We start from the raw sequence: 115343 nt of genomic DNA, 5'->3' as shown, positions 1-115343 counted from the left end.
ACTGATCGTGTCGATGTTCTTCGCCGGCTCCGAATGGATCGCCTGGATGCCGCAGGGCTACTATTATTCCTCCGCCGACGGCGACAAGTTGATAGGCTGGCACGTCAATCAGGGCCGCGGCCACGAAGGGCGTTTCATCAGCGCCGGCCAGCTGAAGAAATATCTCTGGAGCCCGGAAATGGTGCGCCGGGCCATCATCCTGCGCAGCGCCGAACAGGCGGTTCAGGAAATGCGCCCCGGCGTCGACCGCGAGCTGGAAAAGCTGCTCGAGCGCAAACCGCCGGAATTCGGCATCAAGCTTGCCGCCGACCAGAGCAACGTCCGCGAGGGCTATGTCGCCGTCGAGATTTCGGGCGTGCAGGAAGCCCGCGCCGATGTCGCCGGATTCTCGATCCTGTCGAACAGCCGCAATGTCGGCGATGTCACCGCACGCTCGGCCGATGGCGGCAAGAGCATCATCGTCGAAGTGCCGGTCGAGAATGGCGAAAATACCATTCGCATCACCGGCACCAACGAGTTCGGCTATCTGACCGAGCGCAGTGTCACAGCACTTGGCAGGAAAACCGAAAAGCCCGCCAACAAGGGCAAGCTCTACGTCGCCGTGATCGGCGTCGACAAATATCCCTTCCTCACCGATGCATGCGCCGGCCACGCCTGCGATCTGCGCTATCCCGTCGACGACGCTACCGAATTCCTCAAGGTGATCTCGCAGAAATCCGCGCCCTTGTTTTCGGCGATGGAGACGCTGGTTCTGGTCAACCGCGAAGCGCTGGATGAGGCGCCCGATTCCGGCAAGGACGTGTTCAAGGTCGCCAGCGCCGACACCATCCTGGAACCGGATTCCGACACGATCGACGACCAGCTCGCCGACTTTCTCGACAGACCCGGCGAGAACGACACCACCATCATTTTCGTCGCCGGTCACGGCATCAACATCGACGAAGATTATTATTTCATCCCCACGGACGGCCGCAAACAGGATGCCGACCGCTGGAAGCGCTCCTCGCTGGTCGACTGGGGCGACATCCAGAAATCGGTTGAGCGGGCCAAGGGCATGCGCTTCATGCTGCTCGACACCTGCCACGCCGCCAACGCCTTCAACCCGCGCCTGGAAAAAGACGCGCAGGACGCACGCATCGTCGTCTTCTCGGCCACCGCTGCCAACAACACCGCCGCCGAGCTGCCCGAGCTCGGCCATGGCGTCTTCACCTATTCGATCCTCGAAGGCCTGCGCGGCCGGGCCAAGACCTCCGACGGCGGCGTGACGCTGTTCGGCCTCGCCGACTATATTTCGCGCGAAGTGCTGCGGCTGACCGCGTCCAAGCAGAAGCCGTTCTACTATGTCGGCGGCGTGGAGAACATTGTGCTGGCTGAGCCGTGAGAGGTCGGCGCCCAGGCACCCCCCTCTGGCCTGCCGGCCATCTCCCCCGCAAGGGGGGAGATCGGCAGCTGCTTTGGCAGCGCTTTTTTCTTCAACGTCGGAGATTCCCGAAAACCGCAGAAAAGCTAATCTCCCCCCTAGAGGGGGAGATGTCCGGCAGGACAGAGGGGGGTGCCTGGGCGCGGACCAGCATTCTGATCTTTGCCACCGCCTTGCTTATCCTCTCAGTGCTTCAAGCGTCTGCCGCCCCCATCACCTGCCCGCCCGGCGACACAAACTTCCCGTCCTTCTACTCCGACCCCACACTCTTCACCGACGCCATCGCCGCCGTCGCCAGAATCGAGCCGTCCAACCAACGCCTCACCGGCATCACAGTCCCCCACCACCTGCTCGTCGCAGATCTCGTCGCACTCGGTTTCCACGCCGCGTCCGGCTTCCGCTACAAGCGCATCGTCATCCTGTCGCCGGACCATTTCCACAAGACGCAGAAACTCTTCGCCACCACGACGCGCGGTTTTGAAACAGTGCTCGGTCCAGTCCAGGCCGACACGGAAGCCGTGCACCTTCTGGAAGCGAACAGCGACATGGTCGAAGACTCCTGCCTGTTCGCCAGGGAGCATGGCGTGCAGGCGATGCTGCCTTTCCTGCATCACTATTTCCCCGAAGCTGAAATCGTGCCGGTGGCGATGTCGGTCAAAGCCAAGCGAGCCGACTGGGACCGGCTGGCGCAGGCGCTGAAAGCGATCGTCGACAAGGACACGCTGATCGTCGAATCCACCGATTTCTCGCATTATCTGCCGCAGCACGAAGCCAGGCGTTTCGACCAGCAGACGCTGAACATGCTCGCCGCCGGTTCGCTCGACGGCATCGCGGCGCTGCGCCAGCCGGATCACGCCGATTCGGTCGGTGCGCTCTACATCCAGACCAGGCTGCAGCGCGAACTGTTCGGTGCTGCGCCGCTGGTCGTCGCCAACGAGAACTCGCAGGCGCATTCAAGCGACTATGTCGAGCGCACCACCAGCTATGTCGTGGCGCTGTTCGGCGCCTTCGGCCCCGGCATCAACAATCCTGCCCGTCCCGACGACAAGCTCTACTATTTCGCGGGCGACGTGAATTTCGGCCGCGCCATGAAGAAGATCCTGGTCCGCGACGGTGTTGCCGAGAAGATCGTCGAAAGCGTGCTGGCCCTGACCCGCTCGCGGCCGCTGATCGTCAATCTCGAAGGCGTCATCCTGCCCAACGTCCCTGAAGCGATCGACGACATGACGCTGGCCATGCCCGCAGACCTCGCCATCGACATGCTCAAGAAATTGCATGTCGCCGCTGTCAGCCTCGCCAACAATCACGCCTACGACCTCGGCCCGTCAGGCTATGCCGAGACGCTGGCCGCACTCGATGCGGCCGGCATCGCCCATTTCGGCCAGGGCGAGACGCTGGCGCTTGCCGATCTCGACCTGGTCGGGCTGACCGACATCGATACCAACGGCTCCAGGAACACCGACCTTCTGACGCCTGCTTTGCTCGACCGGCTGCTGCACGACAATGCCGAGCGGCCGGTGATTGCCTTCGTCCATTGGGGCCGCGAGTACAAGACGGAGCCGTCGCCGCGCGAGGAGATGCTTGCCGACCAGATGCGGCTGCGCGGTGTCACGGCAATCGTCGGCGGTCATCCACATGTATCGAGCGAGGCGATCCTGCCGTTCGGCGGCGGCGATGTTGCGGAGATCTATTCGCTCGGCAATTTCCTGTTCGACCAGAAAGCCGAACGATCGTCCGGGTCGATGCTGGAACTCAGGGTGTTCAGCCAGGGCACGATCTTTGCCCGGCTGATCCCGCTGCCCAATTATTTCGAGATGGGCTCGAAATAACGCCATTCCCGAAAGGATGTGACAGGATCTCAACAGCCTTGCAGATCTTCCGGCAGATAGCAAACCGCCGGCTTGGTGCTGGTTTCAAACAGCGACTGCTTCGGCCTGAAATAGAAGAACGTGGCCGGCTTGCTCTCGCGTGTGCTGCCATCGGCGAAATGGGCGGCGATGCTGAAACGATGGATCGACGACATGGAGGACCACATTTTCAGCCGTGCCGTGTAGGCGCTGAGATTCTTGTTGCCGCGCACCGGCATGGGGATGCTGTAATCGGTCTTGCCGATCGGAAATTCGATGTTCTGGTAGCGCAGCGCTTCGGGCGACGCGCCGCCGCCATCGCCGCATTCGGCGAGCGATTCTGGGACCTCGATGCTGACCAGCGAGACGACGACGCGAAACGGCTCGCTCTGCTGGTAGACAGCGCCATGATCGTCCGCCCAGGAATAATCGAGCTTGCCGATCCCGGTCGCGCTCATTTTCTCGACGCTGCCGCTGATGTAATCGGCAACGTCGCCGAACTTGACCTTGTTGGCTACCTGGGCGCGGCAGACATCCAGGCTGTCCCTTGACGGGCAGGTGAAGCGCTCGGTCTCGAGCGTGGTTGTGTCGACGCCGGCTTCAGTCAGCACGTCCTTGATCGAGACGTCGACGCCATCGCCGAAAGTGCCGATGTCCTTCGTGAACATGCGGCTCGGCTCGCCGGTCGCGTTGTCCTCCTCGTCGGTCCTGGTGAACTGGATCGACATCTTCATGTCTTTCACGTCGCCCCAGCCATTGTTGACGATCGAGAAGTCGGGGCGGAAGCCGACGCAGCCATAGTGCTCGCTGATCGACAGCATCGGCTTGCGGTAGGCCTCGCTCGCGGCCACCTTCATTTCCAGGCTGTCGATCTTGACCCTCGACTGGTCGGTGGTCTTGAGGTCGACTTCGGCGAAGGCCGGCGCCGTCTCCCAGTCCATGCCTTCATAGACATTGCCGGTACGAATCTCTCCGGTGCCGTTCCAGGCATCGTTGTACTGGTCCGACACCGGATAGATCGCGATGTCTTCGTCGCGCACCAGATGCTGGTACTGCATGTCGGCCTGCTGCGTCATGCGCTGGTCGACGGCAATGCCGATCTCGACCTTGTCGGCGGAACCGCCGCCGGTCTGCGCCTTGAGCAACCCGCCCACTCTGGCATCGGCCAGCACGTCGGGGCGCGCACCGCCGATCTCCTTGCCCATCGCCCATTGCGACCAGTAGACGGTGCCGCCGGGCAGCCGGGTGCGGCCCTTGCCGTCCTTCAGCCCATCGGCAAAAGAGCCGACGAATATCTCGCCTGTCTTCGTCTCCAGCCTGCCCTCGCCATTCGGCACACCGGCCCTGAATTGCCCTTCATAGCGATTGCCGTCGGCATCGACATGGATCGCATGGCCGTCGAGCTGGCCGGCGACCCAACGGCCGTCGAGAACCTCGCCTGAACGCAGCTCCAGCCGGCCTTGTCCTTCGGGGCGGCCATTCCTGATCTCGCCGAAATAGCTGGAATAGATCGTCTTGGGGTCATAGCTCGCCGAGCCGCGTACGCGCCAGACCAGCCTGCCCTTGCCGTTGACGGTGCCGTCGGCTGCGACGGTGCGGTCCGGCGACACGCCGGCTGCCGGCTCCCAGGTGAAATCAAGACCCAATTCCGGGTGGGAATCCCAGACCCGTACATTCTTGCGCAGCACCGAACGTGTTTCGCTTTTATAGAGGATTTGCACCCGCTCGGCCCAGGCGCCATCGGGTGTGGCACCGCCTTGATCGGCCATAGCGGAAAAGCATGTCAGTGCGGCCAGCATGGATGCAGCCGCCATCGCTTTGACTCCGAAGATCATTCTTGCCCGCGCCATCTTACCCAACCCCTTGGATCGCCTAGCGTAAGCACCGCTGTAACACAGTGCAAGAGAGGTGTTTCGATACAAAAAAACCGGCGGCAGGAACGTCCCGCCGCCGGTTTGGTAGTGCTGGTTATCGCCGCTGTTTGCCGGCGAAAGATCGGGCCTTATTTGTACAGGCTGTTGATCCACGCCACGTTGGCAGCGTTCAGGCGCACCGCAGTGTTGGCGTTGGGGCTTTCGGCCACGTTCACGCCGGTGACGACGCGCTGCTTGGCGCCATTGTCATAGGCGTAGACCGAGCTGCCGCTCGACCCCGGATAGGTGTCGCAGTCGTACTGGAAATACTCCGCGCCGACGTTTTCGGCTTTCACTTCGCAGGTCGCCTTCCACATCGTACCCATCGGCTTGTCGCCGGGGTAGCCAACGATGTTGGCGGTGAAATCGCCGAGGTTCTCATAGTTGGCATAACCCAGCCAGCCGAGATTGGTGCCGACATCCTGCTTCAGCGTAATGATGCCGAGGTCCCACGGAATGACCGAGCCGTAGTAACCCTGATAATTGTCGATGAAGCCCTGCAGGATATAGACGCTCTCGTAGCTGAAAGCGCCAAACGGTGCATCGTCGGCGGTGTTGCCGTTGAGCGACGGCACGAAGATGACGTCGTCGAGCCAAGCCTTGTCTTCATTGCTGTAGAGGCAATGCGCGGCGGTGAGCACCGTGCGCGGACCGATCAAAGTCCCCGAACAGCTGCCGTAACCGCTCTTGGCTTTGCCTTCGATATAGCCGATCGCGGTGAACGGGTAGGTCTTGGTGTTCTTGATCTGCTCGCGGTCGTCGGCCCCGAACACCTGGCGGCCGGCTTCGTCGCCGCCCGTCAGTCCGGTCTTGTCGGCGTTCGGTGTGTTGGCGGGCGCGTTCAATTCCTTGATGACAAGGTCCTTCAGCGTCTCGCCTGCATCGATCTTGATGTCCTTGCCATCGGCGGAACGTCCGACGATGCCATAGGATTTGACCGCCGTGCCCTCGTCGGTCAGCGGCGCTGCCCGGCTGGCTTCATCTTCGGTCAGTTTCGGCGGAGCGATCGGCTTTGCCCGGCCGGGCTGGTAGTCGCCCGTTCCGAGATCGCGCATGCTTTCGCCATTGCCGGCATTCGCTGAGCCGGGATCGGCGGCGAAGGCAGGCATCGTCCACAGTGCGGTGGATAGCAGTGCGGACGCAATGATAGTGCTTGTCAGTTTCGTCATGGTGAGACTCTCCCAAAAGTCAGCAAGGAGTGGAGCAAAATACAGAAATATTGTCGAGATCGTGGTGGAGTTAAAAAATTAGTTTGGTTACCCGCCCGTATCGGATCATCGGTCCGGGCGGCCTCGTTAAAGCCCTCCGCCAAACGCACCCGCGTCGATATACTGCCTAAAATAATCCAACATTGGCAATGACAAATCGCTTCCACGTAGGCAGTGGGGGGCTATAGGGTTTGGGTGGGCTCTGCCCGATGGGGCACGATTAGCAAAAGTGGTATTTCGGTTTTATGGCCGCGCGGACGTCGTTCGTTCTGGCGGAAGGCGATCGAGGTACCGGTACCGCTTCTGTTGGTTATGCGTCATGGCGGCATGGCTCGGCAATTTTCATCTCAGGAGGGTTTCAAGGTGAACATTATCCATCGGTTCAGGCCGCTTGCCGCTGCATCGCTGCTGGGCATCGCGGCCGCTTTCCCCGCCGTCAACACACTCTATGCAGCCGACGACGCCGTCAGGCCGGAAGCGGCGGTCTCGCCGATGCAGCGCGTTGCCGAAGCCCGGGACAAGGCCAAGGCCGAGAACCCCGACGGCGCCGACCGCGTCTATGGCGGCAAGGAAGCCGACAAAGGGGCCTATCCGTTCCAGGTGGCGCTGCTGACCAGCGCCCGGCTGGACCCCAGCCCGGCCTCGCAGCCAAACGCGCAATTCTGCGGCGGCAGCCTGATCGCGCCGCAATGGGTGCTGACGGCGGCGCACTGCCTCAACGACAAGGGCCGGCCGATTTCGCCCGACACGGTGACCGTGCTGACCGGCGCCACCGATCTTACCGAAGGCAAGCGCTACAAGGTGGTCGAGGTCATCGTCAACGAGGGCTATAGCGAACAGACGCTGGACAATGATCTCGGCCTGCTCCGGCTGGCGGAGCCCGCCGATGCGCCGGTCATCAAGATCACCAATGAGCCGACGCCAGACAGCGGCAAGACCACGGTCATCGGCTGGGGCAAGATGCAGGACGGCACCTTCCCGACCGCGCTGATGGTGGCCGATCTCGATCTCGAGCCGAGCGCTGCCTGCAACAGCGGCATCAAGTCGATCTATGCGCATGACTTGAAGGCGGCACTTGGCGATCTCTCGCATCGGATGCGTTATTCGGAAAAGGGCATCGATGCCGCCGCCAATGCGATCGCCGCCGATATGTCGGATCCGCTGACCAAGAACATGATCTGCGCCGGCACCGACAGCGGCGAACGCGACGCCTGCAACGGCGACAGCGGCGGTCCGCTGTTCATGACCGGCGCCAACGGTCCGGTCCAGGTCGGCGTCGTCTCCTGGGGCGAAGGTCCGTCCGACGGCACCGCCGCTTGCGGCCACAAGAATGCCTATGGCATCTACACGCGATTGGCCAACTATACGGGTTGGATCGAAGCCAAGATGAAGACCCCGGCTCCGGCAGCCGCGGCGGCGCCCAAGGCCGGTCTCGGCACGGCCAAGAAGCCCTGAACGGGCCCGAAGCTTGATAAACGCAAAACGGCGGGATCTTTCCCGCCGTTTTGATTCATGTCCGGTGCCGGCTGTTCCGCTTACTTCCGCGGCGGGCCTTTGCGCTCGGCCGACGCCGCCCACAGATTGATGTCGGACTCGCGTGCGTAAGTGTCGATTTCGGCGAGCTCGGCATCGCTGAACTCGAGCACCTTGAGCGCGCCGACGCAGTCCTCGACCTGTTCGGGCCGGCTGGCGCCGATCAGCGCCGAGGTGACCCGGCCCTTGCGCAGCACCCAGGCCAGCGCCATCTGCGCCAGCGTCTGGCCACGCTTGCCGGCGATCGCGTTCAGCGCCTGGATGTTAGCGATGGTCTTTTCGTTGATGAAGGCGGGCCGCAGCGACTTGCCTTGGCTGGCGCGGCTACCCTCGGGGATGCCGCCGAGATATTTGTCGGTCAGCATGCCTTGCGCCAGCGGCGAGAACACGATCGATCCGACACCGAGCCCTTCCAGCGTATCGAGCAGTCCGTCCTCTTCGACCCAGCGGTTGAGCATCGAATAGCTCGGCTGATGGATGATGCAGGGCGTACCGAGCTGCTTCAATATGTCGGCCGCCTCGCGCGTGCGCTGCGAATTGTAGGACGAGATGCCGGCATAGAGCGCCTTGCCGGAACGCACCGCATGGTCGAGCGCGCCCATCGTTTCCTCAAGCGGCGTATCCGGATCGAAGCGGTGCGAATAGAAGATGTCGACATAGTCGAGCCCCATCCGCTTCAGGCTCTGGTCGAGGCTCGCCAGCACATATTTGCGGCTGCCCCATTCGCCATAAGGCCCTGCCCACATCTCATAGCCCGCCTTGGTCGAGATGATCAGCTCGTCCCGATAGCCGGCGAAGTCGGTGCGCAATATCTCGCCGAAGGCGATCTCGGCCGAGCCCGGCGGCGGACCGTAATTGTTGGCGAGATCGAAATGGGTGATGCCGAGATCGAAGGCCTTGCGCGCGATCGCCTGCTTGGTCTTGTGCGGCGTGTCGTTGCCGAAATTGTGCCACAGGCCGAGCGAGATCGCCGGCAGTTTCAGGCCGGATCCCCCACATCTGTTGTAGAGCATTTTCTCATAGCGGTGTTCAGCCGGCTGCCAGCGCATGGGTACAGATCCTGGATTGTATGGGTGTCGGCGCGAGCGCGCCGACACCCTTCTACCTCATTTCTGCTTCGCCAACAGTCCTTTTGCGTCCTTGACGCCGAGTGCAGCCGGCCGCTCGCAGCTGGTCTGCATGGCGACGAACTTGCCGGTCTCGCCCGACCGCAACAGGCCGGTCATGACGTCGACGGCATGCAGCGCGAGCTCCATCGAGCAACGATGCGGCCGGCCCTCGGCGATCGCCAGCGCCATGTCGGCAAGGCCTGCTGTGCGGTAGTTGGCCATCATGCCCTGGCCGTGCATTTCGTTGGGCACGCCGAACGGATGCTGCCATTTCGGCAGTTTCTTCACCGGTTTTGCCGCCTCGGTTATGCGCACGTCGCCACCGAAGAAATTCGGATCCGGCACGAACACCGTGCCCGTTTCGCCATAGAGTTCCATCGGCGCATGACCATGCGCCCAAACGTCCCAGCTGGTGTTGAGCGTGACCACGGCGCCGTTCTCGAACTCCAGCAGGCCGTGGATCGTCGTCGGCGTGTTGACCGGGATTTTTTCGCCCGCGCGCGGTTTCGACGAGATCGTGCGTTCCTTGGCAGGCGTCGTCGCGAAGGCCGCCACCTGCTTCACCGGCCCGATCAGCTGGATCAGGTTGGTGATATAGTAAGGCCCGATGTCGAGCACCGGCCCGGCGCCCGGCTGGAAGAAGAAATCGGGATTGGGGTGCCAGTGCTCCATGCCGTGGCCCATCACATGACAGGTGCCGCTGGTGATCTTGCCGAGCGCGCCGGTGTCGATGAGGTTGCGCACCAGCTGGTGCGCGCCGCCGAGGAAAGTGTCCGGAGCCGAACCGATGCGCAGCCCTTTCTTCTCGGCCCGGCTCTTGAGGTCGAGGCCTTCCTTGACCGACAGCACGAACGGCTTTTCCGAATAGACGTGCTTGCCGGCATCGAGGATCTGCTTCGACACCCCGTAGTGCACCGCCGGGATGGTGAGGTTGACGATGATGTCGATCTCGTCATCCTTGAGCAGTTCTTCGACGGTCTCGGCGCGCAGCTTGAACTCCTTCGCCCGTGCCTTCGCCGCGTCCATGTTGATGTCGGCGCAGGCGCGCATCTCGATGCCGCGAAACAGCGGCGCCAGCGAGAAATATGCTTTCGAGATGTTGCCGCAACCGATGACGCCGATACCCAGTTTCTTTGCCATGATGATTGTTCCTAGTAAGCCTTGACGGATGCGAGCGAGCGGCTGGCGAAGCGCTCGATGTCGTTGGGGTTGTCCTGTTCCATCACGTAATATTTGGCCGCGCTCTTCGCCCGAAGTGTCTTGATCAGGCCGGCCCAGTCGATGGTGCCGTGGCCGACATCCGCCCAGCCGTCCTCGTCAAGGCCTTCGCCTGACTTGGCCATGTCCTTGACATGGACGGCGCTGATGCGCTTGCCGTGCTTTTCGATCCACGGCAGCGGATCAACGCCGCCGCGGACTACCCAGGCGACGTCCATCTCCCAGCCGATGTCGGGCGCAGCCGACAGGATGTGATCCTGCGGCACCGAGCCGTCGGCGAGTGTCTTGAACTCGAAATCATGGTTGTGCCAGGCAAAGCCGTAGCCGGCTTTTTTTGCGGTCTCGCCGACCTTGGCCAGACGCTCGCCAAAGCCGCGCCAGCCGGCAGCGTCGGCCGGCCGCTGCTCGGCCAGCAGATAGGGACAGATAACGAGCGTGATGCCGAGTGCGTCGGCTGTTTTGCGTACGCCGTCGAAATCATTCTCCAGCGCATCGATCGAGAAATGTCCGGTCGGCATCGAAAGCCCGTTCTTGTCGAGTTCGGCGCGGAACGCCGTGGGGTCGTCATAGACGCCGCCGAAACCTTCGACTTCCTTGTAGCCGAGCTTGCCGAGCATTTTCAGGATGCCGTCCCACGGCTGGAAATTGCGGGCGCTGTAGAGTTGGAATGACCAGTTCATCGTCTCTGTCCGTTTCTTGGGTGGTTAAGGCTTGGGGATGTTTTCGGGGGATCGTTTTCGCGAGATCGTTTTAGGGGGATCGTTCTTGGGAGGATGGTTTGCGGATGATTCTAGAGGGTCACAGGCGATTGCCGGTCGCAGCGTCGAACAGCGAGGCGCGCGCCGGATCGAAACCGAACTGGATCGGATCGCCGCTGCGCAGCGTCCGTTCCGCTTCGACGCGGAAGGAGAAGTTGCGGCCGGCAAGCTTGGTCCACACCAGCGTGTCGGAACCCATCGGCTCAACGATCTCGACCGAACCGCCGGCGGAAAACGGCATCGACTTTGCAGCGTCACCGAAAGCGATGTGTTCAGGCCGGATGCCCAGCACGCAAGCGCCGGCCGGGCGCTCCGTGCCGTCAAAGGTATAGCGGTCGAGCGGCACCGAAACACCGTCGGTCCTGAACGCCGGAGCAGCACCGGCTTCCAGCTCCCCTTCGAGGAAATTCATCGCCGGCGAGCCGAGGAAGCCCGCGACAAAACGGTTGACCGGCCGGTTGTAGATCGTCTGCGGCGCGTCGAGCTGCTGGATGACGCCGCCGCGCATGACCGCGATACGGTCGGCCAGCGTCATCGCCTCGATCTGGTCGTGGGTGACGTAGATCATGGTGTTCTGCAGCTTGCGATGCAGAAGCTTGATTTCGACGCGCAGTTCCGAGCGCAGCTTGGCGTCGAGATTGGATAGTGGCTCGTCGAACAGGAAGACGTCGACGTCGCGCACCAGCGCCCGCCCGATCGCCACGCGCTGGCGTTGGCCGCCGGACAAGGCCGCGGGCTTGCGCTGCAAAAGCGGCTCGATCTGCAGGATCTCGGCGGCGCGGGCGATGCGCTTGGCGATCTCGTCCCTGGGCACGCCGGCAACGCGCAGGCCGAACGACAGGTTCTTCTCCACCGTCATTTGCGGATAAAGCGCATAGGACTGGAACACCATGCCGATGCCGCGATCCTTGGGCTCTTCCCAGGTGACGTTCTTGCCCTTGATGAAGATGCGGCCTTCGGAAATATCGAGCAGCCCGGCGATGCAGTTGAGCAAGGTCGACTTGCCGCAGCCCGAGGGACCGAGCAGCACGATGAACTCGCCCTCTGCGACCTCGAGATTGAGGGTCTGCAGCACCGATACAGAGCCGAAATTCAGGGACAGGTCCTGGATCGAAACGCTGGTGCCGTTGGCTGCCGTCATCGCCATCACCCTTTCACCGCACCGGCGGCGATGCCGCGCACGAAAAGCTTGCCGGAAATGAAGTAGACGATGAGTGGCACAAGGCCGGTCAGGATGGTGGCGGCCATGTTGACGTTGTACTCCTTCACGCCTTGCACCGAATTGACGATGTTGTTGAGCTGCACCGTCATCGGATAGGTGTCGGGGCGGGTGTAGACGACGCCGAACAGGAAGTCGTTCCAGATGCCGGTCACCTGCAGGATGATGGCGACGACGAAGATCGGCAGCGACATCGGCGCCATGATCCGCAGGAAGATGCCCCAGAAGCCGGCGCCGTCGACCCGTGCCGCCCTGAACAGCTCTTCCGGCATCGAGGCAAAATAGTTGCGGAACAAAAGCGTGAGGATCGGCATGCCGAAGATGGAATGGACGATCACCAGGCCGCTGAGGCTGCCGTAGAGGCCGATCTCGCGCAGGATGATGACGATCGGATAGATCATCACCTGATAAGGGATGAAGGCGCCGACGATCAGGATGACGAAGAATGTGTCGGCGCCCTTGAAGCGCCAGTTGGCCAGCGCATAGCCGTTCACCGAGGCGATCGCGATCGACAGCAGCACTGACGGCACAGTGATGCGCACCGAATTCCAGAAGCCGCGCGAAAGCCCGTCGCAATTGAGGCCGGTGCAGGCCGTCGCCCACGCCTTCACCCACGGTTCGAACGTGATTTCGAGCGGCGGCGAGAAGATATTGCCCATCCGTATCTCGGGCATGCCCTTAAGCGAGGTGACCACCATCACATAGAGCGGCAGCAGATAGTAGACTGCCACCACGATCAGCGTGCCATAGAGGAAGATGTTGCGGCGCGAGAAGACATGCCGCGGCTTCGGCCCGCGCGGCCCGGAGGCTTCGCGCTCGGCTGCACCCGCGCTGGCGGGCAAAGGGACGGCCGGGTCAGCCACGCTTCCTGCCTCCGAATTCAAGGTAGGCCCACGGCACGACGACGATCACCACCGAGAGCAGCATCATGGTCGAGGCGGCGAAGCCCTGGCCAAGATTCTGTGCGAAGAACATGTAGTCATAGACATATTTGGCCGGCACTTCGGAGGCGATTCCGGGGCCGCCGCTGGTCTGGGCGACAACGAGGTCGTAGACCTTGACGATGCCCGACGCGATGATGACCAGCGTGGTGATGAAAACCGGCCGCATCATCGGGATGACGATGAACAGATAGGTCTTCCACATCGGGATCCCGTCTACCCGCGCCGCCTTCCAGATGTCCTCGTCGATGCCGCGCAGGCCGGCCAGCATCAGGCACATGATGAGCCCGGTGCCTTGCCACAGCGCCGCAATCGAAATGCCGTAGATGACGATGCTGGAATTGTAGAGCGGGTCGAAGTTGAAGCTCGTCCAGCCGAGGTCCCGCACCACATGCTGGATGCCGAAATCCGGATTGAGCAGCCACTGCCAGACCAGGCCGGTGACGATGAAGGAAAGCGCGAACGGATAGAGGAAGATGGTGCGGAACGTGTCCTCGAAACGGATCTTCTGGTCGAGAAGCGCTGCAAGCAGGAAGCCGATGACCAGTGAGAACACCAGCGAGATCGCGCCGTAGATCAAAAGGTTCTCGATCGAGATCAGCCAGCGCGGCGTCGCCCACAGCCGGTAATACTGGTCGAGCCCGGCGAAATTCAGCCGTGGCAGCAGCTTCGAATTGGTGAAGGAATAGAACACCGTCCAGACGGTGCCGCCGACGAAAACCACCGACGCGGTGAGGATCATCGGGATCGAGGCGACCTTCGCATTGAGGTTGCGGAACAGCGGGTTGGGGCGTTCGCTCTTGCTCATCTCGTCAGCCGGCTGGGTAAGGGCGGTGCGATCCCGGCCCTGCTTTCGCAAGGCCGGGAGCGAGGTGTATTGCCTCCAACGTCAGTCTGCCGAAGCGATGAGGTCGGCGAAGCGCTTCTGCGCGTCTTCGATGGTCAGGTCCGGCTTGGCGAAGAATTCGGCGAAGAGATCTTCCTTCTGCTTCTGGGTATCCTGCGAAAGCAGTTGGTCCGTCCACGGGATGACGGCGCCCTTGGCGAGGATGGCCAGACCCTTCTTCATGCAGTCGTTCGCCGCATTGAGATCGACGTCACCGCGCACCGGCAGCGAGCCCTTCTTGAGATTGAAGGCGACCTGAGTCTTAGGGTCGAGCAGCGTCTCTGCCAACACCTCCTGCGCCTTGGACTTGTCGGCATCCTTGAGCAGCGGGAAATAGAAGGCGTCGCCGCCGGTGGCGATCACTTCGTTCAGACCGAGGCCCGGCAGGCAGGCATAGTCCTTGCCGGCGACCTTGCCGGCAACCTGGAACTCGCCTTGCGCCCAGTCACCCATGATCTGGCCGCCGGCCTTGCCGGTGATGACCAGATTGGTCGCCTGGTTCCAGTCCTGCACATTGGTGTTCTTCGCCATCTTGCGGGCATCGTCGGCGGCCTTGAAGACCTTGGCGATCTCGGGCCCAGCGGCGAACTTGGCGTCCTTGTCCTTGTAGACCTTGAGGAATGCATCGGTGCCGCCGACCGCCGCCAGCAGCACATCGAAGGCGCCGGAAGATTGCCAGGCCTGTCCGCCGACAGCGAGCGGGATGATGCCCGCCTTTTCCAGGGCGGGCGCTGCCGCCACGAATTCATTCCAGTCCTTCGGCAGCGGCACGCCGGCCTTATCGAAGGCTTCGTTCGACAGCCACAACCACTGCCAGGAGTGGATATTGACCGGCACGCAGTAGATCTTGCCGTCTATGGTGCAACTGTCGAGCAGGCTCTTCGGCCGCACGATTTCCGTCCACTTGCCCTTGGTGGCGACATCGGTGAGGTCGCGCATCAGGCCGGCCTGCACCAGTTCTTCGGCCTGCCGGCCGTGATTGAACTGGGTGGCGCCCATCGGATCGCCGCCGGTGATGCGGCTGATCATGATCGGCCGTGCCGTGCCGCCGGATCCGGCAATGGCGCCATCGACCCAGTGATTGCCGGTGGCGTCGAAGGCCTTGGCGAATTCCGCAACCGCCGCTGCCTCGCCGCCCGACGTCCACCAATGGGTGACTTCCAGGTCGGTGGCGGCCGCCGGGCCGGCAAGCTGAAGCGCGGCCGTCGCGGCAAGGGCAGCGGTCAAAAGTCTATAGCGCATTTCGGTTCCTCCCAGAATCTGAAACGTTACAGATTTTCGATACGGCAATTATGCGGTGCGTGCAACCCCTGAGATAAACGCGCTCGAATGTTTTTTCGAGGCGCGAACAAATTCGTTGCGTGCAAACCGGCAAACTCCGCGCAAAACCGGGTGCTGCGCTGCAAAATCATGCTGCAGCGCAAGAAAACCGTCTCGAACCTGATGGTCGCGCAACGTTTCTGGCCGCCAAAACCCTGCCAAAACCATGGCTTGAGAGGCCCACGCGCTGCGATGTTGGAAATCTGTAACGTTTCAGTATATTGAGGCCTGACTGCGAAGAACCGTGCCACATCGTCATCGAAGCGATTGTCGGCTGGTCCGGCGGCTGCTATGCGCCTGACGGGGCGGGACGAATGGACAGGGACCAGACGGACAAGGACGACGAGGCGTCGGCGCATGAGCGGCCGACGCTGAAGACGCTTGCCTTCATGACCGGGCTCGGCGTCACCACCGTCTCGCGCGCGCTCAAGGATGCACCCGAGATCGGCGCCGAGACCAGGCGGCGGGTTCAACTCGTCGCGAGGCAGATCGGCTACCGGCCGAACCGCGCCGGCGTGCGCCTGCGGACCGGCAAGACCAATGTTATCAGCCTCGTGCTCAATACCGAGCGCGAGATCATGAGCTTTGTCTCGGACATCATCTACGGCGTCTCGGAGGTCATTGCCGACACACCCTATCACCTGATCGTCACGCCCTACTCGCGCTCGCAGGATCCGCTGGACCCGGTAAAATATCTGGTCGAGTCCGGCTCGGCCGATGGCGTCATCATCTCACGCACGCAGCCCAACGATCCGCGCGCCCGCTACATGCTGGAGCGCGGCATACCCTTTGCCACGCATGGCCGCACCGACATGGGGCTTGTCCACCCCTATCACGACTTCGACAATTACGCCTTCGCCGCCGAAGCGGTGCGCCATCTGGCCAGCGTCGGCCGGCGCCGGCTGGCGCTGGTAGCGCCGCCGGTCGGGCTCACCTATTACGACCACACGGTCAATGGCTTTGCCGACGCACTGAGCGAGGTCGACGCCAGCGAAGTGCCGTTCAACGCTGTTTCGATCGACCAGTCGATCGATCAGATCAGGACGCGGACCGCGCAGTTGATGCGCCGCGACGTCAGGCCGGACGGTTTCGTCAGCAGCGCCGCCGCAGCAACGCTGGCCATCGTCGCCGGCATCGAGGATGCCGGCCTGAAACTCGGCCGCGACGTCGATGTCGTGTCCAAGCAATCGTCGGAACTGCTGCATCTGTTCCGCCGGGAGTTGCTGATCGTCAACGAAGACTTCCGCCTCGCCGGCACCGAGCTTGCCCGCGCCGTGCTGGGCTGGATAGGCGGCGCGGCACCTGGCTCTTTGCAGACTGTGGTCAAGCCAGGCGACGTCGTCGCGTATCAGGGCTGACTGGCACGACCTGAGAGGCCGCCTCACCTGACCCTAGGCGGCAGCGCCGCTGCCCCATGGGCCATGGAAAGCCCCCTGCTCGCCGATGCGCTCGAAACCATGCGCGCCGAAGATATCGCGCTGCGCCTGGATCAGGTTCGAGGTGCCGCGGCCCTGGCGGTAGCTGTCGAAATAGGCAAGCGCCGACGCCAGCGCCGGCACGGGCGAACCGGCCTCCGACGCTCTTGCGACGATGCGCCGGAGCGACGGATGCGCCTCCTGCATCATGGTGGTGAAAGCCGGCGCCATCAAAAGGTTGGTGGACGCGCCGCCCGAGCCGAAGGCTTCCGCCATGGTGTCGAGCATCTGCGAGCGGATGATACAGCCGGCACGCCAGATCTTGGCGATGGTCGGCATCGGCAAGTTCCAGTTGAACTCCTTCGAGGCGGCGCTCATCACCGCGAAACCTTGTGCATAGGCGGCGATCTTGCCGGCGAGCAGCGCCAGCTCCAGGTCTTTCAGAAGTGCCGCCTTGTCGCCGGAGATCTTGGTGACGCCGATATTGCCATAGGCTTTTTCGGCCGCCTGCCGCTCATCCTTGATCGAGGACAGCACGCGGGCCGCCACTGCCGCCTCGATGGCCGTCGCCGGAATGCCGAGCTGCTGCGCCTCGATGACAGACCATTTGCCGGTGCCCTTCTGGCCGGCACGGTCGAGGATGATGTCGACCACCGGCTTGCCGGTCTTTGCATCGTCGGCGGCCAGCACCTTGGCGGTGATCTCGATCAGATACGAATCGAGCCGGCCCTTGTTCCAGTCCTCGAAGACCTTGCCGATCTCCTTCGGCCCCATGCCGAGACCGTCACGCAGGATGCCGTAGATCTCGGCGATCATCTGCATGTCGGCATATTCGATGCCGTTGTGGATGGTTTTCACGAAATGCCCGGCGCCGTCTGTGCCAAGCCAGGCAGCGCACGGTTCATCCTTGAACTTGGCCGAGATCGCGGTCAGCACGCGTTCGACGCGCTTCCAGGAGTCTTCGGTGCCGCCGACCATGATCGACGGTCCATGGCGCGCGCCTTCCTCGCCGCCGGATACGCCCATGCCGATGAAGGTGAGACCTGAGCCCGACAGTTCCGAAAAGCGCCGCATCGTATCGCGGAAATTGGCGTTGCCGGCATCGATGACGATATCGTTGTCAGACAACACGCCGCGCAGCGCTTCGATCTGTTCGTCGACCGGCTTGCCGGCCAGCACCATGATGATGACCGGGCGTGGCGGCTTGATCGCAGCTGCCAGTTCCTCCAGGCTGTAGCAGGGCACCACCATGTCCCTGAGCGAACCGGCGCCTTCGAGGAAGGCATCGGTGCGCGCCTTGGTGCGGTTGAAGACGGCGATGCGGTGCCCGTGCTCGGCAATGTTGAGCGCGAGGTTGGAGCCCATTGTGCCAAGGCCGATCAGGCCTATTTCGGCTTTTTCCATCGTTTCTTCCCTGCTTTCGGATTTTGTTGAGGCCGCGTTTTTCGGGATGCCCACTTTTCGGCGAGATGATTGACGGGCCTTTCGCGCCACGTCAACCGCCTCGCCGAATTGTGTTGCGTCTGCGTTGTGTCAGACCGAGTCAGGAAGGGTCAGTTGGTGACCAGGCGACGCCTTCCGATCGAACATATGGCGATAGGTTGGACATATGGCAGTCAAACGGATGGACAATGTCGGAATCGTCGTCGAGGACCTCGACGAGACAGTTGCTTTCTTTCGCGAGCTCGGCCTCGAACTGGAAGGGCGGGCGACGATCGAAGGCGAGTGGGCCGGACGTGTCACCGGGCTCGGCGATCAGCACGTCGAGATTGCCATGATGCGCACACCGGACGGTCATGGCCGGCTCGAGCTCTCCCGCTTCCTCACGCCGCCTGTCGTTGCCGATCACCGCAACGCCCCGGTCAATGCCTTGGGCTACCTGCGCGTCATGTTTACCGTGGACGACATCGACGACACGCTTGAAAGGCTCCGCAAGCGTGGCGCGCAGCTGGTCGGTGAAGTCGTCCGTTACGAGGACGTGTATCGGCTCTGCTACATCCGCGGGCCGGAAGGGCATCTCATCGGGTTAGCCCAGGAACTCGGCTGAGCGTCCTTCGCGGGCGGGCTGAATATCACTCGGCGCGGATATCGATCGGCGCTTCGATCTTTATCACTTCGAAATCCGAAACCAGAACATCGAGCCGCGCCGTCCAGCGGCCTGGAATCGGAATGACGAGATTATCGACCCGCCAGGTGCCGTCGCCTGGCTTGGTCGCCGGACGCTTGATCGGCTCGATCCCCGAATCGGGCTTGGACAGCACCAGCGTCACTTCCTTGGCGTCGAGCGGGCCGAAATCGCCATCCATGATGACGATGGAGGCGGTGACCTCCCCGGTATGGCCGGGCGTGATGTCGATGTCGGCCATCGCCTTCATAGTGTGGATATGGGTCGACGTCGGTTGTGCCGCGGCGATTGCCAGGGCCCGTGGCGGCGGCGTGAAGCGCCAGCCGGCGGCAACGCCGAAGATCAGGAGCACGATCAGCATTTCGACTGAGATCGAGCGGCTAAGCCGTCGCCGCACTTCCGTCGCTCCGGCCTCGGCCAAGGCGGTGAGCCGCCATCGATTGACCGCCGCCAGCGTGAACAGAAACACCAGCAGCGCCAGCTTGATCAGCAGCAGCCGGCCATAGGCGGTGTTGACCAGTGCCGCCGGTGTCTGCACCTGGATGATGGCGAGCACCACACCGGCGGCGGCAAGCACTACCACCACGGGCATGATCGCGCGCGAAAACCGCCGCAGGAACGCCCCGGTTTCCACCGATTGGCTGCTCAACGCCAGGCCGAGCGGCAGCAATGCTCCAGCCCAGAAAGCGATGCCGGCGCCATGCAGGAACACCATAGGCCGCGTCAGCCATTGCGGTTCGGCTGCACTGGCATGGCCGCTGGCGGCAAGGGCTGCACCCACACCGGCCAGCCCGGCGAGCGCCAACGGCCTGGCGCCAGCACGCGATCCGACCAACGACAGCAGGCCAAGCCCGAGCGCCGCCAGCGAAATCAGCACCGTCCAGCCGAAGCTGGTGCCAAGCGCCGTCCGCCAGACCACCGGTTGCGCCAGCCGGGCGAGTGGCGCGCCCAGCGCGTCCAGCCCCTGGAACCCGAGCGACAGGGGTGCTGCGACCAGCCCGCACAGGATGGCGGCAATGACGAAGCGCTGGCCTGAGCGCTGGCCTTGCGCCAGCCATGTCAGCGCGAAGGCGCCGCCAATGCCGAGGAAAAGCCCGATGTAGAGAAGAACCTTGCCGGTCCAGATCGCTGACCGCAAATCTATATCGACAGCTTCCCCCACCGCCGGCGCCGCACTTGGCGCGCCAACGGAAAACAGCACCGAGCCGCCGACCGGATGGCCATCAGCGGAAATCACCCGCCAGCTCAAGACATGGGTGCCCGGCCCGAGCTTTTGTGGATTGTCGATCTCAACCGTTTGGTCGCTCAACCGAAACGAGGTCAAAGCGACAGGCGTACCGTCGGGCCGCACCAAGGTCAGCACCAGCGGCGACACAGGCTCGCTGAAGGTCAGCGAAAATTGCGTCGGCGCTCGCTCCAGAACCGCGCCGTCGGCAGGCTCGGCCTTGATCAGCGCCGCATGGGCAAAGGCCTGGTTTGGCGTGGCAAGGACGGCAAGCAGCAGGATCGCGGCCAGCAGGCCGAAGCACCTGCCGGCTGTCCGTTCTATCCGCTGAAAACAGGCCACGTTCATGCCATCCACCAAAACAGTGGCGCGCCGCTTCGAAGCAGCGCGCCGCCAATGCATCATTTCTTCGGCAGCAGGTTGAGGCCGGGCGCCGGATCTTCCAGCGCATCCTCATCCTGACCAGCCGCCGGAATCTCTATCCAACGCGTGGTGGCGCCATCGCATTCCTGCACCACCGGAAAATAGAGTTTTTGCCCGGCCGGCAGATCGGCGGCCAACGTGCCGCGGAAGACGAACTCGTCATAAAATTCATCCGGCAGGCTGCCGCCGCTCCAGTCGACTTCCTTGACGCCCGAGGTCACCGCTTCGCCATAGAGCTGGTAGGATTTCTCGTACTTGCCTTTCTTGACCTGCAGCGTCCAGCCGGGCTTGGGCATCGGCTTCACCCCGATCACCCCTTCCGGGATCTGCACGCGCACGGCAATCGTCGCCTTGCCTTCGCAGCCATGCGGCACGCGCAGCACGGCCTTGTAGGTCGAACCGACCGCAACCTCCTGTGTTTCGAGCGTGATATGGGCGAAGGCGGCACTTGTCCCCAGGACGAGGAATGCAGCGGCCGGCAAATGATGCTTGTTCATGATGGGTCCCTCTCGAAAAAATTGATTGGTAATAATTGGTCAGTCGTTGTCTTCCAGGGGTGGCGCGCTGCCTATGGCTTGCACGGCAAACTCGACGGTCACGGTTCCGGCCCTCTCGAAAGTCAGCGTAGCGGCAAACATCTGGCCTTCTTTAGGGGGCTGCTTCAGATCCATGAACATCACGTGATAGGCGCCGGGACCCAGCGTGACCTTGCCGCCCGCCGGGATATCCAGGCCACCACTGACCGGGCGCATGGTCATGACGCCATCCTTCACCCCCATTTCATGCAGTTCGGCCTTGCCCGAAATGTCGGAGGAAATCGATAGCAGCCGGTCTGGCGCGCTGCCCTTGTTGACGATGGTGAAATAGCCGCCGGCAACCTTGGCGCCGGCCGGCGTGGCGCGCGACCAGGGATGCTCGATCTCGATGTCACCGGCCTTGAATTCATGCGCAAGGACGGAATGGGAGCCGACGAACAACAGTGCAAAGGCGAACAGGGCGCTGCCGAGACGCTGCTCGATAGTGCTGAATAAACGGGTGCTGCGGTGCAACGCGCCGGCATGACGAAAACGGGACATGGGTAGGCTCCATGAATATGAGGTCGCGCCGTTGTCGGGCTGCGAACGTGTTTGTCATTGGATGATTATCGCCTGCGCAGGTTACGCAAAGCGAGCGGCGGTTTTCAGCCCGCAAGCGGCGGCGCGCGCGGATTGGCCGGAGAGCGCTCGCGCGTGACGACGGGATACCTGACTGCCGGCGGGGCAAAAGCGACTGTTTCCAAGGACTGGCTGACCGGCGCCAGGCCGACGCCTGCCGGCGGCGCATAGGCGACGGAGGCCATGCTGCAGCCGAGCATGCAGCACGCCGGCATATGCTGCTGGTGCGGATCGCCGCCGGGAAGCTTGACCGCTCCCTCATGGCTGCAGATGACATTGCCGAAAGCGTCGAGTTGCGAGGCATCCGGCGCAATGCCGAAGGCAAACACGCCGAGCGTCGACTGGAGCAGCAGCACACAGGCCGCGACAAAGGCGGCCGTCATGCTCCATCTCTTACGCCGGAAGTCCAAAGACCTGCCTCTTCACGCAGCAACGCGTGGATATCTAGCACGCGGCATGTCGGCGGAAAATCGCCAAATCATCGCTGCGGCAACGCGGCGCGTTCGATCCATGTCGCACAAAAGTGCGCAGCGGTTTGGGATAACGCATGAGGCAGAGATCTTGTGCGCATAACGTCCCTTCGGACGTCGCGCTCAGGAAGCCGGGCGGCCGCCGATTTCCGGGATCGACGTCAACAGCGTGTGGCGTGCCGACTTCAGATGCTTGCGGCAGGCGGCGTCGACCTTGCCGAGATCGCGCGATTTCAGCGCCGCGATGTAGGCGAGATGCTCGCCAACCGCGACTTCGTTGCGCTCGCGCTCCTGCGCCTTGTTCCACTGGTAGTGGTAGTGAAAGATCATGGCGATGACGTCGTAGAAATCGACGATGAAGCGGTTGTGCGACGCCCGGTGGATCAGCCGGTGGAAGCGCTCGTCTAGCTCCGAGAATTCGTTGAAGCGGATGGCGATTTCGCTGGCCAGAAGCCGGTGCTCGTCTTCCAGCCGGTCGAGATCCGCCCAGACCGGACTATCCCCAGGCAAGGCGGCAAAGGCCGCCGCCGAGCGTATCTCGAACATTTCGCGGATTTCAGTGAGTTCGAGCGCAAAGGCACGGGTAAATCCTTTCAGCACCCAGTGGCTGTTGCGCCGCTTCTCGATCAGGCCGAAGCGGGAGAAGCGGATCAGGAACTCGCGCACGCTGGTGGTGCCGACGCCGATCTCGCGCGCCAGTTCGAGCTCGTTGATCTGCATGCCGGCCTCTGCACCGCCGGCCAGCAACCTGCGCATAAACGACCGCTCGATGATCTGGGCCAGTGTGTCTGTCTCCTCCTCGGGGAAGAAATCATCCGGCTTCGGCGTCCTGAGCACTGTCTTGCTGCGTTTGTTCCACGCGATCAGCCCGGTCTCTTCCATGCGCGCCAGAATGGTGCGCACGGTGGTACGGCTGACGCCAAGCAAAGTGCCCAGCTCCGGCTCCGACGGCAGGCTCTGCGTCTCATCGAGCAGCCGCAGACCCCTATTGTAAGCGTCCTTGTAGACGTTGTTGCTCTTCGACATCCCTGCCCCGTTGCGCGCCGGCGCTTGCTGTGGCTGGCTTGAAGCGCGATATCATATGTCCTGGCGCTCACCCGGCTAAGCAAAACGCTCTGCGTGTCAGACGCCGCTCCTCACAAGCCAAGCGTCCATCGGACGCATGGTCTCCTCCTGAAAAAACAATTGACGCACAAATGTTTTTTCACGATAAAAGACATTATATGTAAACAGACGCGTGTCAATCCGCGCATCCCCAGGAACAGACCCAGGAAACTGCCCGTGAACGCTTCGAACAGCATTCTTCTGTCCCCCGCCGACAATGTCGCGGTCGCCAATGGCCGCATCGAGATCGGCACCCCTCTGCCCGGCGGCGCCGTCGCCACGGCGTTGATCGAGCCCGGCCACAAGGTGGCGATCAAGCCTATCGCCGCCGGCGAGGCGGTGGTCAAGTATGCCCAGGCCATCGGCCGCGCCACCCAGGACATCGCGCCCGGCGACCACGTCCATTCGCACAATCTGGTTTTTGAATCCGGCCGCCTGCCGGTGGTGCCGCCGAGCGAGGCCGAGCACGCCACCGAAGCTGACCGCGCCCGGACATTCATGGGCTATCGTCGCGCCGATGGCCGTGCCGGCACCCGCAACTTCATCGGCATCATCGCCAGCGTCAATTGCTCGGCCACCGTCTGCCACGCCATCGCCGACGAGGCCAACCGCGTGCTGCTGCCGAAATATCCGGGGATCGACGGCTTCGTCCCGATCGTCCATGGCCAGGGCTGCGGCATGAGCGGCACCGGCGACGGCATGATGGTGCTGCACCGCACGCTCGCCGGCTACACCCGCCACCCGAATTTCGGCGGCGCGCTGATGGTCGGCCTCGGCTGCGAGGTCAACCAGCTTACCCTTTACGGCCAGAAAGGTGCGGCGGCGGGAAAACGCCATTTCAACATCCAGGACGCCGGCGGTTCGCGCAAATCGGTCGAAAAAGCGATGGGCGTGCTCGCCGAAATCGCCGAGGAAGTCGGCCAGTATCAGCGCGAGCCGATCCCGGTCTCGGAGATCGTCGTCGGCCTGCAATGCGGCGGTTCCGACGGCATGTCGGGCATCACCGCCAATCCCGCGCTGGGAGCGGCGGTCGACATCCTGGCCGGCGTCGGCGGCATCGGCATCCTGTCGGAGACGACGGAGATCTATGGCGCCGAACATCTGCTCGCCTATCGCGCGGCAACGCCGGAGATCGCCAAGAAGCTCGACGGTTTCGTCAAATGGTGGGAGGACCATGTCGCCAAGCACGGCGCCTCGATCGACAACAACCCCTCGCCCGGCAACAAGCGCGGTGGCCTGACCACCATCCTGGAAAAGTCGCTGGGCGCCGTGGCCAAAGGCGGCCAGACTCCGCTCAACGGCGTCTTCGGTTATGCCGAAAAGGTCACCGGCAGTGGCTTGGTGTTCATGGACACGCCCGGTTACGACCCGGTCTCGGCGACCGGTCAGGTGGCGGGCGGCGCCAACATCATCGTCTTCACCACCGGCCGCGGCTCCTGCTTCGGCTGCCGGCCCACGCCGTCGATCAAGGTCGCCACCAACTCGACCATGTACCACCAGATGGAAGAGGACATGGACGTCAATTGCGGCGTCATCGCTTCGGGTGAGAAGACCATCGCCGGCATGGGCCGGGAACTCTTCGAACTCATCGTCGAGACGGCATCGGGCCGCAAGACCAAGAGCGAGGCGTTCGGCTACGGCGACAACGAGTTCGTGCCGTGGCACCTCGGCGCGACGCTCTAACCACCGACGAAAAAAGCGGGCTGCAAAGACGGCTCACAAGGGGAGGCTGTGGATGGACAAACGCCGCATCGGCACGACTGCGCTCGAGGTAACCGAGATAAGCTTCGGCGGGGCGGCGATCGGCGGGCTCTACCGGGCCTGTCCGCGCGAAGCGGCGATGGAGACGCTGCAGACAGCCTGGGATGCCGGCCTGCGCTATTTCGACACCGCGCCCTTCTATGGCTTCGGCCTGTCGGAACGGCGGACCGGCGATTTCCTGCGCTACAAGCCGCGGGATTCCTATGTGCTGTCGACCAAGGTCGGACGGTTGTTCCGCCCGGTGCCGGAAGACCAGGTTCCCGATCATTCCTATGTCGACCCGCTGCCCTTCGAGCTCGACTACGACTACTCCTATGACGGCATCATGCGCTCGGTCGAGTTCTCCTATGCCCGGCTCGGGCTGAACCGGATAGACATCCTGTTTGTGCACGACATCGGCACCTACACACATGGCGTCGAGAAGACGAAGCTGCACTTTCGCCAGCTGATCGACGGCGGCTTGAAGGCGCTGGAAGAGCTTAAAACGTCCGGCGTGATTTCCGCCTATGGGCTCGGCGTCAACGAGGTGCAGATCTGCCTCGACGTGCTGTGCGAAGCGCCGCTCGACTGCATCCTGCTGGCCAGCCGCTATTCGCTGCTCGACCGCTCGGCTGAAGCCGAGTTGCTGCCGCTGTGTCGTGAGCGACAGACTTCGCTCATCATCGGCGGCGTTTTCAACTCCGGCATCCTGGCGACCGGGCCGGTGCACGGCGCGCATTTCGATTATCTGCCGGCGACGCAGGACATACTCGAGCGTGTTGGGGCGATGGAGAAAATCGCTGATGAGGGCGGATATCCGCTGGCGGCGGCTGCATTGCAGTTTCCGCTGCAGGAGCCTGTCGTGGCCAGCGTGCTGACCGGAACGGCCAAGCCCGCCAACCTGACGCGCAACCTCGACCTGTTCAACGTCCAGGTGCCGCAAGCGGAATTCGCCCGCTACACTCCCTACACCATCGTTCAGGAGCTCGGCTGACGAAACGCCACGATCACGGCTCTCAAGAAGGAATGAATATTCCATATTGACTCGACGGTGGAATTAATATTCCATGATGATCAAGGAGGATCGGGAGCGTCTGGACGTGGCACTGAGGATCGGCAGGGAGGTTTCCCCGCCGAGCCATGCGCAGGCCTATATGAAACACCGCTTGCGTCGGCCGGACCGATGCACTATCAAAAAGCGGCAACTGTTTTTTATTGATAAAGTTCCTTTTGGGCCGCGCCTATCCAAATGGAGCTTCCGCAACCTTCACCGGGCGATCTAGGGAGGATTCCTAATGAAATTCGTGACCAGCATTCTCAACCGCCGCTCACTGATGGCACTTGCTGCCGCCTCGATGCTTGCCGGCACGCTGCAGACGGCGCCGGCTTCGGCGGCGGACTTGACCATTCCGATCATCGTCAAGGACACCACGTCCTTCTACTGGCAGATCGTCCTGGCCGGCGCCCGCAAGGCCGGCAAGGATCTCGGCGTCAACGTACCCGAACTCGGCGCCCAGGCTGAAACCGACGTCAACGGCCAGGTTTCGATCCTCGAGAATGCCGTCGCCGGCAACCCGGCCGCGATCGTCATCGCGCCGACCGAATTCAAGGCGCTCGGCAAGCCCATCGATGAAGCGGCCAGCAAGGTCAAGGTCATCGGCATCGACTCCGGCGCCGACTCCAAGGCGTTCACCTCGTTCCTGACCACCGACAATGTGCAGGGCGGACGCGTCGCCGCTGACGGTCTTGCAGCAGCCATCGGCGAAGCCAATGGCGGCAAGATCGAGGGCGACGTCGCCCTGATCACCAACGCGCCGGGCGCCGGTTCGCTGGAGCAGCGCAAGCAGGGCTTCACCGAGCAGCTGGCCGCGAAATATCCGGGGCTCAAGCTCGTCGCCGACAAATATGCCGACGGCCAGGCAACGACCGGTCTCAACATCGCCACCGACCTGATCACCGCCAACCCGAACCTCAAGGGCATCTTCGCGTCCAACCTGATCATGGCGCAGGGCGTCGGTCAGGCAGTCGCCGAGAACAACCTTGGCGGCAAGCTGGCGCTGGTCGGCTTCGACAGCGACGAGAAGCTGATCAAGTTCCTCAATGACGGCGTCATTTCCGCGCTCGTCGTCCAGGATCCGTACCGGATGGGCTATGACGGCATCAAGACCGCGCTCGCCGCCTCGAAGGGCGAGAAGGTCGAGGCCAATGTCGACACAGGCGCCAACCTGGTGACCAAGGCAAACATGAAAGACCCCAAGATCGACGCCCTGCTCAACCCGAAGCTCTGAGCCCGTCGACCAAAAATCCTTTCCGGGGCCTCGCGCCCCGGAAACACCGGATACAAGCTTGAATATCCACCGGCTTGAATCACCTCGACAATGCGGCTTGACTGCATCGCGACGTGCCAATCGTAAGGCCAATCTGGGAGGATTGTCATGACGCCCATGGCGCAGGAACTGCACCCGGCCCCAACGCTAGCGCCCGGCAGGACGATCCTCGAACTGCACGGGCTGGAAAAGCGCTATCCCGGCACGCATGCGCTGAAGCCCGTTCACCTTGCCTTCAAGGCAGGTGAGATCCACGCCATCGTCGGCGAGAACGGCGCCGGCAAATCCACCTTGATCAAGCTTCTGACCGGCGTCATGCCGCGCACCTCCGGCGATGTCATCTGGGAGGGCAAGCCGGCAGCGCTGGCAACCCCGCACGAGGCAATGGCGCTGGGCATCAACGCCGTGCATCAGGAGGTCGTGCTCTGTCGCCATCTCACCGTCGCCGCCAACATGTTCCTCGGCGAGGAGAATTCGCGCTTCGGCATCCTGCAGCAGCGCGCCATGGTCAAGGAAGCGCAGAAGATCATCGACGGTCTCGGCTTCGACCTGCCGGCGCATGTCATGCTGGGTGACCTCACCATCGGCCAGCAGCAGCTGATCGCCGCCGCCCGCGCCACCGTGCGCGGCACCAAATTCCTGATCTTCGACGAGCCGACCGCCTATCTCACCCGCAAGGAAGCCGACCAGCTGTTCACGCTGATCCGCAGGCTCAAGGGCGAAGGCGTCACCATCATCTACATCAGCCATCGCATGGAAGAGGTGTTCGAACTCGCCGATCGCGTCTCGGTGCTGCGCGACGGCACGCTGGTCGGCACCCGCAACATTGCCGAGACCAATGACGCCGAGCTGGTCAAGATGATGATCAACCGCTCGATCGAGCAAGTCTACCATAAGGAGCATTTCACCCCCGGTGCCGTGATCGTTGAAGCGAAAAACCTGTCGGGCAAGGGTTTCGAAGACGTCTCGATGACGGTGCGCGCCGGCGAGATCGTCGGGCTCTATGGCCTGATCGGCGCCGGGCGGAGCGAGTTCGTCACCACGCTCTATGGCCGCCACAAGAAGTCGGCCGGACAGGTCCTTTGGCAAGGCAAGCCGGTCCACATCAATTCCGAGCACGACGCGATCAAGCTCGGCATGGCGCTGGCGCCAGAAAGCCGCCGCGACCAGGGCCTGTGCCTGAACCTGCCGGTCGGCCTCAACCTCAACCTGCCGATCTACAAGCGCATCTCCAACAACCTGCTGATTTCGAACACGAAGGAAAAGGCTGAAGCCGATCGCCAGATCGCCGGCCTCCGCATCAAAACGCCAACACGCGGCGCCCTGGCCTCCAGCCTGTCCGGCGGCAACCAGCAGAAGATCGTCATCGGCAAATGGCTGGCGCACGGCGCTAAGCTGTTCATCTTCGACGAGCCTACGGTCGGCGTCGATGTCGGCACCAAGGCCGAGATCTACCGCCTGTTCGGGGAACTGTTGTCCAAGGGCGCCGGCATCATCCTGATCTCGTCCTATCTGCCCGAGGTTTATGAGCTCGCCGATACGCTGCACGTGTTCCGGCGCGGCAAACTGGTCGCCAGCCATGGCTTTCGCGCCGCCAGCCACGAAGACGTGCTGACACAGGCGATCGGCTGACAAAACAAGAAACGGGAGGAACCATGAGCATCGAAACCGTCGCGATCGAAAAACCGAAACGGAACTACAACGTCCTGTTCGGGCTGACGCTTCTGGCGTTGCTGGTTCTGCTCTGGATCGTGCTGTCGGTGGCGACGCCGAGCTTCGCCTCCTCCAACAACATCGCCAATCTTTTGCGGCAGGGCTCGATGATCGCCATCATGGCGGTCGGCCAGACCTTCGTCATCATCACCGGCGGCATCGACCTCTCGGTCGGCGCCGTGGTCGGCTTCGCCACCGTCATTGTCGCCATGATGATCAATGCTGGCTTCCCGATCTGGGTCGCCATTCTGGTGACGCTGCTGGTCGGCGTTGCCATCGGCCTGTTCCACGGCTTCGGCATCGTCAAGATGGGCCTGCCGCCATTCATAATCACGCTGGCGACGCTGACCTCGTTGCGCGGCATCGGCCTGTTGATGACCAACGGCAATTCGATCAACATCAACAGCGACAGCTTCACCGCGTTCTCGCGCAGTTCCTTTGTCGGCATCCCCAATCTGTTCTGGATGGTGATCCTGGTCGGTATCCCGGCCTACATCTTCCTGCACCACAGCCGCTGGGGCCGCTATCTCTTCTCTGTGGGATCCAATGCCGAGGCCTCGCGCCTCTCGGGCGTCAATGTCCAGCGCACCATCTATATGGCCTACACGCTGTCGGGCCTGTGCGCGGCCTTCGTCGGCGTGCTGCTGGCGGCGCGCATCGGCATCGGCAACCCGACCCAGGCGGAAGGTTGGGAGTTGCAGGCGATCGCCTCATCGGTGATCGGCGGCACTTCGCTGTTCGGCGCCGTCGGCTCGGTGCATGGCCCGCTGCTCGGCGCCTTCATCCTGGCCACCATCAACAACGGCGCCAATCTGCTCAACGTCAACTCGTTCTGGCAGCGCATCATCACCGGCGCGCTGATCATAATCATCGTCTATTTCGACGGGCTGCGCCGTCGCGGCAAGTAATTCTCCCTGACCTTCTGCGCCGGCCTGCTTAACAACGGACCGGCGCCTTTTTTGAGAAACACTGGAATTGCCGAATGAAAGCTGTTGTCTGCCGCTCGCCCGGCGAGCTTGTCCTGGAAGACCGGCCGGCGCCAGGAGCGCCGCCTGCCGGCTGGGCGCTGGTCGCCGTCAGCCATGTCGGCATCTGCGGCACCGACTACCACATCTTCGAAGGCAAGCACCCGTTCCTTGCCTATCCCCGCATCATGGGCCATGAAGTGTCGGGCACCGTCGTCGAGACCGGCGAAGATGTCGACCTTGCCGTGGGCGAGCCCGTCATCATCAATCCCTATCTCGCTTGCGGAAAATGCATCGCCTGCCGGCACGGCAAGCCGAATTGCTGCGTCAGGATCGAAGTGCTTGGCGTCCATCGCGACGGCGCCATGGCCGAGCAGATCCTGGTGCCGGCGCAGAATCTTTATCCGGCAAACGGCTTGTCGCTGGCCGATGCGGCGGCGGTGGAATTCCTCGCCATCGGCGCGCATGCCGTGCGGCGCGCTCGCGCCGAACCAGGCGCCCGCACGCTGGTCATCGGCGCCGGGCCGATCGGCCTTGGCGCAGCGCTGTTTGCCCGCATCGCCGGGCTCGATGTCAGCCTGCTCGACATGAGCACGGAGCGGCTGGATTTTGCAAAAGGCGAACTTGGCTTCGCCACGCTCGACGGCTCACAAAAAGCGGCAGCCGAACTGGTGCGCGAGGCAACCGGCGGCGAAGGGTTCGACGTCGTCTTCGACGCCACCGGCAACACCGCCTCGGTGCAGTCGGCCTTCGCCCATGTCGCGCATGGTGGCACGCTCGTGCTGGTCAGCGTCGTCAAGGACGACATCGTCTTTTCCGACCCGGAATTCCACAAACGCGAAATGACGCTGGTCGGCAGCCGCAATGCGCTGAAAGTCGACTTCGACCACGTCGCCGCCTCCATCCGCAACGGCGCGGTGCCGCTGGCGAAACTTGTCACCCACCGCACGACACTGGCCGGAACGCCGCGCGATCTCGCAAGATGGGCGCATGAGAAATCCGGGCTGATCAAGGCGGTGATCGAGGTGGGTTCTTAACATGGCAGGCGGTGAACCCGGCCGGAATTGACCATGCCCTGCGCAGGTCGACCCCCACTCCGTCGAGCTTCGCTCGACACCTCTCCCCCGATCGACGGGGGAGAGGAAAGGCGCGAGCTTGGCAAGGCGGGCTCCCTTCCTCTCCCTCCGGAGGGGGAGAGGTGGCTCGGCGAAGCCGAGACGGAGTGGGGGAAGGCGGTCCTCAAACGTCAAGCCGCTGACAAGTGAGCGCGACCGAGTTGGTCTGATATCGCATGAGTCTCGACGCTCCCTACAGCGCCGACAGCTTCAGCTCCACCCGCTCCGCCGGAAACCGCGTTTCGGCAAACTGGATCGGCTGGCCGTCCGGTGTGACGTTGACGGCGACCGCGACCAGCACGATGGCGCCGGGCTGCAAATCGAGATCGGCAAGGTCGGCGGCATCGGCGTGACGCGCCGACAGAACCGTCGATTGCCGGAGATAATCGTCGATGCCGAAACGCCGGAGCGAGGCGGTTATCGAACCGGTCTCCGCCATCACGGCATCGATGCCGGCGAAGCGCTTTGCTTCGTACCAGCTGGCGGCGCGGGACACCGGCCGTCCATCGGCTTCGCCGCGCGTCTCCAGCCGGATCACCTCGGTGCCCCTGGCAAGGCCGAGGCCGTCGGCGACGCGCTGGCTGGCCGATTCAACTACGGACGTGAGCAGCACGATATGCCGTTCCGAAGTCTGTCCCTGCAGGCCCGTCGAAAACCGCGTGCGCGCGCCGATCGGATAGGACAGCCGCTTGCGCGACAACACGAAAGTGCCGCGTCCCTGCTCGGCCCGCAGCACACCGTCCTGTACCAGGGCCGATATGGCGCTGCGCACCGTGTGGCGGTTGACGCCGTAGCGTTCGGCCAGCGCCATCTCCGGCGGCAGCGCGGCATTCTCGGCAAAATCGCCGGACGCAATCGAATGCAGGATCTGGTCGGCGATCTGCCGCCAGAGCGAGACGCCACTGCGGCGTTCGATGCTGCTCGCGCTCTTTTGAGCCACCATTTCCCCCCGCTCCAGCCCCTGTCATCCACCCGTCATGGACACGGGTTAGATAATAGGTATAATTTGTATAGTTGTCTATATCACTAGACAAATTTTACATGGTCAGGGAGTAACCCAATGCGAGGACAGGAAGCGCGGGAACAGGCCGAGCGCAAAGACGTCATGGCAACGCTGGCGCAGGCTAACGGCGACGACATCGCCCGGCTCTGGAACGAGGCCGGCCTGACCTCCGAGGCCGAGCTTCTGCGTGGCCCGGAAACCGGTCTGGTCACCGTGCGTGGTCGCATCGGCGGCGGCGGCGCACCCTTCAATGTCGGTGAAGCGACGGTCACCCGCGCCACAGTTCGGCTCCCTTCCGGACAGGTCGGCCACAGCTACATGCTTGGCCGCGACAGGAAGAAGGCCAGGCTGGCCGCAATCGCCGACGCGCTCTGGCAGGACCCGGCGCAGCGCAGGACGGTCGAAACCGCGCTGGTGGCGCCGCTGCGTGCCGCCCAAGGCGAAGCGCGCGAAAAGCGCCGCGCCGAGACGGCGGCAACGAAAGTGGATTTCTTCACCATGGTGCGCGGAGAAGACTGATGGACATCGCAGCTCAATCGATCGACGGCGGTTTCGCCGATCCGGTGTTCAACGCCCAGACCGTCTTCCGCGCAATCATGGACGCCATGGCGCGGCCGGGCAGCGTGCAGCCTCTGCCGGCCTTCGCCCGGCCGCCGGCGCCGCTGTCGGCAACCGCCGGCGCCATCGCGCTTTCGCTATGCGACAACGACACCCCGCTCTGGCTCGACCCTGCCTTGCAGGCGTCCGCGGCAGTCAAATCCTGGCTCGGTTTCCACACCGGCGCGCCACTTGCCAACACGCCGGCCGATGCGCATTTCGCCTTGATCGCCAACCCGGCCGAGATGGCTGCTCTCGACGGCTTTTCGCAAGGCACGCAGGACTATCCCGACCGCTCGACGACACTGATCCTGCAGGTCAGCAATCTCGTCTCGGGCGCGCCGCTGTTGCTCGAAGGTCCTGGCATCGAAGTCTCTGCCGCGATCGCGCCGGCACAGATGCCGCGTCATTTCGTCGAACAGTGGAAGCAGAACAGCCAGCGCTTTCCGCGCGGCGTCGACATCCTCCTGGCGGCGCCCGACGGTATCGCCTGCCTGCCGCGCACGACGCGCATCAAGATGATGGAGGCATAAATGTATGTCGCGGTAAAAGGCGGCGAAGTCGCAATCGCCAATGCCCACAGCCTGCTTGCGGACCGCCGTCGCGGCGACCGTTCGGTGCCGGCGCTGCGCCTCGACCAGATCGTGGAACAGCTGGCGCTCGGCGGCGACCGGGTGATGAGCGAAGGATCGCTCTACGACCGGGAACTGGCGGCGCTCGCCATAGTCCAGGCGCGCGGCGACATGATCGAGGCGATCTTCCTGGTGCGCGCCTACCGCACCACACTGCCGCGCTTCGGCTACACCAACGCCATCAACACCGGCGCCATGCTGGTCGAGCGGCGCGTGTCGGCGACCTACAAGGATTTGCCCGGCGGCCAGCTGCTTGGGCCTACCTTCGACTACACCCACCGCCTGCTCGACCCGGAACTCGCCGCCGGCGCCGATGTCGCCGAACCGCTCCAGCGCGAGACGGAAACGCAGGCCATGCCGCGCGTTTCGACGATCCTCGCCCGCGAAGGGCTGATTGAGCCGGATGGCGACATGCCGCAGGACCATGTCCCCGGCGACATCACCCGCGAGCCGCTTGAGTTTCCGATGGCGCGCGACATCCGCCTGCAGGCGCTGTCACGCGGCGATGAAGGGTTTCTGCTGGCGCTCGGCTATTCCACCCAGCGCGGCTATGCCCGCAACCACCCCTTTGTCGGCGAGGTGCGTATCGGCGAGGTCGAGCTGGAACTCGACGTGCCGGAACTGCCCTTCGCCGTGCTGCTCGGCAAGGTCCGCGTCACCGAATGCCAGATGGTCAACCAGTTCAAGGGCTCGGCCAAGGCGCCGCCGCAATTCACCCGCGGCTACGGACTGGTCTTCGGCCAAAGCGAGCGCAAGGCGATGGCCATGGCGCTGTGCGACCGCGCGCTGCGCGCAACGGAACTCGGCGAAGATGTCGTCGCCGCCGCGCAGGACGAGGAGTTCGTCATCTCGCACTCCGACAATGTTCAGGCGACCGGCTTCGTGGAGCATTTGAAGCTGCCGCACTATGTCGACTTCCAGGCCGAGCTCGATTTGGTGCGCCACATGCGCGCCGAATACGAAGCTCGAGAGAACCCTGCAAAGGTGGAAGAGAAGCGGGAGGCGGCCGAATGAGCCTAATCGCCCCCGCCATTGCCGCCACCCCCGTTGCCGCCATCCCCGTTGCCGCCGTCATGGGAATGGCTGCTATGCCCGCCGACGTAGCTGCCGTTTCCGCCTGTGACATGCGCGCCATCTCTGGAAGCAGGCAGAAACAAGCGCCGAGGTACAAAACCGACCACGCAGACAAACGCCAGAAGCAGAATTGCAATCTGGATCCAACCGGTCTGAGTCATTCGACTTCGCCTTTATTTCCGTTTTCTGGGCGTCAATGCAATAGCAGGGAGTGGATTTGATCGCCATGACCGACATCGCCACCTACAACTTCGCCTATCTCGACGAGCAGACCAAAAGGATGATCCGCCGGGCGATCCTCAAGGGCATCGCCATCCCTGGCTATCAGGTTCCCTTCGCTTCGCGCGAAATGCCGATGCCCTATGGCTGGGGCACTGGCGGCGTGCAGGTCACCGCCTCGATTATCGGGCCGGACGATGTGCTGAAAGTCATCGACCAGGGCGCCGACGACACCACCAATGCCGTCTCGATCCGCGCCTTCTTCAAGAAGGTAGCCAACGTCGCGGTGACGACCGATACCGCCAGCGCCACCATCATCCAGACCCGCCACCGCGTCCCGGAACACCCGCTGAGCGCCGGCCAAGTTCTAGTCTACCAAGTGCCGATACCCGAGCCGTTGCGCTTCCTCGAGCCGCGCGAAACCGAAACGCGCAAAATGCATGCGCTCGAGGAATACGGCCTGATGCATGTGAAGCTCTACGAGGACATTGCCAAACACGGCCGCATCGCCACCACCTATGCCTATCCGGTCAAGGTCGAGGGCCGCTATGTCATGGACCCCTCGCCGACGCCGAAATTCGACAACCCCAAAATGCACCGTTCGCCGGCCCTGCAGCTGTTCGGAGCCGGGCGCGAAAAGCGCATCTATGCCGTGCCGCCCTTCACCGATGTCGTCAGCCTCGACTTCGAGGATCATCCCTTCGAGGTCCAGACCTTCGACCTGCCCTGTGCACTGTGCGCGGCGGAAAATGTCTATCTCGACGAGGTCATCCTCGACGACCATGGCGACCACATGTTCGTCTGCTCCGACACCGACCATTGCGAGAAGCGGCGCGCCGAAGGACATCGCGGCCACCTTGCGGCTGAAAGCCATGTTACCGCAGGAAAGATGAGGCCAGCAGAATGACCGGCGACCCACTGCTGCGCGTCTCCGAACTGTCCAAATTCTACGGCTCGCGCGTCGGCTGCGAGAATGTCACCTTCGACCTGTGGCCGGGTGAGGTTCTGGCCGTCGTCGGCGAATCCGGCTCCGGCAAGACGACGCTGCTCAACTGCCTGTCGACGCGGCTGCTACCATCTTCTGGCACCGCCAGCTACCGCATGCGCGACGGCCAGTTCCGCGAACTCTACCTTATGAGCGAGGCCGAGTGCCGCTTCCTGATGCGCACCGACTGGGGCTTTGTTCATCAGAACCCCGCCGACGGCTTGCGCATGACGGTGTCTGCCGGCGCCAATGTCGGCGAGCGGCTAATGGCGGTCGGTGACCGCCATTACGGCAAGATCCGCGCCACTGCCGTCGACTGGCTGTCGCGCGTCGAGATCGACGAGGACCGCATCGACGACGAGCCGCGCGCCTTTTCCGGCGGCATGCGCCAGCGCCTGCAAATCGCCCGCAACCTCGTCACCGGACCGAGGCTGGTGTTCATGGACGAGCCGACCGGCGGCCTCGACGTCTCGGTGCAGGCGCGCCTGCTCGATTTGCTGCGCGGGTTGGTCACCGATCTCGGCCTGGCGGCCATCGTCGTCACCCACGATCTCGCCGTCGCCCGGCTTCTGTCGCAGCGTATGATGGTGATGAAAGACGGCCGTGTCGTCGAAAGCGGCCTGACGGATCGCGTGCTCGACGATCCCCGCGCGCCTTACACGCAATTGCTTGTTTCCTCGATTCTACAGGTGTGAAGATGGCGCCAAGGCACCCCCCTCTGGCCTGCCGGCCATCTCCCCCTCAAGGGGGGAGATCAGCAGCTTTTATGTCCCGCCCCTTCTACGATGCAGAAGAATGGCGAAGTCGAACGCGACAGCCAATCTCCCCCCTTGAGGGGGAGATGCCTGGCAAGGCAGAGGGGGTGTTGGCCCGCGGACGAACAACGATTGGAGAACCTTCTGATGCCGACGCCCCTCGTTGTTTCCGGCGTCGCCAAAAGCTTCACCATGCATCTGCGCGACGGCATCAGATTGCCGGTTGTCGCCGGCGTCTCATTCTCGATCCGGGCCGGTGAATGCGCCGTGCTCGGCGGGCCTTCCGGCGCCGGCAAAAGCTCGATCCTGAAAATGCTCTATGGCAATTATGCCGTCGATGAAGGCCAGATCATCGTTCAGCATGAGGGCGGCCTGATCGATCTCGCCATCGCCAGCCCGCGCACGGTGCTTTCCGTGCGCCGCCAGACGATCGGCTATGTCAGCCAGTTCCTGCGCACCGTGCCGCGCGTCTCCGCGCTCGACGTGGTCGCCGAGCCGCTGGTCGAACGCGGCGAGGACCGCGAGAGCGCGCGGAAAAAAGCACGCACCTTGCTGGGGCAGCTCAATTTGCCGGAAAAGCTCTGGGCGCTGCCGCCGGCGACTTTCTCGGGCGGTGAGCAGCAGCGCGTCAATATCGCGCGCGGCTTCATCACCGAGCATCCGGTCTTGCTGCTCGACGAGCCGACAGCTTCGCTCGATTCGAAAAACCGCGACGTTGTGGTTGCGTTGATCGCCGCCAAGAAGGCCGGCGGTGTCGCCTTGCTCGGCATCTTCCATGACCCGGATGTGCGTGACGCCGTCGCCGATCGCATCATCGACGTGACCTCTTTCGCCGCCGGAAAAATCGCTGCATGAGCAGGAAACTATCGGAAGCGCCGTTGGTCCACGCCACGGCGCAGGTCGAGAACTCGACATTGGGGCGCTGGACAGAGATCGCCGACCGCAGCCGCGTGTCCGAAAGCATCCTCGGCGACTATTCCTACATCATGCAGGACTGCGTCGTCTGGTGCGCGACCATCGGCAAGTTCTCCAACATAGCCGCCGCCGTGCGCATCAACGCCACAAACCACCCGACCTGGCGGCCGACGCTGCATCACTTCACCTATCGCGCCTCCGACTATTGGGACGACGCCGAGCACGAAACAGAATTCTTCGCCCAGCGCCGCGCCAAACGCGTCTCCATCGGCCACGACACCTGGCTCGGCCACGGCTCGACCATCCTGCCCGGCGTCACCGTCGGCGATGGTGCTGCCGTAGGCGCCGGCGCTGTGGTGTCGAAGGATGTCGCGCCCTACACCATCGTTGGCGGGGTGCCAGCCAAGCCGATCCGCGAGCGTTTCGATCGCCGCACGGCCGAACGCTACCAGGCGCTCGCCTGGTGGGACTGGGACCACGCCAGGCTGCGCGCCGCGCTCGACGATTTTCGCGTACTCGAGGCAGACGCGTTCCTCGAGAAATACGGCGCCTGATCGGGTGCGATCACCCCCACTTGCCGCACGGCTGTGGAGCGTAACAAAACTGACATCGTGATGACATGGCAGGTTCATGTCGCTGCGCTAGGCGAGAACCAGACGATCAATTCAGGTCTGGAACTCTTCGATGTTATCGACCCCTGCCACGCTCGAAATCCGCGGCGTCTCGCGCCGATTTGGCAAGAACACCGCTGTCAGCGCCATCGACCTGTCGATCCCACAGGGCCAGATGGTCGGCATCATCGGTCGTTCCGGCGCCGGCAAATCCACCCTCCTTCGCATGATCAACCGTCTCATCGACCCCAGCCAGGGATCGATTTTTTTTGACGGTGCCGAGGTCTCGCGGCTGCGTGGCTCGCCGCTGCGACGCTGGCAGCGCGACTGCGCCATGATCTTCCAGCAGTTCAACCTGGTGCCGCGCCTCGATGTGCTAACCAATGTGCTGCTCGGCCGTCTCAATCATCGCTCGACCTTTTCCAACCTGCTCGGCATGTTTACCCGCGCCGAATGCGCTGAGGCGATTGCAGCACTCGAGCGCCTCGACATCGCCCGCACCGCACTGCAGCCAGCCGGCACGCTGTCTGGCGGCCAGCAGCAGCGCGTCGCCATTGCCCGCGCCATGATGCAGCAGCCCAAGGTGCTGCTCGCCGATGAGCCGATCGCTTCGCTCGACCCGCTCAACGCCAAGGTGGTGATGGACTCGCTGCAGGACATCAACCTGCGCGAAGGCATCACCGTCGTCACCAATCTGCACACGCTGGACACCGCCCGCACCTATTGCAACCGCATCATCGGCATGGCTGCCGGCAAGATCGTCTTCGACGGTCCGCCGGAAGCGCTCAACCGCGAGGCCGTGCGCCTGGTCTATGGCGCCGACGGCAACGGCGTCGATATCTCCGAGGCCATCACCTCGACCAGCATCGCCTACAAGCAAAAGATCGCCGCATCCGCCAGCCCGCTCGAGCCCGCATTCCCCGGGTACTGATCCATGATCCCGAAAAGTGGATACCGGTTTTCGGAAAAGATCATGGACCAAAACTGAGCCGCACTGGATCGACCGCCCGCGTCAAGGGCACTTGCAAAAATCAAGAACGCTGCCGGCGCGGGGCCGGAACTTACAGGAGAGACATCAAATGTTCAGGAAGATGGTATTCGGCGCCGTTTCGGCTCTCGCCATGGCAACCAGCGCCGCGCATGCGGCCGACCTCAAGGAATTCCGCGTCGGCATCCTCGGCGGAGAGAACGAAACCGACCGCCTGCGCAATTATCAGTGCCTGGCCGATCACCTGAAGACCGAATTCGGCTTCGAAAAGGTCTCGCTGTTCCCCGCCGCCGACTATGACGGCGTCATCCAGGGCCTGCTCGGCGGCACGCTCGACTTCGCCGAACTCGGCGCTTCCGGCTACGCCAGCGTCTACATCAAGGACCCGAAGGCGGTCACCCCGATCCTCACCACCCAGCAGACCGACGGCGCCACCGGCTATTATTCCATCGGCCTGGCGCTGAAGTCTTCGGGCATTACCGACATCAAGTCGGCCAAGGGCAAGAAGCTCGGCTACGCCGATCCGGACTCGACCTCGGGCTACCTGATCCCGCTGACCCAGATCCCGAAGGACACCGGCGCCTCGAACGACGCCTACTTCGCCTCGACCCAGTTCAATGGCGGCCATGAAAACAACATCCTCGCCGTTCGCGACGGCAAGGTCGACGTTGCGGTTGACGATTCCTCCGGCATCGGCGACTTCAAGAACGGCTACACCTCCGGCACCTTCCACAAGGTCACCGCCAAGGGCGCCGTCGACCCCAACGACTTCGTCGAAGTCTGGCGCTCGGGCCTGATCCCGAACGGCCCACTGGTCGTGCGCACCGCGCTCGGCGACGACATGACCGCCAAGCTTGCCGCCTTCTTCACCGACCTGCCGAAGAAGGACAAGGCCTGTTTCGAAGGCGTCGAAGGCGGCGACTTCACCGGTTACGTCCCGGTCAAGCCTGACTTCTACAACGTCATCGTCGAAGCCCGTAAGGCAGCCATCGGCGGCTGACGGCAAAATCAGAAAGGGCGACGTGAAAAACGCCGCCCTTTTTGCATGTCCCGATCATGACCATCTCAGCAACAGCCCGCTCCAACGCGACCCTGCAGGTAGCCAACGCCTGGCAGCGCCAGATATCGTTGCGGCGGCTTTATACCATCCTCGGCATCGGCCTGCTGCTGGCGGCGACGCTGTCGAGCATGTGGTTCGCCGACGAGGCCAATGCCGGTCACTTCTGGGACCGGCTGCCGCATATATTCGACTTCCTCAGCTGGCTGATCCCGAAGGACTGGAACGACGTCTGGCGGGCGCTGTTCGACATCGCCTCGCCGCATGACACCGGCACCCAGGAGTTCAACTTCCCGCTCGGCCGCGTCTATGTCTGGGGCGGCTTCTACATCCCCGAATATTTCGAGCTGATGCTGACCACACTCAACGTGGCGCTGGTCTCGACTTTCATCGGTTTCATCTTCGCCGTGCCGTTTTCGTTCATCGCCGCGCGCAACCTGACGCCGCATCCGGCGCTGCGGCTCGTCGTCAAGCGCTTCATGGAATTGCTGCGCGCCTTTCCCGAAATCGTCATTGCCGGCCTGTTCGCCGCCATTGTCTCGACCGGGCCGATCGCAGCCATCATCGCCATTGGCCTGCATTCGATCGGCGCGCTGGGCAAGCTGTTCTATGAAATCAACGAGAACATCGACATGCGCGCCGAAGAGGGCCTGAGAGCGGTCGGCGGCAACTGGTTCGAGCGCGTGCGCTTCGCCGACCTGCCGCAGGTGCTGCCCAATTTCATGTCCTACACATTGCTGCGCGTCGAGATCAACGTGCGGGCCTCGACCATTATCGGCGCCGTCGGCGGCGGCGGTATCGGCGAGGAACTGAAGCTCTCGATATCGCGCGGTTTCGGCGCCAAGACGGTGGCGTTGGTGCTGCTGTTGTTCACGACGATCTTCATCGTCGACCAGTTCTCCGCCTGGCTGCGCCGCAAGCTGGTCGGCGAGCAAGCTTTTCTGATGAGCGCTTAAATGACCGCTTTGACCACTGATCAGGTCCAGTCGATCGAGGAACGCTATCCGCAAATCTTTCGGCGGCCGGCCTACAAGCGCTTCGCGCCGCTGTTCCTGTTCGGCGGCATCCTGCTCTACCTCGTTTACGCCTTGTGGTTTTTCGACCTGCCGCAGGTGATGCGCGACTCGCATTGGGAGCGCCTGCCGCTCTTCCTGACGCAATGGATCAGCTACGATCTGCAGCCTGAATTCCGCCTCGACCAGCCTGAAATCACGCCGAAATACCCGCGGTTTTCAGCACTCGGCGAGAACCCAGATCCCGACTGGGTTGTCAAGAACGCGGATGGCACCTTCACCGTCCTGATCGATGGCGCGGCCAGGTCCGTCACCTTCGACAAGACCAAAGCGACGATCGTCGCCAATGGCGAGATGGTGCCGGTGGCGCTGACCAGCGGTAAGCCGGTAATTACAGGTCCGGTGCCTGGCTGGATCACCGCGCATGACGACGAGATCGTCGCCAGGATGGGCTTTGTCGGCGAAGTGCGCGTCACCGTCGATCGCGTCAAGGTCCGCAAGCGCTTCCTCGGCTGGGCAAATTTCGTCTTCGACACGCGCTCGCCCTTCTTCGGCAAATCGGCCAGTGAAGTGATCTCGCTGATCTGGTCCGGACCGGAACTTAAGCCTGGCACCTCGAACCTCGCGCTCGCCGGCGACAACATCTGGAACAATGCGCAGTGGCAGCATGGCGACGTCTGGACGAAACTGCTGCAGACCATCGTCATGGCCTTTCTCGGCACGTTGCTCGGCGGCCTCGTCGCCTTCCCGCTCGCCTTCTTCGCCGCCCGCAACATCACGCCGAGCGGATTGTTCGGCCAGGTGCTCAAGCGCTTCTTCGATTTCATGCGATCGGTCGACATGCTGATCTGGGCGCTGTTCTTCACCCGCGCCTTCGGCCCGGGACCGCTCGCCGGCAGCGCCGCGATCTTCTTCACCGAAATAGGCACGCTCGGCAAAATCTATTCGGAAAGCCTGGAAAACATCGACGACAAACCGCGCGAGGGCATCAAGTCGACCGGCGCCAACGGCCTGCTGGTGCAGCGCTATGGGGTCATGCCGGAAGTGATCCCGGTCTTCATCAGCCAGACGCTCTACCAGTGGGAATCCAACACAAGAGGCGCCACCATCATCGGCGCCGTCGGCGCTGGCGGCATCGGCCTGAAACTCTGGGAAGCCATGCGCACCAATTCCAACTGGGCCAACGTCTTCTACATGGTGCTGCTGATCCTGCTCGTCGTGTTTGTGTTCGACAACATCTCGAATTTCCTGAGGCGCCGGCTCAGCCGGACCATCCATGATTACAACAGGATGCAGGCCGAGGAGGGGTGACGTGCGAGGGACAGCACCCCCCTCTGTCCTGCCGGACAGAGGGGGGTGTGAAGGAACGCAGCACTCCTTGGGCGGCGCGGCTAAGCCGCCCGCTTCCACCCATCCCTGATATGCCTGTATCCCTCGCGATAAACTGCCTCCGGCGTCTCGGAAAAATCCCGCCACACCTTGGTCGCCGCCGTCAGATCCTTCAGCGACCTGCCAAACGCCTCGATCGTCAGCCAGTCGTCATAGCCGCTCTTGCGGATGGCCGCGAAAGTCTCTTTCCACGGAATGTTCCCGCGTCCCGGCACGCCGCGATCGTTCTCCGAAATGTGGACGTGCACGACATTCCGCCGGTGCTTCATGTAGGCGCCGATCGGGTCGGCCTCCTCGATATTGGCGTGGAAGGTGTCGTACATCGCCTTGATGTGCGGCCGGTCGATGGCGTCGACGTGCTCGGACAGATCGGCCATCGTGTTCAGCAGATAGCACTCGAAACGGTTGAGCGCCTCCAACCCGATGGTAACGTTCCGCTTGCCGGCATGATCGCCAATGGCGCGCTGCGAGGCGATCGAGCGCTTCTTCTCGGCAGCGGTCGGCCCGCTGCCGGAGAAGGCGCCGAGCGTCGAATGCAGCGGCCCGCTCAGCGTACTCGCGCCGAGCGCCTGGGCGCAATCGATCGCCCATTTCATGTAGCCGATGCCGGCCTTGCGGGTCGCGGCATCCGGCGAAATCAGATTCATCGCCGGGTCGCCCATCGCCGTAACAGCCGTGCGCTCCAACCCGATGCGGTCGAGCAAATCGCCAAGCTTCTTGTAGTCCTCTGGCGTGCCTGAGAAGATCGGTATCTCGACGCCGTCGAAGCCGGTCGCCTTGATGTCGCGCAGCAACGGCTCGTGTTTCTTAGACACGGAAGTCGTCCACAAAAACATGCACATGCCGATTTTCATCGACAGCCCCTCCCCATTTGACGGCGCGCTGGTTTCTTTCGCACCTCGCACCATGCGCCCTCATTCGGCCGCTTAGCGGCCACCTTCTCCCCGAAGGGAGAAGAGACTTGGCGCCGGCGCTACCTAAAGTTTCGTCCACGCCCCGTTCTTCTTCGACGACTTCACGCAGGCCTCGATGAACGCCATACCTTCGACGCCGTCCTGGATGGTCGGGAACACCACGTCCTTGCCCGGCTTGCCGCCCTTCTTGCGTGCCGCGCGGATCGCGCGCGCCGCCTCCTGGTAGATGTTGGCGAAGCCTTCGAGATAGCCTTCCGGATGGCCAGACGGAACGCGGCTGACGCGTCCCGCAACCGGCAGCGCGCCGGCGCCGTTGCGGGTGAGCAGCTGCTTGGGCTGGCCAAACGGCGTGTACCAGAGATAGTTCGGATCGGCCTGCACCCATTCCAGGCCGCCTTTAGAGCCATAGATGCGCAGCTTCAGCCCGTTCTCGTGGCCGGGCGCCACCTGGCTTGCCCAGATCATGCCCTTGGCCGGATGCACCTTGCCGACCGGCTTGAAGCGCAGCATGACATTGACATTGTCGTCGAGCAGTCGCCCCGGCACGAAAGCGTCGAGATCGGCCGACAGGGAATCGAGCTCCAGACCCGAGACGAAGCGCGCCAGATTGTAGGCATGTGTGCCGATGTCGCCGAGCGCGCCGCCCGCGCCCGCCTGCTTGGGGTCGGAGCGCCACGCCGCCTGCTTCTGGCCGGTGGCGGCAAGATCCTCGGTCAGCCAGTCCTGCGGGTACTCGGACTGAAGGATGCGGATGTCGCCAAGCTGCCCCTTGGCCACCATCTCGCGCGCCTGCCGGATCATCGGATAGGCAGTGTAATTGTGGGTCAGCACGAACACCTTGCCGGTCTTTTCGACTATCGCCGCTAGCTTCCTGGCTTCAGCCAAGGTGGTCGCCAGCGGCTTGTCGCAGATGACGTGGATGCCGGCCTCGAGAAACGCTTTGGCCGCCGGCACGTGCACATTGTTAGGGGTGACGATCGCCACCGCCTCGATGCCGTCCGGGCGCTTGGCCTCGGCCTTGGCCATCTCGGCATAGGAGGCGTAGCTGCGCGCCGGGTCGAGACCGAGTTCGGCGGCGGAAGCCTTGGCGCGCTCGGGATTGGCCGACAGGGCGCCGGCCACCAGCACGAAGTCATTGTCCATGCGCGCCGCGATCCGGTGCACCGCGCCGATGAAGGCGCCTTGGCCGCCGCCGACCATACCATAACGGATCGGGCCGCCCCCCGCTTCCGACTTCGATGCGCCGACCATGTCTTTCTCCTGCTTGTGTCAAATACCCATCATGGCGCGCAGCATCTTCTTGTCGGTGGTGCCGCCGGCGAAATCATCAAAGGCCTTTTCCGTCACCCGGATAATGTGGTGCTGGATGAAGGGCGCGCCTTCGGCCGCGCCGTCCTCCGGATGCTTGAGGCAACACTCCCACTCCAGCACCGCCCAGGAATCGTAGCCATACTGGGTAAGCTTGGAGAAGATGCCGCCGAAATCGACCTGCCCGTCGCCAAGCGAGCGGAATCGCCCCGCGCGATTGGTCCAGCTCTGATAGCCGGAATAGACGCCTTGCCGCCCCGTCGGATTGAACTCGGCATCCTTGGCATGGAAGGCCTTGATCCGCTCGTGATAGATGTCGATGAATTCGAGATAGTCGAGCTGCTGCAAAAGGAAATGCGACGGGTCGTAGTTGATGTTGCAGCGCTTGTGGCCGCCAACCGCATCTAGGAACATCTCGAAGGTGGCGCCGTCGAAGATGTCCTCGCCAGGATGGATCTCGTAGCCGACATCGACGCCGTTTTCGTCATAGACGTCGAGGATCGGCTTCCAGCGTGTGCCGAGTTCGGCAAAGGCCTCCTCGATCAGCCCGGCCGGCCGCTGTGGCCAGGGATAGAGATACGGGAAGGCCAGAGCGCCGGAAAACGTCACCGAGGTTTTCAGGCCAAGATTCTTCGAGGCCTTGGCGCCGAACTCCATCTGTTCGACCGCCCATTTCTGCCTGGCCTTGGGGTTGTTGTGCACCGCAGGCGGTGCAAAGCCGTCGAACTGGGCATCATAGGCCGGGTGCACCGCCACCAGCTGCCCTTGAAGATGCGTCGACAGTTCGGTGATCTCGACGCCGGCATCCGCGCAGATGCCTTTCACCTCGTCGCAATAGGTCTTGGAAGATGCCGCCTTCTTGAGGTCGAACAGGCGTGCATCCCAGGTCGGGATCTGCACGCCCTTGTAACCGAGACCGGCCGCCCATTTGGTGATCGAGGCCAGCGAATTGAACGGCGCGGTATCCCCCGCGAACTGCGCCAGAAACAGCCCCGGACCCTTCATTGTCGACGGCATCGGCATCCTCCCAATTCATTTTTCCAAGGACCAAGCATAGCGCCTGATGAAAGCAGGGCCAGCCTCTTTGGTCTCTTGCGATGTGCATTCTCGTATCGGCATTCTGGTATTACCAAATACCGAAAATGGGTCAAGCCATTTGACTCACGCGCAAAGCTGCCAGGGCATTCCATTTTTGGCGATATATACCAGCATAATCAATACGGTACACAGATGTCGATATCGCATGGCGGCGGTTCTTGCCGCGCGACAAAAATTGCTGTAGACCTCCATTAGGGCCCAATTGGTCGAACCAGTTGCGCAAAAACGCTGGAGCGCCTTGGGGAGGAAACACGCGACGCGCCTTGTGGGGCGCATCGCAGGCGAACTGGCACAGACGAATTCTGGGAAGGATAGACCATGCATCTTTCGACGCACAACTGGATGCGCGCGGAACCGTTGGAGGTGACGCTGAAGCGCATCAAGAAATTCGGCTACGAGTCGATCGAGATTTCCGGCGAGCCCGAGCAATACAAGACCAAGGAGACCCGCGCGCTGCTGAAAGAATACGGCATCCGCTGCTGGGGGTCGGTGACGCTGATGCTGGGCGAACGCAACCTTGCCGCCAGGGACCAGGGCCAGCGCGAACGCTCGGTGCAGTACGTCAAGGACGTGCTGACCATGGTCAGCGAACTTGATGGCGAGATCATAACGCTGGTGCCCGCGACCGTCGGCAAAGTGGTACCGGACGGCACCGAGGAAGAGGAATGGAAGTGGGTGGTCGACGCCACCCGCGAATGCTTCACCCATGCCAAGAAGGTCGGCGTCAAGATCGCGGTCGAGCCGCTCAACCGCTTCGAGACCTATCTGTTCAACCGCGGCGCGCAGGCGTTGGCCCTGGCCGATGCGGTCAGCCCCGAATGCGGCGTCTGCCTCGACGCCTATCACATCCATATGGAAGAATTTAACGTCCATGACGCGATCCGTCAGGTCGGCAAACGGCTGTTCGACTTCCACGTCGCCGACAACAACCGCTTTGCCGCCGGCCTTGGCCAGATCGATTGGCCACGGATCGTGCAGACGCTGAAGGAAGTCGGCTATGACGGCGCGCTGACCAACGAATTCGTCGCGCCCGTCGACCGCACACCCGCCGCGCCCTATCCCGACATGGTCGACCGGAATCCGGTCGACATTTCTCCCGAACAGCTGAAGTTCATCCAGGATCACGGCTCCAGCGTGCTGACGGAGAAATTCTACACCGACCAGATGCGCATCACGGCCGAAACGCTGCTGCCGCTGATCAAGTAGCCGATCGGGATGCGCATCAAAACGGTCCAGGCGTGGTGGGTCCGCGTGCCGATTGAGGCCGCGAAGCAGCATCGCAGCGACTTTGGCCAGGTGACGACGTTCGACGCCGCCATCCTGCGCATTGAGACTGACGACGGGCTGATCGGCTGGGGCGAGGGCAAGAACGCCGCCGGCAGCGCCGGCAGCTATGGTGCGCTGGTCTACATGCTGAATCACGAGGTCGGGCCGCAGCTGATCGGCCGCGACCCCGCCGACATCGGCATGATCTGGGAGATGCTCTACAACGGCGTGCGCCATGACAGTGCCGCGCGCGCCGGCCATGCCATGCCGCAGCTGGCGCGGCGCGGCATGAGCATTGCGGCAATCAGCGCCGTCGATATCGCGCTCTGGGATATTCTGGGGAAGTCGTTGGGACAGCCGGTGTGGCGGCTCATCGGCGGCCGCAAGCTCGACCGCATGCCGGCCTACGCCTCCGGCGGCTGGGCTGCCGCCGAGGCTATCGGCGAGCAGCTCAAATCCTACATCGCCAAAGGCGGCTTCAGGGCGCTGAAGATGCGCGTCGGCGCCATGGACGGCGCCCCGCACATTTCCGCCGCCCGCGTCCGCGCCGCACGGCAGGCGCTCGGTCCTGACGTCGAGTTGATGGTCGACGCGCACGGCACCTATACGGTGGCCGAGGCCAAGCGCTTCATCAGCCTGGCCAGCGATCTCGACCTCGCCTGGTTCGAGGAGCCTGTTATCGCCGACGACAAGGCTGGTATGGCCGAGGTGCGCGCCTCGGGCTCGATCCCGATCGCCACCGGCGAAAGCGAAGCGACGCGCTACGCCTTCCGCGATCTCGCGGTGCTGAAATCCGCCGACATCTTCCAGCCGGATCCGGCCTTTTGCGGCGGTATCAGCGAGGCGATGAAGATCGGCACCATCGCCAGTGCCTTCAATCTGCGCTTTGCCCCGCATCTGTGGGCCGGCGCGCCATGCTTTTTCGCCGGCCTGCATGTTTGTGCGGCCTCGCCTGCCAGTTTTACCGTCGAATATTCGCTCGGCGCCAACCCCATGATCCACGATCTTATCGAAGAGACTGTCGAAGCAAGGGACGGTATGATAGCGATCCCTGAAAAGCCGGGTCTGGGATTCACCATTTCGGAGCGGTTCCTGGAGGCGCACGCGCAACGCGGTTGACGATGAAAGAAAAGAACCTTCTCGCCGAACTCGCCGCCTATCTCTTCGCCCATTCGGACAAGGAGAGCGGCCGCACGCCCTCGGAGCGCGAGCTGGCGGAGCATTTCGGTGTCAGCCGCGGCCAGATCCGCGAGGCGCTGGCCATTCTGGAGGCCATGCGCATCGTCGAGCGCCGCGCCAAATCCGGCATCTATGTCGACACCAGGCAGGCCAGTGTAGAAGCCTTGGCTCTTTTCGCCCGCGCGGGCCTGCCGCTCAATCCGGTGCAGATCTACGAGACCGTCGAACTGCGCAAGATCCACGAGATCAAGGCCGCCGAACTTGCCTGTTCGCGTGCCACCGAAGAGAATTTCGAACGCCTGCGGGAGATCCTGAAAGCCTCGGAGGAGTGCATCGCCGCCGGCGAAGGCCTCGCCAAGGAAGACCGCGAATTCCACCTCGAAATCGTGCGGGCGACCAAGAACGGCGTCTTCCACAATATCTGCAGCGTCTATTACCTGATGGGCGAGCAGCGGCTGCCGATCTACTTCAACGATCCCGAGCGCTCAGTGCGCTCGCATGCCGAGCATATCCAGATCTACGAGGCGCTGCTGCGTCGCGACGGCAATCTCGCCCAGGCGCTGATGAGCGCCCACCTGCAAGGCGCGGAAAGCTACTGGAAGGGGATCATCGAGGGCCGCGAGGCGCAAGCGCAAAGCCTGGCATTTGAGAAAGCCTAGAGCAATTCCAGGAAAAGTGTGAAACGGTTTTCCCGGGAAAGCGCGCAGCGCTTTCCCTTGGGAATTGCGACAAACACGAGAGCCCCATGCCCAGAATCCTGTCGACGCACACGCTGCATCCGCGTGCCTCCGCCATGCTGGCGGGCGCCGGTGAACTCGTCGTCGCCTCAGCGCTCGATGCGGCAACGCTGACCGCCGAGGCGAAGCATGCCGACGTCATTATCGTTCGCGCACCGCTGCCGCCGTCGCTGTTCAAAAACGCCACGAAACTCAGAGCAGCGGTCCGCCACGGCGCCGGGCTCGACATGGTGCCGATGGAGGCCGCGGCCGCGGCCGGCGTGCTGGTCGCCAACGTGCCGGCGGTCAATGCGCGTTCGGTCGCTGAATATGTGATGTTCGCGGCCCTTGCCCTGCTTCGGCGCTTCCGTTCGGTCGACCGCGACTTGCGCGCCAAGGGCTGGAATGCCGGCCGCGACCACGCCAGCCATGCCAGCGAGCTTGCCGGCAAGACCATCGGCATCATCGGCTTCGGCGCCATCGGTCAGGCAGTCGCCCATATCGCCGCGCACGGCTTTGGCCTCGACGTCGTGGCGACGACCCGCAGCATGCAGCCGGCACCCGACAGGATCGGCTTCCTGTCGATCGATGCGCTGGTCGAACAGAGCGACATCATCGTGCTCTGCTGCCCGCTGACGGAAGAGACGCGCGGCTTGATCAGCCGCGAACGCATTGCCCGCATGAAGCCCGATACGCTTTTGATCAACATTTCGCGCGGGCCGGTGATCGATGACGAGGCGCTGATCGAGGCCTTGCGCAAGGACCGCATCGGCGGCGCCGCGCTCGATGTCTTTGCCACGCAGCCGCTGCCGCCGGCTCATCCCTATTTCAGCTTCGACAATGTCATCGTCACCCCGCACATGGCCGGCATTACCGAGCAGTCGATGATGCGCATGGGGGTGGGTGCTGCCGGCGAGACCTTGCTTGTGCTGGCCAACCGGCTGCCTGTCAATCTGCGCAATCCCGACGTGGTCGAGCATTACCGCAGACGGTTTCCTGCCGACTGACGTTTCTGCAAGCCGCCTCAATTTTCGCGGATTTGGCGTCGACCTTCGCCGATATGGTCAAGAGCGTCGTGAGAGTTCTTCTTCTGATTGCCGGTACAAGCGTAGGGACAGCCAAGGCTCAGGCCGAAAGCAGCTACGTGCCTTGCGACAACGGCCTGCGCTGCGTGATGGCGCCCTGCCCTTCTACCAGCGCGCTCGACCTCGCCACCGGAAAGGTCGTCAAGGGTGTGTGGGTCGACATCGACGGCTTGCCGCAGCAGGACAAGGCGCTTGACCTTTCCGACAAGCTCTATGCCGGCAAGCTCGTTGTCACAGGAACAATCGAGAACCGGCCACACAGCTTCAACGGCAAGCAGCACGACGTGCCGACATTGTTTGCGACGGGCATCCTGCGCACCGCCAAGGACAGCGAACGCAAGCACTGCTCGTCGGGTTGACTATTACCGACCAAGCAGCCGCTCGATTTCAACCGCGATGCGCAGCAGATGGTGGTCATGGCCATTGCGCGCCACCAGCATCAGCCCGGCCGGCAGCGTCATGCCGGGCATCGGTAGCGAGATCGCGCAGAGGTCGAACTGGTTGGCGACCTGGGTGTTGCGCAGCAGCAGACCTTCAGTGCGTTCACGCAGAGCCGTATCCTCGGCCATCGAAACGATAGTCGGCGCTGTCACCGGCGTGGTCGGCAGAGCCAGCACATCGACCGAACCCAACCGCTCGTCCATGGCTATGCACAGTGCCGCGCGACGACGCATTGCCCTGATATAAACCGGCGTCGGTATGGCCGCCGCCCGCGACAGCGGCCCGCTGACATGGGGATCGACCGGCATCGATGCGCCCGTCGCCAGCCAGTCGGCATGGATTTCAGCACCTTCCATGGCCGCTATCGAGCCGCGTTTGGTGGCCAGGCGCAGATCGGCAATGAGGTCGTCGATCGAAATGTCCGTGAGCCACGCGCCTGCCTGCTCGATCCCGGCAAGGCTGCGATCGAACGCGGCGGCAATCTCCGTTTCCGTGTCTTCGAAAAGCAGGCCGCGCGGAATGCCGACACGAAGCCCGGCAAGCGCTAACGGCAGGTGCAGTTGCGGCATCTGCTCGCCCGTCATCGCGGCGTCAGCCAGGGCACACGCAGCAACACTCAGCGCCAGCGGCCCGATCGAATCCAGCGTCGCAGAAAGGGGATAGGCACCAGTCAGCGGCACGCGCCGCGCCGTCGGCTTGAAACCGACGACGCCGTTCAGCGATGCCGGGATGCGCACCGAACCGCCGGTGTCGGAGCCGATGGAAATGTCGCTCGTCCCCTCGCCAACGGACACGGCGGCGCCCGACGACGAACCGCCCGGAATGCGGCTGGTGTCGGCGGCATTGCCCGGTGTGCCGTAGTGCATGTTGTCGCCGATGGCGGTGAAGGCGAATTCGGTCATGTTGGTCTTGCCGATGATGACGGCGCCGGCCTGGCGCAGACGGTTGACGACCGCAGCGTCGTGCCGACGGGGCGCGGTGTCCCTCAGCATCAGCGACCCGGCCGTGGTCGGCTCGCCGGCGACATCGAACAGATCCTTGATCGACACGATGGTGCCGTCGAGCGGCCCGAGCGATACGCCGGCCTTCTTGCGCGCATCGGTGGCCTCGGCCGCTGCGCGCGCCGCCTCGGCATAGAGTTTGGTGAACACCTTCTCGCCTGCCGCGCAACTGGCAAGACGTGACAGGATGATCTCGAGACGATCGCGGATTGATTGCATGTCGATGTCGGATTCCGTCAAGGTGGAGCGTCTTTAAGGCATATGGGCCGCTAGGTCAGCGGAAGGAATAGCCCGGACAGCGTGCCTTTGCACCTGCCAGCGATAGGAAGGGACTGATGCTGTACAAAGGCAGCTGCCACTGCGGCAAGGTTGCGTTCGAATTCAAGGCGCAGCTGACCGGCGCCGTGCGGTGCAATTGTTCGATCTGCTCGCGCAAGGGCGCGCTGTTGGCCGCCATCCCGCATGACAGCCTGACGGTGCTGGCGTGGGGCGACGATCTCGGCACCTACACATTCGGCAATCATGCAATGGCGCATCGCTTCTGCCGCACCTGCGGCATCCATCCCTTTGCCGAGGATGTCAGTCAGGGCAGCGAACGCAGCGCCTACATCAACCTCAACTGCGTCGCCGATTTCGATCCCACCGGCCTGCCGGTCTTCGACTTCGACGGCCGCGCGGTCTGACCCTACGGTGGCCTCTCACCACAAAAGCAACGCCCCGAAAACCTTGATAGTTCTCGGGCCCGCTGCTTTAGCCAAGGATGGCTATCGGCTATTCGACGCGCTTAGGGCCGCGCGCGAACACAACGATCGCCGCCAGCAAGGTCGCAGCGCCACAATAGGCGAAGGCGCTGGCCACACCGGCATTGTCGACCACCAGGCCGCCGAAGACGGCGCGTTTCTGGTGCTCGCCGTTTCTTGCGTCTTTCCCGCTCGCGCCTTTGCCCTCGAGGACAGCCTTGCTGAAAGTTCCCGGCAACTGGCGCGCGCCGGTTCATGCGCACACCGCCGACTATCGCGCGTTGGTCATCAAGGGTCTGTGGGCGCATTGGCAAATGGACGGCGGCGAAGCGACGAAGGTCGAATTGCCGCGGGGATCCTACTGGACCCAGAAGGCCAACGAGATGCACGACGACGCCTGCCTCTCAGAGACGGAGTGCGTGATCCTGCTGATCAACGATACGCCTTACGAGACCTACTTCCAGAAATAGTCAGGCGGCGCCGTCGTTCGACCGCAACTAGCTGGCGTGCCGCAAGCTCACGCCGCTGCCCTTGTCGAACAGCACCACCTTGTCCTGATTCCAGGCAAAGCGCACCGGCTGCTCGATCTGGACATCGGTTCTGGCCGGCACCGTGGCGCGCAGCGTCGTGTCGCCGACCCGCAGAGTCAGGATCTTTTCCACGCCATGGTTCTCGACATCGTGGACGCGTGCCTCGACCGGCGCACCGCTTTCAAGATACACATCCTCAGGTCGAATACCGAAGACGAGCGGGCGACCGTCGGTCGCACCGCCCGCCTTGGCACCCCCAGAGAAAGGCAGTTCGAAATTCAGCGGCGCCATCACCGCGCGGCCGTTGACCAGCTTGCCATCGATCAGGTTCATCGGCGGCGAGCCGACGAAGCTGGCCACATAGGTATCGCGCGGATTGTTATAGATCTCGTGCGGCGTGCCGGTCTGGATGATGCGGCCATGGTTGAGCACGCCCACCTTGTCGCCCATCGACATCGCCTCGATCTGGTCGTGGGTGACGAACAGGAAGGTGGCGCCAAGCTGGATCTGCAGGTTCTTCAGTTCCGTGCGCAGCGCCTCGCGCAGTTTGGCGTCGAGCGCCGACAGCGGTTCGTCCATCAGGAACACGCGCGGCTTGCGCACGATGGCGCGCCCGATAGAGACGCGCTGCATCTCGCCGCCTGAAAGGCGGTCGGTCTTGCGGTCGAGCAGATGCTCGATCCGCAGTGTCTTGGCCGCTCGTGCAACACGGTCCTTGATCTCGGCATCCGGCAGCCGACGTATCTTCGGCTTCAGCGGGAATTCGAGATTTTCGCGGACTGTATAGCGCGGATAGAGCGAATATTGCTGAAGCACCAGCGCCACATCGCGCTCGGCCGCACCCCAGTCGGCGACGTCGACGCCGTCGATGAACACCTGACCCTCGGTCGGCTTTTCCAGACCCGCGATCATGCGCAGCGTCGTCGTCTTGCCGGCGCCGGTCTCGCCGAGCAGCACGAAGAACTCGCCATCGGCGATCTCGAGATCGAGCCCGGTCAGTGCGGTGTGGTTGCCGAAGCTCTTGGAAATATTCTTGAGCTGGATATGAGCCATCAGAGCCTCACCTCAAGCGACTTGCCGCTTGCCGTGTCGAAGAAATGTGCTTGCGTCGGATCGATCCTGGCGAAGACCTTTTCGCCCGGGCCGCCGACGAAGCCGCTCTTGGTGCGCGCGCGCAGCATCTTGGAGCCGACCTTGAGATCGACAATGTCGAACGAGCCGAGCGGCTCGACGATCTGTGTCTCGACCGGCAAGAAACCCTCCGCTGCTTCATGGCGCACCAGCACGCCTTCGGGCCGGATGCCGAGCGCCAGCTGGCCGCCGGCATGGCCGTTGAGCTTGGACAAAAGCGTGCGCGGAAATTCGAAGCCGGCGGCAGCGCCACCGACGGTGACCGAGGCCGCCGATGCGGTCTCGGCGATCGCCGCATCGGCGACGTTCATCACCGGGCTGCCGACGAACTGCGCCACGAACAGATTGGCCGGATGCGAATAGACCTCGTCGGGCGAACCGACCTGCTGCAGCACGCCCTCATGCATGATCACGATGCGGTCGGCGAGGCTCATCGCCTCGATCTGGTCGTGCGTGACATAGATGGTGGTCGAGCCCTGTTTGATGTGCAGCCGCTTGATCTCGGCCCGCATCTCTTCGCGCAGCTTGGCGTCGAGGGCGCCGATCGGCTCGTCCATCAGCATCGCCTTCGGCCGCCGCACCAGAGCCCGGCCGATGGCCACACGCTGCATGTCGCCGCCCGACAGCGCCGACGGCTTCTTGGCCAGCAGTTCCGTGATCTGCAGCGTCTTGGCGACCGAGCGCACCTCGCTATCGATCTCGGCCTTGCTCTTGCGCGTCGCGCGCAAGGGAAAAGCAATGTTCTCATAGACGCTCATATGCGGGTAGAGCGAGAACGACTGGAACACCATGGCGATGTCGCGGTCGGCGGCCTTGAGGTGTTGCACCGGCTTGCCGTCGATGAGGATGTCACCGCCGTCGATCGTCTCCAGCCCGGCAACCGCCCTCAATGTCGTCGTCTTGCCGCAACCCGACTGACCGAGCAGCACGATGAACTCGTTGTCGTCGATCTTGAGGTTGAGGTCCTTGATGACCTGGACCGCACCGAAGAATTTCTGGACGCCGCGAAGCTCAATCTGGGTCAATGCTCTGCTCCCGGATTGCGCACCTGGCCGGTACCGGCCTTCTCCGCCGGCGCGATCTTCGAGGTGATGTTGAAGCCGATCAGGCCGATCAGGATGATGGTCACGCCATAGCTGTGCAGCAGCAGGTTCCACGGCTGGCAAAGCGCGATGATGCCGAGGACCATCAGCACCTGAGACCCCGGTTCGAGATATTTCTGGTTGATGGCTCGAAAGCTCATTTGCGGATCGCTCCGAAGGACATGCCGCGCAGCAAATGGTTGCGGAGCAGGAAGGTGAAGATTGCGACCGGCAGCAGGAACAGGAAGGTTCCGGCGGCGATCACCGTCCAGTCGGGCAGGCCGGCGCCGACCTGGCTGGGGATGAAGGGCGGCGCCGTCTGGGCGCGGCGGTTGGTCATGATCAGCGCGAAAGCATACTCGTTCCACGCCGTGATGAAGCAGAAAACCGCGGTCGCGGCGATGCCGGTGGCGGCCTCCGGCAGCACGATCTTGAAGAAGGCTTCCATGCGGGTGTAGCCGTCGACCAGCGCTGCCTCTTCATACTCCTTCGGGATCTCGTCCATGAACCCCTTCATCAGCCACACCGAAAAGGACAGGTTGAAGGCGGTATAAAGGATGATCAGCCCAATATGGGAATCGTTGAGGCCGACGGCCCGGTACATCAGGAACATCGGGATCGCGACCACCACCGGCGGCAGCATGCGCGTCGACAGGATAAAGAAGAGCAGATCCGCCTCCCCCTTCACCTTGAAGCGCGAGAAGCCGTAGGCGGTGAAGGTACCCATGCCGACAGCCAGCACCGTCGAGGTGATGGCGATGATCAGCGAGTTCATGAAGCGGCTCGGATAGCCGGACCATTGCACCTGGCCCTTGCCGTCGCGCACGATCTTTTCACCGCCGTCGAACACGACACGTTCCCACCAGGGTGCCGCCGCATACTCTTCCGGCGACGGCGGGTTGCGCATCTGCGAGCGCTTGGTGAACAGCTTGACGAACGGCGATATCTCGGGCTGGAACACCACCGTCGGCGGGATGGTCGTGGCAAGATTGCGCGGCTTGAACGCCGTCGAGGCGATCCAGTAGATCGGCGCCAGGAAGATGATCGTCACCAAAAGGACGGCGACGATGGCGACGCGATTGAAGCCTATTTCGGAAGAAGTGCGGACGGCGGCCATCTCAGCGCTCCTTCACCTTGTTGAGGTACTTGACGTAGATGTTGGTGATGGCCAGCACCATGATCAGCACGATGTAGGCGAGCGCGCAGGAGCGCCCGGTCTGCCATTCCTGGAACGCCATCTTGTACAGCCGGATAGAGATCAGCTCGGCCGTCGGCTGGCTGGTCAGGATATAGGCGAGGTCGAAGGTCTTGAACGCTTCCATGGTGCGGAAGATGACCGCGATCATCAGGATCGGCGCGACCAGCGGCAGCGTGATGCGGAAGAAGGTGTAGAACGGTCCGGCGCGGTCGATCGCCGCTGCTTCGTAGAGATGCTTCGGCACCGCTGAAAGGCCGGCCAGCGACAACAGCATGACAAAGGGTGACCACATCCAGATGTCGGTCAGCGCAACCGCATAGAGCGCCATCTTGGGGTCGGCCAGCCACTCGAAATTGCCGAGGCCAAGCGCATAGTTGATGACCCCCCATGACGGATCATAGAGCAGTTTCCAGAACAGACCGACGACGGCCATCGACAGCATCATCGGCAGCAGCAGCAGCGTTGTGATGAGACCCTTGAGGGGAATATCCCTGTTGAGCAGCATGGCCACGCCGAAGCCGACGAGCAGCTGACCCGCGACCGAGATGATGACGTACTTGGCGGTGATGGCGAAGTTGGACCAGACATAGGGGTCGTTGAGCAGGTCGCGATAATTCTGCAGCCCGACGAAATTCGCCGGCGCGTTGGTCGACGCGCGGAAATCGGTGAAGGAATAGCCCAGCGAATAGATCAGCGGGAAAATGTTGAAGACGATCAGGAACAGGATCGTCGGGATTATGAAGAGGTTGCGGATCGACATGTCGCTCAAGCCGCGTGCAGCGGCCCGCGAGGAAGTGTCCAGCGTGGTGATCATCGTGGTCGCCAAGACCCTGCTCCCGTTTCGGAAAAAAGAACGGAGGAGGCACGGATGCCTCCTCCGCGAGAAAAGCTGCTTATTGGCCGCGGCCGTATTTCTTGAACGTCGCGTTCCAGTCGCCTGCGAGCGCGTCCAGCGTTTCCTTGGCGGTGCCTTCGCCGCCGATCATGTAGGGATAGACGCGCTGGTTGAGCTGCTGCAGCAGCTCGGCATATTCCGGCACCGCCCAGAAGTCCTTCACCTTGAACATGGTCTCGTAGAAGGCCTTGTTGTACGGCGTGGCGTTCTGGAACTCCTCCGACTTGAGCACGGCGGCACTGCAGGTGTAGCCGCCGAGCGCCGCCCACTTCTTCTGGGTCTCGTCCTTGATGAACCATTCAAGGAACTTCGTCGCCTCTTCCTGCTTCTTGGAGTAGGAAACGATGGAGATGCCCTGACCGCCGAGTGCGGCGAACTGATCGCCGTTCGGGCCTGGAGGATTGGCGAAGAAGCCGGTGTTCTTGGCGTTCGGGTTCGACGCCTCGTTGATCAGCGAGGGGAAGAACGCGAAGTAGTTCATGCTCATCGCGGCCAGGTTTTCGGTGATCGCCTGATTGTCCTCGACGAAGAACGACTTGGCCCAGCCCGGAGGCGTGAACGTGTAGAGTTCCTTGTAGGCGTCGAGTGCGGCGATTGCCTTGTCGGAGTTGATGAAACCGTCGACCTTGTAAGTCTTGTAGTCACCCAGTTCGCCGCCGAAGGAGAACAGCGCGTTTTCGAAGCCCATCGCCATCGCGTCATAGGAATTGTCGGTGTAGATGGCGATGCCGTATCGCTTCTGATCCGGCCGATAGAAGAACTCCGCGATGTCGCGCAGCGCCTTGAAATCCTTCGGCACGTCGAGATCGTAGCCGTATTTGGCCTTGAAGGCTTCCTTTTCCTTCGGGTCCTCGAACCAGTCCTTGCGATAGGACCAGCCGACAGCGTCGCCTTCGAGCGGGATCGCCCAGTACTTGCTGCTGCCGCCCGGATACTCGGCGTAATATTTCACCGTTGCCGGCGCCATCACTTCGCCAAGCTTGTGCTTGTTGAAGAAGTCGGTCAGGTCGACATAGTGGCCACCGGTCGAGCCGGCGCCGAGCCATTGCGAGTCGCCGACGACCATATCATAGGCGTCGCCATGGGCGTTGAACTCGGTGAAAGCCTTGGTCTGGAAGTCGGACCAGGGCGTGGTTTCCACCGTGATCTTGACGCCGGTTTCCTTCTCGTACTCGTTGCCGAGTTCCTGCAGATAATTGGCCGGATCCCATTCCGCCCAAAAGATGGTGAGCTCCTTGTCCTGCGCGTAGACGGACGTTCCGCAGGCAAGTACTAAGCCGATACCAGCAAGCAGGCTGGTCATTGTCTTGCGCATAATGATTTCCTCCCTTGTGCGCATTCTACCTTGTCATGCGAGCCGGCGGTGAAGCCGGCCCTGGTAGTTCCTCCCGAGATCGCACCTTTCCGGTTCCAAGCCTCCTCGCTTTGCCGGAAAATGGATCGCAGCTCTCACTTTTGATCCGCTTTTTCTGTCCTGATCTGGTATTACCAATTTTGGATAGCCGTCAAGCTCTTTCTTGGATCACCACCGGACCTTGTATAACCGGATTTTTCATGTATCCGACTGTTTTCCCTGAATTTTCCTACTCGTTGATATAGGAGAGCCTTGTTTCGGCACTGCCATCCCGGTTAACATCAATAGTGGGCATCCAAATCTGGTCGAACCAGATTGGCGCTATTTCGCCAATGCCGCTGTTGGGGCCGCATCGATTTCAGCCGTCGATTCCGCCACCGCGGCGCGCACAAGGGCGCCCGCCGCCCATTGCGCGACCGACCGCATGCCGCGGCTATCGAGCCCCCATATATCCTTCAGCACGATCAGCACTTCGACGCCGAACATCATCGACAGCGCCTGCGCCAGGCGCTTGAACTCGCGCGGCGGCAGCCGGCCCTTGAGCGGTGCGATGGCATCCTTCAGCAGCTGGACGCGATGTCCGCGCGTGAATTGCGGCTCGCCGCCCAGCGTGCCCGCCTGCCGCTGCGCCCATTGGTCGAGCGACAGTTTCAGCGCCGCCTTGAAAGTTGCCTCGAAAGCCTCGATGCGCGGCATGGCGGTGTCGAACAGTTCGGCGACGCGGCGCCCGGCATCTTTCGAATCCGATTGCCAGGTCAGGATCGGCCCAAGCCCCTCGTCGACCACCGCCTGCACCAGGGCTGCCTGGCTTGGGAAATAGCGATAGGCGGTGGCGCGCGACACTTGCGCCGCCTCCGCGACTTCGCTGACCGACGGGGTAACGCCCGCCTGCATCAGCCGCGTCGCCGTCTCCAGCATCAGCCGTTTTGTGCGGGCCCGCGGGCCGCGTTCGGCAGCCTCGTTGGCGTCGTCGTTCCCAGCGGCTTGTTGACGTGAGACTTCCATGTCAATACGATACGCGCGTCTCAAAAAATTGCAATGACCTTTGCCCACCGAAAGGCCGGCAAAGGGCGACAGGCGGCCCGGCGCCGGTCGGCCGGTGACGGGAGAAACGCGATGAAGCGCATCTACGTGGTGGGCACAGCCGACACCAAGGGCGAGGAACTTGCCTTCCTGGCCGATACTATTGCCGCCACCGGCAGTTCGGTTGCCCGTGTCGACATCGGAACGCGCGGCGCCACCGTGCCGGTCGATATCCCGGCCAGCGAGGTCGCGGCGCATCATCCGGATGGAGCCAGTGGTGTGCTCGGCATCGATGATCGCGGCACGGCAGTGGCCGGCATGGGCGCCGCCTTCACCGGTTTCATTCAGTCGCGCGACGACATATCAGGCGTGATCGGCATTGGGGGCGGCGGCGGCACGTCGATCATCACTGCTGGCATGCGCGCGCTGCCGCTTGGGCTGCCCAAGATCATGGTCTCGACGCTCGCCTCCGGCGACACCGCGCCCTATGTCGACGTCTCCGACATCATCATGATGCCATCGGTCACCGATATGGCGGGACTGAACCGGCTCTCCCGCACGGTGCTGCACAACGCGGCGCAAGCGATCGCCGGCATGGCCGCAAAGCCGGCGCCGACTGCCACCGGCAAGCCGGCACTCGGGCTCACCATGTTCGGCGTCACCACGCCTTGCGTGACCGCCATCGCGGATCAGTTGCGCGCCAATTATGACTGCATGGTTTTCCACGCCACCGGCACCGGCGGCCGCTCGATGGAGAAGCTCGCGGACTCGGGCCTGCTCGCCGGCGTCATCGACATCACCACGACGGAAGTCTGCGACCTGCTGCTCGGCGGCGTGCTGCCTGCGACGGAGGACCGCTTCGGCGCCATCGCCCGCACCAAGCTGCCCTATGTAGGCTCGGTCGGCGCGCTGGACATGGTCAATTTCTGGGCGCCGCCGACCATTCCCGAGAAGTTTAGGGGCCGGCTGTTCTACGAGCACAATCCCAACGTCACACTGATGCGCACCACGGTGGACGAATGCCGCGGTATAGGCGAGTGGATCGGCACCAGGCTCGCTCGCTGCGAGGGCCCTGTGCATTTCCTGATCCCCGAAAAAGGCGTCTCGGCACTCGACATCGAGGGCGGCGCCTTCTTCGACCCCGAAGCCGACGCCGTGCTGTTCGATGCCGTCGAGCGCACCATCAAGCCGAACGCCGCGCGCCGGGTCTCACGCCTGCCGTTGCACATCAACGATCCGGAATTTGCCAAAGCCGCAACCGCGGCCTTCCTCGACATCGCCAGATAGTGAGAGCCAACAAATGCCCGCAATACCGCGCAAGGACATATTGAAGAAGTTCAAGGCGATGATCGCCGACGGCGTGCCCATCGTTGGGGCGGCGCCGGCACCGGCCTGTCGGCCAAGGCCGAGGAAGCCGGCGGCATCGACCTCATCATCATCTACAATTCCGGCCGCTATCGCATGGCCGGGCGCGGCTCGGCTGCGGGCCTGCTCGCCTATGGCAACGCCAACGAGATCGTCAAGGAAATGGCCTATGAGGTGCTGCCGGTGGTCAAAAAGACGCCGGTGCTGGCCGGTGTCAACGGCACCGATCCCTTCGTCATCATGCCGCTGCTGCTTGCCGAGCTGAAGACGATGGGCTTTTCCGGCGTGCAGAATTTCCCGACCATCGGCCTGTTCGATGGCAGCATGCGCCAGAGTTTTGAGGAAACCGGCATGGGCTTCGGGCTGGAGGTCGACATGATCGCCGAGGCGCACAAGCTCGATCTTCTGACCACGCCCTATGTCTTCAACCCCGACGAGGCGCGCGCCATGACAAAAGCCGGCGCCGACATCGTCGTTGCCCATATGGGGGTGACGACCGGCGGCTCGATCGGAGCCACGTCGGCCAAGTCGCTCGACGACTGCGTGGTCGAGATCGACGTCATCGCCAACGCGGCGCGCTCGGTGCGCAAGGATGTCATCCTGCTTTGCCATGGCGGGCCGATCTCGATGCCGGACGACGCGAGATACATTCTCGACCGCTGCAAGGGCCTGCATGGCTTTTATGGCGCGAGTTCGATGGAACGGCTGCCGGCTGAAGCCGCGATCGCCAGGCAGACGGCGGATTTCAAGGCCGTCACGCTGCACAACCAGAAGAAAAAGAAGGGATGAGATCATGACCGACAAGAGCAAGGTATTCGTATACCCGAAGGACGTGAGCGCCTTCGGCTTTGACTGGGGCAAGCTGTCGCTGACGGTCGCGCCTGAAGTGAATGGCGCTGAGCGCTTTTCCGGCGGCGTCGTCGACCTGCCCTCAGGCAAGGGCCACACCCGCCACAACCACCCCGGCGCGGAAGAAATCATCTTCGTCATCTCAGGCAATGGCGAACAAATGGTCGAGGACGAGAACGGCAATCCGGTCGTCGCCAAGGTCGGCCCCGGCTGCACCATCTATGTGCCGGAAAGCCGTTTCCATTCGACACTGAACACGGGCGATGGGCCGATGCAGCTCTTCGTCGTCTATTCGCCGGTCGGACCGGAGCTGGTGCTGCGGGAGTTGCCGGATTTCAGGTTGATCCCGGCGGGGAAGTAATCGCGAAAGGCCCCCTTCATCCGGCCGCTTCGCGGCCACCTTCTCCCCGAGGGGAGAAGAGGCAGAAGCCAGCGCCGGCGCAAACTCCTCTCCCCTCGGGGAGAGGTCGGATAGCCCCGAATTGCCCTTCGCAATTCGGATGGCAATCCGGGTGAGGGGGTAGCGCCGAGCTAGGCTATCCCACCTCTATTCCACCCCCGCGCCCGATCCCCAAACATCAGATATCCCGTATCCGTCACCGCCAACGTGTCCTCCAACTTGATGAACCCCCGCGTCGGGTGAAGCATGGTCGTCTCCACCGACAGCACCATGTTTGTCTCCAGCGGCTTGGCGGCATAGGTGCCTTCATAGGTCACCGGATGGTTGGTCATCAGGAACGGAGCCTCATGCGTGATCAGCCCCATGCCGTGGGCGAAGAAATCCGTGTAGGGCGCGACCTTGGAGGCCTTCAGCACGCCCTCGGCATGCGAAATCATATCGCCGCCGACGGTGCCTGAGCTCACCTTCGAGAACGCCGCCTGCTGCACTGTCTCGACCTCGGCCAACAGATCTTCCAGTTCGGCATCCGGTTCGCCCAGAATGCCCATGCGGCAGAGGTCGCCAATATAGCCGTGATAATTGCCGCCGGAATCGATCGACAGCACGTCGCCCTTTTTCCAAGCCTGCGGTGACGCCGCGCGGTTGTGGCTGGCGCCCAACGTCAGCAGGCAATATTCGAAATGCGCGCCGTGATTGGTTTCTTCGCGCCGCAGATGCTCGATGATCTCCGCCTTGGTCGTGCCTTCATGCGCCCACCGGATGGTCGCCAGCATGGAATCCGTGATTAGCTCGGAGGCAATACGCAGCTTTTCCAGCTCGGCGTCCGTCTTGATGGCGCGCATGCTCTCCAGCATGCCGGTCGCGTCGATCAGCCTGGCATCCGGCAACGCCTTGCGGATCAGCGCATAGGCGTCCGACGGCAGGAAGGCCGGCTCGATGCCGAGGCGGGCGCCGGCCTTGCCGATCTTGCTGATGTGCTCGACCGCAAGATTGGCAGCATCGAGCGTGCCCCAGCAGGCGGCATGCAGCGTCGGCGTCCAGAACGGGTTGTTCTGGTGCTCGGCGCCTTCCATGCGGTTGCCGATATAGGCGGCATGATCGGGCCCGCCCTTTTCATAGAGGACGACAGGCAGGTAACGGCTATGGCCGATCGCATCCATGGCGGCAAAGAAGATGAACTTGTAGCCGCCGAGCAGATACTGCGTGTTGTGCTTGGACGTCGCGAGCAGAACATCGATGCCGGCCTCTTCCATCAGCCGGTCGACCCTCGCCTGATCGAACGGGATATTGCTGACGGCGCTCTTGCCCGGGGCGATGTTCATCTTTCTCTCCCTGATATCAGTGGGATCGCCGGCCGTACTACGTCCAATCCCTTGACTTCGATCAAATCTGCACCATTTCGTCCACTCTGGTCCAGCCAGAAACAGGTTAGAATGATTCGGCAGGCTGTCACCAAGTCGTCATTGCTGCACATTTAGGAAATCTGGTCCCACCAGAATATCAGAATGAAAGGGCCACCTCTAAACTGGTCCAGCGGACGAAAATTTCAAAGCCAAGCAACGATGCGCCAATTCCGTCTCTGGCGAATCCCTTGGCAAGGGCCATAATCGCCGTGAGGATGCTGGCGGCTGCCGCCAGCTCCGAGGGGTGCGCCCATCTGGTCGCGGAGAGGACGGAGTTTGATCATGTCGGATATCTCCAGACGCACGCTGCTTGGCGGCTCAGCTTTGCTGCTGGCCTCCACCGCCATGCCCACATTCAGCTGGGCGCAGACGCCGAAGAAGGGCGGGCGGCTGGTGCTCGCCGCCGATTCCGAACCGCGCAATCTCAATCCTGCGATCGTCGCCTCCAACGGCGTCTTCTTCATCTCCAGCAAGATCGTCGAAACGCTGGCCGAGGCCTCCTTCGACGGCAAGGACGGGCTCCAGCCGCGGCTGGCACTCAGCTGGGAGGGCGCGGCCGACGGCCTGTCGGTGACGTTCAAACTACGCGAGGGCGTCAAATGGCATGACGGCAAGCCGTTCACCTCGGCCGACGTCGCCTTCTCGGCGCTGCAGATCTGGAAACCGCTGCAAAATCTCGGCCGCACCGTGTTCAAGGATCTGGCCAGTGTCGACACCCCGGACGATCTCACCGCCGTGTTGAAATTCGCCAAGCCGACGCCGTTCCAGCTGATACGCAACGCCTTGCCGGCGCTGTCGAGCGTGGTGCCGAAACATATCTACGAAGTCGGCAAGATCGAGGACAACCCGGCCAACAACGCGCCCATCGGCACGGGACCGTTCAAGTTCGGCGAATAGAAGGCCGGCCAGTATTACAAGCTGACCAGGAATGCGGATTACTGGGCCAAGGACGAGCCGTATCTCGACGAGATCATCTACCAGGTGCTGCCCGACCGCACGTCGGCTGCAGCGGCGCTCGAGGCCGAAGAGATCCAGCTCGCCGCCTTCTCCGCCGTGCCCCTGGCCGACCTCGACCGCATCTCCAAAGTGCCGGGCCTGAAGGTGATCTCCAAGGGCTATGAGGGGCTGACCTATCAGCTCGTCGTCGAGATCAACCATCGCCGCAAGGAACTGGCCGACGTGAAGGTCCGCCAGGCGATCGCGCATGCCATCGACAAGGACTTCGTCGTCAAGACAGTGTTCCTCGGCTATGCCGCCACCGCCACCGGCCCGGTGCCGACGAACGATCCGCAATTCTACACTGCCGACGTGCCGATCTATCCATTCGACGTCGCCAAGGCCAACGCCTTGCTCGACGACGCGGGGTACAAGCGCGCCGATGACGGCAAGCGTTTTGCGCTGAAACTCCTGCCGGCACCCTATTTCAACGAGACCAAGCAGTTCGGCGACTATCTGCGCCAGGCGCTGGCGGCAATCGGCATCGACGCCGTGATCGTCAACAACGACTCGGCCGCGCACATCAAGGCCGTCTACACCGACCACGCCTTCGACCTCGCCGTCGGCCCGCCGGTGTTCCGCGGCGACCCGGCGATCTCGACCACCATCCTGGTGCAGAGCGGCATTCCCGACGGCGTGCCGTTCTCCAACCAGGGCGGCTACAAGAACGCCGCGCTCGACGCGCTGATCGCCAAAGCTTCGGAGACGCTGGATACGTCAGCGCGCACCGACCTCTACAAGGAATTCCAGAAACAGGTCGCGGCGGACCTGCCGCTGATCAACGTCGCCGAATGGAGCTTCATCAGCGTCGCGCGCGAGACGGTGGGGAACATCGCCAACAACCCGCGCTGGGCGGTTTCGAACTGGGCGGACACGTATCTGGAATCGTGACACATTTGCGCGGATGAAAGTTCGCAAAGAAATTGGTGTGAAGGCATGGCGTAGGGCCGCGTTTCGTCACACCCCCCTCTGCCCTGCCGGACATCTCCCCCGCAAGGGGGGAGATCAGCAGCTTCGCTGTCGCGTACATCCGGCATCGAAGATTGGCGAAGGCAGAGGCGACATCCAATCTCCCCCTTGCGGGGGAGATGTCCGGCAGGACAGAGGGGGGTGCCTAGACACCGCACCTCTCCCGACTGGCGCAGCGCTATGCCTTTCCCATGACCCGTGCCCTCACCCTCATTCGCCGTCGCCTCGTCGGCAGCATCTTCGTGCTGCTGATCGTCATCATCGGCACATTCCTCCTCCTGGAAGCCGCCCCCGGTGACGCGGTCGACGCCTACATCGTCTCGACCGGTGGCGATGCCGGCATGATCGAATTGCTGCGCCATCGCTGGGGCCTCGACCAGTCCGAGTTGACCCGGCTCGCCAACTACCTCTGGGCGCTGCTGCATTTCGACCTTGGCCAGTCCGTTACCTTCTCGCGGCCAATTCGCGATGTCATCCTGGAACGCCTGCCGACGACACTGCTCCTGATGGTCACCGCCACCGCGCTCTCCTTCGGGCTCGGCTCGGCGCTCGGCATCTACGCCGGCGCCAGACCCGGCAGCTTTCGCGACCGCTTCCTGTCGATCGGCTCGCTGGCGCTTTATGCCGTGCCGGGCTTCTGGCTCGGCCTGGTGCTGATCGTCGTCTTTGCCGTCGACCTGCGCTGGCTGCCGATCGGCGGCATCGAGAGCCTGGCCTCGGACAAGACCGGTTTTGACCGCGCCACCGACATCGCCGTCCACCTCGTCCTGCCGGTTTCCGCGCTCGGCTTCATCTATCTCGCGCTCTATCTGCGCATGATGCGCGCCGGCATGGCCGAGGCGTGGCGGCAGGATTTTGTGCTCGCCGCCCGCGCCAGGGGGTTGTCGCGCCGCCGCATCGTGCTCGCCCATGTCGCCCGCAACGCGCTCTTGCCGCTGATCACCATGCTCGGCCTGCAATCGGCGCAGATGCTGGGCGGCAGCGTCGTCATCGAAAGCGTTTTTGCCGTGCCCGGCCTCGGCCGGCTGGCGCAGGAAGCGGTCGCCTCGCGCGACACGCCGCTGCTGCTCGGCATCATCCTCACCAGCGCCGTCCTCGTCATTGCCATCAACCTTGCAGTCGACATCGCCTACGCCTTCCTCGACCCGCGCGTCGGCGCCAGCGAGGCCAGCGCGTGAGCGCGCTGCCGCGCTTCCTGCGCCGGCCGGAAGCGGTCGCCGGCGCGATCATCCTGGCGCTTCTGTTCGCCATGGCGCTGTTTGCGTCGCTGCTCTTCCCCGGCGACCCGCAGGCCATTGCCGGACCAGCACTGCTGCCGCCGTTCCAGGACTGGTCGCTGCCGCTCGGCACCGACCGGCTCGGCCGTGACGTGCTGGCCGAACTGTTCCACGGCGCCCGCACCTCGCTGGCGGTCGGCCTGGCGGCGGCGGCGGCGGCACTCTTCGTCGGCGCGATCGTCGGCACGCTGGCCGGCTTTGCCGGCGGCCTTGTCGACGAGGGGCTGATGCGCATCATCGATGCCTTCCAGACCGTGCCGAGTTTTCTCTTGGCGCTGGCCTTCGTCAGCGTCGTCGGGCCGTCGCTCGGCGTCGTCGTCACGGCAATAGCGCTTGGCGCCTGGACCGGACCGGCGCGTGTAGCCCGCGCCGAAGTGCTGTCGATCCGCGAGCGCGATTACGTCGCCGGCGCTCGCGTCATCGGCATGCATCCGCTTGAGATCGCTTTTCGCGAAGTGCTTCCCAACGCTCTGCCGCCGGTGCTGGCCTTGTCCTCGGTGATCGTGGCGGCCGCGATCCTCACCGAGGCAGCGCTTTCCTTCCTCGGCCTCGGCGACCCCAATCGCGTCACCTGGGGCGGCATGATTGCCGAGGGCCGCACTGTGCTGCGAACCGCGCCCTTTCTGTCGATCGTTCCGGGCATTGCCCTGGTACTGACCGTGCTCGGTATCTATCTCGCCGGCGAAGGCGTGGTGGAGACGACGGCGGTGCGGAGGAGCCTGTCGTGACCGCACTGGCTGAGATACGCGATCTGTCAGTGCGCTATCGGCGAGATGGCAGCGAGGTGACGGCGCTGAAGGGGGTCAGCCTGGATGTTATTGCCGGCGAGCGGCTGGCGATTATCGGCGAAAGCGGTTCGGGCAAGAGCACGCTGGTGCTGGCGGTGGCTGGACTGCTGCCGGCGAGCGCCAAGATTGAAGGGCATGTCAAGTGGCAATTTCAGGCGCCGCGATCCTTCCCACCCCCCTCTGTCCTGCCGGACATCTCCCCCGCAAGGGGGGAGATCAGCAGCTTTGCCGACGGCTTCCCTTCTGCAACGTTCGTGGTTGGCGAAGGCGGAGATGAGAGAGCAATCTCCCCCCTTGCGGGGGAGATGTCCGGCAGGACAGAGGGGGGTGTGACGGAACGCCGACCTCTCAAATTAACCGAGCCCAGCACGCTCCCCCTTCCCGGCCGCGACATTGGTTTCGTCTTCCAGGACCCCTCCGCCAGCCTCGACCCCGTCATGAACGTCGGCAAACAGATCGCCGAAGTCGCCCGCGCCCATCTCGGACTCGACTGGCCACAAGCTTACGCCAAAGCCAAAACCCTGCTCCAACGTGTCCGGCTGCCCGACCCACAAACCGCCATGCGTGCTTTCCCGCACCAGCTCTCCGGCGGCCAGAAGCAGCGCGTTGCTGTTGCCGCGGCCATTGCAGCCGGTCCGAAACTGCTGATCGCCGATGAGGCGACCAGCGAGCTGGACACCATTGTGCAAGCCGAAATCGTCAGCCTCATTCGGCAACTGGTGGCGGAGGACGGCATGACGCTGCTGTTCATCAGCCACGACATCGCGCTGGCCGCCGAACTCGCAGAGCGTATCGCTGTATTCCGGAACGCCGAACTGATCGAACTCGGCCCGACGGAGCAAATCATAAACGCCCCGCGCCATGCCTATACGCGAACGCTGCTCGACGCCCATCTCGGCCTCGACGCCGATCCGCTGCTACGACGGGCGCCGGCATGAACTTGCTCACCGTCTCCGGTCTTACCAAGCGATACCGTCGTGGCGGCAAGGCCATCGCGGCCGTCGACGGTGTCTCCTTCGCCATCGAACCCGGCGAGACGCTGGCGCTGGCCGGGCCCTCCGGCAGCGGCAAGTCGACGATCGCGCGGCTGGTGCTTAGGTTGATCGAGCCCGACGCCGGCACCGTCCAGTTCGAAGGCGATGACTTTCTGCTCTTGAAGGGTGCGGCCCTGCGCACCAAGCGCGCGCGCCTGGAAATGGTGTTCCAGGATCCGCTCGCCGCGTTCAACCCGCGCGCCACGGTGGCTCGCGTGCTTGACGATCCCTTGCGCATCCATGCCATCGCTTCCCGCGCCGAGAGGCCGGCCCGCATTGCTGCCTTGCTGGATCGCGTCGGGCTGGCAGCCGATCTCGCCCCGCGCGCCATTCACGAAATCTCCGGCGGCCAGCGCCAGCGCGTCGCCATCGCCCGCGCCATCGCAACCAAACCGTCGCTGATCGTGCTCGACGAGGCGGTGTCGGCGCTCGACGTTTCGGTCCGCGGACAGATCCTTGCGTTGCTGCTCGACCTGCAAGCCAGGGAACGGATCGCCTATCTCTTCATTTCGCATGATCTCGGCGTCGTACGGGCCATCGCCCACCGCGTCGTTCTTCTCGACGCCGGGCGGATCGCCGAGAGCGGCGACGCCCGCAACGTTATCGACGCGCCGCAGTCGGCAATCGGCAAGGCGCTGGTTGCGGCGGCGCCAAGATTGGACAGAAGCAGCAGGCAAGTACCATGACCGAACCAGAAGCCAGAGCCGAAAAACTCTCGCGCGAACTCGATTCCGCCTTCCGTAACCGCGCCGATCTCTACCGTCTGTTTCTCGACGAGCTGACCGGCGAACTCGGCGCGGAAAAGGCCGAGGCGATCATGATCCGCACCATCGAGCAGCGCGGCAAGGAGGTGGCGGCGGCCGCCTTCGTCCGTTTCGGACCTAACGACGCGCCGGCCATCGGCGAGGCATTTTTGGCCGTCAGCCCGGATGGCGGCCTGATGTATCCGACCGATGTCGAGCGCGGGCCGGACCACATCGCCTTCAAGGTGAAGCGTTGTCCGCTGAAGGACGCCTGGGTCGAGGCCGGTGTCGGTGATGAAAAACTCGCCACGCTCTGCCGCATCGCCGGCGCTTTCGACCGTGGTCTGTTCGAGGCAACGGGCGTGCGCTTCGACAATGTCACCTGGACGCCGGGCCACGGCTCCGGCTGCTGCCACATCGCGCTGACCAACCGGGATGCCGCCGAATAAGCAGTTGCTGATCAGCCGGCGGCAAACACATGCAGCTCCGTGCCCGCCTGTTCGGCAGCAGTGCGCAGGTCGGCCTTCGGTTCGCTGTCGGTGACGATATCGGCAATGTCATCGAGCCCGCAGATGCGTTCGAGACTGCTGCGGCCAAACTTGTCGTGGGTCACCACCAGCACCGTCGACAATGAACGCGATATCATCGCGCGTTTAACGGCTGCGGCGCCCGAGATCATGTCGCTCGGACCATCGGCGCTTATCCCCGATGCCCCGATAATGGCGACGTCGGCATTGTAGCGGCGCAGAAACTCGACGGTGTCTTCGCCCAACACGCTGCCTTCCCGGCTATCATAGGTCCCGGGGCAGAGCAGCACCCGAAAGGTCGGATTGGCGCCGGCCACAGAGGCCACTCCGGTGGAATTGGTGATGATGGTCAGGTCGCGCTTCAGCTGCGAAAGGTTGCGCGCCACCTCATAGGTGGTCGAACCGCCGTCGATCATCACGATCTGGCCCTTCTCGACAAGGCTTGCCGCGCCGCGGCCGATGCGGGCGCGCTCCTCGATCAGGGTCAGGCCACGCTCCGAAATCACCGGTTCTGATGTCACCAGCGAGATCGTCGCACCGCCATAGGTGCGGTTGATCAGCCCGGCATCGCCGAGTTCGATGAGATCGCGGCGGATGGTCTCGCCGGCGACGCCGATGCGCCGTGCGAGCTTGGAGATGCGTATCGACGCCGACCGGCGCACTTCCGAAAGGATAAGCGCGTGCCGCTCCTTCTTCGTCAGTCGGCCTTGGTCCATGACTATTCCATTCCCTTTGCTGCAATCAGCGCGTCGCCAAGCTCGGCAAATCCCTCCGCGCCGCGCCCGCTTGTGACGAAGGCGGGAGACGCCGGAAGCTCGCCGGCGAAGTCCAGCACATTAGCGACGCCGACGCTGTTGGGGAAGAAGCCGAACATTGGTGCATCGTTTGGACTATCGCCGACGAAGACAATGCTGTCCTTGTCGTGGTCGATATCTATACCGAAACAGTCCCGCAAGAATAGCCGGCTTGTCGACAGTTTGTCGTATTTGCCGAACCAGCCATTGACGTGGATGGACGAGATTTTCGCCGTCGCGCCATAGCGCTGGAAGATGCCGATGATCTTCAGAACCTCGGTTTTGGGCAGCGGCGCCACGTCCTCGCAAAAATCGATCGCCAGATCGGCCTGGCGATAGGCCTGGTCGGCCGCGACCGCCGCACCCGGAACTTCGCGCAGAACGGTTTGCTCGATCTCCTTGAGGCGCGCGGCATCGGCCTGCCGTTCGGCAGCGCTCTTGGCGTAGTGGCGAACAATCCGCTTTTTGGCGTCGTCGTAGCGGAAATAGAAGGCGCCGTTCTCGCCAATCACGCCGTCCACCGGCCATTGCCGGGCGATCAGGTCGCACCAGCCGGCAGGGCGGCCGGTAACCGGCGCGACAATGAATCCGGCCTGCTTCAGCCGCTCGAGCGCCGCATAGGCTTTTGTCGGCAACCGCCCTTTGTCGGTCAAGGTGTCGTCTATGTCGGTCAGCACGACAGCGATGTTGCGCCGGTCCAGCGCGGTGAAGTCGGTGAGCGGACGCAGCACCCGCTCAGGCTCCCGCCGCAACCGTTTCGAGCGAGGCAGCAGCGACGTCGAGCATGGTGAACCTGTCGCGGATCAGCCGCGCATTGGCGACCGCCTCGTCGTAGAAGCCAGCGGGAATGGCGACCTCCTGCGGCGTGGTTGGGGCGCCGACGGCGCGCAGTGCTGCCGCGATCTCGCGCGCCGGGCGTGCCACCCCCAGCAGCCTTTCGCGATGCGAGCGCCACTGCCTGGCCAGCATGGTGTTGACAGCGTCCGCCTGTTCGCGGTCCAGCAGCTTGGGCTTGAATGCCGCCCAGCAGGAACGTCCGAGCGTTTCGCCGAAGATTTCGATGAAGCGGTCTGGCGTATCGGCGGACGGCGCGAGCTGCAGCTCCCGCAGCGCCAGCACGCGTTCCTGCAGCCGCGCCATCGTCAACGTCGTCACCGCTATGTGCTCGCCGTGATGCGCCTCGGGCAATCCCTGGCCCCGCATGTCGATATAGTGGGCGATGAGATGTTCGCCCTGACTGGCCGGATAGGAGCCGCCGCACAAAGTCATGCCAAGGCCGGACATGACCAGCGTGCGCACCAGCACTTCCATCGCCTCAAGGTCGCCGGTCCCGAGTTCGCCGGCTTTGGCGATAAGCGCCTCCTCGTCCTCGGCCAGAAGCATGAACGGCGCCTCCCGGTAGGGCGTGCCGAGCAACAGATGCGCCATCAGCCAATCGGTCTGCGCGGTCGGCCGCGCCATCGAATCGCCGAAGCCGGCAGCGATCAGCCGGTGCGGCGCTCGCGCCATGACATCGAGATCGAGGAAGACACCGACCGGCAGGCTCGCCGTCAGCGATTTCTTCAGGCCGTCCTCTGTGATTGCCGCAGACACCGAGGTGTAGCCGTTCATCGACGGCGCGGTGCCGAACACCGCATAGGGCTTTTGGGTCAGATGGGCGGCATATTTGGTGATGTCATTGATCGAGCCGGATCCGACCGCGACCAGACCGCTGGCGTCTTTCGTGCGGGCGATCACCGATCGCACGGCGTCCATGTCGGGATGCGGATGGCGCGGCAGGATGATCTTGTCGACATCGATCGAGCCGCGCAGCGCAATGGACACTCTCTCGCCGAGAGCCAGCCTTGTGTCGGGATCCATGACAACGGCGAGCCTGCGGCCGAGCGGCAGCGGCTTGACCAGCGCATCGGCTTCGTCGCCGAGACCGCGCCCTATGACGATGGTCTTCAGCGGCACCGACAGCATTCCCTGGCTATCCGGGTCAGGCAGCGTGCCGGCAATAAGGCGATCGAGCATTTGTCTGGACATAGGATGCAGTCCGGTCAGTCAGCATGAAGCGGGGTCAGGGCATCGAACAAGGTGCGATACCGGCGGTAACTTCTGTCGTAGGCGGCCTTGGCGGAAGGATCAGGGTCGATCGTCTCGATGTGGCCGGCCAGCCTTTCAGCCGCCTGCCGCACTGAGGAGGTAAGGCCGATGGCTGCGGCGGCAAGGATTGCCGCACCGATCGGCGAGGCATCGGCCGCACCCACGATCTCGACCGGCCTGCCGCTGACATCGGCCCGGATTTGCCCCCACACCCGGCTGCGCGCGCCACCGCCTGAGAGCCGGATGCGCCCGGTTGTTATGCCGAGCTCGTCCAGCCGGTCGACAACGTCGCGCATGGCGAAGGCGCAGCCTTCCAGCACTGCGCGAGCGCAGGCCGCTTTGCCGTGGAAGGATGTCAGGCCGTAGAAAGCGGCACGCGCTTCGGCGATCCAGCGCGGCGCCATGGCACCGGACAAGGCCGGCAGGAACAGCAAATCGTCGCTGCCGGCAACCACCGTCGCCGCCAGTTCCGACATCGCCGCCGGCGAATCGACGCCGAAGGTTGTTAGAAACCACGTCACCGCGCCCCCCGAGAGCCATCCGGGATTGGAGATGAAATAGCCGTCGCCGAGAAAGCCATGGGTCTCGACCAGGCCGCCGGGGTCGAGGCGAAGCGTGCCGGACACCGCGCCGACCACTTCGGCCGTGCCGAGATTGCAGGCGACGACACCGGGCACGACGACCCCGGCGCCTATGGCGGCCGAAAAATCATCGCCGGTGCCGACCGCCAGCGGCGTGCCCACAGGCAGACCGGTGAGCTCGGCGCCGGCGTGCGTCAAGGCGCCGGCGATCTCAGATGCATCGTCGATGCCGGGCAATTTATCTGCATCGATGTCGAAGGCCGCCAGCAGATCGCCGGCATAATTGTGCTCCTTCAGTCCATAGAGCATGGTTGTCGAGGCCAGCGCGTGATCGATGACGGCACGACCGCACAGCGCCGCGACCACGAACGATACCGGTTGATGCCAGAGCGCCACTCGGCGCGCTTCGGGCAGGTTGCGCGCGGCCCAGCGGATTTTCGCCGCCATATGGGTGGCGTCCAGAACGAGACCGGTGCGCTCACGGATGAAGTCCGGGTCGATGCCGGCGATCTCTCCTGCCGCCCGCCGGTCCATCCAGATGATGCACGGAGCCAGCGCCTCACCATTGCGATCGACCGCGACGCAGCCGTCGAGCTGGCCGGCAATGGCAATACCCTTGATGTCGGACGGCGCAAGCCCAGCCTTGTCGAGCGCGCCGGCAATGGCCGGCTTGAGCGCCGCCAGCCACAGCGCCGGGTTCTGTTCGGCCCAGCCGGGCGCCGGGAAGGCCGGCTGGTACAACACAGCGGCCTCGCCACGCAGCCGCAATTCGTCATCGACAACGATCGCCTTCAGGCTTTGTGTGCCGAGATCGATGCCGATGACTGGCATTAGACGCGCTCGCAATCCGCGAGGACATCCCGCAGTTGCGAGAGGATAGAACCTTTCGTCGGCGAATAGGAGCCATCGAAAACCGCTGTGCCAATGGTAAAAGCGTTGGCTCCGGCCAGCTTGATTGCCTTGATCCGATCGGCTGATGCCACAGCGCCGGCGACGATCAGATGCCGCGACGGACCAAGCCCGCGCCGGGCTGCGCGCACCAGTTCGGCCGGGTCGGCCTCGGTGGCGCGATAGGCGAGGATGTCGCATCCCGCACAACCCTTCTCGGCGAAGGCGCGGCAGTCGGCCTCGACATCCTCGGCCGAACCGCCGAGCTTGGTCGGATGGCCGACCGGCCGCCCGGGAAAAGGGTAGTATTCGGTGCCGCTCCCCTCCAGCAACGCCATGATCTCGTCGACCTGAGTACCACCGAGCAGGCGCTGGATGCCGAGATCCCTGGCGATGCGCGCGGAATTAAGGCAGGCCTCAGCCGTCGTCGAGACAACTTCCATGTAAGTGGTGGCGCCTGTCCGGCCAATGGCGACAGCGAGCTTGCGCAGCACATCCGGCGCGACGCCAATATCCTTGAAGCCGACATGCTTCAGGCCGACCGGCTCAATCAAATCGACCAGGTCGAGACAGTCCTCGACCGTGCGATCGTTGCGCGTCAGCATGAAGATGAAGTCCATCCGAAAGGTCCCTCGCCTGGTCGGGAAAGCCGGTTTGCTGCCGGTCTGTTAACACCTCCCAACCAATTGTTGCAAGGTGCCACATTTTGATTTGCAGTACCACACATTTTATGACAAAACGGGCGCCGGCCCGCCAGGCACGACTTCTAGGGAGAGGGAAGAATGCTCAAGCCGCTGAGACGTACCGCGTCCAGACTGCTCGTCGCGGTCGTATTTGTGTGGCCCCTGACGTGGCAAGTGACACAAGCGGACGCGTGGGATCTGAAAGAGGCGTCGAAACCCTATAGCGGCCAGACCATCCGCATGGTCGGCGAGGCGCTGCCGCCGCTCGAAGCGCTGAAGAAGATGGCGCCGGAGTTTGAAAAACAGACCGGCATCCATGTCGAAGTCGAGATGTACGAGCACTCGGAAGCCGTCAACAAGGTGCAGCTCGATCTCAACTCGCACCGCGGCCGCTACGACGTCATCATCCAGCCGCATCGCGAACTCGGCAAGTTCGCCACCAACAACCATCTGGTCGAAATCGCCAAGATGATGGCCGACCCGGCTTTGCGCGATCCGAGCTTCGAGCCGGAGAAGCAGCTCTACCAGACCGCCTGGCACGAAATCTCCTGGTATGACGGCAAGGAGTACGGCTTCCCCTTCACAGTGCTCAACATGTTCATGTGGTATCGCTCGGACCTGCTCGCCGATCCCAAGGAGCAGGCAGGCTTCAAGGCCAAGTATGGCTACGGCCTCGCTCCCGCCAAGGACTGGAAGCAATACCGCGATATCGCCGAATGGTTCTATCGCCCCGACCAGGGTTTTTACGGCACCGCCCTGCAGGGCAAGCGCCATGAGGCACTGTGGTATGAGTGGCTCAATTTCCTTTATTCCTTCGGCGGCGACGTGCTCGACGTGAAGAGCGGCTCGGCCTGCGGCCCGGTCATCGTCAACAGCCCCAAGGCCGTCGCCTCGCTCGAATATTACAAGAGCCTGCTGCAATTCTCGCCGCCGGACAGCCTCAACTATTTCTGGGATGATGTCATGGCGCTGATGCAGCAAGCCAAGGTCGCCGAGCTGATCATGTGGAACGACGCAACCTATGCCGTGTCGGTCGACACCACGGCCTCCACCGTGGTCGGCAAGGTTGGCTTCGATCTCGTGCCGCAAGGCGACGGCGGGAAGATCGGCCAGGTCGAGGGCTGGACCTATCTCATCCCGGTCTATTCGAAGAACCAGCAGGCCGCCTTCCTCTTCGTCCAGTGGATGATGGGCTATGACCGCCAGCTCGAACAGCATCTCAATGGCGGCGCTTCAGGTCGGCCGGATGTCTATGCCTCCGCCGAGGTGCAGAAGCTGCCCTATGCCAAGGCTTCGATGGAGGCCAACGAGCATGCGGTGCCGAAGGCGACGCTGCCGCAATCGGCCGAGATGACCGACATACTAGTGCGCGAACTGTCATCCTACCTCGCCGGCGAAAAGGAGGCGCAGGCCGCCCTCGACACCGCCGCCACCGACATCTCGACACTGCTCGGTTCTTGCGCACCCATGACCTATCCGGCACGATAGGCCTTGAGATGTCGCGCAGAGGCTACCCGCACAAGCGGGTAGCCGTTCTTGTCCGCAGGAAACGCCCGTGACGAACCGCACTCCATCGCCGCGCGGAATGCCGCTTCTCGACCGTGGGGTGGGGCCGCTCTTGATGCTGCCGGCGACGCTGCTCGTCGTCGTCTTCCTGGTCGGCCCGTTCTACTACATGGTCTACACCGCGCTGACCGACCTCAGCTTCGCCGACGCCAGCCATGCCGGCGCCTTCGTCGGTTTCGACAATTTCCGCAAGCTGATGCGCAACGACCCATTCTTCTGGGCATCGTTCCTGCTGACGCTGAAATTCGTCATCATCGCCGTCGGCCTGGAATTCCTGCTCGGCTTTGCGCTGGCCTTCCTGATCTTCCGCTTCGTCGCCAGCCAGCGGCTTCTCACCACACTGCTGCTCATCCCGATGATGATCGCGCCGGTCGCCGTCGGGCTGATCTGGCGGCTGCTGTTGCAGGGCGATTTCGGCATGCTCACCTTCTACATGCGCAAGGTCGGCCTGCTGGCGCAGAATTCGGCGGTGCTTTCGGCACCCGACCTGGTGTTTCCGACCATCGTCGCCATCGATGTCTGGCAGTGGACGCCTTTCGTCACCCTGATCATGCTCGCCGGGATGATGAGCCTGCCGCGCGCGCCGTTCGAGGCGGCGATGATGGATGGCGCCAAACCGTTCCAGATTTTCCGAAACGTCATGCTGCCGCTGCTGCGGCCGGTCATCGCGCTCGTGCTGCTGCTGCGCGGCATCGACGCCTTCAAGGAGTTCGACAAGGTTTTCCTGATGACCGGCGGCGGACCGGGAACGCTGACCGAGCTGGTCTCGATCTACGCCTACCGCGTCAATTTCCGTAACTGGGACCTCGGCTACGGCGCCGCGGTCGCCTTCATGATCTATCTCGTCGTGCTGATCCTGTGCTCGGTCTTCTACAAGGCCGTCTACTGGTCGAGCCGCAAGCAGGTGGGGGCGTTTTGAGGGCGCTGCGATGATCGATCAGTCCACCAACCGCGCCTGGAAAAGCTTTGCCTGGGCGGTGTTGCTCGTCGCCGTCGTGGTGGCGCTGACGCCTTATGTCTGGATGGTGCTGGCGTCGTTCAAGAACCGCGTCGATCTTCTGTCTTCTGTGCCGAAATGGATTTTTTCGCCGACGCTTGCCAACTATCCCGCCGTCTTCATCGACAAGGGATACTGGCCGCTGGCGATCAATTCGGTGCTGATCTCGGTGTCGTCGACCATACTCTGCATCGTCATCGGCGCGCCAGCGGCCTATGGCTTTGCCCGCTCGGATTTTCCCGGCAAGGAAGACCTGTTCTTCTTCTTCCTGACCACGCGCATGGCGCCGCCGATCTCAATCGCCGTGCCGCTGTTCCTGTTCTTCACCTCGCTGGGCCTGATCGACACCATCTACGCCGTTGTGATCGCCCACACCTCCTTCAACCTGTCGCTCGTCGTCTGGATGATGCGCGGCTTCTTCGCCGAAATCCCCAGGGAGATCGACGAGGCCGCGATGATGGACGGCCGCTCGCGGCTCGGCGCATTCTTCTTCGTCGTCGCGCCGCTGGCCGCACCCGGCATCGGCGCCACAGCGGTGCTCTGCTTCATCCTGTCGTGGAACGAGTTCCTCTATGCCTTCATCCTCGTCGCTTTCGACGGGCGGCCGCTGACCGTCGGCATACCGGGGCTGGTGACGCCGCATGGCACGCTCTGGGGACAGGTCGCGGCAGTCGCGATCGTGGCAACGCTGCCGATCGTGCTTTTCACGTTCCTTGTCCAGAAACAGCTCGTCCGCGGCCTCACCTTCGGCGCGGTCAAGGGTTGAAGGGATCTTGTATGGCAATTGTTTTCGACGGCGTCACCAAGGCCTTCCCGGACGGGACGGTGGCGCTGCAGGCGCTCGATCTTGCTTTCGAGCCCGGCGAATTCCTGGTTCTGCTCGGCCCGTCCGGTTCCGGCAAGACGACAGCCTGCCGGCTGCTCGCCGGGCTGGAGCGGCCGACCGCCGGGCGCATCATGGTCGAGGGCCTCGATGTCACCGACCTGCCGCCGCGCCTGCGCGGCATGGGCATGGTGTTCCAGAACTATGCGCTCTACAGCCATAAGAGCGTCTACGAGAACATCGCCTATCCCTTGCGCATCCGAAAGATGCCGGCCGCCGAGCTTGACCGCTGCGTCCGCGCCATGGCCGAGCTGCTCGAAATCACCCGTTACCTCGACCGCCGCCCTTCGCAATTGTCGGGCGGCCAGGCGCAGCGCGTGGCTGTGGCCCGCGCACTCGTCTGGCAGCCGAGCCTCTGTCTGATGGACGAGCCGCTGTCCAATCTCGACGCCTTGTTGCGGCTCCACATGCGCACCGAGCTGAAGCGTCTGCATCGCGAGCTGAAAAAGACCTTCGTCTTCGTCACCCACGACCAGGAAGAGGCGATGACGCTGGCGACCAGGGTCGCGGTGTTGCGCGAAGGCGCACTGATCCAGTACGACGACCCGCGCGAGATCTATCGGCGGCCTGCCAATCGCTTCATCGCCGAATTCATCGGCCGTCCAGCGATGAACACGTTCGATGGCGATGTCCGCGCCGGCGTCTTCCACGCCAGCGGTTTCACTTGCCCGCTTCCGGGAAAGCCTGATGGTCCCATCGTGCTCGGCATTCGCCCGGAGCAGATCCAGCTTGTCGACGCGACTGCCGGCGACGCCATCCTGTTTGCCGTCGACGTCGTCGAACCGGTCGAGCCGGACGTGCTGATCTTCGCCAATAGCGAGGCCAACGCGCTGATCGTCAGGACTGTGAATGACGATCGCGCTTTCGATCCCGGCCAGCCGCTTTATCTACGCTTTCCGCCGGCAGCGCTGCACACATTCGATGCTGTGTCGGGAGCGCGGCTGCCGTGAGCACGCTGCTCGCTTTGGTGCCGCTGGCCGCCGCAGCCTTGGTCTGGTGGCTGTTCTACAGCTTCAACCGGTCGCGGCGCTGGTTCTCGACAGGCGAACTCATCTTCTGGGACGCCATTGCACTGGTAACCCTGCAGCTTGTCTGGCTGATCTGGTTCTGAATGCGCATTCCAGCAACGCAGATCAGTAGCCCAGCGCACAACCGTCCTTGCGAGGATCGGAGGCACCGGTGAGCGTGCCCTTTTCCCAATCGATCAGCACCAGCTGGCCGCCGCCATGCGGCTCCTCGGCGATCGAAACCTGATGACCGCGCTGACGCAGGCCGGCGATCGCCTCAGCCGGAATCCCGCGCTCGGCCAGCACGGCATTGTCCTTGTAGAACACCCGTGGCGCATCCAGTGCCTGCTGCGGGTCCATCCCGAAATCGATCATGTTGGTCAACAGATGGACATGGCCGAACGGCTGGTAGCCGCCGCCCATCACCCCGAACGGCATCACCACCTTACCCCCTCGCGTCGCCATGCCAGGCATGATGGTGTGCATCGGTCGCTTTCGCGGCGCGATACGATTTGGATGGCCTTCCGTGAGGCGAAAACTGCTGCCGCGATTCTGCAGCACGACGCCTGTCTTGGGACCGACGACGCCGCTGCCGAAGGAACCGAAGGTCGAGTTGATGAAGCTGACCGAATTGCGGTCGCGGTCGACCACGGAGATATAGACGGTGTCGCTGCGCGACAGCTCAAGCCGCGGCAGATGCGTCATGGCGAGGGCCGGATCGATGGCGGCGCGCAGCCGCTCCGCATACGCTGCCGACAACAGTTTCTCGACGGGGACATCAACGAAATCCTGGTCGCCGATGAAAGTGTCGCGGTCCTGATAGGCAAGCCGGCCGGCTTCGATCTCGAGATGCAGCCGCTCGGCGCTGTTCGGCTCCAGCGAGTTAAGCGCAAAGCCGGAAAGCACATTGAGCATGATCAGCGCCGTCATGCCCTGATTGTTCGGCGGCATCTGGTGGATGTCGTGGCCGCGATAGGATGTCTTCACTGACTTGACGTAGTCGCCTTGGGTCTCGGCGAAATCCTCCAATGCATGCAGCCCGCCCAGCGCGCGAAGACGCGCTACCAGGTCCTCGGCGACCGCGCCTTCATAGAAGCCGGCGCGACCTTGGCTCGAGACGACGCGCAAGGTTTCCGCCAGTTGCGGTTGGCGGTGCAGATCGCCCGCCTGCGGCGCCCTGCCCTCCGGCAGGAAGATGCGCGCGGCATGTTCATCGGCTGAGAGCAGGGCGACCTCGTCGGCCCAGTCGAAGGCGACGCGATCATAAACGACATAGCCTTGTTCGGCATAGCGAATGGCTGGCGCCAGCGCGGCGTCGATGCCCTTTTTTCCGTGGTCCTCGAGTAGCCGGCACCATGCATCGATGGCGCCTGGTATGGTGACGGCATGCGGTCCGGCCGCAGGCAGTTCGCTATGCCCCCGCTCCAGATACCATTCGGCGGTTGCCGCAGCGGGCGAACGCCCCGAGCCGTTGAAAGCGAGAACATCGCCCTCGCCTTTGGGACTGTAGAGCACAAAACAGTCGCCGCCGATGCCGGTCGATTGCGGCTCGACGACGCCTTGCACCGCCGCAGCGCAGACAGCGGCATCCATGGCATTGCCGCCGGAGCGCAGCATGTCGATGGCGGCCAGCGTCGCCAGCGGATGCGATGTCGCCCCCATCGCTTCTGTCGCGCGAACCGGCGAGCGGCCGGGGAACTGAAAATCACGCATGCAATCGCCTCCAATGATTTCGCGCCCGCCGGCCGCAGCCTTCAATGCTTGATGCGGTCGCGCATCGCGTACCACAACATCCCCAGCACATAGAGCGGACCGCGTAGCGCGGTTCCACCCGGGAACGGCATCGGCGTCAGCGTCGAGAACAGATCGAGCCGTGAGGCATCACCGGTGATCGCTTCGGCGAGCAGTTTGCCCGACAGCGTCGACAGGATGACGCCCTTGCCGGAATAGCCATGCGCGAAATAGACCTCGCCATAGTGCCCGACATGCGGCAGCCGCGATGTCGTCACCGACACCAGCCCGCCCCAGGCATGGTCGATACGGCAGCCCTTCAATTGCGGGAAAGTGGCTTCCATATGCGGCCGCACGAAGCCGGCGATGTCGGCCGGCGGCGACGGCGTGTAACGCTCGCCGCCACCGAACAGCAGGCGTCCGTCCGCCGACATGCGGTAGTAGTTGACGACGAAGCGTGTGTCGGACACCGCCACATTGGCCGGGATGACATTGCGTTTACCCTCCAACGGCTCGGTGGCGACGATGTAGTTGCCGACCGGCATGATACGGCTGTTGACGCGTGGCTCCAGCCCATTGAGCAGCGCATCGCCCGCCAATACGACATGCTTGGCCCGTACCGAACCCTTCGATGTCGAGACCCGGATCGATGGTTCCAGCTCCAGCTTCACCGCCACCGAATTCTCATGAATGGTGACGCCGGCGGCCACGGCTGCTCGGGCAAGCCCGAGCGTGTAGTTCAGCGGATGCATGTGGCCGCCAAGCGGCTCATACATCGCCCCACGATAGGGCGTGTCCACCTTGCCGCGCGCCTGCGCTGCCGACAGGATCTCGACGTCGCGGAACTTCATCACGCTTTCGAGGCATTTCGCCTCTTCTTCGAGGTCTCTGAGATCAGAGCCGTTGACCGCGCCGACGAGATGGCCGGTCAGCCGCAGATCGCAATCGATGGCGTGGCGCTCGATGATGTCGAGCACCAGGCCGCGCGCTTCGAAGGCAAGGTCGAACAGCACCTTCGCCCGCTCGGGACCATAGAGCTTGACCAACCCCTTGGCGCCTTTGCGCAGGCCAGGGATCATCTGGCCGCCATTGCGGCCCGACGCGCCCCAGCCGATCTTGCCGCCTTCGAGCAGCACCACCTTCAGGCCGCGCTCGGCGGCATGAAGGGCGGCCGACAGGCCGGTGCAGCCGCCGCCGACCACCACCAGATCGGCGCCGACATCTCCCACCAGCGCCGGATGTTCCGGCGCCGGATTGGCGGTGGCGACATAGTAGGATTTGCCGATATCGAGGCCCGAATTGAAACCCGTTGAGCCGGAGGCCATGATCACACCTTCAGCAGCAAATGGTCGCGTTCCCAACTCGTCACCACGCTTTGGAACAGGTCGAGTTCGACGCTCTTGACGCGCAGATAGGTCTGGAAAAAATCCTCGCCGAGCAATGCCCGCACCGGCTCGCAAGCAGTGAAACGATCAAGCGCCTCCTCCATCGTTTTCGGCAGCGTGCTTTTGATCCTGTAGGCATTGCCCGAGGCCTCAGCCGAGCGCGCCAGCTTCTGCTCGACGCCGAGATAGCCGGCAAGCAGCGAACCGGCGATCGCCAGATAGGGATTGCAATCCGCACCCGGCAAGCGGTTCTCTACCCGCCGGGCGGCGCGGCCACCTGCCGGCACGCGCAGGCCGCAGGAGCGGTTGTCATGCGACCATTCGATGTTGGCCGGCGCGCTGTGGTTCGGCCGGATGCGGCGGAACGAGTTCACGTTGGGTGCGAATAGCGGCATGATCTCGGGCACATATTTCTGCAGGCCGCCGATGAAATGGCCGAACATTTCGGTGTCTGCATCATCTCTGTCGGCAAACAGCGCGGCGCCTGTCGTTTCATCGACGACAGACATGTGCAGATGCATCGAGCTGCCGGCCTGCGCGGCGATCGGCTTGGCCATGAAGGTGGCGTGCATGCCGCTCTGCTGCGCTGCCTGGCGCGTCAGCCGCTTGAACAGCAGCACCTGGTCGGCGAGTGGCACCGCGTCGCCGTGCAGCAGATTGATCTCCAGCTGCGCGGTGCCCGATTCATGGATCAGCGTGTCGAGCGGCAGGCCGGCGGCTGCGGCATAATCATAGACGCGCCTTATCACCGGCTCGAATTCTTCCAGCGCCACCATGTCATAGGGATGCTGCGAGCCCTCGACGCGGCCATTGGCGCCAACCGGTGCCGTCAGCGGCTGGTCGGGATTCGGATTGGGCGCGGTCAGATAGAATTCGACTTCCGGCGCCACCACCGCGCGCCAACCGCGCTTCCGGTAGAGATCGAGCACGGCGCGCAGCACATGTCGTGGCGAGGCCATCCAGGGCTTGCCTTCCATGTGGAAGGCGTCGGCGAAGACATAGGCTTTGCCAGCGCCACCGCCCGGCGCCAGGCACAGCGTCGACATATCAGGCACCATGCGCATATCCGGGTCTTGATAGGCAAAGCCTTCGTCGATCGAACCGGAGTAGCGGCCATCGATGCTGACCAGGAAAGCGCTGCTCGGCAGGTAAAGTGCGCGGTCTTCCAGCGCCTTGAGGAATTTTGCTGTCGGCAGCGCCTTGCCGCGCAGCACGCCATTCATGTCGGGCACCAGGCACTCGACCTCCGTGATGCCGTGCTGGGCGAGCCAGGCCTTGGGATCGTTGCCGGTGAAGAGAGCGGTGTTGGTATTTTTGTCCTGCATTTTGGTTCACGTACCTATGAGAGAGAGTATGGCTTGCGCGGCCACATCCGTTCCAGGGGTCAGCGCCATCTTGGCAGCATTGTCCCTGAGGCGGGCGCGCATCGCATCGTCGGCCAGCAGGCCGAGAATGGCTCTCTCCAATCCCCCTTCGGTCCAGGCGTCGCGGCCGATATGGTCGCCCACGCCCGTCTCTCCCGCGCGTTGCGCATTGTCATGTCCGTCCCAGCAATAGGGCATGATCAGCGACGGCACGCCGAAGCGCAGCGCCTCGCAAAAACTGTTGTTTCCTCCGTGATGAATAAACAGGTCCGACTTCGCCACCACCGAAGGCTGCGGAAACCAGGCGTCGAGATAGACATTGTCCGGCACCGCGCGGTAGGCGTCGCGCAGGCCGCCGGCATTGACGATGAAGCGCGCCGGCAGCCGGTCGAAGACGGCGAGCATGCGTTCGATCAGCCCGACATCCATCGCGCCGAGACTGCCGAAGCTGACATAGACCAGCGGCCCGCCATTGCGCGGAAACACCGGCACCTCGAACGGCCCTTCCGAGCGCACGCAGCCTTCGAGATAGACGAAGCGTTTGGGGTCGAGCGGCTCGGCCCGCTCACGCCGTACGATCGCTGGCGTCAGCAGCAGATTGAGGTCGGGTGATGTCTCGAGGAACAGGCCCTTGGGCAACGGCGCCAGGCCGGCATCCGCGCGAAAACGGTTGAAGCGCTCATGCGCGGGTGCGGAGGCCGCGAGATAGCGCGCTTCGAACGCCGCACGTTGCGGGTCGTCGGCACCCATCCCCGAGAGATAGGGCGGCACCTCGGCATCCGGCAGTTCCGTCTCGGCACAGGAGACGACGCGCACCCACGGGCAGCCGGCGGCGGCGATCGCCGGGAACATGATGACGTTGTCGAGCACCACCACATCCGGCTTCAGCCGCGCCAGCAATTGGCGCAGCGGCGCCTCGGCGTTGACGGCGGTGTCGACGATCGCTTGCCAGGTCGGCGCGACATAGGTCTCGAGCTGGTCGATCGGGCTCAGCCGGAAATGCGGCAGGTGCCGGCGCACGAAGGCCTGCCAATAGCTCTGCCGCTCGCTGTCGCTCAGCGGCTCATCCGTCGGCAGCGGGTATTCCTGGAAGCCATAGTCGGTAAAGACGCCGGAGAAGCCGGCATGGCAGATGAAGACGGGGCGAGCGCCCCGTGCGCGCAATGCCTGTGCGATACCGACGCAATTCAACGCGGCGCCGAAACTGGCTTCGGGAAACAGCGCGATGGTCGGGCTGGCTTTACGCGTCAATTATTCCTCTTCAATCCGGCCGGCTGATCATGCCGAACAGTGCGGGAGCTCCGCGGCTGGCTGCTTGCGGTCGCTGGCTGCGGGAGAGCCGCAGGTGGATGCGAAGCAGATCGGCAGCCACCTCATACTGCCGGCTTTCAAGATAGTCGAGTATGCCCGAGTGTTCGCGCAACGATTGCCGCAGCCGAAACACGTTGACGCCGGAATAGATGCCCGGCAGCCGGCGCAGGCGGAGATGATCGGCCAATGCATCCGACACAAAACGGTTGGCGCAGCCCTCGGCGATCATGCCATGAAAATCCATGTCCAGCCGCTGGAACTCGCGCGTGTCGAATGTCTCGTCCGGCAGCGCTGCAAGCGCTTCCATGCCTTGCCGCAACATTGCTGCCCGCGCCCCGTCCAGCCGAAAGCCTGGCGTCAGGATGGCCGCCGGCTCCAGCACCAGGCGGAACTCGTAGCTTTCGCCTTGCGCCTCCGGATCGTCCGGCGCGCGGCGAAACAACCAGGATTGCCCAGGCGCACGATCCAGAAGATTCTCGTCGGTCAGTTTGTTAAGTGCTTTTAGTACCGTCTTGCGATCAGCGTCGTAGCGTCGCATCAGCCCCGCGATGGTCACCGTCTGGTCCAACCGTCGCGCCGAGCGGTCGCGCAGGATGGCTTCGGCGAGCTCGTCTTCCTCCGCACTGGGTAGTTCGGCGGCAATGGCGGGCTGGGCGGCGAGGTCGACCGTCAGATGATAACCGCTGTCGGCCTCCCAGCGCACCACGCCCCGTTCCGCGAGCAGGCCGAGTGCCGCGCGTACGGGCGTGCGCGAGACATTACACAGCGAGGCGATCTGCTGTTCGGGCAGGCGGGCGCCAGGCTCGAAGCCACGCTGCCGCGCCACATCCAGGATGCGTTGCGCCAGATCGAGATGGTTGGTGCGAGGTCGTCTGGCTACGGCTTGCATGACTTTTCTCGAATGCGAATGTGGCGCATTGGTCTGGCTGATCGCCGGAACAGGGACAATCGGCCAAATTCCTCCGTCGGTTGACAGATTATGGATTGACGTACTTTTTTCTGCAATAGTACTGTCGGCACAATCGGCGAGAAAAGACCGAGGGAACAGGATCGAGGCAGGCGCGCGCGTCGCCGGCCTTGGTCCGGCAAATGATTTCGACGATCAAACCGAATGGGAGACTGCCATGACCGCTACCAGCCTGCGGCGCCGTGCGCTCAATACATCCTCAATCGCTCTCGGTCTCGCCCTGACGCTCTCGGTGCCGGCCGCCGCAGCCGACCTCGTTATTTCGAACTGGGATGGGTACATGGCACCCGACGCCATGGCCGCTTTCAAGACCGCCACCGGCGTTGCCGGCGAAGTGGTGGTGCACGCCACCAATGAAGAGATCATGGGCAAGCTGATTGCCGCCGGCGGCAAGGGCTATGACGTGGTCTTCGTCTCCTCGCCCTTCGCCGAAGTATTAAACAAGCTTGGCCTGACCGAGCCGATCGACCATGCCAAGATCCCCAACCTCGCCAACCTCTATCCCGAAGCGACCAAGCTGCCGCACGATGTCGGCAACGCTTTCTCCGTGCCTTACACCTGGGGCACGACGGGCCTCTGCTACCGCTCTGACCTTGTCAAGACGGCGCCCACGAGCTGGAGCGACCTGCTCGCCCCTTCCGACGAGATGAAGGGCAAGACCACCATGCTGGCGACCGATCGCTGGCTGCTGGCCGCCGGGCAGCTCGACAAGGGCTATTCGGTCAATGAGACCGACCCGGCCAAGATGGCCGAGGTCAAGGACCTCTTGATCTCCGCCAAGAAGACCCTGCTCGCCTATGACGACACCACCTTCTATTCCAAGCTGGTTTCCGGCGAGGCGCTGATGGTGCAGGCCTGGGACGGCTGGTGCAATTACGGCATCGCCGACAAGCCGGAGATCAAATACGTCGTCCCTAAAGAAGGTTCGGACCTGTGGGTCGACACGATGGTGGTGATGAAGGCGTCCGAGCACAAGGACGACGCCTTCAAGTTCATCAACTTCATGCTCGACGCCAAGAACCACGCCTGGGCGGCGCAGAACATCGACTACAAGGTGCCGAACAAGCCGGCGATGGAAAGCCTGCCGGCCGACTTCCTGGCCAAATTCCCCAACATGGCGATGCCGGTGGCCGATCTCGTCAAGTTCGAGCAGTTGCGTGACGTCGGCGAAGCCCAGCGCGACTATTCCAAGATCGTCAGCGAGATCAAGGCCGCGCAGTAAGCGGCGCAGACTTCACGGCCGGCAGCACTTCTGCCGCCGGCCCTGAGCGGTACCCGAGAAATTGTCCCAGACCCGACTTCGTTCCTCTCTGCTGATGGCCCCGGCGCTGGTCTGGCTGACCGCGCTGATGGTTATCCCATGCGCCCTGGTGCTGGCGCTCGCCTTCTTCCGGCGCGGCGTCTATGGCGGCATCGACTACACTTTGACGCTGGAAAATTTCGGGTTGGTCTTCGACCCGCTCTATGCCGGCATCTTCCTCAACTCAGCACGTATCGCCGGTACCGCGACGCTCATCGCAGTCGTGATCGGCTATGCCGCGGCCTATGCAATTGCCGCCGCACCACGCCGGTGGCAGCCGGTGTTCCTGTTCTTCGCCGTGCTGCCGTTCTGGTCCAATTACCTGATCCGCACCTATGCCTGGATCGTGCTGCTGAACCGCGAAGGGCTGATCACCCAGCTCTTGCGCTGGTTCGGCTACACCGGCGAGTCGCCCTCGATGCTCTATACCGAAGGCGCGGTCATCGCAGGCCTCGTCTACAACTATCTGCCCTTCGTCATCCTCGCCTGCTACGCGCCGCTGTCGCGCCTCAACCCGGAACTGGCCGAGGCATCGCGCGATCTCGGCGCCTCCGCTGCCACCACCTTCCGACGTGTCATCCTGCCGCTGACCGTGCCCGGCATCGCTGCGGGTGCTGTCTTCGTCTTTGTGCTGTCGATCGGCAATTTTGTCACCCCGGCGCTGCTCGGTGGCGGCCGCTTCCAGATGATCGGCAACCTCGTCTACGACCAGTTCCTGACTGCTAATGACTGGCCGTTCGGCGCAGCGCTCGCCATGGCGCTGATCGCCATCATGCTTCTGGTGCTGATGGCGCAGGCGCTCGCCGCCGACCGCGCCGCGGGGCGTGCGGCTGAGGCAAGGGGTGACGCCTATGGCTGAGCGCCGCGCAATTCTTGCCTTCTCCCCGTTCACCGGGAGAAGGTGCCCCGAAGGGGCGGATGAGGGGCGGCGTCAACCTTTGCGACGCTCAACGCTGCCCCCCGTCTGCCTGCCGGTAGCTTCTACCCGCGAACAGGGAGAAGGACTCTGGTCGTTCGCTTGCCCTCCAATTGTCGGAGGCCGGCGATGACCCATTCCTTCACCCGTACGCTCGGCATGCGTACGATCCTCACCCTCGTCTTCGCCTTCCTCTACATCCCGATCGCCGTGCTGGTGGCGCTGTCCTTCAACGAAGGCGGATTGCCGACGGCATGGTCGGGCTTTTCGCTGAAATGGTATGCCTCGCTGGCCGGCAATTCCGCCATCCTTTCCGCTGCGCTCAACACGCTGATCGTGGCGTTGGTCTCCACGGCCATCGCCACGCTGCTCGGCACGCTGCTGGCCATCGGCATCGAGATGCGCCGGCAATACGGCAGGGGTCTCGAGGCGCTGATCTTCGCACCGATGATCATCCCCGACATCGTCCTGGCGATCGCTCTGCTGTCGTTCTTCTCCATGCTAAACCTGACCATGGGCCTGCACACCATCATCCTCGCCCATGTCGTCTTCAACCTCGCCTTCGTCTGCTCGGTGGTGCGCGCAAGGCTAAAGAGTTTCGACTGGTCGATCGTCGAGGCCTCCGCCGACCTCGGCGCCTCGGCTCTGACCACCTTCCGGCGTGTGACATTGCCGGTCATCGCGCCGGCAGTGATTGCCGGCGCTCTGCTTGCCTTCACGCTCTCGGTCGACGAGTTCATCATCGCCTTCTTCACCGCCGGTGCCGGCCGCGCCTCGACGACGCTGCCGATGCAGATCTACGCCATGATCCGCTTCGGCATCACGCCGGAGATCAACGCGCTGGCGACCATCGTCATGGCGGTATCCATCACCGCGCTGACCCTGTCGCAGCGGCTCAACCGTGGGATCATCGGCCAATGAGCGAACCGCGCACGCTGCTGGCCATTGATAACGTTTCGAAGAAGTTCGGCCGGGTCACCGCCGTCGACGGCATCTCGCTCGACATCCGCGAAAACGAGTTCTTCGCGCTGCTTGGACCCTCCGGCTGCGGCAAGACCACGCTGCTGCGCATGCTGGCCGGCTTCGAGACGCCAACCGACGGCCGCATACTGCTCGATGGCAAGGACATCGCCCGGACCCCGCCCAACAAGCGGCCGGTCAATCTGATGTTCCAGTCCTACGCGCTGTTCCCGCATATGAGCGTGCGCGCCAATGTCTCCTACGGGTTGGAGATGGAGCGCTTGCCGAAAGCTGAAATCCGTTCCCGCGTCGAGGCCATTCTGGCCACCACCGAGCTTGTCCCCTTCGCCGACCGTAAGCCTGAGCAATTGTCGGGTGGCCAGAAGCAGCGCGTCGCGCTCGCCCGCGCGCTGGTCAAACGGCCTCGGTTGCTGCTGCTCGACGAACCGCTGGGCGCGCTGGACAAGAAACTGCGCGGCGCCATGCAGATGGAGCTGAAGCGCCTGCAGCACGAAGTCGGCATCACCTTCGTCATCGTCACCCACGACCAGGAAGAGTCACTCGTCATGGCCGACCGCATGGCGGTGCTCAAGGACGGCCAGCTGCTGCAATGCGACACGCCGCACGCGATCTACGAGCATCCCACCGACCGTTTCGTCGCCGACTTCATCGGCGTGATGAATTTCGTACCGGGCAAGGTGTCTGCGGATGGCGTGATCGCCGCGAACGGCGCGCGCATCACCGGCAAGGTTCCCGCCAAGCTCACACCCGGCGCTTCCGCTGTCGCTTCGGTGCGACCCGAGCGCATCCGGCTGTTCCCGTCACCCGAGACCGCCAACCACACCGCCGGCACGGTCGAGGCGCTGGCCTATCACGGGCTGGACCTGCAGCTGCATATCCGCACGCCTCTGTCGCCAAAACCGTTCCTGGTGCGCGTCACCGCCGATGCCGCCGACCGCCGGCCGGTCTCGTCGGGCGACCAGGTCGAACTCGGCTGGGACGCCGCCGATGTCAGAATTTTTCAGGAATAGGAGAGCTTGATGGCGCAGAAGACGATCGCGTTTTTTCCCGAAGCGGCCTACGGCCCGGCGCTCAATTCGGTCGGCATCGCGCAAGCCGTCGAGGCGCGCGGCCATAAGGCAGTGTTCCTGTCCGACCCCGGCTTTGTCGATGTCTACAAGGGTTACGGCTTCGAAGCGCATCCGGTGAACCTGTCGGAGCCGATGCCGCCCGAGCAGATGGCGAAATTCTGGGAAGACTTCATCAACGGCCACATCCCGAACTTCCGCAAATCGCCCTACGATCAGGTCGACAATTACGTGAAGGATTGCTGGACCGCGATCGTCGACAGCGCCAAATGGGCGCAGAAGGATTTGCCGCGAGTCCTGGCCGCCATCAAGCCTGATGTCATTTGCGTCGACAATGTCATCCTGTTTCCGGCCATCAAACAGTTCGGCAAGCCTTGGGTGCGCGTCATCTCCTGCTCGGAAAACGAGATCGAGGATGAGGACATCCCGCCGCATCTCTCCGGTTGCGGCGAGAACGACCATGTGGGCCACCAGCGCTATCGCGATCATTTCAATGCGGTGATCAAGCCCATCCACGACGACTTCAACGCCTTCCTCACCGCAAACAATGAAGCGCCATACCCGGTCGGTCAGTTCTTCGAGACCTCGCCCTATCTCAATCTGCTGCTCTATCCCGAAGCGGCAAAGTTCAAACGCCGCCATCCGCTTGATACGACGAAATTCCAGTATCTCGAAGGCTGCGTGCGGCAGGAAAAGCCATACGCCGTGCCGACCTTCGCCGAGAACAATGACGGGCCGCTGCTCTATGTCTCCTTCGGCAGCCTCGGCGCCGGCGATGTCGATTTGTTGAAGCGCATCATCACAACACTGGGCAAGACCCGTTACCGCGCGCTGGTCAATGTCGGCGGCTACAAGGACCTGTACACGGATGTGCCGGACAACGTCATCGTCGAGAGCTGGTTTCCGCAGCCTTCAGTCATCCCGCAGGTCGATGCCGTAATCCACCATGGCGGCAACAACTCGTTCACAGAGTGCCTCTATTTCGGCAAGCCGGCCATCATCATGCCCTATGTCTGGGACGGCCACGACAACGCCACCCGCGTCCAGGAAACCGGCCACGGCTTCGGTATGCCGCGCTACGACTGGAGCGACGCCCAGCTGATCAGCAGAATCGAAGCCTGCCTGACTGACACCAAGATGAAGATCAGGCTGGCGAAGACCTCGGCGCAGATGCAGGCCCAGAACGGGCCTGAGAAGGCAGCCGGGCTGCTGGAGGCGCTGCTGTGACCTCCTCCGCCCCACACCTCTACCAAGCCTCCACACGCACCGACCTCGTCGACTGGGGCGCCCAGTCCGACGCGCTGGACGGCGCGTCGCACTCGACCGGCAGGCTTGTCCACAAAGCACCCAACAACCAGCCGGAATCCGGCATCTGGGTCTGCACGCCCGGCCGCTGGCGGCTCTCGATTCCGCGCGACGAATTGTGCCATTTCGTCGCCGGCCGCGCGACGTACCGGTCGGATGCCGGGGAGGTGGTAGAAGTCGCAGCCGGGACCGTGGTCATGTTCCCTGCCGGCTGGACAGGCGAATGCACCGTGCATGAGACCATGCGCAACATCTACATGCTGGCTTGAACAGCAACGGAGCTTCCCAATATGCCGACACCGCGCTGGCCAAAGGCCTCGACCGTGAAACTGGAGGACTGGGGCGGGGGCAGCAACACGCTTGCCGGCTCGCCGCGCGCCTCGGGCAGGATCCTCTCGCAGAACCCGAACGGCTCAAGCGAATGCGGCCTGTGGTCGTGCACGCCAGGCAGCCGCAAGATTACCTTTGCCGCCGAGGAGTTCTGCCATTTCCTGTCGGGCCGCGGACCTATGTCCGCGAGAATGGCGAAGAGATCCCGGTCGAGGCCGGCATGCTGGTGTTCTTCCCCGCCGGCTGGGCCGGCACCTCCACCATCACGCAAACACTGACCAAGGCCTTCATGTGCCGCTGAGCACTTTTTTAAAGGAAATCGCCATGACCACGCCCATCATGGAATCCCCGCTTGCCATCACCGACCTCGTCGACTGGGGCGTCATCCCGACCATGATCGAGGGCGTGTCCCACACCTCGGGCAAGCTGCTCTACAAGGGCCGGAGGGCCGTTCGGAATGCGGCCTGTGGGTCTGCACCCCCGGCAAATGGCACTGCCATGTCACCCGCGACGAGTTCTGCCACTTCCTCGAGGGCCGCTGCACCTATGTGCACGAATCGGGCGAGGTCATCGAGATCGAGCCGGACACGGCGGCGTTCTTCCCGCAGGACTGGAAAGGCGTCTGCACCGTCCATGAGACCATCAAGAAAGTCTACATGATCCGCTGAGCGGACCTGAAAGGACGACCATGCAATTCTCCGCTGACCGGCCGGCTTTCTTCGTCAATCCGGACTACCGGCCGATGACCGGCACGGCAAAACCGGTGATCGATCCGGCGACGCTGGAGACCGTCGGCTCGATCTCCGCCGCAACGGACGGTGAGGTCGATGCGGTGCTGTGTGCCGCAACCACGGCACAAGCCGCCTGGAAGAAGCTCGATGCCAAGAGCCGGGCAAAGCATCTGCATGCGGTCGCCAACGCCATCGAGGCGGCGGACTTCACGCGCTGCGCCGAGCTGATGGTGCGCGAGATGGGCAAGCCCTATCCCGAAGCGATCGGCGAGATCGCCAATTGCGCGCCGATCTTCCGCTACTATGCCGAGATGGCGCGCGACGACGCCGGCAAGATCGCCGGCACGACGCAGGCCGGGTCGTTCCAGTATGCGCGCTACGAGCCGTATGGCGTCTCCGTGCACATCATGCCTTACAACTTCCCGATCCTGCTGATGTGCTGGACCGTTGCGGCCTCGCTTGCCGCCGGCAACGGCTGCGTCATCAAGCCGGCCGAAGCGACGACGCTGTCGACGCTGGACTACATGACGGTGTTCCGTTCACTGCCGGAAGGGCTGGTCGCCTGCCTGCCTGGCACGGCCGCCACCGCGCAGGCGCTGATCGCCTCCGAGCGCACCCACGCTGTCGCCTTCACCGGCTCGGTCGCCGCCGGCAAAGCCGTGGCAGTCGCCTGCGCCGAGCGCATGAAGCCTTGCGTCATCGAAGCCGGCGGCAGCGATCCGCTGATCATCAGCGAGCACGCGCCGCTCGACGTGGCGGCAGCCGGCAGCGTCACCGCCGCCTTCCACCTGACCGGCCAGGTCTGCACCTCGGCCGAACGCTTCTTTGTCGTCGACTCGGTTCACGATCGCTTCGTCGAGCTGTTCGCCGAGAAGACGCGGGCGCTGCGCATCGGCAATGGCATGGACAAGACCGAGATCGGCCCGCTGGTCAGCGAAGCCGCCCGGGCGAAAGTGATGCGGCTGGTCGATGATGCTATCGGCAACGGCGCTATAGCCGTTGCCGGCGGGCGCATTCCGCCGGCGCACAACACTGGCTGGTTCTACGAGCCAACGATCCTGACCGGGGTTACGCCCGATATGGCGATCATGGGCGAAGAGTGTTTCGGGCCGGTCGCAGCGATCTGCCGCGTAAAGGATTTCGACGAAGCGATCCGGCTTGCCAATGACAGCCCGTTCGGGCTCGGCGCCTCGGTCTTCACCACCGACCTCGCCGAGGCGCATGAGGCGGCCGAGCGGCTCGAGGCCGGCATGGTCTGGGTCAACAACCCGCTGATCGACAATGACGCCTTGCCCTTCGGCGGCTGGAAGGCATCAGGCCTTGGCCGCGAGCTGGGACGCCAGGGACTCGACGCCTTCCGACGCTCCAAGATGGTCATCATCGACCACAGACCGGCGATCCAGGACTGGTGGTATCCTTACCCCGACAGCTGGTTCCGCGAGACAGGCGGCCGCAAGCACGTGTGAGCCCGGCCAGTCCATAACGTAAGCTGATGCTTACGCATCTGCCGAGATGGGCCGGCTATTTCAACGCTTGAAGCTTGTCGATCGCGGCAGTGAATCCGGCAAGCGAGACCGGAATGGTCACCGGCTTGCGCGTCACCGACTCGATGCCGATGTTCAGGTTGGTTCCCGATTTCATCGCCTTGACGAGGTCCGCCGACAAAGGGGTCGCGGCATAGGCGCCGTTCTGGTCGCTGGTCTGGATGGCAATGGTCGTCTTCTGCCCCTGGTCGATCTGGTACGAGGCGCCGGAAGGCAGGAACAGCCCGTGCGGCAAGGCCAGCAGCATCGCGAGGTTGCCATTGCCGTTGTCGCGGCGAACCGTAACGGTAAGAACGCGCTGCCCCGTCTTGGCCTCGGTAAGGTTTTGCGAAACCTGGCATTGAAGCTCGGTTCCGGTTGATCCGCTGGAGCAGTTTAGCGCCCACGGATTGCCTTCTGCAGGCTTTGTCTCGGCAGATTTGGTTGACTTCGGCTCTTCGGCAAGCGCCGACCCTGCCGACACGACCAGCCATAGCGCGCCGACCCAGGCGGCCCGCCCACAAACGGTTCTCAGCAATGAAGCCACCCGATCCTCGTCGTGTCAGGGTTTCGCCGAGCGCGTTGATACAACAGCCGAGCCTGGCGGGGAAGCCAATACGGTACATGAGCGCCGGCTAAATTACTGTTGCTGGATTACCACAATAAACAACTTTGAAATCTTGTATGTGTAAAGCAAACAATCGATGCTCGCTATACACTGGCATTCGGATAGTATTATCGACGGAGCGTGTACTCGTCGGGGTTCGCAAGGGATGGAGACGACCGAGAAAACTCGGCAGATCAATGACATGGCGACGCACGGAAGAAGGTTCCGGGCGAATACCAAGTATCGCCGGTCAGGTTTTTCCAGACATCTCTGGAAGACGACTGCGCTGTCCACTCTGGCACTTGCCCTTTCCGGCATAGCCGCCCATGCCGGCGACACCGGACTGTGGCAGCCGCAGGTCCGCGCCATCATCGGCGCCAACAACAATGGCGGCAACACGGCGATCGAGGGTTTCCTGCCGCTGAAGCAGAACCTCGAATCCGTTCTCTTTCTCGATGTGCGCTCGAAATACGATTTCGACGACGGCTTCGGCCAGGACGTCGGCCTCGGCGTTCGCCGCATCGTCAATCCGGATCTGATGATCGGCGGCTACGCCTATCTCAACATCCAGAACCAGGACAGTCACCAGTTCGTCGCCTCGACGCTCGGCCTCGAGGCCATCACCTCAAAATACGATGCGCACGTAAACGTCTATCTGCCGATCAGCGGCGACCGCAGCACGGCCGGGCAAGAGTCGAGCCTGTCGCTGGTCGGGCATCAGCTGATCGAGCAGATATCGGCCATCGCCCACCGCGATTACGCGGCCTGGGGCATCGAGGGCGAGGTCGGCGTTCAGGTGCCGCTCAACCTGCCCGAGAACCATTCACTGCGTTTCGATGTCGGCGCCTACCATTTCGGCGATCCCGACGGCGACGACGGCAGCATCACCGGCGCCAAGGCCGGCCTGGAATATTCGATCGGCGACGTCATCGGCAAAGGCACGTCGCTGACCTTCACCGGCGAGGTGCGCAACGACAACCGCGATGACACCCAGTTCGCCGGCAGCATCCGGCTGACGGTGCCGCTCAACGCTTTCGACAAGGGCTCGTCTTCGGCCGATGACGGCGCCGAGCCGGTCTATCCGGTCAGCCCCGGCCTGCGCAAACGCGTCAACGAGCGCGTACGCGGCGACATCGGCGTTCGCATCGAGAGCCAGGACAAAGTTACCGGCACGTCGACGCGGGTGGCGATCAATGCCGCCACCAACACGGCATTCGGCCAGTTCTTCTTCGCCGATGGTGACAACGACGCGCTCGGCCTCGGCACGATCGGCGACCCGACCACGCTCGACAATGCAGTCGCCGGCGCCGGCGCTAACGGCGTCGTCGTCGCGCTGGGCGGCAAGGGAAACATTACGACAGCCGGCGTGACGCTCGCCAACGGACAGACCGTTATCGGCGGTGGCGGCGGTGTCCAGGCGCGGCTCGCCGACGGCAGCATCGGCACCTACAATTTCGGCGGCTCCAACGGCACCATCCAGGGCACCAACCCCGCCAACAACGTCCTGACGCTCGCCAATGGCAACACGCTGAGCGGTATCACCATCACCGGCGGCAAGGACGGCATCTTCGGCAACAACATCACCGGCGCCACGTTGACCAACGTCACGGTCACCGGCACCGGCGGCCACGGCGCCGACTTCACCGGTACATCGACCGGCGTCAATGGCTCGAACTTCACCGCGACCGGCAACGGCCTCGACGGACTGCACATCGAAGGCGACGGCACCTATAACTTCACCGGCACGACGCTGCTGCAGGGCAATGGCGACGACGGCCTGGATATAACCGGCCACGGCACCTACACTTTCGCCACCCTCAACTCGCTCGACAACAACGATGCCGGCATTACCGTGAAGGGCACCGGGGTCGCCGGCTCGATCACCATCACCGGTGGCCAGGTGTCGGGCAACAAGGCACTCGGCGACGACGGCGTCGGTGTCTTCATCGATCCGATCACCGCCCATATCGTGCTGGATTCGATCACCCAGACCGGCGGCGCATCGGGCGTCGTGCTCGAGAATCTTTCGGGCAGCTTCACCGTCAACGGCGCGACGACGATCTCGAACACGACCGGACCGGCCATCGCGATCACGGATTCGCCGGCCGCGATCCGCTTCGGCGACATCAACATCACCGATCCCGGCACCGACGGCATGGTGTTTACCGGCGTCAATGCGTCCGTCATCGCCGGCAACATCATCATCTCCGGGCTCGGCTCCGGCATCGGCCTCGACTTCTCCGGCAGCCAGACTAATTTCACGGCGCAGTCGCTGAACATAAACGGCACCGGCGGCACGACGTCCATCGGGATCGACCTTGTCCAGACCAACGGCGGCACGATCATCATCACCAATGGCGGCACCATCGCCAATGTCGGCACCGGCGTGCGGCTCGGCATTGCCGGCTCGCCGGCCGACACCGCCAACGCCCAATTCACCTTCGGTGGCGGCTTGATCGGCGGCAACCTCGCCTCGCTCGACGCACGCGGCCTCAATTCCGGTTCGGGCCAATACGCATTCGGCACGACGACGTTCAACGGGCCGCAACTGTTCGACCAGACGCAGCTGATCTTTGTCGCCGCAGGCGGCACAGGCGACGGTACCTCGCTTTCGGACCTGGCTTCGATCACCGACGCCGACAACAATACCGACGGCACCGCGATTTTCGTGCTGGTCAATCGCGGTGTCATCGACGACACCGACGGCTTTACGCTCGAAGCGGGGCAGACCCTGGCCTCTTTCGGCAACGGCCGCACCTTCTCGCTCGGCGGCCTGCCGATCAATGTGACCGGCGACAACGTCGATCCCGGCAGCACCATCTCGGATGCGGCCGGTGCCGCAACGCTGACCGCTTCGGGCAGCGGCGACGTCGTCACGCTGGCCAACAATACCTCGCTCCAGGACTTCAACATCTCCGGCGGTACTGCCAACGGCATCCATGGCAGCGGCGTTACCGGCGTCGTGCTGACCGGCATGACCGTGTCGGGGGCCGCCCTCAATGGCGTGCTGTTCGATGGCGCCAACGACGTTTCCGGCAGCAATCTGAGCTCGACCGGTAATGGCGGCGCTGGGCTGTCGATCCAGGGCGACGGCACCTACAATTTCACCGGCACGACGACGGTGTCGGATAATGCCGGCGACGGCTTGCTGATCAACAGCAATGCCATCACCAGCTTCCAGACGCTCAACGCGACCAGCAATGGCGGCAGCGGCGTCCAGGCCACGTCAACTGGCACCGGCTCGCTTTCGATCGACGGCGGTACCGTCAACAACAACACCACATCCGCCTTTACAGCGTCGAATATCGGGCTCGGTGTCACGCTCTCCAACATCGGCCACGTCGGCGGCACAACCGGCGTCAGCCTTTCGGGCGTCAGCGGCAGCGTCAGCGTTACCGGCCCGACGACGATCGGCAGCACCACCGGCGACGGCATCTCGATCAGCGGCAGCACGGCAACGGTCGGCTTCAGCGGCGACGTGCTCATCAGCCAGGTGCTTGGCAATGGCATCGCGCTCAACGGCAACACCGGCGCCGTCAGCTTCGGCTATGCGGAAATCGGTGCGCCGGGCCTCAACGGCATCGATATTGGGGGGAATACCGGGTCAGTCACATTCTCTGGCCCCACCATCGTTGTCATCGGTTCTGCCGATGGCAGCGCGGGCATTAACTTCAGCGGCACAAACAACGACGTCAGTTTCGGTACGACGACGGTGTTGCTCGGCGAAGGGCTGAACCAGACGGGCATTGACTTCAGCGGCTCGTCAACGACAGCCGATTTCGGGCTGACCAGCATTACCGGCACCGGCGACCTGACCTCGCGCGGCATCGACCTGTCGTCGACGACCGGCAACAAGACGATCACCTTCCTGCAGGGCTCCAGGATCGACAATGTCGGCGTCGGTGTCGAATTGTCGTCAGGCGGCACCACGGCCACGTCGGCCAACGCCAACTTCACCTTCGGCGACGGCAATTCCGCCGATGGGCTGGAATCCTTCATCACCGCGGCAACCGGCGGCTACACTGTCAATACGATCGGGCTGGATCCGGCGCTCGGCAACTACGACTTCGACGATGTCTTCTTCACCGGCGATGCCCAACTGGCGGTAACTGTCGGCGGGGTCGTCATGATCTCGCAGACAGGCGGCACTGTTCACGCGGGCACGAATGGGCTGAGCGCCGATGTCACCACCGTGACGGCCGCGCAGGCCGATGCCATGGTCGGCACGCAGACCTACGCCTTTGTCGGCACCGTCGATCTCAGCGCGACGCCGTTCACGCTCGATTCGGGACAGTCGATCACCGGTTTCGGCAACGGCAATTCCATCCTCACCTCCGGTACGTTCCAGCCGGTCAATGTGCAGGGCAATCTCGGCGCCACCGGCGGCAATGTCACCGGCGATGAGGGCGTGGTCAAGAGCACGGGCGACACCCTTCATCTGCTCGGCAGCAATCAGGTGCGCAACACCGCCTTCGACTACAGCGGCGGCAGCGGCTCGGTGTTCGTCATCGACCAGAGCGTGGGTGGCTTCAACAATTCCGGCGGCACCGTTGTCGAAGGCGTCACCGTCAGCAATGTCGCTGCCGGCCAGACGGCGTTCAACGTCGACGGCCTCACCGGCAACCTGTCGATTATCAACAACAATATCAACGTTGCCGGCACGCTGCTCGATGTCGACGGCGGCAACGGCAACATTACGGTCACCCGCGGCAACTTGCCCAACAGCGCGACGCCCGGCACGCTGACCGGTGGCGGCATCGCAATCGCCAACCGCACCGGCGGCTTGGTCAACTTCACGGACAAGGCGACGATCGGCGGCAGCGGCGTATCGCTGACCAACAACACCGGCGCCACAATCACCTTCGCCGATGTCGACATCACCACGGACGCCGCAACGGCGTTCACTGCAACCGGAGGCGGCTCGGTCAACGTCACGACCGGAACGATCAATGCCACCAATGCGGGAGCGGTGGCGCTCGACGGCATTGCGGCCAACATCAATTTCGCCTCGACAAGCGCCAGCTTCAATTCCGGCAGCGGTGTCGACCTGCAGCATCTGACCGGTACGGTCGCGCTCGGCACCGGCACGCTGACCAACACCGGTTCGGGTACAGCCTTCAATGTCGGCTCGGCGGCCGATCAGAGCGGCGGCAATGCAATCATCTCCTATGCTGGCACCATCGCCAGCAACGGCACCGGGGCCGCCGTCTCGATCCAGGAACTGACCGGCGGCTCGGTGACGCTGTCGGGCAATCTGACCGACGGCAACGCAGCCGATGGCGGCCAGATCTTCATCGGTGGCATCGCCAACGGCACGGCGGCGACCGTCACCTTCTCGGGAAGCAGCAAGAAGATAAGCTCTGGCGCGACGACAGCTGTACAGATCGGCTACACGGGCCCCCTCTCCGCCATCGTCCCGTATGACAACACGGACGGCACGATCAACTTCACCAATGGCGGCCTGGATATAACGACAACGACCGGAGAAGGCTTCGGCGCCGCCTTCGGCGGCACCGTCAGCGTCTCCGGCACCGGCAACAAGATCGCCTCCGGCGGCAATGGTCTGTTCATTGTCCTCGCCGACGTCGGCGCCGCCGGCGTCACCTTCGACAGCGTCTCGGCCGTATCGACATCGGACGCTGCCGGCGTCTTGCTGACAGGGTCCAATCTGGCGGGCGACGTCAACATTGGCGGCCTGAAAGATACCGGCTACATGGGCGCCTCGCTGAACGCCCTGCTCGGCGCCGGTGCGGTGAATTTCACCGGCACGACCGATCTCGACGTCAGCTACCGAGGGTTCGATATCGGCGGCCCGCAAGTGGGCACCATAAACATCGCCAACGTCGCCGGCTCCACCCTGACCATCGACGGTGGGGAAGCCGGCATTGTCACGAACGGCCTGCAGGCAGGAATCATCAACGTTGGCGGCAATGGCGGCGTCGCAAGCATCGGCGCGACGACAAGCACCACCGGTGCGGCTATCGCCGTCAGCGGCGGTAACGACCTCATTCACGCCACGCTGAACTACAACGGCTCGATCAAGGTCGACACCGGCATGGTCGTGCAGGCCGTGGCCGACTGGAGCGAGCTCAACATGAGCGGTTCGGTCGTTTCGACTACGGCAGCAACTGGCATTGGTACGGCGGCCTTCGTCTTCACCGGCAACGCCAACGGCGTCTACAATATTTCAAGCACGATCGATCATACCGGCACGGGCATCGGCGTGCGGTTTGACGGATCGTCTAACGGGACGGCCACCTTCTCCGGTGCGTCGAAGATCTTCAACACCAGCAGCGGCACCAACGACGCGATCGTCAAGTTGCCCAGCATCAGCCCGACCCAGGGCATGGGCACGCTCAACTTCACCAATGGCGGCCTGGTCATCACCACCTCGAGCGGCGCCGGCTTCACCGCCAGCACTTTCGGCGCCGGCACGGTCAGCGTCAGCGGCACGGGCAACTCGATAACCACGACGACAGGCACCGCGCTCAACCTCGACAACGCGACGGTCGGCGCCGGCGGCATCAATTTCAGCTCCATCTCGGTCAATGGAGCGGCGACTGGCGTTTCGCTCAACAATGTCAGCGGCGGCACGCTCAATCTCGGCACGGTGAACCTGCAAGGCATCACCTCGACCGGCGTCGACATTTCCGGCACGCTCGGCTCGACGGTAAACTTCGCCAGCCTGACCATCGCCATGCCCGGCGACAATTCGACCGGCATCACCTTCGCCGATGCCGTCGTCAACAGCATCTTCACGACTGGCGGTTTCACGCTCACCAGTGCTTCCTCGACCGGCACCACCGCCGTCAACCTGTCCAACACCACCGGCACCGGCACCATCCAGCTCGGCGATCCGAACACGGCCGGCGCATCCTCCACCATCGGCGGCGCCGGCGCCGGACCCGGCATCGGCTTCCAGTTCACCCCGACGACGGCGATCAACTTGATCTATGGCGACGGCGAAAGCGCGGTCGACAAGCTGTCGACGGTCAAGGCAATCGACATCCTCAATTCCACCGGCGTTTTCCCGGTCGGCGGCACCTATAATTTCCAGGATGTCGACGGCGCAAATGGCGGCTTCATCGGCGACCTCTCCGAGGCCCAGGGACCGACCACCTATTATGTCGATCAGGAAGGCGACGGCGACGGCACCGCCGCCAATCCGGGCTCGATTGCCGGCGCGGAAGCGTCGGGCGCCTCGGTTGTCATCCTTGTCGACACGTCGCAGAACGGCACCAGCAACCTCATCGACATGATGCAGGCTCAGCAGAATGGCGGCGGCAACAACACGCTCAACCTTGCCGATGGCCAGATCCTGATCGGTCTCAAGGCCGGCGATTCCATCGATACCGCGCCGCTGGGCGCCGTCGGCGGCGGCCTCGGCGGCAACTTCAGCTTCAGCGGCATCAATGCCTCGACCGTCATCACGGCAGCGTCCAATGTCGACAGCGTGCTGGCGACGCTGACGACCGCGAACGGCAACACCATCGATTTCTCCGGCAAGGCCGGCATCGAAAATGTCATCGTGCAGAACACCGGTGCGGGCCTTGGCATCTCCGGCACCAACATCACCGATCTTATCCTGCGCCGCGCCACGATCGCCGGCGGCACCGGTGGCGCCCTGTCGCTTACCGACGGCGCCGCTGCCAGCCAGATCGCACTGTCGAACCTGATCCTGTCGGCAACCGGCGGCGACATTGCCAAGGTTGACGGCACGATCGGCGCCGGGCTGATGAAGGTCAGCGCCTTCTCCGACATCACGCTTCTGGGCAACAATGGCGAAACCGGCGGCTTTGGGGTGAGCGGTGTAACCTTCGATGCCGTTCCAGCGACTGTCGGCATCGACCAGGTCGACGGCGACGCCTTCGTCGCCGGCACAAGCACCAATGGCGTCGGCGGTTATGGCCTGACGCTATCCGGTGTATCCGGCGATATCCAGTTCGACAGCATCACCGCCTACGGTGGCGTCAACGGCATCGCCTTCAATGGCGTTGACGCCACCGTCACGGTCAGCGGCGCCACCACCATCACCGGCACCAGCAGCTTCGGCATAGACGTCACCGGCGCCAACACCGGTACGTTCACCTTCGGCGCGGTGACGGTCAACAACACCGCCACGGCCGGCGACGGCATCCATGTGGTATCAGGCACGGTCAACGTCACCGGCCTCGCCAACATCGATACGACGAGCGGCGTCGGCCTGTCGCAGAGCGGCGGCACGACAAGCTTCACCGGCGGTGTGACCATCGACACCACGACCGGCACGGCCATCGTGGGCACCGGCGGCACGATGGGCATCACCGCTTCCGCTGCAGCCCAGACGGTAAATTCGACCAGCGGTCAGTCGATCAGCCTCACCAACGTCGCCGCCACCATTGCGCTTGACTCGACCTCGTCGGGCGGCGGCACCAACAATGTTGGCCTGGCCAATGTCACCGGAACAGTCAGCCTCGGATCCGGCGCATTGAGCGGCGCTTCGGGCGTCGCATTCCTGGTCAATGGCGGCGCTGCGACCGTCAGCTATGGCGGCTCCGTCACCAAGACCACCGCCGGCAAGATCGTCGACATCTCCGGCGTCACCGGCGGTTCGGTCACACTGTCCGGCGCGCTCAGCGCCACCGGCGGTTTCGACAATGGTATCTATGTCCACGGCAACTCCGGCGGGACCATCACTCTCAGCGGTGGCACGAAGACGCTGACCACTGGCGCCAATACGGCGGTCGACTTGACGACCAACACCGGCGCGACGATCAACTTCGATACGGGTGGCCTGGTGATTACCACCACCTCCGGCACGGGCTTCAACGCCAGCGGCGGTGGCACGGTCAGCGTCGGCGCGCTCCTCAGCGACAACAGCATCACCACGACGGCCGGCGGCACCGCGTTGAACCTCAATGGCGTTACGATTGGCGCTGCGGGCATGAATTTCGACAGTGTTTCGGCCACTGCCGCCGCAACCGGCATCTCGCTGACCAATATCGCCTCGTCCGGCGGCGGGGCCATCATTCTCGGCACGGTCAACCTGCAAGGCATCACCACGCGTGGTGTCGATGTTTCCGGCACGCTTGGCGCGGCGCTGTCCTTCAACGATCTCGACATCGGCCTGAACAGCACCACGGGCGTGGCCTTCGACCTCAACGGTGCCACCATCAATGCGGCGGTGACGGCCAATGACTTCGATGTCACCAATGCCGCCGCCGCCGGCACCTCGATAGGCGTCGACCTGCGTGGCACCACTGGCGGCCAGACGGTACGCCTCGGCGATGCCGTTGTCGGCGGCGCCAGCTCCAGCATTGCCGGCGTCAACACCGGCGTGTTCCTCAACAGCGCCACCAACCTCGCTTTCACCTATGGCGACGGCGAATCGGCGACCGACCAGCTCTCGACCATCGGCGCCAATGTAGGCATCGACGCATCCAGTGCGCCGGTTGCCGGCACCTACAATTTCCAGGATGTGAACTTCCAGTCGGCTCCCGGCCTGGGCTTCGGAGTCGGCAAGGTCTATTTCGTCGGCGCGTCCGCGACCGGTGACGGCAGCGGTCGCGACCAGAACAATCTCGCGACGCTGGCCACCGCCGAAGCAGCAGCCGTGGCGACGGACATTCTGGTTCTCGTCAACGATGGCGGCACCATCACCGCGGCAGGCAGCAATGGCAACGACACGCTGGCTCTCGCCACCGGCGAGCAGGTGCGCGGCTTCGGCAACGGCAACATCAATCTGGCGCTGACAGTGCCCTCCACCATCCAGCTCGCCAGCAACAGCATCTCGATCATCGACCAGACGCCCAATGGCGCCGCGACGCTGACGACGAGCGCCGGCAACAATGTCATCACGCTCGGCGCCAGCGGCAACATCATCGACGGCTTCATCCTGAATGGCAGCCCGGCGGGTGCCGCGCGTGGCGTCAAGGACAATGGCGCGGGTGCTGCGAATACCGTCATCAGCAACATGACCATCAGCAATTTCGCCACGCAGGGTATCGAGATTACCCCGTCGAACAGCACGACGATCAACAACGTTACTTTCTCCGGCAACGCCAGCGATGTGTGGCTGAACGCGTCCAACACCACCATCACCAACGTCACCAGCACCGGCGCCACCGGCATTGCTTTCAAACTCGACAACACCACCGGCACGACGACGCTGACCAACGTCAACATCACCACGGCGGCGACCGGAACCGGCATCGCCTTCGGTGGCGCGTCGGGCGCTGGCGGCACGATTGCCGGTACCAATGTCGACATATCGGGCGGCAGCGGCCTTTCGGTGACCGGCGGCAACGCGGTGATCAGCTTCGACGGCGCCAGCTCCATCATCAGCACGTCGGGCGCGGCGGCCACGATCTCGACCCGCGCTGGCGGCAGCTTCACCTTCGCCGGCTCGGTGATCGCCAACGGCGCTGCGAGCGGCATCAGCATTTCCGGCGCGACGGCGGCCAATACGGTGAGCTTCACCGGTACGGTCGATCTCGGCACCACGACGCCGATGACCGGCACCGCAGTCGCAATCAACAACGGCGCCACGGCCTCGACCGTCAGCTTCGCAAACCTCGACATCGTCACAAGCGGCACCACCGGATTCAGCGCCAGCAATGGCGGCACGGTCAATGTCACGACCGGCACGGTGAGCTCCACTTCCGCGCAGGCGGTCAACCTCAACGGCATCGCCACCACCGGCATCAATTTCACCTCGACCAATTCGACCGGCGGAACCAACAACGTGTCGCTGACCAATGTCACCGGCGCCGGCACTGTCAGCCTCGGCTCCGGTGCGCTCGGCGGCGCGACCGGCGCGGCCTTCCTGGTCACCGGCGGCTCGGCCAATGTCAGCTATGCCGGCTCGGTCACCAAGACCACGGCCGGAAACGTCGTCAGCATCTCCACCCGTACCGCCGGCACCACGACATTGTCGGGCACTCTCAGCGCCACCAGCGGCGTGGCCAACGGGATCCTCGTCAACGCCAACACCGGCGGCACGATCAACTTCTCCGGCGCCAGCAAGATACTGACCACCGGAGCCAACAATGCCGTCGACCTGACGGCGAACACCAACACGGCGGTCAACTTCACCGGCGGCGGCCTAGCCATCACCACCACCTCCGGCACCGGCTTCAACGCCACGAGCAACGGTACTGGCACCGTGACCGTTATCGGCTCGGGCAACACGATTTCGACCGGCAGCGGCGTCGCGGTCAACCTTGACAGCGTTGCTATCGCGGCGGGCGGCGTGACCTTCGCTTCCACAAACAAAGGCGCCGGCGGCACCAGCGCCGTCATCCTCGATTCCGTCACCGGTTCGGGAGCGATCGACCTCGGCACCGGCGCGCTGGTGGGCGGAACAAGCGCCGTGATCCGTATCGGCGATGGCCTAGGCACCGCCAACAGCGGCGGCACGGCGGCGTTCACCTATGCCGGCGCGATCACCAGCGGCAGCACCGGCCAGGCGGTCAACATCCAGGATCGCGCCCTGACCGCCGGCAACATCACCCTGTCGGGCAACATCACGCATAATGCGGCGGGCCAGATCGGCATCCTGCTGGACGACAATGTCGCCGGCATCATCACCTTCTCCGGCGCGTCGAAATCGATCACCTCGACCACGGCGGCTGGCGTCAGCCTGAGCGACAATGCCGGCGCGACGATCAACTTCACCAATGGCGGGCTGGTCATCGCCACGACCAGCGGCGCCGGTTTCAGCGCCACCGGCCCCGGTCCGGCAGCCACCGGCGGCGGCACGGTGACGGTGCAGGGCACCGGCAACACCATCGCGTCCGGCACGGGCACGGCTCTTAATGTCGCCAATACGACGATCGGCGCCGGCGACGTGACGTTCAGGAGCATTGCGTCCAATGGTGCAGCCAACGGCATCGTGCTCAACAACACCGGCACCAGCGGCAATCTGGTGGTGACCGGCACCGGCGCGACGGGGGGCAGCGGCGGCACGATCCAGAACTCGACCGGCGATGGCGTCAGCCTGACCGACACTCAGGATGTCAGCCTGAGCAACATGATCATCAGCGACAATGCGGGCAACGGCATAAAGGGGCTGCGGGTCAACGGCGTGGTGCTCAACGGTCTGACCCTGAACAGCAATGCCGATGCCAACACCGAGTCCGGAATCCTGTTCAACGAACTTACCGGCAACGCCTCGCACGTCACCACGTTCACCAACCTTACTGTCTCGAACTCTTTCACCCACAATGTGCAAGTCATCAATTCCGGCGGCACGTTGACGAACCTTGTGGTGAGCGGCGGTACGTTCTCGAACAACGGCACCTCAAACAATGCCGGCAGCGACTTCATCTTCGAGGCGGACGGCGCCGGTGTCGCCGGCGCGCCGACGATGACGCTGACCGTCGACGGCGCAACCTTCACCGGCAACAACGCCTATCCCGGACCGGGAGTCATCCCTGGAACCGGTCTGTTCGTCATTGCCAATGACGGTACCGTCAACGCTCACATCGGCGAGACCACGGGAAATCTATTCAACAATCTGAACAACGGCATCAACCTCACCCAGAGCAGCAATTCCGGCGCCGGCACGGGCGGCAATCTGAATTTCACCGTCCGGAACAACACCGTCACCAACAGCGACTCGACGGCCATCAACGTGTTCAGCAGCGGCGACCTCGCACGGACGCTTGACGGCACAATCGCCAACAACGTCATCGGTACGCAAGGCGTAGCAACCTCGGGATCGCGAACCGGCAACGGCATCAGGATTGGGCATGAAAGCCTCGGCGTCGCCAAGGTGCTGATCGACAACAACATTATCCAGAGCATCGGCGTCAACGGCATAAGCGGTGGCGACAGCGTCTCGATCACGCAGCTCGTGCAGCCGGGCACCGTGCACGCGACGGTCACCAACAACACCATTCGTGACAATGCCGACAGCCGCGGCATCACGGTCACCGCCACATTTGCCGGCGCTATCATCAATGCCGACGTTCATGCCAACACCATCACCAACGTCAACAACGCCAATGCCATCCGCTTCCTCGCGGACGGCCTCGGCGGCGCCGACGGCACGATCAACGTACCGCAGGCGAGCGAGGCCGGTATCGAAACCGTCAATGGCGGGGCAACGGCACTGACGGACACCCGGACGTTCTTCAACCAGCCGCTGCCACTGCTGCCTGCCGCGACACCGTAGTCAGCAACCTTGGATTTCGTCCTAGGAAATATATTTTGTGAATTTGATATCGACTTGTTGTCTTACTTAGGCATAATACAAGAATTCAGACAGTAAGCGGCCAACGGAGGGAACGGGGATGAGTGAGCCTTATTTAGGTGAAGTCAAGATCATTTCCTGGAACTATGCACCGCGCGGCTGGGCATTTTGTAACGGCCAGTTGTTGCCGCTTAACCAGAACCAGCCATTGTTCTCACTTCTTGGCACCAGGTACGGCGGCAACGGCCAGACAAATTTTGCCCTTCCGGATATGAGGGGACGTGCGCCGGTTCATACGGGCGGCCCTATTGGTGCAATTGTCGGCGGCCAGGGCGGCGAAGAGTTTCACACGCTCACGCTCGGCGAAATGCCGACACACAACCATTTCGTCAACGCATCGAACACTGCCGGCAACGTCAACAATCCATCCGGCGCGCTGTTGGGGGCGAACGCCAGCCCGATCTATCAGCCGCCTGGCAGCGCGGTGGCTATGGCGAAGGAAAACATCACTTTCGTCGGTGGCGGCCAGCCGCATGAGAACAGATCGCCCTATCTCGTCTTGAATTTCATCATTGCCCTGCAAGGCATATTCCCGTCGCGAAATTAAGAGGACGCTTCGATGAGCCAACCTTTTGTCGGCGAGATCAGGATGTTCGGTGGCAATTTCCCTCCGAATGGCTGGGCGTTCTGCCAAGGCCAGTTGATGCCGATCTCCGAGAACGAAACCTTGTTCAATCTGATCGGTACGACCTATGGCGGCGACGGGGAGGAAACATTCGCCCTGCCCAACCTCGCATCCCGCATCCCCGTCCATGCTGGCAAGGGCCCGCTGGTCAGCCAGACCTATATCATCGGAGAACTGGGCGGGGTCGAATCCGTCACTGTTTCAACCCAACAAATGCCGAACCATTCCCATACCTGGACCGGTTCGTCGAATATCGCCAAGAATCCGGGTCCGTCCGGCGGTGTCCTGGCGACATCGAGCCTGCTGACGCCCTATGTGGGTATCGCACCTGATGGCAACATGGCCGCCGGAGCCATTTCGCCGGCCGGCGGCAGCCAGCCTCACGACAATATGGTGCCGTTCCTCGCCGTCAGTTTCATCATCTCGCTATTTGGCATCTTCCCCCAGCAAAGCTAGAGACTTGCCATGACCAATCCGTTCGTCGCCGAAATTCGAATTTTTGCCGGAGATTTCGCCCCGACGGGGTGGGCGACCTGCGATGGCCAGCTCCTGCCAATCTCGCAGAATACGGCGCTGTTTTCGCTGCTGGGCACAGTTTACGGCGGCGACGGCAAGTCGACCTTCGCGTTGCCGAATATGGCTGGCTCCGCGCCCATGGGGCAAGGACAGGGCAATGGCTTGTCGGAGCGGTTTCTCGGCGAGACGGGTGGCGAAACGTCCATCACCCTTCTGCAAACGGAAATGCCGCAACATAATCATTTTGTCGCGATGTCCACCGAGAGTGGCGCCCAGGGAACTCTTACCGATGCGGTTGTTCTGGGGAAGTCGGGGGGCGGAACGCTGTATCAGAACAACACTTCGCAAAATCTGGTCCAGATGGACCCCCAGGCACTGAGCATGGCGGGCAGTACGTTGCCTCACAACAACCTGCCTCCCTATCTGGCGATGACGTTCATCATTGCCATGCAAGGCGTTTATCCGGCGCGTCCGTAAGCGCCACTCCATGATCCAGCTTCCGATTGTGGACAACGGGCCTGTTATATTTTGCTGGGTGCGCGCGGCGCGGATTGATCTGACGTTCCGCCCGATGGCGGACGCCGATCTGCCGTTCCTGTCGGCGCTCTACGCCTCGACCCGCGCCGAAGAACTTGCCGTCACGCCGTGGAGCGATGCGCAGAAAACGGCGTTCCTCGACATGCAGTTTCAAGCGCAGCACGCGCATTACCAGAAATACTATCCCAACGCCGACTGGCTGGTGATCGAGCAGGCAAGGCAAGATATCGGTCGCCTGTATATCGAGCGCTCGGCGAGCGAGCATTGCATCATAGATATCGCCTTCCTGCCGGCGCATCGCGGCAAGGGGTCTGGCGGTGCGTTGCTCGCCGATCTCATCGATGAGGCCGCCGCCGTCGGCAAGTCGGTCTCGATCCATGTCGAGAAGAACAATCCAGCGCGGCGGCTCTACAAACGCCTCAGCTTCACCGTTGCCGAGGACAAGGGCCTCTACGACCTGATGATCCGTTCGCCGTAAGGGCCGTGCCGGTCGTCACGTGCCGCGATACCAGGAGACGATGGTGAAACGTTCGTTGCGCGTGACCGGGGTGACTTCATGCGTCGTTTCCGAACGAAAGGCGACGAGAGAGCCCGGCAACGCGGGCATGGCAACGCGCAGGCCCGGGCCGCTGTAAGGCCCATGCAGGACCAGCGAGCCGCCTGCATAGCTTTTTGGCGAAGGGTTGTCCGATTGACGGTTGAGAAAGATCACCGCCGAGATCTTTCGGAACCCCGACTCGTCGTGAATGAGCGGCGTGTTGCCATCCTGGTGCGGCACAAAGAAATCGCCTTGCCGATAGTGAAGGAACTGAGGTTTCTCGACCTGGCCGAGCAGCAGCCCGAAATGCCGCTCCAGAGCCGCCTTCTGCTGCGCCAACAGGGCACTCACTCGCTCTTCAGTGGCCTGCGAAACATCGGCGCGCACGGTCTTTCGGATCTCCGGCCATGCCATCTTCTGGTCGGCACGCCCCAGCAGGCCGGCCGGACGGCCCACGGCCGCCCGAATTTCCACGCACAGTGCGCTACACGCCGCTCCGTCAAATACGTCCGCAATCTCGATATAGTCGATCATATGTCGAGCCGCCGCGCTGCCAAATCGCCCTGATGGCCGGAGCGTCCCCGTGGCCGATCCGGTCGAAAAAAATCAGTTGAATACCGCCTCGTAAAGCCGCCCTGCCTCATCGGCAGCGATCGGCACGATGAAGATCTCATGGGCGCCGCTTTTGCCGTTGAACCGATAGATAGCCTGCGGCAGCGCCGCGTCGCGCGGCCCCCTGAACAGCAGCGTGAAGCCACCGCCGTCGCGCGGGCTGTTGGCAATGGGCTGCACCGCGCTCAGTTCCATCGTGAGCGTCTGACCGCCGGCTTCGACGGAAAAGCTCTGCCCCTGCTCGAAATCCGAAAGCGATGCCATGCGCCTGCCCTGGTTCGTCTGTCTTTCAGACGGCTCTCTTGAGATGTCTATCCCGTCAGCCAATCTCGCCGCTTCATGGCGTGCTGTCTATAGAGCTCGATCTCCAGAAGTACAAAAGAGCACGATCAAACAAACAGATAGATTTATCTTGGCCACGTAGGGTGAAGCAGCCGTCAACGCGTTGCGCACCGGCAGCCACTGGCCTAAACCGGAATGGTATAAGAGGAGAACACTAGGGATGACTGACGCGAAAACAGACACGGCCCCGGCCGGAAGCACCGCGACCAACGCGCTGCCGCTGTTCTACAAAAAACCCGAGGCGCTCAATCCGCTGCGGCACGGCTCACTCGGCCTTACGGCGCGGGCCGATTTCTCCTTTGCCCGCACCGCGCACGCCATCCCCGTCGTCGCATCGGAAATGCCCGCGGCGATGCGCTCCTATCCGATCGTTTTCATTGGCGACGCCAAGGCGCCTGTCATCATCACCGGTCTGCGCCAGGACCAGAACCTGTTCGTAGGCGCCGACGGCAAATGGGCGGAGCCGCATTACATTCCCGCCTATGTCCGCCGTTACCCCTTCATCCTCGCCGATGAATCGAAAACGACCGGCCGCCTGACGTTGTGCATCGACCGTGCCAGCGAACGCGTCGTCGAGCAGATGCCTTCGTCCAAGGACAGCGACGAGACCGCGCCCTTCTTCGACGGCAACGAGCCGGCCGAGGCCTCGAAGCAGGCGCTCGCCTTCTGCAGCCAGTTCCAGACCGACTTCAATGCGACTCGCGCCATGATCGACAAGATCGACGCGCACGGCCTGTTCGCGCCGCGGCAGAGCAAGGTGACGCTGGAGGGCGGCGAGACCCTCAACCTCACCGACTTTCAGGTGATCGACGAGCCGGCCTTCAACAAATTGAGCGACGAGGCGTTTCTTGATCTCAGGAAATCCGGCGCGCTTGCGCTGCTCTATTGCCATCTCGCCTCGAGCAACAGCTGGACCTCGCTGGCCTTCCAGGCGTCATTGCGGCGAGCTGGCTGACGCGGCCCGCGACGAAAAGCTTCGGCAAGGCGCGGGTTGTTTAAATCAACGGTTCGCGCCTTCGCACGACGATCTCTCCGCGGCTCGAATCATGCTGTTGTCGTGCAGATCGCTTGCCATGACGGGCTGGCGAACTCCCAATGCTCGACGTGTAGTCTCGCCGAAATGCGCCGAGGCGGCATCACCCCCCGGTTCGCGGACCTGTCAATAAAGTCGAGCACGCCAGCCTTGCTGCCCTCCTCGATCGTTGAATAGCCGGTCGCGGCCATCGATCACGGTCCGAACGCAAAAAGCCCGCCTAAGCGGGCTTTTTTTGTTGGTTGCGGGGACAGGATTTGAACCTGTGACCTTCAGGTTATGAGCCTGACGAGCTACCGGGCTGCTCCACCCCGCGTCACCTCCAGGGCAAGCTCTTGCTTGCTCCGGACTCTCCAGGGCAAGCTCTTGCTTGCTCCGGACTCTCCAGGGCAAGCTCTTGCCTGCTCCGGATCTGAAGCAAGCGTTTGCTTGCTTATCTGGACGTAAGCCTGGGCCTATGAACAGGCTGGCTTACAGATAGGTAGAAGTCTCACCAAATGAAAGGGCCGCTTGCGCGGCCCGTGATCCCTTGGCGGGCCTTTTCGTAGAGAGAAGATTTCAGTTTCATCCGGTTTGCGGATGAGAGTTCAACGTGCGTTTTGCAGACCTGGCAGCGACCTACTCTCCCGCGTCTTGAGACGAAGTACCATCAGCGCTGGAGCGTTTCACGGCCGAGTTCGGAATGGGATCGGGTGCAGCCGCTCCGCCATAACCACCAGGTCGGCAAAACGCACGTTATATCGAGAAGCTGTTTTTCGTGCCAAGGCGACGTTTGTGTTTTGCTTTCGGGCGCAAGCCCGCAAGCGCGACTGCGCGTCGCCGGTTTTCCGGCGCCCTCGCGGAGCATAGGCCCTGGAAGGGCCGCTCATGCGTGAGCGCTGGTCAGATCATCGTGTTCACGATGAGCATAAGGAATGAGAACGATCAAGCCGATCGAACTATTAGTACCGGTAAGCTTCAAGCGTTGCCGCTCTTCCACACCCGGCCTATCAACGTGGTCGTCTTCCACGGTTCTCAGGGAATACTCGTTTTAAGGTGGGTTTCCCGCTTAGATGCCTTCAGCGGTTATCCCGTCCGGATATAGCTACCCTGCTATGCGGCTGGCGCCACAACAGGTCCACCAGAGATCCGTCCATCCCGGTCCTCTCGTACTAGGGACAGATCCTTTCAATATTCCTACACCCACGGCAGATAGGGACCGAACTGTCTCACGACGTTCTGAACCCAACTCACGTACCGCTTTAAATGGCGAACAGCCATACCCTTGGGACCTGCTCCAGCCCCAGGATGCGATGAGTCGACATCGAGGTGCCAAACAACCCCGTCGATATGGACTCTTGGGGGTCATCAGCCTGTTATCCCCGGCGTACCTTTTATCCGTTGAGCGATGGCCCTTCCACGCGGGACCACCGGATCACTATGACCGACTTTCGTCTCTGCTCGACTTGTCAGTCTCGCAGTCAGGCAGGCTTATGCCATTGCACTCAGCGAACGATTTCCGACCGTTCTGAGCCCACCATCGCGCGCCTCCGTTACTCTTTAGGAGGCGACCGCCCCAGTCAAACTACCCACCATACATTGTCCCGGACCCGGATAACGGGCCGCGGTTAGACATCCATAGTAATAAGGGTGGTATTTCAAGGATGGCTCCACCTGAGCTGGCGCCCAGGTTTCAAAGCCTACCACCTATCCTACACATGCCACTACGAATGCCAATGTAAAGCTATAGTAAAGGTGCACGGGGTCTTTCCGTCTAACCGCAGGAACCCCGCATCTTCACGGGGAATTCAATTTCACTGAGTCTATGCTGGAGACAGCGGGGAAGTCGTTACGCCATTCGTGCAGGTCGGAACTTACCCGACAAGGAATTTCGCTACCTTAGGACCGTTATAGTTACGGCCGCCGTTTACTGGGGCTTCGATTCAGAGCTTGCACCCCTCCTCTTAACCTTCCAGCACCGGGCAGGCGTCAGACCCTATACGTCGTCTTGCGACTTCGCAGAGCCCTGTGTTTTTGATAAACAGTCGCTACCCCCTGGTCTGTGCCACCCTCCTCTACTTGCGTAGAAAAGGGTCACGCTTCTTCCGAAGTTACGCGTGCAATTTGCCGAGTTCCTTCAGCATAGTTCTCTCAAGCGCCTTGGTATACTCTACCTGACCACCAGTGTCGGTTTCGGGTACGGTTTATAAGGAGGAGCTATTTCCTGGAACCGCTCCGCTGCCCGTTCAATCCGATAAGATTGGACAACTTGTGCGATCCGTCACTACCTCCAAGCCCACGAATATTAACGTGGTTCCCATCGACTACGCGTTTCCGCCTCGTCTTAGGGGCCGGCTAACCCTGCTCAGATTAGCTTTAAGCAGGAACCCTTGGTCTTTCGGCGGGGGAGTCTCTCACTCCCCTTACGTTACTCATGTCAGCATTCGCACTTCTGATACCTCCACCACCCCTCACGGGTATGGCTTCGTCAGCTTACAGAACGCTCCGCTACCGCTTGGCCCTTGCGGACCAAACCCTAAGCTTCGGTGTATGGCTTTAGCCCCGTTACATTTTCGGCGCAAAGACCCTTATTTAGACCAGTGAGCTGTTACGCTTTCTTTAAATGATGGCTGCTTCTAAGCCAACATCCTGGTTGTTTTGGGATCCTCACATCCTTTCCCACTTAGCCATAACTTGGGGACCTTAGCTGTAGGTCAGGGTTGTTTCCCTTTTCACGACGGACGTTAGCACCCGCCGTGTGTCTGCCGACTAGTACTCCCAGGTATTCGGAGTTTGGTTAGGTTTGGTAATCCGGTGAGGACCCCTAGCCCATCCAGTGCTCTACCCCCTGGGGTATTCGGTCGACGCTCTACCTAAATAGATTTCGCGGAGAACCAGCTATTTCCGAGTTTGATTGGCCTTTCACCCCTAGCCACAAGTCATCCCGAACTATTGCAACAGTTATGGGTTCGGTCCTCCAGTAAGTGTTACCTTACCTTCAACCTGCTCATGGCTAGATCACTCGGTTTCGGGTCTAATGCGACGAACTGAACGCCCTGTTCAGACTCGCTTTCGCTGCGCCTACACCTAGCGGTTTAAGCTTGCTCGTCACACTAAGTCGCTGACCCATTATACAAAAGGTACGTGGTGACCCTTGCGGGCTCCCACTGTTTGTAGGCAATCGGTTTCAGGTACTCTTTCACTCCCCTTGTCGGGGTGCTTTT

99 protein-coding genes, 1 tRNA gene, 2 rRNA genes and 4 pseudogenes (2 of these 106 running past the window's edge) are annotated in these 115343 nt (G+C 63.0%); 59 read left to right on the top strand and 47 right to left on the bottom strand.

Translation table 11 applies throughout. The features are described from left to right. Both NKL04_RS29945 and amrB read left to right on the top strand, forming a co-directional pair. Positions 1-1381, top strand: the 3' end of a protein-coding gene (locus tag NKL04_RS29945; protein WP_023700126.1) for a caspase family protein. Its footprint begins 1622 nt before the window's first position; 1381 of the gene's 3003 nt are visible here — the last part of the coding sequence; its start codon lies beyond the left edge, outside the window; its stop codon occupies positions 1379-1381. A gap of 149 nt (positions 1382-1530) precedes the next feature. Continuing rightward, entirely contained in the window at positions 1531-3249 is a 1719-nt protein-coding gene (gene amrB / locus NKL04_RS29940) for an AmmeMemoRadiSam system protein B (protein WP_023700127.1), read from the top strand. 29 nt (positions 3250-3278) lie between these two features. On the opposite strand, the gene NKL04_RS29935 is transcribed toward amrB, so the two are convergent. Continuing rightward, a complete protein-coding gene (locus NKL04_RS29935) occupies positions 3279-5081 on the bottom strand; it encodes an MORN repeat-containing protein (protein ID WP_245271359.1) in 1803 nt (600 codons plus the stop codon). Positions 5082-5269: 188 nt separating this feature from the next. Further along, entirely contained in the window at positions 5270-6349 is a 1080-nt protein-coding gene (locus NKL04_RS29930; RefSeq protein ID WP_023691993.1) for a trypsin-like serine peptidase, read from the bottom strand. A 402-nt stretch (positions 6350-6751) separates the two neighbouring features. On the opposite strand from NKL04_RS29930, the gene NKL04_RS29925 reads away from it, so the two are divergent. Further along, complete coding sequence (locus tag NKL04_RS29925; protein ID WP_031209149.1) at positions 6752-7843, top strand: S1 family serine peptidase; 1092 nt, start codon at positions 6752-6754, stop codon at positions 7841-7843. A gap of 80 nt (positions 7844-7923) precedes the next feature. Here the strand turns inward: NKL04_RS29925 and mgrA are convergent, their stop codons facing one another. From mgrA to NKL04_RS29890, 7 genes are all read right to left on the bottom strand, one after another. Further along, the gene (gene mgrA / locus NKL04_RS29920) at positions 7924-8970 is read right to left on the bottom strand and encodes an L-glyceraldehyde 3-phosphate reductase (RefSeq protein WP_023700130.1); all 1047 of its coding nucleotides are present in this window, start codon (positions 8968-8970) and stop codon (positions 7924-7926) included. Between the two features lie 57 nt (positions 8971-9027). Next, the gene (locus NKL04_RS29915; RefSeq protein ID WP_023700131.1) at positions 9028-10170 is read right to left on the bottom strand and encodes a Gfo/Idh/MocA family protein; all 1143 of its coding nucleotides are present in this window, start codon (positions 10168-10170) and stop codon (positions 9028-9030) included. 11 nt (positions 10171-10181) lie between these two features. Next, entirely contained in the window at positions 10182-10928 is a 747-nt protein-coding gene (locus tag NKL04_RS29910; protein ID WP_023669800.1) for a sugar phosphate isomerase/epimerase family protein, read from the bottom strand. A gap of 118 nt (positions 10929-11046) precedes the next feature. Next, positions 11047-12147, bottom strand: coding sequence for an ABC transporter ATP-binding protein (locus NKL04_RS29905; RefSeq protein WP_023686606.1), 1101 nt, complete (start codon positions 12145-12147; stop codon positions 11047-11049). A gap of 5 nt (positions 12148-12152) precedes the next feature. Next, positions 12153-13088 (bottom strand): carbohydrate ABC transporter permease, encoded by a 936-nt coding sequence (locus NKL04_RS29900; RefSeq protein ID WP_023669802.1) that lies wholly within the window; start codon positions 13086-13088, stop codon positions 12153-12155. Continuing rightward, positions 13081-13974, bottom strand: a complete 894-nt coding sequence (locus NKL04_RS29895) for a carbohydrate ABC transporter permease (RefSeq protein ID WP_023669803.1) — start codon at positions 13972-13974, stop codon at positions 13081-13083. Before NKL04_RS29895 ends, NKL04_RS29900 begins: the two co-directional genes overlap by 8 nt. Positions 13975-14055: 81 nt before the next feature. Further along, entirely contained in the window at positions 14056-15294 is a 1239-nt protein-coding gene (locus tag NKL04_RS29890) for an ABC transporter substrate-binding protein (RefSeq protein WP_023686607.1), read from the bottom strand. Positions 15295-15686: 392 nt separating this feature from the next. On the opposite strand from NKL04_RS29890, the gene NKL04_RS29885 reads away from it, so the two are divergent. Further along, positions 15687-16730 carry a LacI family transcriptional regulator gene (locus tag NKL04_RS29885; protein ID WP_023700133.1) on the top strand — a complete coding sequence of 348 codons (1044 nt, stop codon included), beginning with the start codon at positions 15687-15689 and terminating at the stop codon, positions 16728-16730. A gap of 33 nt (positions 16731-16763) precedes the next feature. Here NKL04_RS29885 and gnd read toward each other — a convergent pair whose 3' ends face one another. After that, a complete protein-coding gene (gene gnd / locus NKL04_RS29880; RefSeq protein WP_352724783.1) occupies positions 16764-18191 on the bottom strand; it encodes an NADP-dependent phosphogluconate dehydrogenase in 1428 nt (475 codons plus the stop codon). Between the two features lie 205 nt (positions 18192-18396). Here gnd and NKL04_RS29875 point away from each other — a divergent pair, with 205 nt between their 5' ends. Beyond that, positions 18397-18834: a VOC family protein gene (locus NKL04_RS29875; RefSeq protein ID WP_023700136.1), complete on the top strand. Its 438-nt coding sequence runs from the start codon at positions 18397-18399 to the stop codon at positions 18832-18834. 25 nt (positions 18835-18859) lie between these two features. Here the strand turns inward: NKL04_RS29875 and NKL04_RS29870 are convergent, their stop codons facing one another. The 5 genes from NKL04_RS29870 to NKL04_RS29850 form a co-directional block, all read right to left on the bottom strand. Further along, positions 18860-20485, bottom strand: a complete 1626-nt coding sequence (locus NKL04_RS29870) for a copper resistance CopC/CopD family protein (protein WP_031209150.1) — start codon at positions 20483-20485, stop codon at positions 18860-18862. 53 nt (positions 20486-20538) lie between these two features. Beyond that, positions 20539-21057 (bottom strand): YcnI family copper-binding membrane protein, encoded by a 519-nt coding sequence (locus NKL04_RS29865; RefSeq protein ID WP_023700138.1) that lies wholly within the window; start codon positions 21055-21057, stop codon positions 20539-20541. 39 nt (positions 21058-21096) lie between these two features. Continuing rightward, positions 21097-21636: a copper chaperone PCu(A)C gene (locus NKL04_RS29860; RefSeq protein WP_023700139.1), complete on the bottom strand. Its 540-nt coding sequence runs from the start codon at positions 21634-21636 to the stop codon at positions 21097-21099. Between the two features lie 104 nt (positions 21637-21740). Beyond that, positions 21741-22097, bottom strand: a complete 357-nt coding sequence (locus NKL04_RS29855) for a DUF2946 family protein (RefSeq protein WP_023700140.1) — start codon at positions 22095-22097, stop codon at positions 21741-21743. Positions 22098-22307: 210 nt separating this feature from the next. After that, positions 22308-23210, bottom strand: a complete 903-nt coding sequence (locus NKL04_RS29850; RefSeq protein ID WP_023700141.1) for a GntR family transcriptional regulator — start codon at positions 23208-23210, stop codon at positions 22308-22310. Between the two features lie 255 nt (positions 23211-23465). Between NKL04_RS29850 and NKL04_RS29845 the strand changes: the two genes are divergently transcribed. From NKL04_RS29845 to NKL04_RS29815, 7 genes are all read left to right on the top strand, one after another. Next, positions 23466-24971, top strand: coding sequence for a UxaA family hydrolase (locus NKL04_RS29845; protein ID WP_023683018.1), 1506 nt, complete (start codon positions 23466-23468; stop codon positions 24969-24971). Between the two features lie 52 nt (positions 24972-25023). Further along, the gene (locus tag NKL04_RS29840; protein ID WP_023698173.1) at positions 25024-26022 is read left to right on the top strand and encodes an aldo/keto reductase; all 999 of its coding nucleotides are present in this window, start codon (positions 25024-25026) and stop codon (positions 26020-26022) included. A gap of 73 nt (positions 26023-26095) precedes the next feature. Next, on the top strand, positions 26096-26311 hold the full coding sequence (locus NKL04_RS29835; RefSeq protein ID WP_023686617.1) for a hypothetical protein: 216 nt from the start codon (positions 26096-26098) through the stop codon (positions 26309-26311). Between the two features lie 12 nt (positions 26312-26323). Beyond that, positions 26324-27316, top strand: a complete 993-nt coding sequence (locus NKL04_RS29830; RefSeq protein WP_023700144.1) for an ABC transporter substrate-binding protein — start codon at positions 26324-26326, stop codon at positions 27314-27316. Positions 27317-27463: 147 nt separating this feature from the next. After that, the gene (locus NKL04_RS29825) at positions 27464-28987 is read left to right on the top strand and encodes a sugar ABC transporter ATP-binding protein (protein ID WP_023700145.1); all 1524 of its coding nucleotides are present in this window, start codon (positions 27464-27466) and stop codon (positions 28985-28987) included. A gap of 23 nt (positions 28988-29010) precedes the next feature. After that, positions 29011-29976: an ABC transporter permease gene (locus NKL04_RS29820; protein ID WP_023683015.1), complete on the top strand. Its 966-nt coding sequence runs from the start codon at positions 29011-29013 to the stop codon at positions 29974-29976. A 74-nt stretch (positions 29977-30050) separates the two neighbouring features. Continuing rightward, positions 30051-31070 (top strand): zinc-binding alcohol dehydrogenase family protein, encoded by a 1020-nt coding sequence (locus tag NKL04_RS29815; RefSeq protein WP_023700146.1) that lies wholly within the window; start codon positions 30051-30053, stop codon positions 31068-31070. Between the two features lie 271 nt (positions 31071-31341). On the opposite strand, the gene phnF is transcribed toward NKL04_RS29815, so the two are convergent. Then, the gene (gene phnF, locus NKL04_RS29810) at positions 31342-32091 is read right to left on the bottom strand and encodes a phosphonate metabolism transcriptional regulator PhnF (protein WP_352463288.1); all 750 of its coding nucleotides are present in this window, start codon (positions 32089-32091) and stop codon (positions 31342-31344) included. A 117-nt stretch (positions 32092-32208) separates the two neighbouring features. Between phnF and phnG the strand changes: the two genes are divergently transcribed. The 3 genes from phnG to NKL04_RS29795 are packed head-to-tail and all read left to right on the top strand — an operon-like array spanning position 32209 to position 34394. Beyond that, positions 32209-32670 carry a phosphonate C-P lyase system protein PhnG gene (gene phnG / locus NKL04_RS29805; protein WP_023700148.1) on the top strand — a complete coding sequence of 154 codons (462 nt, stop codon included), beginning with the start codon at positions 32209-32211 and terminating at the stop codon, positions 32668-32670. After that, positions 32670-33281 (top strand): phosphonate C-P lyase system protein PhnH, encoded by a 612-nt coding sequence (gene phnH, locus NKL04_RS29800; RefSeq protein WP_023700149.1) that lies wholly within the window; start codon positions 32670-32672, stop codon positions 33279-33281. The genes phnG and phnH overlap by 1 nt, the downstream gene beginning before the upstream one ends. Next, positions 33282-34394 (top strand): carbon-phosphorus lyase complex subunit, encoded by a 1113-nt coding sequence (locus tag NKL04_RS29795; RefSeq protein WP_023700150.1) that lies wholly within the window; start codon positions 33282-33284, stop codon positions 34392-34394. 2 nt (positions 34395-34396) lie between these two features. Here NKL04_RS29795 and NKL04_RS29790 read toward each other — a convergent pair whose 3' ends face one another. Beyond that, entirely contained in the window at positions 34397-34615 is a 219-nt protein-coding gene (locus tag NKL04_RS29790) for a hypothetical protein (protein ID WP_023699000.1), read from the bottom strand. 65 nt (positions 34616-34680) lie between these two features. Here NKL04_RS29790 and NKL04_RS29785 point away from each other — a divergent pair, with 65 nt between their 5' ends. From NKL04_RS29785 to phnE (NKL04_RS29750), 8 genes are all read left to right on the top strand, one after another. Then, positions 34681-35580, top strand: coding sequence for an alpha-D-ribose 1-methylphosphonate 5-phosphate C-P-lyase PhnJ (locus tag NKL04_RS29785; protein WP_023726432.1), 900 nt, complete (start codon positions 34681-34683; stop codon positions 35578-35580). Beyond that, entirely contained in the window at positions 35577-36353 is a 777-nt protein-coding gene (gene phnK / locus NKL04_RS29780; protein WP_023700151.1) for a phosphonate C-P lyase system protein PhnK, read from the top strand. Before NKL04_RS29785 ends, phnK begins: the two co-directional genes overlap by 4 nt. A 207-nt stretch (positions 36354-36560) precedes the next feature. Continuing rightward, entirely contained in the window at positions 36561-37268 is a 708-nt protein-coding gene (gene phnL, locus NKL04_RS29775; RefSeq protein WP_023669827.1) for a phosphonate C-P lyase system protein PhnL, read from the top strand. Beyond that, positions 37265-37882: a DapH/DapD/GlmU-related protein gene (locus tag NKL04_RS29770; RefSeq protein ID WP_023669828.1), complete on the top strand. Its 618-nt coding sequence runs from the start codon at positions 37265-37267 to the stop codon at positions 37880-37882. The genes phnL and NKL04_RS29770 overlap by 4 nt, the downstream gene beginning before the upstream one ends. A 130-nt stretch (positions 37883-38012) precedes the next feature. Beyond that, positions 38013-38870, top strand: coding sequence for a phosphonate ABC transporter ATP-binding protein (gene phnC, locus NKL04_RS29765; RefSeq protein ID WP_023669829.1), 858 nt, complete (start codon positions 38013-38015; stop codon positions 38868-38870). Between the two features lie 148 nt (positions 38871-39018). Then, complete coding sequence (gene phnD, locus NKL04_RS29760; RefSeq protein WP_023669830.1) at positions 39019-39927, top strand: phosphonate ABC transporter substrate-binding protein; 909 nt, start codon at positions 39019-39021, stop codon at positions 39925-39927. Positions 39928-39983: 56 nt separating this feature from the next. Next, on the top strand, positions 39984-40940 hold the full coding sequence (gene phnE / locus NKL04_RS29755; protein ID WP_023669831.1) for a phosphonate ABC transporter, permease protein PhnE: 957 nt from the start codon (positions 39984-39986) through the stop codon (positions 40938-40940). Further along, on the top strand, positions 40941-42308 hold the full coding sequence (gene phnE / locus NKL04_RS29750) for a phosphonate ABC transporter, permease protein PhnE (RefSeq protein ID WP_023700153.1): 1368 nt from the start codon (positions 40941-40943) through the stop codon (positions 42306-42308). It begins immediately after the preceding gene. Between the two features lie 80 nt (positions 42309-42388). On the opposite strand, the gene NKL04_RS29745 is transcribed toward phnE (NKL04_RS29750), so the two are convergent. From NKL04_RS29745 to NKL04_RS29735, 3 genes are all read right to left on the bottom strand, one after another. After that, positions 42389-43240, bottom strand: a complete 852-nt coding sequence (locus tag NKL04_RS29745; RefSeq protein ID WP_023700154.1) for a sugar phosphate isomerase/epimerase family protein — start codon at positions 43238-43240, stop codon at positions 42389-42391. A 123-nt stretch (positions 43241-43363) separates the two neighbouring features. Further along, positions 43364-44551 carry a Gfo/Idh/MocA family protein gene (locus NKL04_RS29740; protein WP_023700155.1) on the bottom strand — a complete coding sequence of 396 codons (1188 nt, stop codon included), beginning with the start codon at positions 44549-44551 and terminating at the stop codon, positions 43364-43366. 18 nt (positions 44552-44569) lie between these two features. Next, the gene (locus NKL04_RS29735; protein ID WP_023704241.1) at positions 44570-45625 is read right to left on the bottom strand and encodes a sugar phosphate isomerase/epimerase family protein; all 1056 of its coding nucleotides are present in this window, start codon (positions 45623-45625) and stop codon (positions 44570-44572) included. 399 nt (positions 45626-46024) lie between these two features. On the opposite strand from NKL04_RS29735, the gene NKL04_RS29730 reads away from it, so the two are divergent. From NKL04_RS29730 to NKL04_RS29710, 5 genes are all read left to right on the top strand, one after another. Continuing rightward, complete coding sequence (locus NKL04_RS29730; protein ID WP_023669836.1) at positions 46025-46912, top strand: sugar phosphate isomerase/epimerase family protein; 888 nt, start codon at positions 46025-46027, stop codon at positions 46910-46912. Positions 46913-46921: 9 nt separating this feature from the next. Beyond that, a complete protein-coding gene (locus NKL04_RS29725; RefSeq protein ID WP_023700157.1) occupies positions 46922-48091 on the top strand; it encodes a mandelate racemase/muconate lactonizing enzyme family protein in 1170 nt (389 codons plus the stop codon). A 2-nt stretch (positions 48092-48093) separates the two neighbouring features. Beyond that, on the top strand, positions 48094-48810 hold the full coding sequence (locus NKL04_RS29720; RefSeq protein WP_031209153.1) for a FadR/GntR family transcriptional regulator: 717 nt from the start codon (positions 48094-48096) through the stop codon (positions 48808-48810). A gap of 86 nt (positions 48811-48896) precedes the next feature. Next, complete coding sequence (locus NKL04_RS29715) at positions 48897-49874, top strand: NAD(P)-dependent oxidoreductase (protein ID WP_023700159.1); 978 nt, start codon at positions 48897-48899, stop codon at positions 49872-49874. A gap of 68 nt (positions 49875-49942) precedes the next feature. After that, positions 49943-50311: a hypothetical protein gene (locus NKL04_RS29710; RefSeq protein WP_245261902.1), complete on the top strand. Its 369-nt coding sequence runs from the start codon at positions 49943-49945 to the stop codon at positions 50309-50311. Between the two features lie 3 nt (positions 50312-50314). On the opposite strand, the gene NKL04_RS29705 is transcribed toward NKL04_RS29710, so the two are convergent. Then, the gene (locus tag NKL04_RS29705; protein ID WP_031209155.1) at positions 50315-51613 is read right to left on the bottom strand and encodes an amidase; all 1299 of its coding nucleotides are present in this window, start codon (positions 51611-51613) and stop codon (positions 50315-50317) included. 116 nt (positions 51614-51729) lie between these two features. Between NKL04_RS29705 and NKL04_RS29700 the strand changes: the two genes are divergently transcribed. Next, on the top strand, positions 51730-52077 hold the full coding sequence (locus NKL04_RS29700) for a GFA family protein (protein WP_023669842.1): 348 nt from the start codon (positions 51730-51732) through the stop codon (positions 52075-52077). Between the two features lie 88 nt (positions 52078-52165). Here NKL04_RS29700 and NKL04_RS29695 read toward each other — a convergent pair whose 3' ends face one another. After that, the gene (locus tag NKL04_RS29695; protein WP_352514978.1) at positions 52166-52372 is read right to left on the bottom strand and encodes a hypothetical protein; all 207 of its coding nucleotides are present in this window, start codon (positions 52370-52372) and stop codon (positions 52166-52168) included. Between NKL04_RS29695 and NKL04_RS29690 the strand changes: the two are divergent. Further along, a pseudogene (locus NKL04_RS29690) lies at positions 52305-52604 on the top strand (DUF4437 domain-containing protein); the annotation flags it as partial. The gene NKL04_RS29695 and the pseudogene NKL04_RS29690 sit on opposite strands and share 68 nt — an antisense overlap. Before the next feature lie 27 nt (positions 52605-52631). Here the strand turns inward: NKL04_RS29690 and NKL04_RS29685 are convergent. The 7 genes from NKL04_RS29685 to NKL04_RS29655 form a co-directional block, all read right to left on the bottom strand. Then, positions 52632-53717 carry an ABC transporter ATP-binding protein gene (locus NKL04_RS29685; protein WP_023669844.1) on the bottom strand — a complete coding sequence of 362 codons (1086 nt, stop codon included), beginning with the start codon at positions 53715-53717 and terminating at the stop codon, positions 52632-52634. Continuing rightward, positions 53717-54820, bottom strand: coding sequence for an ABC transporter ATP-binding protein (locus NKL04_RS29680; RefSeq protein WP_023683000.1), 1104 nt, complete (start codon positions 54818-54820; stop codon positions 53717-53719). The genes NKL04_RS29685 and NKL04_RS29680 overlap by 1 nt, the downstream gene beginning before the upstream one ends. Continuing rightward, positions 54817-55038: a hypothetical protein gene (locus tag NKL04_RS29675; RefSeq protein ID WP_023669846.1), complete on the bottom strand. Its 222-nt coding sequence runs from the start codon at positions 55036-55038 to the stop codon at positions 54817-54819. Before NKL04_RS29675 ends, NKL04_RS29680 begins: the two co-directional genes overlap by 4 nt. Continuing rightward, on the bottom strand, positions 55035-55994 hold the full coding sequence (locus NKL04_RS29670) for a carbohydrate ABC transporter permease (protein WP_023682998.1): 960 nt from the start codon (positions 55992-55994) through the stop codon (positions 55035-55037). The genes NKL04_RS29675 and NKL04_RS29670 overlap by 4 nt, the downstream gene beginning before the upstream one ends. Before the next feature lies 1 nt (position 55995). Then, the gene (locus NKL04_RS29665) at positions 55996-56901 is read right to left on the bottom strand and encodes a carbohydrate ABC transporter permease (protein ID WP_023682997.1); all 906 of its coding nucleotides are present in this window, start codon (positions 56899-56901) and stop codon (positions 55996-55998) included. A gap of 67 nt (positions 56902-56968) precedes the next feature. Further along, a complete protein-coding gene (locus NKL04_RS29660) occupies positions 56969-58285 on the bottom strand; it encodes an ABC transporter substrate-binding protein (protein ID WP_023669849.1) in 1317 nt (438 codons plus the stop codon). Between the two features lie 360 nt (positions 58286-58645). After that, positions 58646-59329, bottom strand: a complete 684-nt coding sequence (locus tag NKL04_RS29655; RefSeq protein ID WP_023700163.1) for a TetR/AcrR family transcriptional regulator — start codon at positions 59327-59329, stop codon at positions 58646-58648. A gap of 111 nt (positions 59330-59440) precedes the next feature. Between NKL04_RS29655 and NKL04_RS29650 the strand changes: the two genes are divergently transcribed. The 3 genes and pseudogenes from NKL04_RS29650 (at position 59441) to NKL04_RS29640 (ending at position 61922) form a co-directional block, all read left to right on the top strand. Beyond that, positions 59441-60634, top strand: coding sequence for a Tm-1-like ATP-binding domain-containing protein (locus NKL04_RS29650; protein ID WP_031209160.1), 1194 nt, complete (start codon positions 59441-59443; stop codon positions 60632-60634). Positions 60635-60647: 13 nt separating this feature from the next. Further along, positions 60648-61501 (top strand): annotated as a pseudogene (locus NKL04_RS29645) (phosphoenolpyruvate hydrolase family protein). A gap of 4 nt (positions 61502-61505) precedes the next feature. Continuing rightward, positions 61506-61922 carry a cupin domain-containing protein gene (locus NKL04_RS29640; protein ID WP_023700166.1) on the top strand — a complete coding sequence of 139 codons (417 nt, stop codon included), beginning with the start codon at positions 61506-61508 and terminating at the stop codon, positions 61920-61922. Positions 61923-62092: 170 nt separating this feature from the next. On the opposite strand, the gene NKL04_RS29635 is transcribed toward NKL04_RS29640, so the two are convergent. Then, entirely contained in the window at positions 62093-63283 is a 1191-nt protein-coding gene (locus NKL04_RS29635; RefSeq protein WP_023700167.1) for a M24 family metallopeptidase, read from the bottom strand. A 363-nt stretch (positions 63284-63646) separates the two neighbouring features. On the opposite strand from NKL04_RS29635, the pseudogene NKL04_RS29630 reads away from it, so the two are divergent. The 6 genes and pseudogenes from NKL04_RS29630 to NKL04_RS29605 all read left to right on the top strand — a co-directional run bounded on the left by NKL04_RS29630 (position 63647) and on the right by NKL04_RS29605 (position 69620). Continuing rightward, positions 63647-65251, top strand: a pseudogene (locus NKL04_RS29630) (ABC transporter substrate-binding protein). 269 nt (positions 65252-65520) lie between these two features. Beyond that, positions 65521-66507 (top strand): ABC transporter permease, encoded by a 987-nt coding sequence (locus tag NKL04_RS29625; RefSeq protein WP_023700170.1) that lies wholly within the window; start codon positions 65521-65523, stop codon positions 66505-66507. After that, positions 66504-67334, top strand: coding sequence for an ABC transporter permease (locus NKL04_RS29620; protein WP_023686641.1), 831 nt, complete (start codon positions 66504-66506; stop codon positions 67332-67334). The genes NKL04_RS29625 and NKL04_RS29620 overlap by 4 nt, the downstream gene beginning before the upstream one ends. After that, positions 67331-68332, top strand: a complete 1002-nt coding sequence (locus NKL04_RS29615) for an ABC transporter ATP-binding protein (protein ID WP_023701466.1) — start codon at positions 67331-67333, stop codon at positions 68330-68332. Before NKL04_RS29620 ends, NKL04_RS29615 begins: the two co-directional genes overlap by 4 nt. Continuing rightward, positions 68329-69114 (top strand): ATP-binding cassette domain-containing protein, encoded by a 786-nt coding sequence (locus NKL04_RS29610; RefSeq protein ID WP_023701465.1) that lies wholly within the window; start codon positions 68329-68331, stop codon positions 69112-69114. The genes NKL04_RS29615 and NKL04_RS29610 overlap by 4 nt, the downstream gene beginning before the upstream one ends. After that, the gene (locus NKL04_RS29605) at positions 69111-69620 is read left to right on the top strand and encodes an L-2-amino-thiazoline-4-carboxylic acid hydrolase (RefSeq protein WP_023701464.1); all 510 of its coding nucleotides are present in this window, start codon (positions 69111-69113) and stop codon (positions 69618-69620) included. Before NKL04_RS29610 ends, NKL04_RS29605 begins: the two co-directional genes overlap by 4 nt. A gap of 11 nt (positions 69621-69631) precedes the next feature. Here the strand turns inward: NKL04_RS29605 and NKL04_RS29600 are convergent, their stop codons facing one another. The 5 genes from NKL04_RS29600 to NKL04_RS29580 are packed head-to-tail and all read right to left on the bottom strand — an operon-like array spanning position 69632 to position 74669. Next, positions 69632-70414, bottom strand: coding sequence for a DeoR/GlpR family DNA-binding transcription regulator (locus tag NKL04_RS29600; RefSeq protein ID WP_023672930.1), 783 nt, complete (start codon positions 70412-70414; stop codon positions 69632-69634). Positions 70415-70416: 2 nt separating this feature from the next. After that, entirely contained in the window at positions 70417-71220 is an 804-nt protein-coding gene (locus NKL04_RS29595) for an HAD-IIB family hydrolase (protein ID WP_023701463.1), read from the bottom strand. A 7-nt stretch (positions 71221-71227) separates the two neighbouring features. Further along, the gene (locus NKL04_RS29590) at positions 71228-72520 is read right to left on the bottom strand and encodes an iron-containing alcohol dehydrogenase (protein WP_084568554.1); all 1293 of its coding nucleotides are present in this window, start codon (positions 72518-72520) and stop codon (positions 71228-71230) included. Between the two features lie 14 nt (positions 72521-72534). Beyond that, entirely contained in the window at positions 72535-73992 is a 1458-nt protein-coding gene (locus NKL04_RS29585) for a xylulokinase (RefSeq protein WP_023701461.1), read from the bottom strand. Further along, positions 73992-74669: a beta/alpha barrel domain-containing protein gene (locus NKL04_RS29580; RefSeq protein WP_023672934.1), complete on the bottom strand. Its 678-nt coding sequence runs from the start codon at positions 74667-74669 to the stop codon at positions 73992-73994. Before NKL04_RS29580 ends, NKL04_RS29585 begins: the two co-directional genes overlap by 1 nt. A 237-nt stretch (positions 74670-74906) precedes the next feature. On the opposite strand from NKL04_RS29580, the gene NKL04_RS29575 reads away from it, so the two are divergent. The 5 genes from NKL04_RS29575 (at position 74907) to NKL04_RS29555 (ending at position 79289) form a co-directional block, all read left to right on the top strand. Then, a complete protein-coding gene (locus NKL04_RS29575; RefSeq protein WP_023672935.1) occupies positions 74907-76220 on the top strand; it encodes an ABC transporter substrate-binding protein in 1314 nt (437 codons plus the stop codon). Between the two features lie 67 nt (positions 76221-76287). Continuing rightward, entirely contained in the window at positions 76288-77217 is a 930-nt protein-coding gene (locus tag NKL04_RS29570) for a carbohydrate ABC transporter permease (RefSeq protein WP_155923309.1), read from the top strand. Positions 77218-77227: 10 nt separating this feature from the next. Continuing rightward, positions 77228-78061 (top strand): carbohydrate ABC transporter permease, encoded by an 834-nt coding sequence (locus tag NKL04_RS29565; RefSeq protein ID WP_023686650.1) that lies wholly within the window; start codon positions 77228-77230, stop codon positions 78059-78061. An 11-nt stretch (positions 78062-78072) separates the two neighbouring features. Then, positions 78073-79128: an ABC transporter ATP-binding protein gene (locus tag NKL04_RS29560; RefSeq protein WP_023685718.1), complete on the top strand. Its 1056-nt coding sequence runs from the start codon at positions 78073-78075 to the stop codon at positions 79126-79128. Then, positions 79125-79289 (top strand): hypothetical protein, encoded by a 165-nt coding sequence (locus NKL04_RS29555; protein WP_023701459.1) that lies wholly within the window; start codon positions 79125-79127, stop codon positions 79287-79289. The genes NKL04_RS29560 and NKL04_RS29555 overlap by 4 nt, the downstream gene beginning before the upstream one ends. Before the next feature lie 22 nt (positions 79290-79311). Here the strand turns inward: NKL04_RS29555 and ggt are convergent, their stop codons facing one another. Genes ggt through NKL04_RS29530 form a run of 5 tightly spaced genes read right to left on the bottom strand, consistent with a single transcriptional unit; the run spans position 79312 to position 85865 of the window. Next, on the bottom strand, positions 79312-80898 hold the full coding sequence (ggt, locus tag NKL04_RS29550; protein WP_023698834.1) for a gamma-glutamyltransferase: 1587 nt from the start codon (positions 80896-80898) through the stop codon (positions 79312-79314). 41 nt (positions 80899-80939) lie between these two features. Then, positions 80940-82241 (bottom strand): NAD(P)/FAD-dependent oxidoreductase, encoded by a 1302-nt coding sequence (locus tag NKL04_RS29545; protein ID WP_023701458.1) that lies wholly within the window; start codon positions 82239-82241, stop codon positions 80940-80942. 2 nt (positions 82242-82243) lie between these two features. Further along, positions 82244-83626 carry a glutamine synthetase family protein gene (locus tag NKL04_RS29540; RefSeq protein WP_023701456.1) on the bottom strand — a complete coding sequence of 461 codons (1383 nt, stop codon included), beginning with the start codon at positions 83624-83626 and terminating at the stop codon, positions 82244-82246. 6 nt (positions 83627-83632) lie between these two features. Further along, complete coding sequence (locus tag NKL04_RS29535; RefSeq protein ID WP_023701455.1) at positions 83633-84916, bottom strand: glycosyltransferase; 1284 nt, start codon at positions 84914-84916, stop codon at positions 83633-83635. 10 nt (positions 84917-84926) lie between these two features. Continuing rightward, a complete protein-coding gene (locus NKL04_RS29530; protein WP_023685712.1) occupies positions 84927-85865 on the bottom strand; it encodes a GntR family transcriptional regulator in 939 nt (312 codons plus the stop codon). A gap of 235 nt (positions 85866-86100) precedes the next feature. Between NKL04_RS29530 and NKL04_RS29525 the strand changes: the two genes are divergently transcribed. From NKL04_RS29525 to NKL04_RS29485, 9 genes and pseudogenes are all read left to right on the top strand, one after another. Continuing rightward, positions 86101-87165, top strand: coding sequence for a polyamine ABC transporter substrate-binding protein (locus NKL04_RS29525; protein WP_023701454.1), 1065 nt, complete (start codon positions 86101-86103; stop codon positions 87163-87165). A 94-nt stretch (positions 87166-87259) separates the two neighbouring features. Further along, on the top strand, positions 87260-88102 hold the full coding sequence (locus NKL04_RS29520; protein ID WP_023701453.1) for an ABC transporter permease: 843 nt from the start codon (positions 87260-87262) through the stop codon (positions 88100-88102). Positions 88103-88288: 186 nt separating this feature from the next. Further along, positions 88289-89080: an ABC transporter permease gene (locus tag NKL04_RS29515; protein WP_023672946.1), complete on the top strand. Its 792-nt coding sequence runs from the start codon at positions 88289-88291 to the stop codon at positions 89078-89080. Continuing rightward, positions 89077-90150, top strand: a complete 1074-nt coding sequence (locus tag NKL04_RS29510; RefSeq protein WP_023701452.1) for an ABC transporter ATP-binding protein — start codon at positions 89077-89079, stop codon at positions 90148-90150. Before NKL04_RS29515 ends, NKL04_RS29510 begins: the two co-directional genes overlap by 4 nt. 9 nt (positions 90151-90159) lie before the next feature. Next, positions 90160-91434, top strand: coding sequence for a glycosyltransferase (locus NKL04_RS29505; protein WP_023701451.1), 1275 nt, complete (start codon positions 90160-90162; stop codon positions 91432-91434). Continuing rightward, positions 91431-91781 (top strand): cupin domain-containing protein, encoded by a 351-nt coding sequence (locus NKL04_RS29500; protein ID WP_023701450.1) that lies wholly within the window; start codon positions 91431-91433, stop codon positions 91779-91781. Before NKL04_RS29505 ends, NKL04_RS29500 begins: the two co-directional genes overlap by 4 nt. A gap of 21 nt (positions 91782-91802) precedes the next feature. Next, positions 91803-92120 carry a cupin domain-containing protein gene (locus tag NKL04_RS29495; RefSeq protein ID WP_352724764.1) on the top strand — a complete coding sequence of 106 codons (318 nt, stop codon included), beginning with the start codon at positions 91803-91805 and terminating at the stop codon, positions 92118-92120. 46 nt (positions 92121-92166) lie between these two features. Further along, positions 92167-92510: pseudogene (locus NKL04_RS29490) on the top strand (cupin domain-containing protein). 20 nt (positions 92511-92530) lie between these two features. After that, on the top strand, positions 92531-94039 hold the full coding sequence (locus NKL04_RS29485; protein WP_023701446.1) for an aldehyde dehydrogenase family protein: 1509 nt from the start codon (positions 92531-92533) through the stop codon (positions 94037-94039). Positions 94040-94094: 55 nt separating this feature from the next. Here NKL04_RS29485 and NKL04_RS29480 read toward each other — a convergent pair whose 3' ends face one another. After that, complete coding sequence (locus NKL04_RS29480; protein ID WP_023701444.1) at positions 94095-94634, bottom strand: invasion associated locus B family protein; 540 nt, start codon at positions 94632-94634, stop codon at positions 94095-94097. 271 nt (positions 94635-94905) lie between these two features. On the opposite strand from NKL04_RS29480, the gene NKL04_RS29475 reads away from it, so the two are divergent. From NKL04_RS29475 to NKL04_RS29455, 5 genes are all read left to right on the top strand, one after another. Continuing rightward, complete coding sequence (locus NKL04_RS29475; RefSeq protein WP_156951486.1) at positions 94906-107859, top strand: inverse autotransporter beta domain-containing protein; 12954 nt, start codon at positions 94906-94908, stop codon at positions 107857-107859. A gap of 118 nt (positions 107860-107977) precedes the next feature. After that, a complete protein-coding gene (locus tag NKL04_RS29470; protein ID WP_023672955.1) occupies positions 107978-108484 on the top strand; it encodes a phage tail protein in 507 nt (168 codons plus the stop codon). A 12-nt stretch (positions 108485-108496) separates the two neighbouring features. After that, positions 108497-109018: a phage tail protein gene (locus tag NKL04_RS29465; protein WP_023672956.1), complete on the top strand. Its 522-nt coding sequence runs from the start codon at positions 108497-108499 to the stop codon at positions 109016-109018. Positions 109019-109027: 9 nt separating this feature from the next. Continuing rightward, positions 109028-109555: a phage tail protein gene (locus NKL04_RS29460; protein WP_023685706.1), complete on the top strand. Its 528-nt coding sequence runs from the start codon at positions 109028-109030 to the stop codon at positions 109553-109555. Between the two features lie 10 nt (positions 109556-109565). Then, a complete protein-coding gene (locus NKL04_RS29455) occupies positions 109566-110093 on the top strand; it encodes a GNAT family N-acetyltransferase (RefSeq protein ID WP_031209445.1) in 528 nt (175 codons plus the stop codon). A gap of 15 nt (positions 110094-110108) precedes the next feature. Here the strand turns inward: NKL04_RS29455 and NKL04_RS29450 are convergent, their stop codons facing one another. Together NKL04_RS29450 and NKL04_RS29445 are read right to left on the bottom strand one after the other, a co-directional pair. Continuing rightward, complete coding sequence (locus tag NKL04_RS29450) at positions 110109-110687, bottom strand: 2OG-Fe(II) oxygenase (protein WP_023701441.1); 579 nt, start codon at positions 110685-110687, stop codon at positions 110109-110111. A 72-nt stretch (positions 110688-110759) separates the two neighbouring features. Then, the gene (locus NKL04_RS29445; protein ID WP_023672960.1) at positions 110760-111029 is read right to left on the bottom strand and encodes a DUF6916 family protein; all 270 of its coding nucleotides are present in this window, start codon (positions 111027-111029) and stop codon (positions 110760-110762) included. Between the two features lie 238 nt (positions 111030-111267). On the opposite strand from NKL04_RS29445, the gene NKL04_RS29440 reads away from it, so the two are divergent. Next, on the top strand, positions 111268-112062 hold the full coding sequence (locus NKL04_RS29440; RefSeq protein ID WP_352724760.1) for a SapC family protein: 795 nt from the start codon (positions 111268-111270) through the stop codon (positions 112060-112062). 89 nt (positions 112063-112151) lie between these two features. Here NKL04_RS29440 and NKL04_RS29435 read toward each other — a convergent pair whose 3' ends face one another. The 4 genes from NKL04_RS29435 to NKL04_RS29420 form a co-directional block, all read right to left on the bottom strand. Then, on the bottom strand, positions 112152-112331 hold the full coding sequence (locus NKL04_RS29435) for a hypothetical protein (RefSeq protein WP_023701440.1): 180 nt from the start codon (positions 112329-112331) through the stop codon (positions 112152-112154). Positions 112332-112379: 48 nt separating this feature from the next. Beyond that, positions 112380-112456: transfer RNA gene (locus NKL04_RS29430), tRNA-Met, on the bottom strand. Positions 112457-112745: 289 nt separating this feature from the next. Next, a 5S ribosomal RNA gene (rrf, locus tag NKL04_RS29425) occupies positions 112746-112860 on the bottom strand. Positions 112861-113060: 200 nt separating this feature from the next. Continuing rightward, positions 113061-115343, bottom strand: a 23S ribosomal RNA gene (locus NKL04_RS29420) (it continues 519 nt past the right edge of the window).

Origin of the sequence: Mesorhizobium sp. C264A (assembly GCF_040324515.1) — a bacterium.
In the GTDB taxonomy this organism is placed as follows: domain Bacteria; phylum Pseudomonadota; class Alphaproteobacteria; order Rhizobiales; family Rhizobiaceae; genus Mesorhizobium.
Note: the sequence above shows the minus strand (reverse complement) of the source record. Positions and strands in the feature narration are given on the sequence as shown.

Bases quoted from the DNA above. Each gene is read 5' to 3' on its own strand.
- amrB (WP_023700127.1), top strand. From the start codon at position 1,531: ATGTCCGGCAGGACAGAGGGGGGTGCCTGGGCGCGGACCAGCATTCTG.
- NKL04_RS29935 (WP_245271359.1), bottom strand. From the start codon at position 5,081: ATGGCGGCTGCATCCATGCTGGCCGCACTGACATGCTTTTCCGCTATG.
- NKL04_RS29930 (WP_023691993.1), bottom strand. From the start codon at position 6,349: ATGACGAAACTGACAAGCACTATCATTGCGTCCGCACTGCTATCCACC.
- mgrA (WP_023700130.1), bottom strand. From the start codon at position 8,970: ATGCGCTGGCAGCCGGCTGAACACCGCTATGAGAAAATGCTCTACAAC.
- NKL04_RS29915 (WP_023700131.1), bottom strand. From the start codon at position 10,170: ATGGCAAAGAAACTGGGTATCGGCGTCATCGGTTGCGGCAACATCTCG.
- NKL04_RS29910 (WP_023669800.1), bottom strand. From the start codon at position 10,928: ATGAACTGGTCATTCCAACTCTACAGCGCCCGCAATTTCCAGCCGTGG.
- NKL04_RS29905 (WP_023686606.1), bottom strand. From the start codon at position 12,147: ATGACGGCAGCCAACGGCACCAGCGTTTCGATCCAGGACCTGTCCCTG.
- NKL04_RS29895 (WP_023669803.1), bottom strand. From the start codon at position 13,974: ATGAGCAAGAGCGAACGCCCCAACCCGCTGTTCCGCAACCTCAATGCG.
- NKL04_RS29890 (WP_023686607.1), bottom strand. From the start codon at position 15,294: ATGCGCTATAGACTTTTGACCGCTGCCCTTGCCGCGACGGCCGCGCTT.
- NKL04_RS29885 (WP_023700133.1), top strand. From the start codon at position 15,687: ATGGACAGGGACCAGACGGACAAGGACGACGAGGCGTCGGCGCATGAG.
- gnd (WP_352724783.1), bottom strand. From the start codon at position 18,191: ATGGAAAAAGCCGAAATAGGCCTGATCGGCCTTGGCACAATGGGCTCC.
- NKL04_RS29875 (WP_023700136.1), top strand. From the start codon at position 18,397: ATGGCAGTCAAACGGATGGACAATGTCGGAATCGTCGTCGAGGACCTC.
- NKL04_RS29870 (WP_031209150.1), bottom strand. From the start codon at position 20,485: ATGAACGTGGCCTGTTTTCAGCGGATAGAACGGACAGCCGGCAGGTGC.
- NKL04_RS29865 (WP_023700138.1), bottom strand. From the start codon at position 21,057: ATGAACAAGCATCATTTGCCGGCCGCTGCATTCCTCGTCCTGGGGACA.
- NKL04_RS29860 (WP_023700139.1), bottom strand. From the start codon at position 21,636: ATGTCCCGTTTTCGTCATGCCGGCGCGTTGCACCGCAGCACCCGTTTA.
- NKL04_RS29855 (WP_023700140.1), bottom strand. From the start codon at position 22,097: ATGACGGCCGCCTTTGTCGCGGCCTGTGTGCTGCTGCTCCAGTCGACG.
- NKL04_RS29850 (WP_023700141.1), bottom strand. From the start codon at position 23,210: ATGTCGAAGAGCAACAACGTCTACAAGGACGCTTACAATAGGGGTCTG.
- NKL04_RS29840 (WP_023698173.1), top strand. From the start codon at position 25,024: ATGGACAAACGCCGCATCGGCACGACTGCGCTCGAGGTAACCGAGATA.
- NKL04_RS29835 (WP_023686617.1), top strand. From the start codon at position 26,096: ATGATGATCAAGGAGGATCGGGAGCGTCTGGACGTGGCACTGAGGATC.
- NKL04_RS29830 (WP_023700144.1), top strand. From the start codon at position 26,324: ATGAAATTCGTGACCAGCATTCTCAACCGCCGCTCACTGATGGCACTT.
- NKL04_RS29825 (WP_023700145.1), top strand. From the start codon at position 27,464: ATGACGCCCATGGCGCAGGAACTGCACCCGGCCCCAACGCTAGCGCCC.
- NKL04_RS29820 (WP_023683015.1), top strand. From the start codon at position 29,011: ATGAGCATCGAAACCGTCGCGATCGAAAAACCGAAACGGAACTACAAC.
- NKL04_RS29815 (WP_023700146.1), top strand. From the start codon at position 30,051: ATGAAAGCTGTTGTCTGCCGCTCGCCCGGCGAGCTTGTCCTGGAAGAC.
- phnF (WP_352463288.1), bottom strand. From the start codon at position 32,091: ATGGTGGCTCAAAAGAGCGCGAGCAGCATCGAACGCCGCAGTGGCGTC.
- phnG (WP_023700148.1), top strand. From the start codon at position 32,209: ATGCGAGGACAGGAAGCGCGGGAACAGGCCGAGCGCAAAGACGTCATG.
- phnH (WP_023700149.1), top strand. From the start codon at position 32,670: ATGGACATCGCAGCTCAATCGATCGACGGCGGTTTCGCCGATCCGGTG.
- NKL04_RS29795 (WP_023700150.1), top strand. From the start codon at position 33,282: ATGTATGTCGCGGTAAAAGGCGGCGAAGTCGCAATCGCCAATGCCCAC.
- NKL04_RS29790 (WP_023699000.1), bottom strand. From the start codon at position 34,615: ATGACTCAGACCGGTTGGATCCAGATTGCAATTCTGCTTCTGGCGTTT.
- NKL04_RS29785 (WP_023726432.1), top strand. From the start codon at position 34,681: ATGACCGACATCGCCACCTACAACTTCGCCTATCTCGACGAGCAGACC.
- phnK (WP_023700151.1), top strand. From the start codon at position 35,577: ATGACCGGCGACCCACTGCTGCGCGTCTCCGAACTGTCCAAATTCTAC.
- phnL (WP_023669827.1), top strand. From the start codon at position 36,561: ATGCCGACGCCCCTCGTTGTTTCCGGCGTCGCCAAAAGCTTCACCATG.
- NKL04_RS29770 (WP_023669828.1), top strand. From the start codon at position 37,265: ATGAGCAGGAAACTATCGGAAGCGCCGTTGGTCCACGCCACGGCGCAG.
- phnC (WP_023669829.1), top strand. From the start codon at position 38,013: ATGTTATCGACCCCTGCCACGCTCGAAATCCGCGGCGTCTCGCGCCGA.
- phnD (WP_023669830.1), top strand. From the start codon at position 39,019: ATGTTCAGGAAGATGGTATTCGGCGCCGTTTCGGCTCTCGCCATGGCA.
- phnE (WP_023669831.1), top strand. From the start codon at position 39,984: ATGACCATCTCAGCAACAGCCCGCTCCAACGCGACCCTGCAGGTAGCC.
- phnE (WP_023700153.1), top strand. From the start codon at position 40,941: ATGACCGCTTTGACCACTGATCAGGTCCAGTCGATCGAGGAACGCTAT.
- NKL04_RS29745 (WP_023700154.1), bottom strand. From the start codon at position 43,240: ATGAAAATCGGCATGTGCATGTTTTTGTGGACGACTTCCGTGTCTAAG.
- NKL04_RS29740 (WP_023700155.1), bottom strand. From the start codon at position 44,551: ATGGTCGGCGCATCGAAGTCGGAAGCGGGGGGCGGCCCGATCCGTTAT.
- NKL04_RS29735 (WP_023704241.1), bottom strand. From the start codon at position 45,625: ATGCCGTCGACAATGAAGGGTCCGGGGCTGTTTCTGGCGCAGTTCGCG.
- NKL04_RS29730 (WP_023669836.1), top strand. From the start codon at position 46,025: ATGCATCTTTCGACGCACAACTGGATGCGCGCGGAACCGTTGGAGGTG.
- NKL04_RS29725 (WP_023700157.1), top strand. From the start codon at position 46,922: ATGCGCATCAAAACGGTCCAGGCGTGGTGGGTCCGCGTGCCGATTGAG.
- NKL04_RS29720 (WP_031209153.1), top strand. From the start codon at position 48,094: ATGAAAGAAAAGAACCTTCTCGCCGAACTCGCCGCCTATCTCTTCGCC.
- NKL04_RS29715 (WP_023700159.1), top strand. From the start codon at position 48,897: ATGCCCAGAATCCTGTCGACGCACACGCTGCATCCGCGTGCCTCCGCC.
- NKL04_RS29705 (WP_031209155.1), bottom strand. From the start codon at position 51,613: ATGCAATCAATCCGCGATCGTCTCGAGATCATCCTGTCACGTCTTGCC.
- NKL04_RS29700 (WP_023669842.1), top strand. From the start codon at position 51,730: ATGCTGTACAAAGGCAGCTGCCACTGCGGCAAGGTTGCGTTCGAATTC.
- NKL04_RS29685 (WP_023669844.1), bottom strand. From the start codon at position 53,717: ATGGCTCATATCCAGCTCAAGAATATTTCCAAGAGCTTCGGCAACCAC.
- NKL04_RS29675 (WP_023669846.1), bottom strand. From the start codon at position 55,038: ATGAGCTTTCGAGCCATCAACCAGAAATATCTCGAACCGGGGTCTCAG.
- NKL04_RS29670 (WP_023682998.1), bottom strand. From the start codon at position 55,994: ATGGCCGCCGTCCGCACTTCTTCCGAAATAGGCTTCAATCGCGTCGCC.
- NKL04_RS29660 (WP_023669849.1), bottom strand. From the start codon at position 58,285: ATGCGCAAGACAATGACCAGCCTGCTTGCTGGTATCGGCTTAGTACTT.
- NKL04_RS29655 (WP_023700163.1), bottom strand. From the start codon at position 59,329: ATGGAAGTCTCACGTCAACAAGCCGCTGGGAACGACGACGCCAACGAG.
- NKL04_RS29650 (WP_031209160.1), top strand. From the start codon at position 59,441: ATGAAGCGCATCTACGTGGTGGGCACAGCCGACACCAAGGGCGAGGAA.
- NKL04_RS29640 (WP_023700166.1), top strand. From the start codon at position 61,506: ATGACCGACAAGAGCAAGGTATTCGTATACCCGAAGGACGTGAGCGCC.
- NKL04_RS29635 (WP_023700167.1), bottom strand. From the start codon at position 63,283: ATGAACATCGCCCCGGGCAAGAGCGCCGTCAGCAATATCCCGTTCGAT.
- NKL04_RS29625 (WP_023700170.1), top strand. From the start codon at position 65,521: ATGACCCGTGCCCTCACCCTCATTCGCCGTCGCCTCGTCGGCAGCATC.
- NKL04_RS29610 (WP_023701465.1), top strand. From the start codon at position 68,329: ATGAACTTGCTCACCGTCTCCGGTCTTACCAAGCGATACCGTCGTGGC.
- NKL04_RS29605 (WP_023701464.1), top strand. From the start codon at position 69,111: ATGACCGAACCAGAAGCCAGAGCCGAAAAACTCTCGCGCGAACTCGAT.
- NKL04_RS29600 (WP_023672930.1), bottom strand. From the start codon at position 70,414: ATGGACCAAGGCCGACTGACGAAGAAGGAGCGGCACGCGCTTATCCTT.
- NKL04_RS29590 (WP_084568554.1), bottom strand. From the start codon at position 72,520: ATGTCCAGACAAATGCTCGATCGCCTTATTGCCGGCACGCTGCCTGAC.
- NKL04_RS29585 (WP_023701461.1), bottom strand. From the start codon at position 73,992: ATGCCAGTCATCGGCATCGATCTCGGCACACAAAGCCTGAAGGCGATC.
- NKL04_RS29580 (WP_023672934.1), bottom strand. From the start codon at position 74,669: ATGGACTTCATCTTCATGCTGACGCGCAACGATCGCACGGTCGAGGAC.
- NKL04_RS29565 (WP_023686650.1), top strand. From the start codon at position 77,228: ATGATCGATCAGTCCACCAACCGCGCCTGGAAAAGCTTTGCCTGGGCG.
- NKL04_RS29560 (WP_023685718.1), top strand. From the start codon at position 78,073: ATGGCAATTGTTTTCGACGGCGTCACCAAGGCCTTCCCGGACGGGACG.
- ggt (WP_023698834.1), bottom strand. From the start codon at position 80,898: ATGCGTGATTTTCAGTTCCCCGGCCGCTCGCCGGTTCGCGCGACAGAA.
- NKL04_RS29545 (WP_023701458.1), bottom strand. From the start codon at position 82,241: ATGGCCTCCGGCTCAACGGGTTTCAATTCGGGCCTCGATATCGGCAAA.
- NKL04_RS29540 (WP_023701456.1), bottom strand. From the start codon at position 83,626: ATGCAGGACAAAAATACCAACACCGCTCTCTTCACCGGCAACGATCCC.
- NKL04_RS29530 (WP_023685712.1), bottom strand. From the start codon at position 85,865: ATGCAAGCCGTAGCCAGACGACCTCGCACCAACCATCTCGATCTGGCG.
- NKL04_RS29525 (WP_023701454.1), top strand. From the start codon at position 86,101: ATGACCGCTACCAGCCTGCGGCGCCGTGCGCTCAATACATCCTCAATC.
- NKL04_RS29520 (WP_023701453.1), top strand. From the start codon at position 87,260: ATGGCCCCGGCGCTGGTCTGGCTGACCGCGCTGATGGTTATCCCATGC.
- NKL04_RS29515 (WP_023672946.1), top strand. From the start codon at position 88,289: ATGACCCATTCCTTCACCCGTACGCTCGGCATGCGTACGATCCTCACC.
- NKL04_RS29510 (WP_023701452.1), top strand. From the start codon at position 89,077: ATGAGCGAACCGCGCACGCTGCTGGCCATTGATAACGTTTCGAAGAAG.
- NKL04_RS29505 (WP_023701451.1), top strand. From the start codon at position 90,160: ATGGCGCAGAAGACGATCGCGTTTTTTCCCGAAGCGGCCTACGGCCCG.
- NKL04_RS29495 (WP_352724764.1), top strand. From the start codon at position 91,803: ATGCCGACACCGCGCTGGCCAAAGGCCTCGACCGTGAAACTGGAGGAC.
- NKL04_RS29485 (WP_023701446.1), top strand. From the start codon at position 92,531: ATGCAATTCTCCGCTGACCGGCCGGCTTTCTTCGTCAATCCGGACTAC.
- NKL04_RS29475 (WP_156951486.1), top strand. From the start codon at position 94,906: ATGGCGACGCACGGAAGAAGGTTCCGGGCGAATACCAAGTATCGCCGG.
- NKL04_RS29470 (WP_023672955.1), top strand. From the start codon at position 107,978: ATGAGTGAGCCTTATTTAGGTGAAGTCAAGATCATTTCCTGGAACTAT.
- NKL04_RS29465 (WP_023672956.1), top strand. From the start codon at position 108,497: ATGAGCCAACCTTTTGTCGGCGAGATCAGGATGTTCGGTGGCAATTTC.
- NKL04_RS29460 (WP_023685706.1), top strand. From the start codon at position 109,028: ATGACCAATCCGTTCGTCGCCGAAATTCGAATTTTTGCCGGAGATTTC.
- NKL04_RS29455 (WP_031209445.1), top strand. From the start codon at position 109,566: ATGATCCAGCTTCCGATTGTGGACAACGGGCCTGTTATATTTTGCTGG.
- NKL04_RS29450 (WP_023701441.1), bottom strand. From the start codon at position 110,687: ATGATCGACTATATCGAGATTGCGGACGTATTTGACGGAGCGGCGTGT.
- NKL04_RS29445 (WP_023672960.1), bottom strand. From the start codon at position 111,029: ATGGCATCGCTTTCGGATTTCGAGCAGGGGCAGAGCTTTTCCGTCGAA.
- NKL04_RS29440 (WP_352724760.1), top strand. From the start codon at position 111,268: ATGACTGACGCGAAAACAGACACGGCCCCGGCCGGAAGCACCGCGACC.
- NKL04_RS29435 (WP_023701440.1), bottom strand. From the start codon at position 112,331: ATGGCCGCGACCGGCTATTCAACGATCGAGGAGGGCAGCAAGGCTGGC.